This window comes from Mycolicibacterium rutilum (genome assembly GCF_900108565.1).
In the GTDB taxonomy this organism is placed as follows: domain Bacteria; phylum Actinomycetota; class Actinomycetes; order Mycobacteriales; family Mycobacteriaceae; genus Mycobacterium; species Mycobacterium rutilum.
Map to the genome: position 1 here is coordinate 2,154,430 of NZ_LT629971.1, position 110,930 is coordinate 2,265,359.

121 protein-coding genes, 1 tRNA gene and 1 pseudogene (2 of these 123 only partly in view) are annotated in these 110,930 nt (G+C 68.2%); 72 read left to right on the forward strand and 51 right to left on the reverse strand.

Annotated elements, in window-relative coordinates:
* Positions 1–1,150, reverse strand: the 5' portion of a protein-coding gene (locus BLW81_RS10465) for an acyl-CoA dehydrogenase family protein (RefSeq protein WP_083407104.1). 32 nt of this gene lie to the left of the window's left edge; 1,150 of the gene's 1,182 nt are visible here — the first part of the coding sequence; it begins with the start codon at positions 1,148–1,150; its stop codon lies off the left edge, out of view.
* A gap of 152 nt (positions 1,151–1,302) precedes the next feature.
* Between BLW81_RS10465 and BLW81_RS10470 the strand changes: the two genes are divergently transcribed.
* The 12 genes from BLW81_RS10470 to BLW81_RS10525 all read left to right on the forward strand — a co-directional run bounded on the left by BLW81_RS10470 (position 1,303) and on the right by BLW81_RS10525 (position 13,110).
* Complete coding sequence (locus tag BLW81_RS10470) at positions 1,303–1,494, forward strand: ferredoxin (RefSeq protein WP_083410453.1); 192 nt, start codon at positions 1,303–1,305, stop codon at positions 1,492–1,494.
* 13 nt (positions 1,495–1,507) lie between these two features.
* A complete protein-coding gene (locus BLW81_RS10475; protein ID WP_083407105.1) occupies positions 1,508–2,410 on the forward strand; it encodes a 3-oxoacyl-ACP reductase in 903 nt (300 codons plus the stop codon).
* 267 nt (positions 2,411–2,677) lie between these two features.
* Entirely contained in the window at positions 2,678–3,439 is a 762-nt protein-coding gene (locus BLW81_RS10480) for an MlaE family ABC transporter permease (RefSeq protein ID WP_083407106.1), read from the forward strand.
* Positions 3,439–4,293, forward strand: a complete 855-nt coding sequence (locus BLW81_RS10485; RefSeq protein WP_083407107.1) for an MlaE family ABC transporter permease — start codon at positions 3,439–3,441, stop codon at positions 4,291–4,293. Before BLW81_RS10480 ends, BLW81_RS10485 begins: the two co-directional genes overlap by 1 nt.
* 11 nt (positions 4,294–4,304) lie before the next feature.
* Positions 4,305–5,495: an MCE family protein gene (locus tag BLW81_RS10490; protein ID WP_083407108.1), complete on the forward strand. Its 1,191-nt coding sequence runs from the start codon at positions 4,305–4,307 to the stop codon at positions 5,493–5,495.
* Complete coding sequence (locus BLW81_RS10495) at positions 5,495–6,529, forward strand: MCE family protein (RefSeq protein ID WP_083407109.1); 1,035 nt, start codon at positions 5,495–5,497, stop codon at positions 6,527–6,529. Before BLW81_RS10490 ends, BLW81_RS10495 begins: the two co-directional genes overlap by 1 nt.
* The gene (locus BLW81_RS10500; RefSeq protein ID WP_083407110.1) at positions 6,522–7,568 is read left to right on the forward strand and encodes an MCE family protein; all 1,047 of its coding nucleotides are present in this window, start codon (positions 6,522–6,524) and stop codon (positions 7,566–7,568) included. Before BLW81_RS10495 ends, BLW81_RS10500 begins: the two co-directional genes overlap by 8 nt.
* 8 nt (positions 7,569–7,576) lie before the next feature.
* A complete protein-coding gene (locus BLW81_RS10505; RefSeq protein ID WP_083410454.1) occupies positions 7,577–8,986 on the forward strand; it encodes an MCE family protein in 1,410 nt (469 codons plus the stop codon).
* Between the two features lie 5 nt (positions 8,987–8,991).
* Positions 8,992–10,179 (forward strand): MCE family protein, encoded by a 1,188-nt coding sequence (locus tag BLW81_RS10510; RefSeq protein WP_083407111.1) that lies wholly within the window; start codon positions 8,992–8,994, stop codon positions 10,177–10,179.
* On the forward strand, positions 10,179–11,933 hold the full coding sequence (locus BLW81_RS10515; RefSeq protein WP_083407112.1) for an MCE family protein: 1,755 nt from the start codon (positions 10,179–10,181) through the stop codon (positions 11,931–11,933). Before BLW81_RS10510 ends, BLW81_RS10515 begins: the two co-directional genes overlap by 1 nt.
* A complete protein-coding gene (locus BLW81_RS10520) occupies positions 11,933–12,622 on the forward strand; it encodes an Rv1363c family protein (protein ID WP_083407113.1) in 690 nt (229 codons plus the stop codon). The genes BLW81_RS10515 and BLW81_RS10520 overlap by 1 nt, the downstream gene beginning before the upstream one ends.
* The gene (locus BLW81_RS10525) at positions 12,622–13,110 is read left to right on the forward strand and encodes an Rv1363c family protein (protein WP_083407114.1); all 489 of its coding nucleotides are present in this window, start codon (positions 12,622–12,624) and stop codon (positions 13,108–13,110) included. Before BLW81_RS10520 ends, BLW81_RS10525 begins: the two co-directional genes overlap by 1 nt.
* On the opposite strand, the gene BLW81_RS10530 is transcribed toward BLW81_RS10525, so the two are convergent.
* The 5 genes from BLW81_RS10530 to BLW81_RS10545 form a co-directional block, all read right to left on the reverse strand.
* Positions 13,097–14,584, reverse strand: a complete 1,488-nt coding sequence (locus BLW81_RS10530) for an alpha,alpha-trehalose-phosphate synthase (UDP-forming) (RefSeq protein WP_083407115.1) — start codon at positions 14,582–14,584, stop codon at positions 13,097–13,099. The genes BLW81_RS10525 and BLW81_RS10530 overlap by 14 nt on opposite strands.
* Positions 14,584–14,748, reverse strand: a complete 165-nt coding sequence (locus tag BLW81_RS29605) for a hypothetical protein (RefSeq protein WP_173839601.1) — start codon at positions 14,746–14,748, stop codon at positions 14,584–14,586. The genes BLW81_RS10530 and BLW81_RS29605 overlap by 1 nt, the downstream gene beginning before the upstream one ends.
* A 47-nt stretch (positions 14,749–14,795) precedes the next feature.
* Positions 14,796–15,152, reverse strand: coding sequence for a hypothetical protein (locus BLW81_RS10535; RefSeq protein WP_083407116.1), 357 nt, complete (start codon positions 15,150–15,152; stop codon positions 14,796–14,798).
* A 99-nt stretch (positions 15,153–15,251) separates the two neighbouring features.
* Positions 15,252–15,593 (reverse strand): hypothetical protein, encoded by a 342-nt coding sequence (locus BLW81_RS10540; protein ID WP_083407117.1) that lies wholly within the window; start codon positions 15,591–15,593, stop codon positions 15,252–15,254.
* Positions 15,594–15,620: 27 nt separating this feature from the next.
* Positions 15,621–15,974: an intersectin-EH binding protein Ibp1 gene (locus BLW81_RS10545; protein ID WP_083407118.1), complete on the reverse strand. Its 354-nt coding sequence runs from the start codon at positions 15,972–15,974 to the stop codon at positions 15,621–15,623.
* 222 nt (positions 15,975–16,196) lie between these two features.
* Here BLW81_RS10545 and BLW81_RS10550 point away from each other — a divergent pair, with 222 nt between their 5' ends.
* The 8 genes from BLW81_RS10550 (at position 16,197) to BLW81_RS10585 (ending at position 24,887) form a co-directional block, all read left to right on the forward strand.
* A complete protein-coding gene (locus tag BLW81_RS10550; RefSeq protein ID WP_083407119.1) occupies positions 16,197–17,129 on the forward strand; it encodes an enoyl-CoA hydratase in 933 nt (310 codons plus the stop codon).
* 38 nt (positions 17,130–17,167) lie between these two features.
* Complete coding sequence (locus BLW81_RS10555) at positions 17,168–18,004, forward strand: SDR family oxidoreductase (protein ID WP_083407120.1); 837 nt, start codon at positions 17,168–17,170, stop codon at positions 18,002–18,004.
* A gap of 57 nt (positions 18,005–18,061) precedes the next feature.
* On the forward strand, positions 18,062–19,588 hold the full coding sequence (locus BLW81_RS10560; protein WP_083407121.1) for a PucR family transcriptional regulator: 1,527 nt from the start codon (positions 18,062–18,064) through the stop codon (positions 19,586–19,588).
* A 132-nt stretch (positions 19,589–19,720) separates the two neighbouring features.
* Positions 19,721–20,986, forward strand: coding sequence for an NAD(P)/FAD-dependent oxidoreductase (locus BLW81_RS10565; protein WP_083407122.1), 1,266 nt, complete (start codon positions 19,721–19,723; stop codon positions 20,984–20,986).
* 102 nt (positions 20,987–21,088) lie between these two features.
* Positions 21,089–21,511: a GreA/GreB family elongation factor gene (locus BLW81_RS10570; protein ID WP_083410455.1), complete on the forward strand. Its 423-nt coding sequence runs from the start codon at positions 21,089–21,091 to the stop codon at positions 21,509–21,511.
* A gap of 14 nt (positions 21,512–21,525) precedes the next feature.
* On the forward strand, positions 21,526–21,996 hold the full coding sequence (locus BLW81_RS10575; protein ID WP_083407123.1) for a GreA/GreB family elongation factor: 471 nt from the start codon (positions 21,526–21,528) through the stop codon (positions 21,994–21,996).
* A 149-nt stretch (positions 21,997–22,145) separates the two neighbouring features.
* Positions 22,146–23,867, forward strand: coding sequence for an aa3-type cytochrome oxidase subunit I (ctaD, locus tag BLW81_RS10580; RefSeq protein WP_407662338.1), 1,722 nt, complete (start codon positions 22,146–22,148; stop codon positions 23,865–23,867).
* A gap of 237 nt (positions 23,868–24,104) precedes the next feature.
* Positions 24,105–24,887: an SPW repeat protein gene (locus tag BLW81_RS10585; RefSeq protein WP_083407125.1), complete on the forward strand. Its 783-nt coding sequence runs from the start codon at positions 24,105–24,107 to the stop codon at positions 24,885–24,887.
* Here BLW81_RS10585 and BLW81_RS10590 read toward each other — a convergent pair.
* The 9 genes from BLW81_RS10590 to BLW81_RS10630 all read right to left on the reverse strand — a co-directional run bounded on the left by BLW81_RS10590 (position 24,884) and on the right by BLW81_RS10630 (position 33,371).
* On the reverse strand, positions 24,884–25,510 hold the full coding sequence (locus BLW81_RS10590; protein ID WP_083407126.1) for a trimeric intracellular cation channel family protein: 627 nt from the start codon (positions 25,508–25,510) through the stop codon (positions 24,884–24,886). The genes BLW81_RS10585 and BLW81_RS10590 overlap by 4 nt on opposite strands.
* Before the next feature lie 3 nt (positions 25,511–25,513).
* Positions 25,514–26,494 (reverse strand): NAD-dependent epimerase/dehydratase family protein, encoded by a 981-nt coding sequence (locus BLW81_RS10595; protein WP_083407127.1) that lies wholly within the window; start codon positions 26,492–26,494, stop codon positions 25,514–25,516.
* Between the two features lie 20 nt (positions 26,495–26,514).
* Entirely contained in the window at positions 26,515–27,402 is an 888-nt protein-coding gene (locus BLW81_RS10600; protein ID WP_083407128.1) for an NAD(P)-dependent oxidoreductase, read from the reverse strand.
* A gap of 37 nt (positions 27,403–27,439) precedes the next feature.
* The gene (locus BLW81_RS10605; protein WP_083407129.1) at positions 27,440–27,769 is read right to left on the reverse strand and encodes a DUF732 domain-containing protein; all 330 of its coding nucleotides are present in this window, start codon (positions 27,767–27,769) and stop codon (positions 27,440–27,442) included.
* A 19-nt stretch (positions 27,770–27,788) separates the two neighbouring features.
* Entirely contained in the window at positions 27,789–28,259 is a 471-nt protein-coding gene (locus BLW81_RS10610; protein ID WP_083407130.1) for a (2Fe-2S)-binding protein, read from the reverse strand.
* On the reverse strand, positions 28,252–29,127 hold the full coding sequence (locus tag BLW81_RS10615) for an FAD binding domain-containing protein (RefSeq protein WP_083407131.1): 876 nt from the start codon (positions 29,125–29,127) through the stop codon (positions 28,252–28,254). Before BLW81_RS10615 ends, BLW81_RS10610 begins: the two co-directional genes overlap by 8 nt.
* Positions 29,124–29,825, reverse strand: coding sequence for an SRPBCC family protein (locus BLW81_RS10620; protein WP_083407132.1), 702 nt, complete (start codon positions 29,823–29,825; stop codon positions 29,124–29,126). Before BLW81_RS10620 ends, BLW81_RS10615 begins: the two co-directional genes overlap by 4 nt.
* A 16-nt stretch (positions 29,826–29,841) precedes the next feature.
* Positions 29,842–32,178, reverse strand: coding sequence for a xanthine dehydrogenase family protein molybdopterin-binding subunit (locus BLW81_RS10625; RefSeq protein ID WP_083407133.1), 2,337 nt, complete (start codon positions 32,176–32,178; stop codon positions 29,842–29,844).
* A gap of 71 nt (positions 32,179–32,249) precedes the next feature.
* Positions 32,250–33,371, reverse strand: coding sequence for an XdhC family protein (locus BLW81_RS10630; RefSeq protein ID WP_083407134.1), 1,122 nt, complete (start codon positions 33,369–33,371; stop codon positions 32,250–32,252).
* A 103-nt stretch (positions 33,372–33,474) separates the two neighbouring features.
* On the opposite strand from BLW81_RS10630, the gene BLW81_RS10635 reads away from it, so the two are divergent.
* Complete coding sequence (locus BLW81_RS10635; protein WP_235632235.1) at positions 33,475–34,362, forward strand: alpha/beta fold hydrolase; 888 nt, start codon at positions 33,475–33,477, stop codon at positions 34,360–34,362.
* 2 nt (positions 34,363–34,364) lie between these two features.
* Positions 34,365–35,690 (forward strand): wax ester/triacylglycerol synthase domain-containing protein, encoded by a 1,326-nt coding sequence (locus tag BLW81_RS10640; RefSeq protein WP_083407135.1) that lies wholly within the window; start codon positions 34,365–34,367, stop codon positions 35,688–35,690.
* On the opposite strand, the gene BLW81_RS10645 is transcribed toward BLW81_RS10640, so the two are convergent.
* Positions 35,647–36,846, reverse strand: a complete 1,200-nt coding sequence (locus BLW81_RS10645; protein ID WP_083407136.1) for a cytochrome P450 — start codon at positions 36,844–36,846, stop codon at positions 35,647–35,649. The two genes, BLW81_RS10640 and BLW81_RS10645, sit on opposite strands and share 44 nt — an antisense overlap.
* Before the next feature lie 93 nt (positions 36,847–36,939).
* Here BLW81_RS10645 and BLW81_RS10650 point away from each other — a divergent pair, with 93 nt between their 5' ends.
* The 9 genes from BLW81_RS10650 to BLW81_RS10690 all read left to right on the forward strand — a co-directional run bounded on the left by BLW81_RS10650 (position 36,940) and on the right by BLW81_RS10690 (position 45,061).
* Complete coding sequence (locus BLW81_RS10650) at positions 36,940–37,563, forward strand: M15 family metallopeptidase (RefSeq protein WP_083407137.1); 624 nt, start codon at positions 36,940–36,942, stop codon at positions 37,561–37,563.
* 197 nt (positions 37,564–37,760) lie between these two features.
* Positions 37,761–39,035 carry a spinster family MFS transporter gene (locus tag BLW81_RS10655; protein WP_083407138.1) on the forward strand — a complete coding sequence of 425 codons (1,275 nt, stop codon included), beginning with the start codon at positions 37,761–37,763 and terminating at the stop codon, positions 39,033–39,035.
* 58 nt (positions 39,036–39,093) lie between these two features.
* Positions 39,094–39,453: a hypothetical protein gene (locus BLW81_RS10660; RefSeq protein WP_083407139.1), complete on the forward strand. Its 360-nt coding sequence runs from the start codon at positions 39,094–39,096 to the stop codon at positions 39,451–39,453.
* A 50-nt stretch (positions 39,454–39,503) separates the two neighbouring features.
* Complete coding sequence (locus BLW81_RS10665; RefSeq protein ID WP_083407140.1) at positions 39,504–40,529, forward strand: NADP-dependent oxidoreductase; 1,026 nt, start codon at positions 39,504–39,506, stop codon at positions 40,527–40,529.
* A 61-nt stretch (positions 40,530–40,590) separates the two neighbouring features.
* On the forward strand, positions 40,591–41,355 hold the full coding sequence (locus tag BLW81_RS10670; protein WP_083407141.1) for a cutinase family protein: 765 nt from the start codon (positions 40,591–40,593) through the stop codon (positions 41,353–41,355).
* Positions 41,356–41,375: 20 nt separating this feature from the next.
* On the forward strand, positions 41,376–41,915 hold the full coding sequence (locus tag BLW81_RS10675) for a hypothetical protein (RefSeq protein ID WP_083407142.1): 540 nt from the start codon (positions 41,376–41,378) through the stop codon (positions 41,913–41,915).
* A gap of 126 nt (positions 41,916–42,041) precedes the next feature.
* A complete protein-coding gene (locus BLW81_RS10680; RefSeq protein WP_083407143.1) occupies positions 42,042–43,388 on the forward strand; it encodes a PepSY-associated TM helix domain-containing protein in 1,347 nt (448 codons plus the stop codon).
* Positions 43,381–43,878, forward strand: a complete 498-nt coding sequence (locus BLW81_RS10685; RefSeq protein ID WP_083407144.1) for a copper chaperone PCu(A)C — start codon at positions 43,381–43,383, stop codon at positions 43,876–43,878. Before BLW81_RS10680 ends, BLW81_RS10685 begins: the two co-directional genes overlap by 8 nt.
* Positions 43,871–45,061, forward strand: coding sequence for a Dyp-type peroxidase (locus tag BLW81_RS10690; RefSeq protein WP_083410457.1), 1,191 nt, complete (start codon positions 43,871–43,873; stop codon positions 45,059–45,061). Before BLW81_RS10685 ends, BLW81_RS10690 begins: the two co-directional genes overlap by 8 nt.
* Before the next feature lie 7 nt (positions 45,062–45,068).
* On the opposite strand, the gene BLW81_RS10695 is transcribed toward BLW81_RS10690, so the two are convergent.
* Positions 45,069–45,485 (reverse strand): DUF5313 domain-containing protein, encoded by a 417-nt coding sequence (locus BLW81_RS10695; protein ID WP_083407145.1) that lies wholly within the window; start codon positions 45,483–45,485, stop codon positions 45,069–45,071.
* Complete coding sequence (locus tag BLW81_RS10700; protein WP_083407146.1) at positions 45,478–45,990, reverse strand: MarR family winged helix-turn-helix transcriptional regulator; 513 nt, start codon at positions 45,988–45,990, stop codon at positions 45,478–45,480. Before BLW81_RS10700 ends, BLW81_RS10695 begins: the two co-directional genes overlap by 8 nt.
* Before the next feature lie 94 nt (positions 45,991–46,084).
* Between BLW81_RS10700 and BLW81_RS29610 the strand changes: the two genes are divergently transcribed.
* Positions 46,085–46,240 carry a hypothetical protein gene (locus BLW81_RS29610; RefSeq protein ID WP_173839602.1) on the forward strand — a complete coding sequence of 52 codons (156 nt, stop codon included), beginning with the start codon at positions 46,085–46,087 and terminating at the stop codon, positions 46,238–46,240.
* A 3-nt stretch (positions 46,241–46,243) separates the two neighbouring features.
* Here the strand turns inward: BLW81_RS29610 and BLW81_RS10705 are convergent, their stop codons facing one another.
* Together BLW81_RS10705 and BLW81_RS10710 are read right to left on the reverse strand one after the other, a co-directional pair.
* Entirely contained in the window at positions 46,244–47,404 is a 1,161-nt protein-coding gene (locus BLW81_RS10705) for a PP2C family protein-serine/threonine phosphatase (RefSeq protein WP_083407147.1), read from the reverse strand.
* Positions 47,401–48,201: an alpha/beta fold hydrolase gene (locus tag BLW81_RS10710; protein WP_083407148.1), complete on the reverse strand. Its 801-nt coding sequence runs from the start codon at positions 48,199–48,201 to the stop codon at positions 47,401–47,403. Before BLW81_RS10710 ends, BLW81_RS10705 begins: the two co-directional genes overlap by 4 nt.
* A 177-nt stretch (positions 48,202–48,378) precedes the next feature.
* Here BLW81_RS10710 and BLW81_RS10715 point away from each other — a divergent pair, with 177 nt between their 5' ends.
* The 4 genes from BLW81_RS10715 (at position 48,379) to BLW81_RS10730 (ending at position 50,086) form a co-directional block, all read left to right on the forward strand.
* Positions 48,379–49,125: a SigB/SigF/SigG family RNA polymerase sigma factor gene (locus BLW81_RS10715; RefSeq protein WP_083410458.1), complete on the forward strand. Its 747-nt coding sequence runs from the start codon at positions 48,379–48,381 to the stop codon at positions 49,123–49,125.
* Positions 49,126–49,195: 70 nt separating this feature from the next.
* Positions 49,196–49,271, forward strand: a tRNA-Thr gene (locus BLW81_RS10720).
* Positions 49,272–49,305: 34 nt separating this feature from the next.
* Positions 49,306–49,713 (forward strand): HNH endonuclease, encoded by a 408-nt coding sequence (locus BLW81_RS10725; protein WP_083407149.1) that lies wholly within the window; start codon positions 49,306–49,308, stop codon positions 49,711–49,713.
* Positions 49,714–49,765: 52 nt separating this feature from the next.
* The gene (locus tag BLW81_RS10730) at positions 49,766–50,086 is read left to right on the forward strand and encodes a hypothetical protein (RefSeq protein WP_083410459.1); all 321 of its coding nucleotides are present in this window, start codon (positions 49,766–49,768) and stop codon (positions 50,084–50,086) included.
* Position 50,087: 1 nt separating this feature from the next.
* Here the strand turns inward: BLW81_RS10730 and BLW81_RS10735 are convergent, their stop codons facing one another.
* Positions 50,088–50,906, reverse strand: a complete 819-nt coding sequence (locus BLW81_RS10735) for a hypothetical protein (RefSeq protein ID WP_083407150.1) — start codon at positions 50,904–50,906, stop codon at positions 50,088–50,090.
* Between the two features lie 94 nt (positions 50,907–51,000).
* Here BLW81_RS10735 and BLW81_RS10740 point away from each other — a divergent pair, with 94 nt between their 5' ends.
* Positions 51,001–51,720: a response regulator transcription factor gene (locus BLW81_RS10740; RefSeq protein WP_083407151.1), complete on the forward strand. Its 720-nt coding sequence runs from the start codon at positions 51,001–51,003 to the stop codon at positions 51,718–51,720.
* A gap of 30 nt (positions 51,721–51,750) precedes the next feature.
* Complete coding sequence (locus tag BLW81_RS10745; RefSeq protein WP_083407152.1) at positions 51,751–53,202, forward strand: sensor histidine kinase; 1,452 nt, start codon at positions 51,751–51,753, stop codon at positions 53,200–53,202.
* On the opposite strand, the gene BLW81_RS10750 is transcribed toward BLW81_RS10745, so the two are convergent.
* The 11 genes from BLW81_RS10750 to BLW81_RS10800 form a co-directional block, all read right to left on the reverse strand.
* On the reverse strand, positions 53,190–53,594 hold the full coding sequence (locus BLW81_RS10750; RefSeq protein WP_083407153.1) for an HIT family protein: 405 nt from the start codon (positions 53,592–53,594) through the stop codon (positions 53,190–53,192). The genes BLW81_RS10745 and BLW81_RS10750 overlap by 13 nt on opposite strands.
* Positions 53,510–54,097, reverse strand: coding sequence for a hypothetical protein (locus BLW81_RS10755; protein ID WP_083407154.1), 588 nt, complete (start codon positions 54,095–54,097; stop codon positions 53,510–53,512). The genes BLW81_RS10750 and BLW81_RS10755 overlap by 85 nt, the downstream gene beginning before the upstream one ends.
* Before the next feature lie 91 nt (positions 54,098–54,188).
* Positions 54,189–55,046: an SDR family NAD(P)-dependent oxidoreductase gene (locus BLW81_RS10760; protein WP_083407155.1), complete on the reverse strand. Its 858-nt coding sequence runs from the start codon at positions 55,044–55,046 to the stop codon at positions 54,189–54,191.
* Positions 55,036–55,467 carry a nuclear transport factor 2 family protein gene (locus tag BLW81_RS10765; RefSeq protein WP_083407156.1) on the reverse strand — a complete coding sequence of 144 codons (432 nt, stop codon included), beginning with the start codon at positions 55,465–55,467 and terminating at the stop codon, positions 55,036–55,038. Before BLW81_RS10765 ends, BLW81_RS10760 begins: the two co-directional genes overlap by 11 nt.
* Positions 55,468–55,473: 6 nt before the next feature.
* Entirely contained in the window at positions 55,474–56,607 is a 1,134-nt protein-coding gene (locus BLW81_RS10770; protein WP_083407157.1) for an NDMA-dependent alcohol dehydrogenase, read from the reverse strand.
* A 91-nt stretch (positions 56,608–56,698) separates the two neighbouring features.
* Complete coding sequence (locus tag BLW81_RS10775; RefSeq protein WP_083407158.1) at positions 56,699–57,238, reverse strand: nuclear transport factor 2-like protein; 540 nt, start codon at positions 57,236–57,238, stop codon at positions 56,699–56,701.
* A 2-nt stretch (positions 57,239–57,240) separates the two neighbouring features.
* Positions 57,241–57,447 (reverse strand): ferredoxin Fdx, encoded by a 207-nt coding sequence (locus BLW81_RS10780; protein WP_083407159.1) that lies wholly within the window; start codon positions 57,445–57,447, stop codon positions 57,241–57,243.
* A 9-nt stretch (positions 57,448–57,456) separates the two neighbouring features.
* Positions 57,457–58,809, reverse strand: a complete 1,353-nt coding sequence (locus BLW81_RS10785) for a lanosterol 14-alpha demethylase (RefSeq protein ID WP_083407160.1) — start codon at positions 58,807–58,809, stop codon at positions 57,457–57,459.
* Entirely contained in the window at positions 58,806–59,630 is an 825-nt protein-coding gene (locus tag BLW81_RS10790) for an SDR family oxidoreductase (RefSeq protein WP_083407161.1), read from the reverse strand. Before BLW81_RS10790 ends, BLW81_RS10785 begins: the two co-directional genes overlap by 4 nt.
* A complete protein-coding gene (locus tag BLW81_RS10795) occupies positions 59,630–60,838 on the reverse strand; it encodes a cytochrome P450 (protein WP_083407162.1) in 1,209 nt (402 codons plus the stop codon). Before BLW81_RS10795 ends, BLW81_RS10790 begins: the two co-directional genes overlap by 1 nt.
* Positions 60,835–61,440 carry a TetR/AcrR family transcriptional regulator gene (locus tag BLW81_RS10800; RefSeq protein WP_083407163.1) on the reverse strand — a complete coding sequence of 202 codons (606 nt, stop codon included), beginning with the start codon at positions 61,438–61,440 and terminating at the stop codon, positions 60,835–60,837. Before BLW81_RS10800 ends, BLW81_RS10795 begins: the two co-directional genes overlap by 4 nt.
* Positions 61,441–61,581: 141 nt before the next feature.
* Here BLW81_RS10800 and BLW81_RS10805 point away from each other — a divergent pair, with 141 nt between their 5' ends.
* The 7 genes from BLW81_RS10805 (at position 61,582) to BLW81_RS10835 (ending at position 67,797) form a co-directional block, all read left to right on the forward strand.
* Positions 61,582–63,048: an aldehyde dehydrogenase gene (locus BLW81_RS10805; protein WP_083407164.1), complete on the forward strand. Its 1,467-nt coding sequence runs from the start codon at positions 61,582–61,584 to the stop codon at positions 63,046–63,048.
* 82 nt (positions 63,049–63,130) lie between these two features.
* Positions 63,131–63,880, forward strand: a complete 750-nt coding sequence (locus BLW81_RS10810) for an SDR family oxidoreductase (RefSeq protein ID WP_083407165.1) — start codon at positions 63,131–63,133, stop codon at positions 63,878–63,880.
* Entirely contained in the window at positions 63,877–64,725 is an 849-nt protein-coding gene (locus BLW81_RS10815; protein WP_083407166.1) for an NAD(P)-dependent oxidoreductase, read from the forward strand. Before BLW81_RS10810 ends, BLW81_RS10815 begins: the two co-directional genes overlap by 4 nt.
* 2 nt (positions 64,726–64,727) lie before the next feature.
* Entirely contained in the window at positions 64,728–65,171 is a 444-nt protein-coding gene (locus BLW81_RS10820; protein ID WP_083407167.1) for a carboxymuconolactone decarboxylase family protein, read from the forward strand.
* Positions 65,161–66,387 carry a hypothetical protein gene (locus tag BLW81_RS10825; RefSeq protein WP_083407168.1) on the forward strand — a complete coding sequence of 409 codons (1,227 nt, stop codon included), beginning with the start codon at positions 65,161–65,163 and terminating at the stop codon, positions 66,385–66,387. The genes BLW81_RS10820 and BLW81_RS10825 overlap by 11 nt, the downstream gene beginning before the upstream one ends.
* A 42-nt stretch (positions 66,388–66,429) precedes the next feature.
* Positions 66,430–67,071 carry a DUF5642 family protein gene (locus BLW81_RS10830; RefSeq protein ID WP_157897652.1) on the forward strand — a complete coding sequence of 214 codons (642 nt, stop codon included), beginning with the start codon at positions 66,430–66,432 and terminating at the stop codon, positions 67,069–67,071.
* Positions 67,072–67,080: 9 nt separating this feature from the next.
* Complete coding sequence (locus BLW81_RS10835; RefSeq protein ID WP_157897653.1) at positions 67,081–67,797, forward strand: DUF5642 family protein; 717 nt, start codon at positions 67,081–67,083, stop codon at positions 67,795–67,797.
* On the opposite strand, the gene BLW81_RS29695 is transcribed toward BLW81_RS10835, so the two are convergent.
* The 4 genes from BLW81_RS29695 to BLW81_RS10855 are packed head-to-tail and all read right to left on the reverse strand — an operon-like array spanning position 67,794 to position 71,133.
* Positions 67,794–68,780 (reverse strand): EspA/EspE family type VII secretion system effector, encoded by a 987-nt coding sequence (locus BLW81_RS29695; protein ID WP_197680364.1) that lies wholly within the window; start codon positions 68,778–68,780, stop codon positions 67,794–67,796. The genes BLW81_RS10835 and BLW81_RS29695 overlap by 4 nt on opposite strands.
* 20 nt (positions 68,781–68,800) lie before the next feature.
* Entirely contained in the window at positions 68,801–69,418 is a 618-nt protein-coding gene (locus BLW81_RS10845; protein WP_083407171.1) for a TetR/AcrR family transcriptional regulator, read from the reverse strand.
* A 13-nt stretch (positions 69,419–69,431) separates the two neighbouring features.
* Positions 69,432–70,661, reverse strand: a complete 1,230-nt coding sequence (locus BLW81_RS10850; RefSeq protein WP_083407172.1) for a cytochrome P450 — start codon at positions 70,659–70,661, stop codon at positions 69,432–69,434.
* A 49-nt stretch (positions 70,662–70,710) separates the two neighbouring features.
* The gene (locus BLW81_RS10855) at positions 70,711–71,133 is read right to left on the reverse strand and encodes a DoxX family protein (RefSeq protein ID WP_083407173.1); all 423 of its coding nucleotides are present in this window, start codon (positions 71,131–71,133) and stop codon (positions 70,711–70,713) included.
* 67 nt (positions 71,134–71,200) lie between these two features.
* Here BLW81_RS10855 and purD point away from each other — a divergent pair, with 67 nt between their 5' ends.
* Entirely contained in the window at positions 71,201–72,469 is a 1,269-nt protein-coding gene (purD, locus tag BLW81_RS10860; RefSeq protein ID WP_083407174.1) for a phosphoribosylamine--glycine ligase, read from the forward strand.
* Here purD and BLW81_RS10865 read toward each other — a convergent pair.
* A complete protein-coding gene (locus tag BLW81_RS10865) occupies positions 72,466–73,287 on the reverse strand; it encodes an alpha/beta hydrolase (protein WP_083410460.1) in 822 nt (273 codons plus the stop codon). The genes purD and BLW81_RS10865 overlap by 4 nt on opposite strands.
* Positions 73,288–73,383: 96 nt before the next feature.
* On the opposite strand from BLW81_RS10865, the gene BLW81_RS10870 reads away from it, so the two are divergent.
* Positions 73,384–74,013 carry a TetR/AcrR family transcriptional regulator gene (locus BLW81_RS10870; RefSeq protein ID WP_083407175.1) on the forward strand — a complete coding sequence of 210 codons (630 nt, stop codon included), beginning with the start codon at positions 73,384–73,386 and terminating at the stop codon, positions 74,011–74,013.
* 48 nt (positions 74,014–74,061) lie between these two features.
* Positions 74,062–75,480 (forward strand): APC family permease, encoded by a 1,419-nt coding sequence (locus BLW81_RS10875; RefSeq protein ID WP_083407176.1) that lies wholly within the window; start codon positions 74,062–74,064, stop codon positions 75,478–75,480.
* On the opposite strand, the gene BLW81_RS10880 is transcribed toward BLW81_RS10875, so the two are convergent.
* A complete protein-coding gene (locus tag BLW81_RS10880; RefSeq protein ID WP_083407177.1) occupies positions 75,443–76,198 on the reverse strand; it encodes a DUF429 domain-containing protein in 756 nt (251 codons plus the stop codon). The genes BLW81_RS10875 and BLW81_RS10880 overlap by 38 nt on opposite strands.
* 40 nt (positions 76,199–76,238) lie before the next feature.
* On the opposite strand from BLW81_RS10880, the gene purB reads away from it, so the two are divergent.
* The 4 genes from purB to BLW81_RS10900 are packed head-to-tail and all read left to right on the forward strand — an operon-like array spanning position 76,239 to position 80,362.
* Positions 76,239–77,657, forward strand: a complete 1,419-nt coding sequence (purB, locus tag BLW81_RS10885; RefSeq protein ID WP_083407178.1) for an adenylosuccinate lyase — start codon at positions 76,239–76,241, stop codon at positions 77,655–77,657.
* Positions 77,654–78,868 (forward strand): cytochrome P450, encoded by a 1,215-nt coding sequence (locus tag BLW81_RS10890; protein WP_083407179.1) that lies wholly within the window; start codon positions 77,654–77,656, stop codon positions 78,866–78,868. The genes purB and BLW81_RS10890 overlap by 4 nt, the downstream gene beginning before the upstream one ends.
* Positions 78,865–79,809, forward strand: a complete 945-nt coding sequence (locus BLW81_RS10895; protein ID WP_268875593.1) for a tellurite resistance/C4-dicarboxylate transporter family protein — start codon at positions 78,865–78,867, stop codon at positions 79,807–79,809. The genes BLW81_RS10890 and BLW81_RS10895 overlap by 4 nt, the downstream gene beginning before the upstream one ends.
* Positions 79,796–80,362 (forward strand): DUF1707 SHOCT-like domain-containing protein, encoded by a 567-nt coding sequence (locus BLW81_RS10900; RefSeq protein ID WP_083407180.1) that lies wholly within the window; start codon positions 79,796–79,798, stop codon positions 80,360–80,362. Before BLW81_RS10895 ends, BLW81_RS10900 begins: the two co-directional genes overlap by 14 nt.
* Positions 80,363–80,366: 4 nt before the next feature.
* On the opposite strand, the gene BLW81_RS10905 is transcribed toward BLW81_RS10900, so the two are convergent.
* On the reverse strand, positions 80,367–81,230 hold the full coding sequence (locus BLW81_RS10905; protein WP_083407181.1) for a PDDEXK-like endonuclease domain-containing protein: 864 nt from the start codon (positions 81,228–81,230) through the stop codon (positions 80,367–80,369).
* Between the two features lie 97 nt (positions 81,231–81,327).
* Positions 81,328–81,945, reverse strand: coding sequence for a hypothetical protein (locus BLW81_RS10910; protein WP_083407182.1), 618 nt, complete (start codon positions 81,943–81,945; stop codon positions 81,328–81,330).
* Between the two features lie 31 nt (positions 81,946–81,976).
* On the opposite strand from BLW81_RS10910, the gene BLW81_RS10915 reads away from it, so the two are divergent.
* Positions 81,977–82,861, forward strand: coding sequence for a phosphoribosylaminoimidazolesuccinocarboxamide synthase (locus tag BLW81_RS10915; RefSeq protein WP_083407183.1), 885 nt, complete (start codon positions 81,977–81,979; stop codon positions 82,859–82,861).
* A 29-nt stretch (positions 82,862–82,890) separates the two neighbouring features.
* A complete protein-coding gene (locus tag BLW81_RS10920; RefSeq protein ID WP_083407184.1) occupies positions 82,891–84,996 on the forward strand; it encodes a S9 family peptidase in 2,106 nt (701 codons plus the stop codon).
* On the opposite strand, the gene BLW81_RS10925 is transcribed toward BLW81_RS10920, so the two are convergent.
* Entirely contained in the window at positions 84,955–85,368 is a 414-nt protein-coding gene (locus BLW81_RS10925; protein WP_083407185.1) for a hypothetical protein, read from the reverse strand. The two genes, BLW81_RS10920 and BLW81_RS10925, sit on opposite strands and share 42 nt — an antisense overlap.
* A gap of 94 nt (positions 85,369–85,462) precedes the next feature.
* Between BLW81_RS10925 and BLW81_RS10930 the strand changes: the two genes are divergently transcribed.
* The 4 genes from BLW81_RS10930 to BLW81_RS10945 all read left to right on the forward strand — a co-directional run bounded on the left by BLW81_RS10930 (position 85,463) and on the right by BLW81_RS10945 (position 88,965).
* Positions 85,463–86,020, forward strand: coding sequence for a TetR/AcrR family transcriptional regulator (locus BLW81_RS10930; protein WP_083407186.1), 558 nt, complete (start codon positions 85,463–85,465; stop codon positions 86,018–86,020).
* A 9-nt stretch (positions 86,021–86,029) separates the two neighbouring features.
* A complete protein-coding gene (locus BLW81_RS10935) occupies positions 86,030–86,527 on the forward strand; it encodes a glutathione peroxidase (protein ID WP_083407187.1) in 498 nt (165 codons plus the stop codon).
* Positions 86,528–86,596: 69 nt separating this feature from the next.
* Positions 86,597–87,301 carry a DUF2334 domain-containing protein gene (locus BLW81_RS10940; RefSeq protein ID WP_083407188.1) on the forward strand — a complete coding sequence of 235 codons (705 nt, stop codon included), beginning with the start codon at positions 86,597–86,599 and terminating at the stop codon, positions 87,299–87,301.
* A 23-nt stretch (positions 87,302–87,324) separates the two neighbouring features.
* Complete coding sequence (locus BLW81_RS10945; protein ID WP_083410462.1) at positions 87,325–88,965, forward strand: FAD-binding dehydrogenase; 1,641 nt, start codon at positions 87,325–87,327, stop codon at positions 88,963–88,965.
* Here the strand turns inward: BLW81_RS10945 and BLW81_RS10950 are convergent.
* On the reverse strand, positions 88,962–89,615 hold the full coding sequence (locus BLW81_RS10950; protein ID WP_083407189.1) for an MBL fold metallo-hydrolase: 654 nt from the start codon (positions 89,613–89,615) through the stop codon (positions 88,962–88,964). The genes BLW81_RS10945 and BLW81_RS10950 overlap by 4 nt on opposite strands.
* A gap of 336 nt (positions 89,616–89,951) precedes the next feature.
* The gene (locus BLW81_RS30220) at positions 89,952–90,182 is read right to left on the reverse strand and encodes a hypothetical protein (RefSeq protein ID WP_157897654.1); all 231 of its coding nucleotides are present in this window, start codon (positions 90,180–90,182) and stop codon (positions 89,952–89,954) included.
* 164 nt (positions 90,183–90,346) lie between these two features.
* Here BLW81_RS30220 and purS point away from each other — a divergent pair, with 164 nt between their 5' ends.
* The 3 genes from purS to BLW81_RS10970 all read left to right on the forward strand — a co-directional run bounded on the left by purS (position 90,347) and on the right by BLW81_RS10970 (position 92,075).
* Positions 90,347–90,586, forward strand: coding sequence for a phosphoribosylformylglycinamidine synthase subunit PurS (purS, locus tag BLW81_RS10960; protein ID WP_083407190.1), 240 nt, complete (start codon positions 90,347–90,349; stop codon positions 90,584–90,586).
* Positions 90,583–91,257, forward strand: a complete 675-nt coding sequence (purQ, locus tag BLW81_RS10965) for a phosphoribosylformylglycinamidine synthase subunit PurQ (RefSeq protein WP_083407191.1) — start codon at positions 90,583–90,585, stop codon at positions 91,255–91,257. Before purS ends, purQ begins: the two co-directional genes overlap by 4 nt.
* A gap of 74 nt (positions 91,258–91,331) precedes the next feature.
* Positions 91,332–92,075: an MFS transporter gene (locus tag BLW81_RS10970; RefSeq protein WP_157897655.1), complete on the forward strand. Its 744-nt coding sequence runs from the start codon at positions 91,332–91,334 to the stop codon at positions 92,073–92,075.
* Here the strand turns inward: BLW81_RS10970 and BLW81_RS10975 are convergent.
* From BLW81_RS10975 to BLW81_RS10985, 3 genes are all read right to left on the reverse strand, one after another.
* Positions 92,072–92,969 (reverse strand): IS5 family transposase gene (locus tag BLW81_RS10975; protein ID WP_407662274.1). Its coding sequence is split into 2 segments (ribosomal slippage): positions 92,072–92,624 and positions 92,623–92,969, totalling 900 coding nucleotides; the frame shifts between segments, so codons are not numbered across the junction. The two genes, BLW81_RS10970 and BLW81_RS10975, sit on opposite strands and share 4 nt — an antisense overlap.
* A gap of 69 nt (positions 92,970–93,038) precedes the next feature.
* On the reverse strand, positions 93,039–93,836 hold the full coding sequence (locus BLW81_RS10980) for a family 1 encapsulin nanocompartment shell protein (RefSeq protein ID WP_083407193.1): 798 nt from the start codon (positions 93,834–93,836) through the stop codon (positions 93,039–93,041).
* Positions 93,836–94,861, reverse strand: a complete 1,026-nt coding sequence (locus BLW81_RS10985) for a Dyp-type peroxidase (RefSeq protein ID WP_083407194.1) — start codon at positions 94,859–94,861, stop codon at positions 93,836–93,838. Before BLW81_RS10985 ends, BLW81_RS10980 begins: the two co-directional genes overlap by 1 nt.
* Before the next feature lie 50 nt (positions 94,862–94,911).
* Between BLW81_RS10985 and BLW81_RS10990 the strand changes: the two genes are divergently transcribed.
* The 7 genes and pseudogenes from BLW81_RS10990 (at position 94,912) to BLW81_RS11020 (ending at position 103,221) form a co-directional block, all read left to right on the forward strand.
* Positions 94,912–96,171 (forward strand): M18 family aminopeptidase, encoded by a 1,260-nt coding sequence (locus BLW81_RS10990; RefSeq protein WP_083407195.1) that lies wholly within the window; start codon positions 94,912–94,914, stop codon positions 96,169–96,171.
* Positions 96,172–96,186: 15 nt separating this feature from the next.
* Entirely contained in the window at positions 96,187–96,540 is a 354-nt protein-coding gene (locus tag BLW81_RS10995) for a VOC family protein (protein ID WP_083407196.1), read from the forward strand.
* Between the two features lie 36 nt (positions 96,541–96,576).
* Positions 96,577–97,785: a cation:proton antiporter gene (locus tag BLW81_RS11000; RefSeq protein WP_083407197.1), complete on the forward strand. Its 1,209-nt coding sequence runs from the start codon at positions 96,577–96,579 to the stop codon at positions 97,783–97,785.
* Positions 97,782–100,091, forward strand: a complete 2,310-nt coding sequence (gene purL / locus BLW81_RS11005; protein ID WP_083407198.1) for a phosphoribosylformylglycinamidine synthase subunit PurL — start codon at positions 97,782–97,784, stop codon at positions 100,089–100,091. The genes BLW81_RS11000 and purL overlap by 4 nt, the downstream gene beginning before the upstream one ends.
* Positions 100,088–101,812, forward strand: coding sequence for an alpha/beta hydrolase (locus tag BLW81_RS11010; RefSeq protein WP_456093742.1), 1,725 nt, complete (start codon positions 100,088–100,090; stop codon positions 101,810–101,812). The genes purL and BLW81_RS11010 overlap by 4 nt, the downstream gene beginning before the upstream one ends.
* A complete protein-coding gene (locus tag BLW81_RS11015; protein WP_083407199.1) occupies positions 101,812–102,435 on the forward strand; it encodes an Rv0804 family intramembrane glutamic endopeptidase in 624 nt (207 codons plus the stop codon). Before BLW81_RS11010 ends, BLW81_RS11015 begins: the two co-directional genes overlap by 1 nt.
* Positions 102,432–103,221: pseudogene (locus tag BLW81_RS11020) on the forward strand (SDR family NAD(P)-dependent oxidoreductase). Before BLW81_RS11015 ends, BLW81_RS11020 begins: the two are co-directional and overlap by 4 nt.
* Before the next feature lie 3 nt (positions 103,222–103,224).
* Here the strand turns inward: BLW81_RS11020 and BLW81_RS11025 are convergent.
* Positions 103,225–104,427, reverse strand: coding sequence for an MCE family protein (locus BLW81_RS11025; RefSeq protein ID WP_083407200.1), 1,203 nt, complete (start codon positions 104,425–104,427; stop codon positions 103,225–103,227).
* Between the two features lie 16 nt (positions 104,428–104,443).
* On the opposite strand from BLW81_RS11025, the gene BLW81_RS11030 reads away from it, so the two are divergent.
* Together BLW81_RS11030 and purF are read left to right on the forward strand one after the other, a co-directional pair.
* Positions 104,444–104,830: a sterol carrier family protein gene (locus tag BLW81_RS11030; RefSeq protein ID WP_083407201.1), complete on the forward strand. Its 387-nt coding sequence runs from the start codon at positions 104,444–104,446 to the stop codon at positions 104,828–104,830.
* 211 nt (positions 104,831–105,041) lie between these two features.
* Positions 105,042–106,595, forward strand: coding sequence for an amidophosphoribosyltransferase (gene purF / locus BLW81_RS11035; RefSeq protein ID WP_083407202.1), 1,554 nt, complete (start codon positions 105,042–105,044; stop codon positions 106,593–106,595).
* Here purF and BLW81_RS11040 read toward each other — a convergent pair.
* Positions 106,592–107,545, reverse strand: coding sequence for an NAD(P)H-binding protein (locus tag BLW81_RS11040; protein ID WP_083407203.1), 954 nt, complete (start codon positions 107,543–107,545; stop codon positions 106,592–106,594). The genes purF and BLW81_RS11040 overlap by 4 nt on opposite strands.
* 25 nt (positions 107,546–107,570) lie before the next feature.
* Entirely contained in the window at positions 107,571–108,014 is a 444-nt protein-coding gene (locus tag BLW81_RS11045) for a cupin domain-containing protein (RefSeq protein WP_083407204.1), read from the reverse strand.
* A 93-nt stretch (positions 108,015–108,107) separates the two neighbouring features.
* Here BLW81_RS11045 and purM point away from each other — a divergent pair, with 93 nt between their 5' ends.
* Entirely contained in the window at positions 108,108–109,181 is a 1,074-nt protein-coding gene (gene purM, locus BLW81_RS11050; protein WP_083407205.1) for a phosphoribosylformylglycinamidine cyclo-ligase, read from the forward strand.
* Positions 109,182–109,202: 21 nt separating this feature from the next.
* Here purM and BLW81_RS11055 read toward each other — a convergent pair whose 3' ends face one another.
* Together BLW81_RS11055 and ygfZ are read right to left on the reverse strand one after the other, a co-directional pair.
* Complete coding sequence (locus BLW81_RS11055) at positions 109,203–109,385, reverse strand: DUF3073 domain-containing protein (RefSeq protein ID WP_083407206.1); 183 nt, start codon at positions 109,383–109,385, stop codon at positions 109,203–109,205.
* Positions 109,386–109,506: 121 nt separating this feature from the next.
* A complete protein-coding gene (gene ygfZ / locus BLW81_RS11060; RefSeq protein ID WP_083407207.1) occupies positions 109,507–110,571 on the reverse strand; it encodes a CAF17-like 4Fe-4S cluster assembly/insertion protein YgfZ in 1,065 nt (354 codons plus the stop codon).
* A 51-nt stretch (positions 110,572–110,622) separates the two neighbouring features.
* Here ygfZ and BLW81_RS11065 point away from each other — a divergent pair, with 51 nt between their 5' ends.
* Positions 110,623–110,930 carry the 5' portion of an aminodeoxychorismate lyase gene (locus tag BLW81_RS11065; protein WP_083407208.1) on the forward strand. Its footprint extends 568 nt past the window's final position, so the window shows 308 of its 876 coding nt (coding positions 1–308); its start codon is at positions 110,623–110,625; the stop codon falls past the right edge of the window.

Consider the following 110,930-nt stretch of genomic DNA (forward strand, 5'->3'; position numbering starts at 1 on the left):
CCATGCCGATGATGTCGCGCTGAATCTCGTTGGTGCCGCCGCCGAACGTCAGGATCAGGCAGCTGCGGTGCATCCGCTCGATCCGTCCGCGCAGCAGCGCCCCAGGAGCGTCGGGGCGCAGTGTGGCGGCGGTGCCGAGCACCTCCATCAGCAGCCGGTAGGCCTCGGTGGCCAGTTCGGTGCCGAAGACCTTGGCCGCCGACGCATCCGCGGGCGAGGGCGCCGCATCGTCGGAGGACGCCAGCTCCCAGTTGATCAGCTTGAGCACCTCGGCCTTGGCGTGCACCCTGGCCAGGTTCAGCTGCACCCATTCGGAGTCGATGAGCCGGTTGCCGCGCACATCCTTGGTGTTCTGCGCCCATTCGCGAACCCCGTTGAGCGCGACGAAGATCGGCTGCGCCGAAACCAGCGCCACCCGCTCGTGGTTGAGCTGGTTGGTCACCAGCTTCCAGCCTGCGTTCTCCTCGCCGACCAGGTTGGTCACCGGCACCCGCACGTCCTGGTAGTAGGTCGCGCTGGTGTCGACGCCGGCCATCGTGTGCACCGGCGTCCAGGAGAAGCCCTCGGCGGTGGTCGGCACGATCAGCATCGAGATACCTCGGTGCTTCTTGGCCTCCGGATTCGTGCGCACCGCCAACCACACGTAGTCGGCGTAGGCGATCAGGCTGGTCCACATCTTCTGGCCATTGATGACATAGTCGTCGCCGTCGCGGACCGCGGTCGTGCGCAGCGAGGCCAGGTCGGTGCCCGCACCCGGTTCGGAGTAGCCGATCGAGAAGTGCAGATCACCGGCGGCGATCTTCGGGAGGAAGAACTTCTTCTGCTCCTCGGTGCCGAAGTGCATGATCGTCGGCGCGACGCTGTTGATGGTCAGGAACGGCACCGGCACGTTCGCGATCGCGGCCTCGTCGTTGAAGATCAGCCCGTCCATCGGCGGGCGTTCCTGCCCGCCGAACTCCTTGGGCCACGACAGCGTGAGCCAGCCGTCCTTGCCCATCTGCGCGACGGTTTCGCGGTAGACGTTGCCGCGCCCCATCTCGCCGTCGTTGGAGGCGAGCGCCTCGGCCCGCTCCGGCGTCATCAGGTTGGTGAAGTAGGAGCGCAGCTCGCGGCGAAGCTCCTCCTGCTCTGGGGTGTAGCCGATCCGCATCGCCTTGTCCTAACTTCTAGAGGCACGATCTAGCATTCGAGCTGTAATCGGTATCCAGCCCGGGTTCACACCCGGTTGTAACACGTTCTAGTCTGAGGGTCCAGGCCGGTGCCGCAGTGGCGCTCGGAGACCCCATCGCGAGGAGGTTTGTGGTGCGCGTAGAGGTGGACCGTGATCGCTGTGAAGGCAACGCGGTTTGTGTGGGAATCGCCCCGGACCTTTTCGACCTCGACGACGAGGACTATGCGGTCGTCAAGGCCGATCCAGTCCCCGCCGACCAGGAGGACGTGGCCGAGCAATCTATCGTCGAGTGCCCCCGCGCGGCGTTGATCCGTAGAGACTAGAGGTATTCATAAATTGACGACCAACGACCTGGCGGGACGCGTCGCGGTGGTGACCGGCGCGGCAGCCGGCCTGGGCCGTGCTGAGGCCATCGGGCTGGCCCGCTCCGGCGCAACCGTCGTGGTGAACGACATCGCCGCCGCGCTCGACAAGTCCGACGTGCTCGCCGAGATCTCCGCGGCCGGCGCCAAGGGTGTCGCAGTGGCCGGTGACATCAGCGAGCGGTCGACGGCCGACGAACTCGTGAAGACCGCCGACAGCCTGGGTGGGCTCGGCATCGTCGTCAACAACGCCGGCATCACCCGGGACCGCATGCTGTTCAATATGTCCGACGAGGACTGGGATGCGGTGATTGCGGTGCACCTGCGCGGCCATTTTCTACTGACCCGCAACGCCGCCACCTACTGGCGCCAGAAGGCCAAGGAGAATGACGGTCAGGTGTACGGCCGCGTCATCAACACCTCGTCTGAGGCAGGCCTCGTCGGCCCCGTCGGCCAGGCCAACTACGGTGCGGCCAAGGCCGGTATCACCGCGCTGACGCTCACCATGGCGCGCGCCCTCGAGAAGTACGGGGTACGGGCCAACGCCATCGCGCCGCGCGCGCGTACCGCGATGACCGCTGACGTGTTCGGCGAGGCGCCCGAGCTCGCCGAGGGACAGATCGACCCGCTGTCGCCCGAGCACGTCGTGAACCTCGTGCGGTTCCTGGCGTCGCCGGCTTCGGAAGGGGTGAACGGACAGCTGTTCATCGTCTACGGTCCGAGCGTGACGTTGGTGGCAGCTCCGACGGCCGAGGCGCAGTTCAATTCGGCGTCCGCTCAATGGGGCGTCGCAGAACTCTCGGACACCCTCCGGCAATATTTTGCTAGCCGCGATTCTAACAAGGGTTTTTCGGCGACAGGGCTGATGTCTCAGTAAGACTAACGGTCTCGTTTCTGGCACCGCACGCAACTAGAACACGTTCTAGAATGACCTGCGTCACACGTCCCCTGACCAGCGCAAAGATCACGATATCGCCGCTTTTACCGTCCTTTGACACCCCGAACTTGTTCTAGTTAGTATTATCCGGCTCACTAAGAGCAATGCTTAATCAAAGGGTGGAAAGGCAACCGTGTCCACGAGCCTCATCTGTTCGCCACGACAATGTCGCTTCGATGTGCCTGCTGCCCTGGAACGGAGCAGAGGTTGATCGGACAACTCGCCGTACCGGCTCGGGCCGTGGGCGGGTTCGTCGAGATGACGTTCGACACGTTCGCCAAGACCTTCCGACGCCCGTTTCAGTTCCGGGAGTTCCTCGACCAGACCTGGATGATCGCTCGCGTTTCGTTGGTGCCGACTCTCCTGATCTCCATTCCCTTCACCGTTCTGGTCGCCTTCACCCTGAACATCCTCCTTCGCGAGATCGGCGCTGCCGACCTCTCCGGATCTGGCACTGCATTCGGGACCGTGACACAGCTCGGTCCGGTATCGACGGTGCTTGTCGTCGCCGGTGCCGGAGCGACGGCGATCTGTGCCGACCTCGGCGCCCGTACCATCCGCGAGGAAATCGATGCGATGCGCGTGCTCGGCATCGACCCGATTCAGCGGCTGGTGGTGCCTCGCGTGCTGGCGTCGACGGTCGTGGCGATGCTGCTCAACGGATTCGTGATTCTCATAGGTCTCAGCGGGGGATACGTGTTCTCCGTGCTCCTTCAGGGCGTCAACCCGGGGGCCTTCATCAGCGGTCTGACCATCCTGACGGGGCTGGGCGAGCTGATCATTTCGGAAGTGAAGGCCGTGCTGTTCGGCGTGATGGCCGGACTCGTCGGCTGCTATCGCGGCCTCACCGTCAAAGGCGGACCCAAAGGCGTTGGTGAAGCCGTGAACGAGACCGTCATCTACGCCTTCATCTGCTTGTTCATCATCAACGTGTTGATGACCGCAATCGGCGTTCGGGTTCTGAGCTGATGAGCCAGCTCGGTAGCTACGACGTCACACTGCGATTGCGGCGGGTGTTCGGACGTCTGCCGCATGCCGTCGACTCCTTCGGCGAGCAGGCACTGTTCTACGCCGAATCGGTCCGTTACATTCCGAACGCATTACGGCGCTACCGCAGGGAGACGGCCAGGCTGATCGCGGAGATGACGCTGGGCACCGGCGCGCTGATCCTCATCGGCGGCACGATCGGTGTAGCGGCATTTCTGACCTTGGCTTCCGGCGGTGTCATCGCTGTTCAGGGTTACGAGTCGCTGGGCAACATCGGTATCGAAGCACTGACCGGGTTCCTGAGCGCCTATCTCAACGTGCGCATCGTGGCGCCCATCATCGCGGGCATTGCGCTCGCCGCGACCATCGGCGCGGGAACCACCGCTCAACTGGGCGCGATGCGCATCGCTGAGGAAATCGATGCCGTCGAATCGATGGCCGTGCACTCGGTGTCCTACATGGTGTCCACCCGCATCATCGCCGGTTTGGTGGCGATCATCCCGTTGTACTCACTGGCCACATTGGCCGCGTTCTTCTCGGCCCGAACGATCACCGTTTACGTCAATCGACAGTCGGGGGGTCTTTACGATCATTACTTCAACACGTTCCTGATACCGACCGACCTGTTGTGGTCTTTCGCCCAGGCGATCGTCATGGCCGTCGCGGTGATGCTGGTCCATACCTACCACGGCTACAACGCATCCGGCGGGCCGGTCGGCGTCGGCATCGCGGTAGGCAAGGCGGTCCGCACGTCGTTGATCGTCGTCGTCGTCATCACCCTGTTCATTTCCCTGGGCGTGTACGGCGCCACCGGTAACTTCAACCTGTCGGGCTAGAGGAGAGCATCGTGCCGAGGACTACCGCGATCAGGATCGCCGCCGCGGTGCTGGCGACGGTCATCGTCGCGTTCTCGGCATTCACCTATCTCGCGTACACCGCTGCATTCACCCCTACCGACACCGTGACCGTGACCTCTCCGCGCGCTGGTTTGGTGATGGACAAGGAGGCCAAGGTCAAGTATCGCGGTATCCAAATCGGCAAAGTCGAAGACATCACGTACTCGGGTGACCAAGCACAGTTGACGCTCGCAATCAACCGTGCCGAGATGCGTTATGTCCCGTCCAACGCGCAGGTTCGTATCGCGAGCACAACAGTGTTCGGTGCGAAGTCGGTGGAGTTCTTGGCACCGGAACAGCCATCCGAGACCTCGTTGCGAGCCGGTGCCGTCGTCCAAGCCGAAGCGGTGCAGCTGGAAGCCAACACGCTGTTTCAGACCTTGATAGATGTACTCAACAAGGTCAACCCGATTCACCTGAACGCCACCATGACGGCGATCGCCGAGGGCTTGCGTGGTCATGGTGAAGAGTCCGGGTCCGCGGCGGCGGGATTGAATCAGTTTCTTGCACAACTGAATCCGAAATTGCCGACGGTCGAGTCCGTTCTCGCGCAAATCGCGACGGTAGCGAACATCTACGGCGACGCCGGCCCAGACTTGGTGACCGTCATCAACAACGTGCCGACGATCAGCGATGTGGTAGTCGATGAGCAGGAGAACCTGAACGCGACGTTGCTCGCGGCGATCGGTTTGGCCAACGAAGGATCCACCACCTTGGAGCCAGCCGCCGATGACTACATTGCTGCGATCCAGCGGCTGCGAGCGCCACTGACGGTGTTGGGCGATTATTCGCCGGAATTCGGCTGCATCGTCCAAGGTGTCGCGAAGGGGGGCGAGCGGGGAGCAGCGGTCGTCGGTGGAATGAAACCCGGGGCGATGGTGAGCTCCAGCTTCGTCCTGGGTGTGCCGTCGTACACCTATCCGGAGAGCCTGCCGATCGTCAACGCGTCGGGCGGCCCCAATTGCCGTGGGCTCCCGAACATTCCGAGTAAGCAATATGGTGGTTCCTGGTATAGGGCGCCATTCCTGGTCACCGACAACGCCTACATCCCGTACGAACCGTTCACCGAGGTGCAGGTCGACGCTCCGTCGACATTCCAGTTCCTCTTCAACGGCGCATTCGCAGAACGAGATGACTTCTGATGGGCCACCGGGCGGTAGTGGTCAAGGTAAGCATCTTCGTGCTGACGATGCTGCTGGTTTCCGCCGGTCTGGTGGTGGTGTTCGGTGAGTTCCGATTCGCCTCAACCAATCGCTATCACGCCACGTTCAGCGACGCCTCGCGGCTGGAGGGTGGCACCGATGTGCGGATCGCAGGGGTGCCGGTGGGTTCCGTCGAGGAGGTGAAACTCAATCCCGACAACACAGTGGATGTGGCGTTCAGCCTCGACAAGAAATACCAGCTGTATACCTCAACGCGTGCCGTGATCCGCTATGAGAACCTGGTCGGCGACCGCTTCATGGAGATCACGGCCGGTCCGGGCGAGCTCAGGAAGCTACCTGCCGGTGGAGTGATCTCGATCAATCAGACGCAGCCGGCGCTCGATCTCGACGCACTACTCGGTGGGCTACGCCCCGTAGTCAAAGGGCTCAACGGCGAGCAGGTCAACCAGATCAGTAACGCGATCCTCGAATTGTTGCAGGGGGAGGGCGGCGCGCTGTCCCGATTGCTCTCTGACACAGGAAGCTTCAGTCAGGCATTGGGCGACCGTTACCAGGTGATTTCGGAAGTGATCCAGAATCTCAGCCAGGTGTTGGCAACCGTTGACGAGAAAAGCGTCGAATTCGATGCGAGCGTTGACGAACTCCAAAAGTTGGTCAGCGGACTGGCGGAAGGTCGTGATCCGATAGCCGGGGCTATCCCACCGCTGGCTTCGGCAGAGTCCGACCTTACCGAAATGCTCGTCGAATCGCGGCGGCCGGTGCAAGGCGTCCTCGAGAATCTACGCCCACTGGCGACGGAGTTCGACAACCGCAAGGCGGAGGTCAACCGAGTCATCGAACCGCTCGCCGAGAACTACCTGCGGCTCAATTCCCTTGGGGCATATGGCTCATACTTCAACTACTACATCTGCACGGTGAAGCTCAAATTCAACGGGCCAGCAGGCGGCGACATATTCCTGCCGATCGGTGGGGTGCCGGACCCGTCGAAGGGGCGGTGTTCCGATAATGGATAAGACACTTCGGTCGGGCATTTTCGGCATCGCGATCGTCGCGTGTGTCCTGCTGGTTGCGTTCGGATACAACACTCTGCCGTTCTATCCGCAAGGCAAGTCATACGAAGCCTTCTTCGCCGATGCCGGCGGTATCTCGCCAGGTAACGACGTCAATGTTTCCGGCATCACGGTTGGCAAGGTGACTGAAGTCGGCCTCGCAGGCGACACCGCGAGAGTGGCTTTCACTGTCGACCGCAGTATCAGGCTGGGTGACCAGACAATGGTATCGATCCGGACCGACACCGTCCTGGGTGAGAGATCGCTCGGAGTGACTCCGCAGGGCGACGGATCCGTGACATCGATTCCTCTGGCTCGCACCACCGTTCCGTACACCTTGAACATGGCGCTGCAGGATCTCGGTCAAAATTCCGCCGCGCTGGACAAGGATCAATTGACCCAGGCCTTGCAGGTACTCACCGATTCGTTCCGCGAGGCGACGCCTCAGCTCCGTCGCACACTCGACGGAGTGGCGTCGCTTTCACGCAGCATCAATGCCAACGACGCCGCGCTCGCCGAACTGTTGGCACGCGCGAAGTCGGTGACCGCAACGCTCGCCGATCGGGCCGGCCAGGTGAACCAGCTCGTCACCGATGGCAATCAGCTCTTTGCCGCACTCGATGAACGACGCGCCGTCCTGAGCAGTTTGATCGCTGGGATTGACGATGTCTCGCAACAGATTTCGGGGTTTGTGGCTGATAACCGCCGTGAGTTCGGCCCGGCCCTGAGGAAACTGAATCTGGTGATGGACAACCTGCTCGAACGCCGTGAGCACATCAGTGAAGCGCTGAAACGTTTGCCGCCGTACGCCACCGCACTCGGCGAATCCGTCGGCTCGGGTTCGGGATTCATGGTGAACCTACCCAACTCGTTGCCGAACAACACGCAGGCCGCTCTTCTCCTGGATCTCTACTTCCAGCCGGGCAAGGTTCCGGACAGCTTGTCTGACCTGCTGCGCGGGTTCATCAACGAGCGGCTGATCATAAGGCCGAAGTCACCGTGAGCCGGTTGATGCGTCTTGGTGTCGTCGCGGCGCTTCTGGTGGCGCTGGTCGGTGGCGTGTACGTGCTGTGGCCGCGAGTCGGCACGTACACCGTGGTCGGGCACTTCACCTCGGCGGCGGGTCTGTATCCGGGCGACGAAGTTCGTATCGTCGGTGTTCCGATCGGCTCGATCGCATCGATCTCTCCGGAGGCTGATTCGGTCAAGATCACCATGCGGATCAAGGACGACGTCAAGCTGCCGGCTGATGCTCGTGCAGTGATCATGGCACCGAACCTCGTATCTGCCCGTTTCATCCAGTTCACCCCCGCCTACCGGCAGGGGCCGGAGATCACGGATGGCGACAGCATCGGGCTCGATCGCACCGCGGTGCCGGTGGAGTGGGACGATGTCAAAACCGAGCTGACCAGGCTCAGCCAGCAGCTCGGACCGTCATCCGGGCAAGTTCAGGGACCGTTGAGCGAGTTCGTCAATCAAGCGGCCGACACGTTCGACGGTAACGGAGACTCGTTCCGGCAAGCCCTGCGCGAGCTGTCACAAACCGCGGGGCGGCTGGGCGACTCGAGCGGCGACCTCTTCGGAACCGTGAAGAACCTGCAGATCCTGGTCAACGCGCTGTCGAGCAGCAACGAGCAGATCGTACAGTTCAGCGGGCATCTGGCGTCGGTTTCACAGGTGTTGGCGGACAGCTCTGCAGGGCTGGACGACACCCTCGGCAGCCTCAATCAGGCACTGTCGGACGTCCGTGGCTTCCTCGACGAGAACAACGAAGTCCTGATCGGCAGCATCAACAGGCTGACGGACTTCACCAGCATCCTCACCACCCAAACCGACGACGTCGAACAGGTTCTGCACGTCCTGCCGAACGCGATGGCGAACTTCTACAACATCTACAACCCGGCTCAGGGAACCGCCAACGGACTTCTGGGACTGCCGGAATTCGCCAACCCGGTGCAATTCATCTGTGGGAACTTCGACACTGCAGGAACTCCTGATTACGACAAGCGGGCTGAGATCTGTCGCCAGCGGATGGCCCCGGTGCTGAAGCGACTCGCGATGAATTACCCGCCGATCATGGCGCACGGGATCAACACGATCACCGCGTACAAGGGCCAGGTGATCTATGACACCCCGGCGACTGCGGCGAAGGCGCAAACGTACATCCCCTATCTGGAATGGATACCGGCCGAGGGGCGCTTCCCGCCCCGTGCCGGCAATGAAGGCGACCCGAGTGCGCTGCTTCTACCCGAGAACGCAGTTCCCGGTCCGCCGCCGCCGGCGCAGCCGTACACGCTCGGCCCGGTGATACTGCCGCCAGGCCCAGCGCCTGCAGGTCCGCCCCCGGGTCCGGCCCCGGGTCCGCCCCCGCCGCCTGGTCCGCTTCCGGCCGAGGCCGCTGTCCCAGGAGGTGGCGGATGATGCGAATGTCATTGCCGAGCAATGTCGGTCGCCTAACCCGCCAGTCCCTGGCCCTCGGATCCGGGGCAGTGCTCCTCGCGGGATGCTCTTTCGGCGGATTGAACTCGCTCAACATGCCGGGCACCGAAGGTCACGGCAGGGGTGCCTTCTCGATCACTGTGGAAGTCCCCGATGTGGCCACGCTTCCCCAGAACTCACCGGTGATGGTCGACGATGTCACGGTCGGCAGCGTCTCGGGGATCGAGGCCGTCCAAAGGCCGGACGGCACGTTCTACGCGGCGGTGGAGCTCTCGTTGAACCCTGAGGTCAGATTGCCGGCCAACGCTACGGTGAAGGTCGCGCAGACGTCACTGCTGGGGTCACAGCACATCGAGTTGGCACCTCCGGTGGGTCAGCCGCCGGTCGGCGAACTGCGAGACGGACTGCAGATTCGGCTGGGCCAGGGCAGCCGCTATCCGACTACCGAGGAAGTGCTGTCAGCGCTGGGAGTGGTCGTCAACAAGGGCAATCTCGGAGCATTGCAGGACATTTCGCAAGAGGTGTACAACGCGGTGGCCGGCCGCGAAGGGCAGTTCGCCGGGCTCATTCCGCGGCTCGCCGAGTTGGCCTCGTCGTTGAATCGGCAGACCGATGACATCATCGCGGCAGCTGAGGGCTTGAACCGATTCGCCGGAGTCCTGGCGCGAAACAGGGACAGTCTGGGCCGTGCGCTGGACACTTTGCCGGGTGCGCTGCGCGTGCTGAACGAGAACCGGGCCCACATCGTCGATGCTTTCGCGGCGCTGCGGCGCCTCGGCGCAGTTGCGGCGCGCATCCTGGCCGAAACCAAGGACGACTTCACCGAAGACATGATCGACGTGTACGCAATGATAAAGCCGCTCAATGACACTCGTGCAGATCTCGTGTCCGCCCTTGACAGCCTGGCGACGTTCCCGTTCCCGGGTAAGAACCTGCATCGAGTGGCCAGAGGCGACTACTTCAACATCTTCGCCACATTCGACCTGACAATCCGGCGGCTCGGCGAAACCATCTTCACCACGTCCTTCTTCGACCCGAACATGAAGCGCCTCGCAGAGGTCGTCAACCCGCCGGAATTCTTGACCGGCGAGATGGCGAATCTGTCGGGGCAGGCCGCCGACCCGTTCAAGATCCCGCCAGGAACCGCGTCGGGTCAGGAGGTGCCGCCCGAATAATGTTCACTAGAACTACGCGCATTCAACTGTGGGTGTTCGCGGTGGTAACCGTCTTCGCTGTCGGGACGATATCCCTGCTGTACGTGCGTATCCCGGCCCGGCTGGGCTTGGGCACGTATGAGGTCAGCGCAAATTTCGTTGCCGGGGGCGGACTCTACGAGAATGCGAATGTCACATTCCGCGGCGTGCAGGCCGGCCGCGTCGAGGCCGTGGAACTGACGAAAGACGGCGTCGCCGCGCACATGAGGCTGAACAGCAATGTGAAGATCCCCGAGAACTCCACGGCCATCGTCAAGAGCGTGTCCGCGGTGGGGGAACAGTACGTGGATTTCGTTCCACCCGACGATCCGTCGCCGGCAGTCCTGAAGAACGGTGCCACCATTTCGGAGGAGCGAACAGCGATACCGCAGGACGTCGCCGAGTTGTTGCGTGAAGCCGACCAGCTGGTGAGCAGCCTCGACAACACCCGGCTCGCAGACCTCTTGCGCGAGACATTCGACGCGTTCAACGGCTCGGGGCCAGAACTGGCGCGGATGATTCAGTCGGCGCGGGTGCTGATCGATGAAGCCAACGCAAGCTGGCCAGAAACCTCGGCCCTCATCGACCAGGCCGGACCGTTCTTGGAAGCGCAACTTCGCAGCGGCGACGACATCCGGTCGTGGGCCGACGGCCTCGCGCGCTTCACCAGCGAAGTGGCCGGCGCCGATCCGCAGGTGCGCTCGCTGCTCCATGTTGCCCCGGGCGCAGCGGCTGAAGCCAGTGAGACGTTCTCCGGAATTCGCCCGTCGTTCCCCGTGCTCGCGGCCAACCTCGCCAACTTCGGGCGCGTCGGTGTCATCTACCACAAGTCGATCGAACAGGCGCTGGTCATCTTCCCGGCCCTGCAGGCGTCCCTGCTGACAATCGGGGGTCAACTTCCCGTGGACGAAGGCGGCAAGCAGGATTTCAAGATCTCGATCAACGATCCGCCGCCGTGCAACACCGGGTTCTTGCCGCCATCGGAGATCCGTACACCTGGTGACACCACGTTGCGCGACTTGCCGACAGATTTGTACTGCAAAGTCGCACAGAATGATCCGATGGTGGTGCGGGGCGCGAGAAACTACCCGTGTCAGGAGTTCCCCGGGAAGCGTGCACCGACAATTCAGCTGTGCCGCGATCCGCGCGGTTACGTCCCGATCGGCAACAGTCCATGGCGGGGACCGCCGGTGCCGATCGGCACACCGATGGATGTGATGGAGGACGACACGCCCGAGGACGGACGCAACATTCTGCCGCCGAACAAGTTTCCCTACATTCCGCCCGAGAACGATCCGGATCCGGGATACCCGGTCGCGCCGGGATTGGTGCCGCCCGGAGTGCAGACCGGTCCGGGGCCGGCGCCGCATCAGCCGTGGCCCTACATCCCCCCGCCGAATCAGGGCCCGCCGCCACCACCGCTCACCGCGTGGATCCCACCCGCCCCGTATCCGAATGCCTGGCCTCCGCCGGCAGTCCCGCCGGGTTGGGCGACCAACCCGCCGAACGTGTTCGCGGGGCCCTACGGCGCGCCACCACCACCATCCCCACCTCCACCGCCGCCTGCGGCACCGAATGTGCCGCAGGCCAGCGGAGCTAGGTACGGTACCTACGACCAGAACACGGGCGTTTTTGTGGATCCGGCCGGCGGTACGGGGGTCTTCGCGCCTGGTATCGCCGATGTGCGGCCACAGGAGAATTGGGTAGACCTGATGCTTTATCCGGAGGCGGTTTGATGGCGTCCACCAAGACACCCCCGGCAAGATCCAGGCGCCGCGCTTCCCGACCTGCCGGCCCCACCAACGGCACGGCCGCCGAGGCCACCATCGTGCGCGTCCCCCGCGCGGGGTCGACCGATGCGGCGCCTGTGCGCAGGAGTCGTAATGTCGGCCCCCCGCCGCGCCGCCCGGGGAATGGGCGGTTGGTCGCGCTGATCGCCCTGGTTTGCGGGCTCGTGATGGCAGGGGCGCTGGGCGCGACGGTGGCGGTGCTCACCACCCAGAGACAAGAAACAGAAGCGGCGCAAGCCCGCAATCAACGATTCGTCGACACCGCGACGCAAACCGTCGTGAACATGTTCAGCTTCAAACAGGACACGATCGACGACAGCGTCGACCGCTTTTACGAAAGCACGAGTGGACCGTTACGCGACATGTTCAGTCAGAACAACAATGTCGAGAACCTCAAGGCGATCTTTCGGGACACCGGTGGCAGTTCGGAGACGGTGATCAACGGTGCCGCGCTCGAGAGCACCGATGACATCAGCAAGACTGCAACCGTTTTGGTGTCGGCGCGGGTCACTGCCAGTGATATGAACGGTAACAACCGGCCATCGCAGCCCTATCGGCTGCGCATCGTCGTGCAAGAGGACGATGACGGGCGGATGACAGCTTACGATCTCAACTATCCCAACGGTGGCAACTGATGCGTTGGATTGTCAACGGCATGGTCGGCCTAGCGGTGGTTGCGTTGGTGGGTCTGGCCGCGGTGAGCGGCAGCCTGTACTGGCAGCGGGTGGAGACACGAGGTGAGCAAGCCGCTCGCGATGAGCTCGGACCGCTTGCGCAGAAGCAGATCCCGACGGTGTTCACCTACGACTACAAGACCGTTGAGCGCAACCTCACCGAGGCGTACCGGCTGCTCACGCCCGCCTATCGCCGGGAGTTCGAAGATCGGGCGAATTCCGACATCATTCCGCAGGCGCGTCAGCGCGAATTGGTGAGTCAAGCCAACGTGGTCGGTGTCGGGGTCCTCGAGGCGCAGCGCAATTCGGCGGCGGTCATGGTCTACATCAATCGGACCGTCTCGGAGAAGACGAACCGTGACCAGCCGATCTACGACGGCGCGCGACTTCGCGTGGAATACAAGCGCATCGACAACCAGTGGCTGATCAACTACATCACTCCGATCTAGCGGGCTGATCGGACTCGGATCCGGCTTCCTGGTCAGTGGAGGAAAGCGCGTCGAGGAACGAGCGCGCCCACCGGTCCACGTCGTGGGCCAGCACCTGCCTGCGCAGCGCCCGCATCCGTCGCCTGCCCTCCTCGGGCGCCTGGTTCAGCGCGGCCTCGATTGCGTCCTTGACGCCCTCGAGGTGATGCGGATTCGCCAGATAGGCCTGGCGCAGTTCGGCCGCGGCACCGGTGAATTCGCTGAGTACGAGCGCACCGCCGAGATCGCTGCGGCACGCCACATACTCCTTGGCGACCAGGTTCATGCCGTCCCGCAGCGGGGTCACCAGCATCACGTCGGCGGCGACGAAGAACGCGATCAACTCCTCTCGCGGCACCGGGCGGTGCAGATAGTGCACGATCGGATGCCCGACCTCGCCGTACTCACCGTTGATGTGGCCGACCTGGCGCTCGATGTCCTCGCGCATCTCGATGTAGCTCTCGACGCGCTCGCGGCTCGGGGTGGCGAGCTGGATGAGCACCGTGTCCTCCCGACTGGCCCGGTTCTCGGCAAGCAACTCGGAAAACGCCCGCAGCCGGACGTCGATGCCCTTGGTGTAGTCCAGCCGGTCCACGCCGAGCAGGATCTTGCGCGGGTTGCCGAGCTCGGCGCGAATCTCCCTGGCGCGCTGGCGGATCGCCCGTGATCGGGCCTGCTGGTCGAGAGCGGTCGAGTCGATCGAGATCGGAAAGGCACCCACCTTCACGGTGCGGAAGCCGACGTTGACCTCGCCGAATCGTGACCGGACGCCTACCGTGGCGCGAGAGGTGTTGGCGCCGACCAGCCGTCGCGCCAGGATGAGGAAGTTCTGCGCGCCGCCGGGTAGATGGAAGCCGACCAGATCGGCGCCCAGCAGGCCCTCGATGATCTCGGTGCGCCACGGCATCTGCATGAACAACTCAACCGGCGGGAAGGGAATGTGCAGGAAGAACCCGATCGTCAGATCGGGCCGCAGCATCCGCAGCATCTTGGGCACCAGCTGCAGCTGGTAGTCCTGCACCCAGACGGTCGCGCCCCGGGCGGCGTACTTCGCGGTCGCCTCGGCGAAGCGCCGGTTGACCTCGACATATTTGTCCCACCACTCGCGGTGGTAGATCGGCTTGACGATGACGTCGTGGTACAGCGGCCACAGCGTGGCGTTGGAAAAGCCTTCGTAGTACTGGGCGACATCCTCGGCCGACAGGTTGACCGGGCACAAGGTCATGTCGTCCTGCGCGATCGGCTCCTCACCGGCGTCGGGAACGCCCGGCCAACCGATCCAGGCGCCCCGGCGGCGGCGTAGCAGCGGCTCCAGCGCTGTCACCAGACCGCCGGGGCTTCGCTTCCAGGTGGTGCTGCCGTCAGGCAGCCGTTCCATGTCGATGGGCAGCCGGTTGGCCACCACCACGAAATCCGCGCTCCCGGGGTCGGCCTGCGGACCGGCCTCCGGCGCCATTACGCGTCGAGTTTCGAAGGTCCAATGCCGAGCATCGACAGAAAGACCCGGCATTCCTCTGCATCGTTCGCGTATGCGGCGACGACGCGCCGCGCCTGACGGGCAGTGCTGTCGGCGAGCGGCTCGACATCGCCGATCTCGGCGGGATCAGATTTGGCAGGCATACGACAACTCTAGGCGACGCGGGCGTCGCCCCTGCTCGGAGGCCGGTCTACGGGCTGTGGCTGAACACCGGCGCCGGCGGGGCCACCACCTGAGCGGACTGCGCCTCCTCGGCCAGGCCGATGCACTGACCCGAGTTGTGTCCGGTGCAGGGGATGCCGTCGATCTCAGGGATGTCCGGGTTGCCTGCCGGCGTGGTGAACACCGAGCCGCTGTTGGGCACGGTGTGGGGGATGCACACGCCGGTGAACTGGTCGGGCTCCTCGCCACCGGAGCAGCCCTGGGCGGTCGGTGCGACGTCGAACGTCGGTGCTGCAAACATCGCGACGGCTGGGGCGGCAGCGATCGCAACCGCGAAGCCACCGGCCAGAAGCAGTCGTTGTGCAGGGAACTTCATGGTCGCCATCGTCACGCTTTCTGTAGTTATTGACCGTGTCGTCGGCATGGATTCTATGGAAGCTGCGAACATTCTGCACAGCTTCCGAAAGTTCCCTATGAAAGATGGTCAGGGGCTTGAACTGATGGTGGTCCGCGGCTGGACCGGCGGGCCCATGGCGGCCTGGTCCTCCGCGAGCCCGATGCACTGCCCCGAATTGTGGCCGGTGCAGGGAATACCGTCGATTTCGGGGATGTCCGGGTTGGCCGCGGTCGTCGTGAACATCGGGCCTGCGTTGGGTACCAGGAACGGCACGCACGTCGTGGTATAGACGTCCATCTCTTCACCGGTGTGACAGCCCTGCGCCACCGATACGCCCGGTTCGGACGCCAGCAGCCCACCTACTAACGGCGCGGCCGCAACGAGGAAAGCACCGATCAGGGCGGCCCGCCCACGGGACAAACTCAGCATGCCGCGATTCTAGGGCGCGGCGCGGTCCTACGGGCTGGAGCTGACCGAGGTGCGCGGCTGCACCACCGGCGCCTGCTGCTCCTCGGCCAGCCCGATGCACTGACCCGAGTTCGCACCGGTGCACGGGATGCCGTCGATCGCAGGCAGGTCGGGGTTGCCCGGAATCGAGCTGAACGGTGTGGTGCCACCCGGCGAGTTCGGCACGAGGTCCGGCACGCACACCGTGCTGTAGAGATCCTCGCTCTCACCGGCCGGGCACGCGGCGGTGGTAGCCACCGGACCGGCGAACGAGAGAATCGCGGCGGCGGCAGGCGCGGCCAGTACCGCGGCCGCGAACCCGCCGGCCACGAACAGCCGGGTCATGCTCGGTTGCGTCACCATTTGTTGGCTTCCTTTGCATTTGCTGTACACATGCGCCAGCGTCGTCGGCGCCGGGCACTATGCGGTCAATAGTAAACGACGCCAGGGCAATAGGCGCACCGCTGCAGGCGGAAGCGGAAGATTGTGAGGTGGCTGAGAGATTGCTGGGATGCCGCTGAGTTACACGTGGGGGCGACACCGTAATGTGCAGGACGTCGAACAACGCAAGCGAGGTGGTCCGCGATGGCGAGCCCTGATCTGACGAACGCTGACGCCGGAGGCGATGCGCCACAACAGGTGACGTACGAGACGCTGGACGACGGGCAGATCGCCCGGATCTGGCTGAACCGGCCGGAGGCGCAGAACGCGCAGTCGCGCACCCTGCTGGTGCAGCTAGACGAGGCGTTCGGCCGCGCCGAGGCCGATGACCGTGTGCGGGTGGTGATCCTGGCGGCGCGGGGAAAGAACTTCTCGGCGGGCCACGACCTCGGTTCGGAGGAGGCGATGCTCGAACGCTCGCCGGGACCGGCGCAGCACCCGACGTTCCGGTCGCACGGCGCCACCGCCCCGGCGGTCGCCGAGCGCACCTATCTGCAGGAATGGCACTTCTTCTTCGAGAACACGCGCCGCTGGCGGGATCTGCGCAAGATCACCATCGCGCAGGTGCAGGGCAACGCCATCTCGGCGGGGCTGATGCTGATCTGGGCGTGTGACCTGATCGTCGCCGCCGACAACGCCAAGTTCAGCGACGTGGTCGGTGTCCGGATGGGCATGCCGGGCGTCGAGTATTACGCGCATCCATGGGAATTCGGCGCCCGCAAGGCCAAAGAACTTCTGCTGACCGGCGATTCGATCGACGCCGACGAGGCCTACCGGCTCGGCATGGTGTCGAAGATCTTCCCGCGCGACGAACTCGAGGACAAGACACTCGAATTCGCCAGGCGCATCGCCGAGCGGCCGACGATGGCCGCGCTGCTGATCAAGGACTCCGTCAACGCGGCCGCGGATGCGATGGGCTTCACCGAGGCGTTGCGCCACGCGTTCCACATCCACGAACTCGGCCACGCCCACTGGGCCGCGCACAATGAGAACCGCTATCCGGTCGGGCTCCCGCCGAACGTGCCGGACTGGCGCACGCTCGGCGCACCGAAGCCGGCCCGTCGCGATGAACCGTGACGTATAACTGAAACCTGTTTCAGACGAAAGGGGCTGCGGTGGAGTTGTCGTTGACCGGTCGGACGGTGTTGGTGACCGGCGGGGGCAGCGGGATCGGCAAGGGAGTGGCCGCCGCCGTGGTCGCCGCGGGCGGCAACGCGATGCTCGTCGGCCGCAACGCCGACCGGCTGGCCGCCGCGGCCGACGAGATCACGGCACGGGGCGGGCCGGGCGCGGTGCACTACGAGCCGGCCGACGTGACCAACGAGGACGAGGTCGCGCGGGTCGTCGACGCGGCCACTGCATGGCACGGCAGGCTTTACGGCGTCGTGCACTGCGCGGGTGGCAGCGAGACGATCGGCCCCATCACCCAGATCGACTCCGAGCTGTGGCGGCGCACCGTCGACCTCAACATCAACGGCACCATGTACGTGCTCAAACACTCCGCACGGGAGATGGTGCGCGGCGGTGGCGGATCGTTCATCGGCATCTCCTCGATCGCGGCGAGCAACACCCACCGCTGGTTCGGCGCCTACGGCGTGTCCAAGGCCGGGATCGACCACATGATGCAGTTGGCGGCCGATGAGCTCGGTGCGTCCTGGGTCCGGGTCAACTGCATTCGGCCCGGTCTCATCCGCACCGAACTGGTCGCCCCGGTGCTGGACTCGCCGGAGCTCAGCGCCGACTACGCGGCCTGCACGCCGCTGCCGCGTCCCGGCGAGGTCGAGGACATCGCCAACGCGTCGCTGTTCCTGCTCAGCGACGCGGCCAGCTTCATCACCGGCCAGGTCATCAACGTCGACGGCGGTCAGTTGGTCCGGCGTGGGCCGGACTACTCGTCGATGCTCGAACCGCTGTTCGGGCCGGACGGGCTGCGCGGGGTCGTCGCCGGCTGACCGCCGCCCCGCCGGACAAGCCGCTGATCGGGGCCGTCAGCTTGTAACGTCGAGCCCGTGGTGACCCTGGACCGGTTGGTCAACGTGCTGGGCAGCTACGGCGTGCGCCTGCGCTTCTGCCCGATTCCACGGTCCAAGGAACTGGGCAGCGTGGTCATGCACGAGGTCGCGGGCAGCGGCACCGTGATCGGCGACGTGTTGTTGGCCATCGGCGCCCGCTCGGTCAGCGAGGCGCTGCAGTGGGCCGTGGCGGCGCGTGCGGTGGTCGTGCTGCTGCGCGACGACGGCGCCGGTGACAGCACCTTCGCGGGAATGGGCGAGGGTGTCGCGGTGATGGCCGTCGACACGTCGGTGTCCTGGAGTGAACTCGCCGCCGTCGTCTACGGTCTGGTGCTCGAGGGCCGTGAGACCGAATCGGGCCGAGGCCCCACCGACCTGTTCGCGCTCGCCGACAGCCTCGCCGAGATGACCGGCGGGGCAGTGACGATCGAGGACCCGCTGTCGCGGGTGTTGGCGTACTCGTCCATGCAGGAGAACGCCGACGCCGCCCGGGTCGCGACCATCCTGGGCAGGCAGGCACCCGAACCGTTGCGTGAATTCTTCCGGCAGCGTGGCGTTTTCGAGCACCTCGCGAACTCCGACGATCCGCTGTTCATCGCCGCCGACACCGAACACGGGCTGTCCGGCAGGATGGCCGTGGCGGTGCGGTCCGGCCGCGAGCTGATGGGCTCGGTGTGGGTGTCGTGCCCGAAACCGTTGCGCGGCATCGAACTCGCTGCCCTGGCTGACGGTGCACGCACCGTCGCACTGCATCTGCTGCGCTCGCGGGCCAGCGCGGACCTGGAACGACAGGTCGAGTCCGAGATGGTGCTGCGGCTGCTGGACGGCAGCGCCGACGCGGCCGCGGCGGCCAGCAGGCTCGGCCTGCCCCAGTCCGCGATGCGGGTGATCGCCCTGCAGGCATCGCTCGGGCACGAGCGCGACGCGGCGCTGTTGCTCGCGTTCGAACGCGCGACCACCGGGTTCGGCTGGTCGCGACCGGGGCGAAGTGCCTTGGCGGGCAACACGATCTACACGCTGCTGCCCAGCGAGCAGGCGGTGGCGGCGCGGAAATGGGTGGCCGGTCTGCGCGCTGCGCTGCCCGACCGGGTGACCGTGCTCGCCGGCATCAGCAAGCCGGCCGCGGTGACCGATCTGCCCGCGGCGCGCCAGGAGGCCGACGAGTGCCTGGCCCTGCACGAGATCGGGTCGTCGCCGGTGCCCCCGGCCTACGACGAGTCGTGGGACGAGATCCTGCTGCAGCGACTGCGCACAGCCGCCCAGTCGGGCCGCACACCGGACCGCGGGCCGGTCGCCGAGTTGCGCCGCCATGACCGCGCGCACGACACCGAGTACGCGGCGACGCTGCGCGCGTGGCTGGAAGCACTCGGCGATCCCGCCGCGGCAGGGCACCGGCTGGGCGTGCACGAGAACACCGTGCGCTACCGGTTGCGCAAGATGGCCGAACTGACCGACCTGCCGCTCGACGACGCGCGCAAACGGCTCGCGATGATGATCGAACTGGCCGCCACCGACCCCGACTGAACCATCCCGCCGAGGTTTGTCGGATCCGCACAACGACCGGACCGCACCTTGTGCCGCGGGGGCAACCGGTTTGTGTGATCCCCGACCCACCATCGAGTCATCAGCGATTTTTCAGCGATGGAGGGATAGGACATGGTCGGCGGCGAGCGGATCGACGGCGGGCCGCGATCGGCGATCGTGGTGGGCGCCGGCATCGTCGGGCTGTCGACGGCGTGGTTCCTGCAGGAACGCGGCGTCGACGTCACGGTGGTGGACCGCAACGGCGTCGCCGCAGGCGCGTCGTGGGGCAACGCCGGCTGGGTGTCGCCCACCCTGACCCTGCCGCTGAACACGCCGTCGGTGCTGCGCTACGGGCTGCGCTCGCTCAGCGACCGCAACGCGCCCCTGCACATCCCGATGACGGTCGACGGCGGTTTGTGGCGTTTCCTGTTCCAGTTCGCGGCCAACTGCCGGACCTCGGTGTGGACCCAGGCGGTGGAGGCCAACGTGCCGCTCAACGAGGAGTGCATCGAGGCCTACGACGTCCTGATCGCCAACGGTGTCGAGGCCCCGGTGACCGACGCCCCCATCACCGCGATCTTCCGCACCACGCACGACGCCGAGCACATGATGCGCGAACTGCGGGCGCTGGAACGGGCCGGCCAGAACGTCTTCGTCACCGGTCTGTCCGGTGAAGCGCTGCGCGAACAGGTCCCGCTGGCGTCGCGCGCGATCACCGCCGGGATCAACATCAACAATCAGCGGTTCGTCGACCCCGGCCGCTTCGTGCAGGCGCTGGGGCGGGCCGTCGAGGACCGGGGCGCCCGGATCCTGCGCCAGGACGTCCGGGGCGTCTTCAGTCCCGGCAGCGGAGTGATCGTCGAGACCTTCAGCGGGGAGTCGCTGACCGCCGACACCGTGGTGATCGCCACCGGCGCGTGGCTGTCGCGGCTGGCCGGCCGGCGGATCCGGGTGCCGGTGGCCTCCGGCCGCGGCTATTCGTTCACCGTGCCGGTGGACCGGCCGATCCCCGGACCGATCTACCTGCCCGACGTCCGGGTCGCCTGTACCCCTTACCAGGGCGCGCTGCGGGTGGCGGGCACGATGGAGTTCCGCGACCCGCACGAACCGGTGATCTCCGAACGCATCGGCGCCATCGTCGCCTCGGCGAGCCCACTGCTCGACGGCGTGCGCTGGGCCGAGCGCACCGACGTCTGGGTCGGACCGCGACCCGTCACCCCCGACGGCCGGGCGCTGATCGGGGAGATGTCGCGCAACGTCTACGTCGCAGGCGGCCACGGCATGTGGGGCCTCGCGCACGGACCGGTGACGGGCCGGCTGCTCGCCGAGCAGATCACCACCGGAAAGCAACCCGAGGCGCTGCGGCCGTTCGACCCGCTGCGCCGCGCAATCGCCTGACGCCCGGTCACGGGCCCTGCGAGTCGTCAGGGGCGGTGCAGCTACAGCCCGGCCCGCCCCTGACGGCAATCCCTGTCCCAGAAAGGACTTCGACTCATGCTCATGACGAGCGCCCAACGCGTCTGGATGACGCGACGCGCCTACATCGGTCTGCAGGCCGAACTCGCCCGCCTGCAGGTCGAGGCCCGACCCGAACTGCCCGACGACGCTCGGGCGGAACGCATCCGCCGCATCGAACACCTGCTGGCGCACGCGGTCATCGACCAGGATCCACCCGACGACGGCGTCGCCGAACCGGGGATGGTGCTCACCGTGCGCTATGACGACACCGGTGCGACCGAGACCTTCCTGCTGGGCATCCGCGGGGCCGAAGCCGCCGACATCGAGGTGTACTCGCCGCACTCACCGCTGGGCGCCGCGCTCGTCGGTGCGCGCCCCGGTGAGAAGCGCAACTTCACAAAAGACGGACGCCGCCTGTGCGTCAGTCTGCTGGCCGCCGAACCGTATTCATCGGCCGTACTTTGACGAAAGGATCCACAATGACCAGCGCACAACGTATCTGGCTGTCACCAGACGCCTACGAGCGGCTGCAGCAGGAACTCGCGATGTTGCGCGAACTGTGCGCCGCCGAAGCCGGCGGTGACAGTTCCGACGAGAACGCCACCGCGATCAAACGGGCCCGGCAGAGCCGCATCCAACAGATCCACGACCTGCTGATCAACGCCGTGGTGGGGGAGGACCCGCCCGACGACGGGATCGCCGAACCCGGCATGGTGGTCTCCGTCCGCTACGACGACACCGGCGAGACAGAGACGTTCCTGCTGGGTGTGCGCGGCGCCGAACACGGTGACATCGAGGTTTACTCGGTGCAATCGCCGTTGGGCTCAGCGATTCTCGGGGCCCGCCCCGGTGAGAACCGCAGTTACCGGCTGCCCAGCGGCGCCGAGCTCTCGGTCACCGTCATGGCGGCGGTGCCGTACGGCATGCACAGCGCGGACGCCAGCCAGTAGTCCCCGCACCGTTGGGGGACGGGCCCCGGGACAAGTTCGCTTAACGGCTTTCAGTGCGGTCCGGCACTTCGTAGACTGACCGCAGGACGACCCATCGCCACTCGTGGAAGGGGGGTCACCTGACTGCCGAAGCGACCCAGGGTCCGCCCCTGGCAGTGCGCCGCCCATTCCCGGCCCGACTCGGGCCGAAGGGCAACCTTGTCTACAAGCTGGTCACCACGACCGATCACAAGCTGATCGGCATCATGTACGTGGTCACCTGCTTCGTGTTCTTCTTCATCGGCGGGCTGATGGCGCTGTTCATCCGCGCCGAACTCGCCGCCCCCGGCCTGCAGTTCCTGTCCAACGAGCAGTACAACCAGCTGTTCACCATGCACGGCACGGTGATGCTGCTGTTCTACGCGACGCCCATCGTGTTCGGCTTCGCGAACCTGGTGCTGCCGCTGCAGATCGGCGCCCCCGACGTGGCGTTCCCGCGGCTGAACGCGTTCTCCTACTGGCTGTTCCTGTTCGGCGGCTTGATCGCGATCGCAGGGTTCATCACCCCGGGTGGCGCCGCCGATTTCGGGTGGACGGCGTACGCCCCGCTCAGCGACGCGATCCACTCGCCGGGCGCCGGCGGCGACCTGTGGATCATGGGTCTGGCCGTCGCGGGCCTGGGCACCATCCTCGGCGGCGTCAACATGATCACGACCGTGGTGTGCATGCGCGCGCCCGGCATGACCATGTTCCGGATGCCGATCTTCACCTGGAACATCCTGGTGACGTCGATCCTGGTGCTGCTGGCCTTCCCGATCCTGACCGCGGCGCTGCTCGCACTGGCCGCCGACCGCCACCTCGGCGCGCACGTCTACGACCCGGCCAACGGTGGGCCCCTGCTGTATCAGCACCTGTTCTGGTTCTTCGGTCACCCCGAGGTGTACATCATCGCGCTGCCGTTCTTCGGCATCGTCACCGAGATCTTCCCGGTGTTCAGTCGCAAGCCAATCTTCGGCTACACGACGCTGATCTACGCCACTCTCGGCATCGCGGCGTTGTCGATCGTCGTGTGGGCGCACCACATGTATGCCACCGGCGCGGTGCTGCTGCCGTTCTTCTCGTTCACCACCTATCTGATCGCCGTGCCCACCGGGATCAAGTTCTTCAACTGGATAGGCACGATGTGGAAAGGCCACCTGACGTTCGAGACACCCATGCTGTTCTCCGTCGGGTTCCTCGTCACGTTCCTGCTCGGCGGGCTCACCGGTGTGCTGCTGGCCAGCCCGCCGCTCGACTTCCACGTCACCGACACCTATTTCGTGGTCGCGCACTTCCACTACGTGCTGTTCGGCACCATCGTGTTCGCCACGTACGCCGGGATCTACTTCTGGTTCCCGAAGATGACCGGCCGGCTGCTCGACGAGCGGCTGGGCAAGCTGCACTTCTGGCTGACGTTCATCGGGTTCCACACCACGTTCCTGGTGCAGCACTGGCTCGGTGACGACGGGATGCCCCGCCGCTACGCCGACTACCTGGCGACCGACGACTTCACGCTGCTGAACGTGGTGTCGACGATCGGGGCGTTCATCCTCGGCATCTCCGTGCTGCCGTTCACCTGGAACGTGTTCAAGAGCTGGCGCTACGGCGAGCCGGTCACCGTCGACGATCCGTGGGGCTACGGCAACTCGCTGGAGTGGGCGACGACGTGCCCGCCGCCGCGGCACAACTTCACCGAACTGCCCCGGATCCGTTCGGAGCGACCGGCGTTCGAGCTGCACTATCCGCACATGGTGGACCGGATGCGCGCCGAGTCCCACATCGGCAGACACGCCACCGCCGGCGAGTCGCCCACCGGTTTCGGCCCGCGCACCGAACCCGACCGCAGCAGCTGACGCGCTGAGACACGGCTAGTTCGGCGCCAACAACGCCGCGCTTCTTTTTGTTCGCAACGGGCAAGCCCGTCACGGTGTCGCGCGGCCACCATGGGCTTATGTTTCCCGTCATCGAAAATCCCGTGCGCTCACCGGAGCTCACCGATCGGGCGATACCTCCTGTCGTCATTCATCGGTGGGAATCCGAGGGTGGAGCGCTTCCGAAAGAAACGTCCTACAACAGAGCGAGGGATCGGCATGCGCAGATTCATTGATTCGTGGACGAGTTGGGCCGCCCTGCTGGTCGGGATCGGCGCCGTCATCGCGGCGTTCACCACCACATCCACGCGGCTCGGCTACAACCTCACCGTCGCGTTCGCCGCGTTCGTCGTGTTCTTCGCCGCGCTGTCGCTGCTGGCCCGCAAACGGACCAACGGCAGTTGGGGTCTGGTCACGATCGGGCTCGCGATGGCGATGGTGCCGTTCCTCGTCGCGAACTTCCAACCCGACCCGGGCGCGGCGTGGACGGGCGCCGTCGCAGGCCTGCTGGCGATGGTCCTGGGCGCGATCGGCTGGATGACCGGGCAACCGCCGACGGTCACCGGGATCAGCCACTGGGGCAGCCCCGACGCGCCGCGCGAGAAGCTCGAAACATGGCTCAACCGCGGCGGGTTGGTGATCGGCCTGGTGGTCGTGCTGCTCGCCGTGATACTGCCCGGAGCGTCGCCGGCGGCGGTGCTGGTCACGGCGGGCCTCGGCGTCTTCCTGATGGTCGCCTCCGTGTGGGCCTGGCTCGCGGCCGACGCCACCCGTGACTACTTCATGGTCGCCACCGTCGGCTTCGCGCTGTTCCTCGCGCCGACCGCCGCGGGTTACGGGCACGAGGCGGCGGCGTGGGCGGCCTGGATCCCCGGTGCCATCGCCACGGCGCTCGGTGTCACGGGCTACCTGCGGGGCGACGCCCGCGACCTGACCGCCGACCTGAAGGAGAGCGCGGTCGAGCGGTACCACCGGACCTACCGGGAAGCGCCCGCCGGCTAGTCCTCGCCGGGCACGCGCGGGGCGTTGAGTCCGAACCGGACACCGAGCAGTCGGATGATCAGGCAGACCAACGCCCCGCCCACGGCCGCCAGGGTGCCCTGGTAGCCGAGTTCGTGGGCCACCGCGACGCAGGTCGCGCCGAAAAGCGCCGGGATGGCGTACAACTCGCTGCGCAGCACCGTCGGAACCTGCCCGATCATCACGTCGCGGATCGTGCCACCGCCGACCGCGGTGATCGTCCCGACGAGCGCCGCCTGCACCGGGCCGAAACCCAATTCGATTGCCTTGTAAGCACCCAGCACCGCGAAGGTGCTCAGTCCCACCGCGTCCAGCACGGTGATCGTGGTCGCCAGTTTGTCGAGGCGACGGCTGAGCGCGAACGCGATCAGCCCGCCGCCGGCGGCGATCGCCAGATACCGCCAGTCGACGAAGGTGGCCGGCGGCAGCGCGTCGAGCAACACGTCGCGGATAGTGCCGCCGCCCAGCCCCGTGAACATCCCGAGCGTGATCACCCCGAAGATGTCGAGGCGGGCCGCCTTCACGGCGGTCAGCGCACCGTTGAGCGCGAACGCGAACGTCCCCAGGAAGTCGAGCGTCAGCCACAGGGGCGACGGACCCAGCATCGGTCAGGGGACCGACGCCGCGAAGGACGCGACGATCGCCTCGACCGGCGACCGCCACGTCAGGCCGAGATCACCGAGCGTGGCCGAATCATCGGTCGGCGTCGCCGCGGTGAGCAACAGCGCGGCTTCATACGTCAGGCCGTCACCGAGGTCGACGACGTTCGACAACGCCTCCCCGAACCGGCTGAGAGCACGGAAAGCGCCTTGGCTCAAAGGGATTCGCCGGAAGCGACGGTTGGTGCCACGTTCCAGCGCGGCGATCATGTCGTTGAACGAGACCAGTTCGCCACCGCACACGTACCGTCGCGGTCCCCGGCCGGGCGCCATCAGCGCCACGTGCACATCGGCGACGTCGCGCACGTCGATCATCTGCATGCCACCGCGCAACCGCGGTGCGACACCCATCCGGACCAGCGGCCCCCAGCCGCGTTCGGTCACACCGGGGGCGGTGTGGAACGCGGGCCCGACCACGCTCGACGGGTAGGTGACGACCACGGGCGCGCCGTCGGCCTGCAGCCGCCGGGCCACCCGGTCGGCGTACGCCTTGGTCTTGGCGTACGGGCTGCGGCCCGGAGTGGTCGGTGTGTCCGGGCCGATCACCCCGTCGGGCGGCGGGAACAGCGCGCTGTAGCTGCTGACCGACACCACCGGGTCCAGCCCCGTGGCCACCGCGCGTGTCAGGACCGACTCGGTGGCGTGGGCGTTGACCTCCCACATCAGCGTCGTGCGGCGTTTGTCGGTGCCGACCACACCGGCGCCGTGCAGCACCGCGTCGCAGCCGTCCAGGAGCGCGTCGACCGTGGCCGTCTGCCTGATGTCGCCGCTGACCGTCTCGACGTCGCCGATCTCGGCCAGCCGGGCGAGAATCGGGGCGCCCTGCGCGTCGGGGGCCACGAGCAGCCGGACACGGTGGCCGGCGACTAGCAGCGCGCGCACGCAGTGGGCACCGACGTAGCCGGTGCCTCCGGTGACGGCGATCAGCATGAGGGCTGATCGTATCGAAGTCAGCGCGGCGGGTGGCCGCCGGACTCCAGGTCGGCGATGGTGCTCAGCGCCGACCAGTCGAGCTCGCCGCCCCCGTGGGCGAGCAGGGTCAGGAACCGGTCGCGCACCAGGCTGGCGATCGGCAGCGGAACGTTGAACTGCTCACCCGCGGCCAACGCCAGCCGGACGTCCTTGAGGCCGAGGGTGGCCGCGAAACCGGCGGGCTCGAACTGCCCGCGGGCCATCAGCCCGCCGTAGGTGCGGTACACCGGCGCGTCGAACAACGTCGACGTCAGGATGTCCAGATAGTCTTGTTTACCGACTCCCGCCTTCGCGACCAGTGCCATCGCCTCGCTCAGTGCCTCGATGACCGACGCGATCAGGAAGTTGCCGCTCAGCTTGATCAGGCAAGCCGCCCGCGGTTCGTCGGAGACCACGAACGTGCGCTGCCCGACCGCTTCGAACACCGGCGCGGCGTCTTCGACGGCCGCCGGGTCGCCGGCGGCGACGACGAACAGTTTGGCCGCCGCGGCGGCCTCGGGTCTGCCGAACACCGGTGCCGACACGAAGCGCTGGCCGGCCTCGGCGTGAATGGCGGTCAACCGGTCGGTGAGCGCGACGCTGACCGTGCTGCACGACACGTGCACCGCTCCCGGTGCGAGCGCCGAACAGATACCGCCGTCGGACAGCGCGACCGCCTCGACCGCGGCGTCGTCGGCCAGCATCGAGACCACGATGTCGCCGCGGCACGCCTCGGCGACGGAGGCCGCCGGCGCGGCGCCGCGCTCGACGAGCGCCGACACTTTGTCCGCCGAGCGGTTGTACACGGTGACGTGGTGCCCCGCGCCGACGAGGTTGGCCGCCATCGCGGCGCCCATGTTGCCCAGACCGATGAACCCGATTTCCATGGGCTCCACGATGCCGGTTCGGCGACCGGCGCGCGCGTTACTGTGCCGGCGCGGGTGGCAGATGCTCCCGGCAGTACGCGTAGAGCGCGAGCCCACCAAAGGTGACGACGTCGTCGCGGGACCACTTCTTCTGGGCCTTCTGGATCAACTGCAGCGCCGCGTCGGTGGTGCCGCCGTTGTTGAGCAGATCGCACGTCTGGTGCGCCAGTTCGAGTGCCTTGGCGTCGTCGGAGACCGGGACACCGCGCTCACCGAGCGCGGTGAGGAACGCCTGGTCGATCTGCTCCTGCGTCTGTCCGACGGCAGGCGCGGCCAGTCCGACGCAGGCGGTCAGCGCGATCAGTGCCGCGCACAGGAAACGCCTCATCGTCGGCAAAGCGTACGCCTTAGGTCAGTTCCGCCGCACGATGTACGGCATTGACGATGCCCTGATACCCGGTGCACCGGCAGAAGTTGCCCGACAGCCCCTCGCGGATCTCCTCGTCGGTGGGTTTGGGGTTGTCGCGCAGCAGCGCGGTGATCGACGTGACGAAACCCGGTGTGCAGAACCCGCACTGCAGGCCGTGGCATTCGCGCATCGCCGCCTGCACCGGCGAGAGTTCACCGTCGGGTCCGCCGATGCCCTCGACCGTGGTGACCTCCATGCCGTCGGCCTGCACGGCGAAGATCAGGCACGCGCGCACGGCGTCGCCGTTGAGCAGCACCGTGCAGGCGCCGCAGGCGCCGTGTTCACAGCCGAGGTGGGTCCCGGTCAGGCCGCACTTCTCGCGCAGGAAGTCGGCGAGGGTCAGTCGCGGCTCCACGGTCGCGGCGAAAGTGCGCCCGTTGACCGTCACTTTGACCGGCATGTCATGCATCGAGTGCCTCCGTGGTGGCTGCTGTCCAGGCCCGCGCGACCATGGTCGCGCCGACCTTGGCGCGGTAGGCCGCCGACCCCTGTAGATCGGACGGGATGTCGTCGAGACCGGTCAGGGCGAGCCGCCCGACCTCCTCGGCGGTGATGTCACCGACCGGGCGGCCGGTGATCGCCTCCTCGGCGGCGGTGCCGCGCAGCGGCGTCGAACCCAGACCCAGCAGCCCGATGCCGCAGCGTCGCACCCGGTCGTCGTCGTCGAGGTCGACCGCCACCGCGGCGCCGGCGATCGCGAAATCGCCGTGCCTGCGGGCGAATTCCTCCAGCCCGAACCCCGACCGCGCGCCGCGCACGGGGAAGTTCACCGCGGTCAGGATCTCGCCGGGTTGCAGCGAGGTCTCCCAGAGCCCGGTGAAGAAGTCCGTGGCAGCGATCTGCCGCGATCCGGTCGACGACACCACGTCCATCGTCGCGTCCAGCGCCAGGGCGACGGCCGCGTACTCCGCCGCCGGGTCGGCGTGCGCGATCGCGCCGCCCAGCGTTCCCCTGGTGCGGATCTGGAAGTGCCCGATGTGCGGGGTCGCCAGCGTCAGCAGCGGAACCGATTCGGCCACTTCGTCATCGAGGCCCACATACGCGTGCGGTGTGCCGGCGGCGACACGGATCGCACCGTCGACGAGGTCGATGCTGCGCAGTTCGTCGATGCGCGAGATGTCGATGAGGTTCTCGAAATACGTCAGCCGCATCGCCAGCATCGGCACCAGGCTCTGGCCGCCGGCGAGGATCTTCGCGTCGTCGCCGAACTCGGCGAGCAGGTCGGCCGCCTCCTTCACCGAGTCGGGCCGGTGGTAGGCGAACGGGGCGGCCTTCATGACGTCAGCAGCCGCGCCAGCACGGCCTGCAGATCGTCGGCGAGCACCGCGGCGGGTGCCTTCTTGCGCCGTCGGCCGACCAGGAAGCCGACCAGTGCACCGCCGGCGACGGCCGCGGCGACCGGCGCGGCGCGCTTGGCCAACGGCAGCGCAACGACTTTGAGCATGTCGATCGAATCGCCGGCGTCGGGTTGCGCGGAGACGGTGGCCGTCTCGGCGGTCGGTGCCGCCGTACTCGCCGAGGAGGGCGCCGCGTCACCGAGCACGCTGGCCTCCAGCGCCTTGGCGAACTGGCCGATCAGGTTGGACGCGACGTCGGCGAGCACCCCGCGGCCGAACTGCGCGGCCTTACCGGAGATGGTGAGGTCGGTGTTGATCACCACGCTGGTCGAGTCGCCCTCGTCCTTGAGTTGGGCGGTGACGGTGGCCGCGGCGTTGCCGTTGCCGCGCGTCTCCTTGCCCTCGGCCCGCAGCACGACCCGCTGCGCCGCGGCGTCCTTTTCCTGGAAGGCCGCAACGCCTTTGTAGGACACCGTGATCGGGCCGACCTTCACCTTGACCGCGCCGGTGAACTCGTCGCCGTCCACCGACAGCAGGGTGGCGCCGGGCAGGCACGGCGCGACGCGCTCGACGTCGGTCAGCACCTCCCACGTCTTGGCGGCCGGAACCGCGACCCGGAACTCGTTGTTCAACTCCATGTTTGATCCATCCTCGTTACTTCCGGGCTTGCTCGATCGCCTCGACGATCGCGGCAGGGCTGGCGGGCAGGCGGGTGATCGTGACACCCAGGGGTGCCAGCGCGTCGTTGATGGCGTTGATGACCGCGGGCGTCGCGCCGATGGCGCCGCCCTCGCCGACGCCCTTGTAGCCGCCGACGCCGGGGCCGGGGATTTCGACGTGGCCGTACTCGATCGCGGGCACCTCGGTGGCCGTGGGCAGCAGGTAGTCGACGAACGTGCTCGACAGGGGATTGCCGTCGGCGTCGTAGGTCATGTCCTCGAGCAGCGCACCGCCGATGCCCTGCACCGTGCCGCCGGCGATCTGGCCCTCGACGACGTTCGGGTTGATCATCGGGCCGACGTCCTCGCTGACGATGTAGCGGGTCAGCGTGACCCGGCCGGTCTCGATGTCGACCTCGCAGGTGCACGCGTGAGTGGCGTTGGCCCAGTGGATCATCGCCTCGGGTGGCGAGGCGAACCGCGCCGTCGCCTCCAGCGACGACGAGACGCCCGGCGGCAGCTGCTGCGGTTCGTAGTACGCGCGGTAGGCCAGATCGGCGAACGTCACGCTCTTGTCCGGATCTCCGACCGCGACAGCGCGCGAGCCGGCCAGCTCCACGTCGGCGGCGTCGACCTCCAGCCGCGCCGCCGCCATCGCGATGAGCTGCTTGCGCAGGATGGCGCCCGCCTCGGCGACGGCGCCCGCGGTCATCGGTCCGCTGCGGCTGCCCTGCGTGCCCGCGCCGTACGGCGTGACCGCGGTGTCGCCCTGGATCGTCGACACGTCGCCGATGTCGGCGCCGAGTGCGTCGGCGGTCAACTGCACGACGGTGGTCTCGATGCTGTTGCCGGTCGACCCGCCGTTGACGTACACGTTGATCTTGCCGGTGGGTTCCATCCGGATCGTGCAGCCCTCGGTGCCGAGGTGCCCAGTCGCCGCGCCCGTCGGCTCGATGTAGGCCGAGAAGCCCAGGCCGAGGTAGCGGCCCTCGGCCAGCGCGTCGGCCTGCTCCTTGCGGAAGCCCTCGTGGTCGAGGATCTTGACGGCCTGCTCGAAGGTGTCGGCCGGCGCCACGTGGTCATACGGCATGCCGTTGGGGTTGAAGTACGGCATCTCGTCGCCGCGCAGGATGTTGCGGCGGCGCAGCTCGACCGGGTCGATGCCCGCCTTGCGGGCGGCGATGTCGAAAAGGATTTCGCGAGCGAGGGTTTCGTACTGCCAGGGGCCGCGGTAGGCCGCCAGCCCCGCGGTGTTGGAGAACACCGTCTTGTAGTTGAAGCTGGCCTTGGGCACCCGGTACGGGCCGGGGAAGAACATGCCGACCGCGGCGGTGGTCAACACCGGGTACGGGGTCGGGTAGGCGCCGATGTCGTAGGCGAAGTCGATGTCGACCGCCAGGATCGCGCCGTCCTCGTCGAGCGCCATCCGCACGTTGCCGTCGACGTGGCGGGCCTGCCCGGCCGACATCAGGTTCTCGCGGCGGTCCTCGATCCATTTGAGCGGGGCCGGAACCTTGCGCGCCGCAAGCATGATGCACATGTCCTCGCGCATCGGCACGACCTTCTGGCCGAACCCGCCGCCGGTGTCGCGCATGATGACCCGCACGTTGTGCGCCGGGATGCCGAGCAGGCGCGCGCAGAACGCGCGCAGTTCGTGCGGCGTCTGCGTCGACGCCCACATCGTGAGTTCCTCTGTGGCAGCGGTCCATTCGACCACCAGGCCGCGGCACTCGATCGGCACGGGCGCATAGATCTGCTGATAGACGTTGGCGGAGGCGACGTGCGCGGCGTTGGCGAACGTCTCCTCGTCCGGCGGCGCACCGCCCATGCCGCCCGCGACGTTGTCGGGGTACTGCTCGTGCACGACCACCGGGGACCCGACGGCTTGCGTGAAATCGGCGACTGCGGGCAGCGGTTCGTAGTCGACGTCGACGGCCTCCGCGGCGTCCTCGGCGAGGTAGCGGCTGTCGGCGACGACGAGGGCGACCGGATCGCCGACGAACTTCGCCTCACCTTCGGCGAGCGGCGGGCGGGGAGTGTCGGCGACGTCCTTGCCCGCCACCGCGTGCCAGGCCTCTTTCACGTCGGGGTTGAGGTCGGCGGCGGTGAACACCGCGTGCACCCCGGGCATCGCAAGCGCCGCCGACGCGTCGATGCCCTTGATCGTGGCCCTGGCGAACGGGCTGCGCACGAAGCAGGCGTGCAGCATGCCCGGCCGCACGACGTCGTCGACGAAGGTGCCGTGCCCGGTCAGCAGCCGGTTGTCCTCGACGCGCGGAACGCGTGTGCCCGCATAGCGGGTCGCGACCTTCTCCGCAGAAGCAGAAGTCACCCGATCACCCTTCCTCGCCGTGTAAGAGTGACGTTATCGCATTCGAGAACGACATTTCCATAAGTCGTGTCTCACGGCTCGTGATGAATGCGGCCGTCGGTTCCGCTCAGCGGCCGCCCGCCGCCGCCCCACCTGCGGGCGATGATCTCGGCGGCGATAGACACCGCGGTTTCCTCGGGGGTGCGGGCGCCCAGATCCAGCCCGATCGGACTCGCCAGCCGGCTCAGTTCGGCGTCGCCGAGGCCGGCCTCGCGCAACCGCTGCATCCGGTCCTCGTGGGTGCGCCGCGAGCCCATCACGCCGATGTACCCGACCTCGGGCAGGCGCAGCGCGACCTGCAGCACGGGCACGTCGAACTTGGGGTCGTGGGTGAGCACGCAGATCGCGGTGCGCGCGTCGATCGCCCCCTGTTCGGCCTGTTCGGCGAGATAGCGGTCAGGCCACATCACGACGACCTCCTCGGCGCCCGGGAACCGGGCCGGGGTCGCGAACACCGGCCGGGCGTCGCACACCGTCACCCGGTAGCCGAGCAGCGCGGCCTGCTGGGTCAGCGCGCTCGCGAAGTCGATCGCCCCGAAGATCAGCATCCGCGGCGCGGGCGCGTGGCTGGCGACGAAGACCTCCATGCCCGACTCCTGGCGCTGCCCGTCGGGGCCGTACGCGAGCACGCCGGTGCGCCCGGCGGCCAACAGCCCGCGGGCGTCGTCGGTGACCGCGGCATCGGCACGCGCCGAGCCCAGCGAGCCGTCCACGGTGTCGGTGCCGATGACCAGCCTTCTGCCGATGCGGTCCTGGTCGGGATGCGCGATGACGGTCGCGACCGCGGTCGGCCGGTGCGCGGCGATGTCGTCGGCGATGGCTTGCAGTTGCGGGAAGGTGTCGCGCGACGTCGGCTCGACGAAGATGTCGATGATGCCGCCGCAGGTGAGACCGACCGCGAACGCATCGTCGTCGCTGACGCCGTAGCGCTGCAGTTCGGGGTGCCCGGACGAGACCACCTCGTTGGCCAGTTCGTAGACCGCGGCCTCCACGCAGCCGCCCGAGACCGAACCGGCGACCGTGCCGTCGGGGGAGACGACCATGGTGGCGCCCGGCTGGCGGGGCGCCGAGCGCATCGTGCGCACGACGGTGGCCACACCGGCGGTGCCGCCGGCCCGCCACACGGCCAGCAAATCGTCGAGCACGTCGCGCACGCTCGCAGTGTAAGCCCGTCCCGCTGGGCGAGTGCTCAGCGATCGGCGGCGTGACTCTGACGAGTCGTGCTGTAATGGCTGTATCGCTTGGTACACCCCGAAGTTGAGGATCCCGCGGCTACCGTCGCTGCCCGCGGTGGCACCGGTCGGCGAAGTTCCGGACGGCCGCGTGGTGGACCTCCCCGGCCGGGGCGCCACCTATGTCATCGACTCGGGCCCGCATGACGGCCCGACGTTAGTGCTTCTGCACTCGGTGGCCTGCACCGGCGTGATGACCTGGTACCCCGCGCTGGCGCACCTGCGCCGGTTCGGCCGCGTCGTCGTCTTCGACCAACGCGGTCACGGGCAGGGCATCGACACGCCGCGGTTCCTCCTCGAGGACTGCGCGGACGACGTCGTGGCGCTCGCCGACGTGTTGGGCGTGTCGACGGTCGTTCCCGTCGGCTACTCGATGGGTTCGCTGGTCGCGCAACTGGTGTGGCGGCGGCACCCGTCGCGCGTCGACGGGCTGGTGTTGTGCGCCGCCGCGGCGGCGGTGAACCGGGCGAGCTACGAGAGGGTCGCGACCGGACTGTTCGCCGCGCTGCTCGAGTCGCTGAGCCCGCCGGCGCGCCGACTGGCGCCGGGAGCGGCGCTGACACAAGGCTACCTGCGCGACCACCAGTGGATCCTCGGCCAGGTGCGCAGCACGTCGCCCGGCGCGATCACCCGGGCGATCGCGGAGGACATCCGTTTCGACTCGACGAAATGGATCCACGAGGTCGACGTGCCGACGGCCGTGCTGGTGACCCTGCGCGACCGCGCGTTCGGTGTGAGCAGGCAGCGCTGGCTGGCCGACCGCATCCCCGACGCGGTGACCGTCGAGGTGGACGCCGGACACGCGGGCTGCACCTTCGCCTCAGAGAAGTTCGTCGCCGGACTGGTCGCGGCGGTGGAGTCGGTCCGCGACCGCCTTCCGGCGACCGAGCGGTACAGGAGCGCAGAGGGCTAGCGGTGAAGCCCCTGAGCGGCTGGGACTCGCTGTTGCTGTCCAGCGAGACGCCCAACGTGCACCAGCACACGCTGAAGATCGCGGTGATCGACACCTCGGAGTTCGCCGGTGCGCCGACGTTCGACGCGTTCGTCGGCATCCTGCGGGCGCGGCTGCCTGCGCTCGATCCGCTGCGGTACGAACTCGTCGACGTGCCGCTGCGCCTGCACCGGCCGGTGTGGCGGGAAGGCGCCGAGGTCGACCTCGACCACCACGTGCGGCGGGTGGACGTCCCCGCACCGGGCGGGCGGGCCGGGCTCGACGCGTTGATCGGCCGGATCGCGAGCACGCCGCTGGACCGCAGCAGGCCGCTGTGGGAGCTGTACTACGCCGAAGGCGTCGCCGAGAACCGCGTCGCCGTCATCGGCAAGGTGCACCATGCGCTCGCCGACGGGGTCGCCTCGGCCAACCTGATGGCCCGCGCGATGGACTGGTCACAGCAGGACGCGGCCATCCCGGCCGCCCGTTCGGACCCCGAAAACCTCTCTGCCGCAACGCTTCTGGTCTTCGCCGGCCGGGACCATCTGCGCCGGTTGGCCGCACTGCCTGCCGCCGTGAAAGACGGTGTCGCCGGCGCCTACCGGCTGCAGCGGCGAGCCCGTCGTCGCCGCCGTCACCCCGACCTCGCCGAGCGGTTCAAGCCGCCGCCCACCTTCCTCAACCGCAAGCTCTCGCCGGGGCGCGCGTTCGCTACCGCCACGCTGCTGCTCGAACACGGCGAAGGCCGCGCCGACGATGCGCTCATCGCGTCGGTGCCCGCGGCCACCGACGCGTCACCGGACCGGATCTCCGGCAACGAGCTGAGCACCATGCTGGTCTCGTTGCCTGTGCAGATCGCCGACCCGCTGGAGCGGATCCGGCTGATCCAGACGGCGACCGGCATCGCCAAGGAGGACCACCGGCTGCTCGGACCCGCGACCGTCGGCACCTGGCTGCGCTACGTCCCGCCCGCGGCGATGCGGGCCACGTTCGCCTGGACATCGCGCCGCGAGGCGCCGAACCAGTTGTTCAACCTGATCGTCTCCAACGTGCCCGGTCCCCGCGAGCGCGGCCGCATCGCGGGGGCGGTGGTCACCGAGATCTACTCGGTCGGCCCGCTGGCCGCCGGCTCGGCGATGAACGTCACGGTGTGGAGCTACGTCGACCAGCTCAACATCTCGGTGCTGTGCGACGACCTGCTGTTCGACGATGTGCACGCAGCGACCGACGCGTTCGTCGCGGCGTTCGCCGAGATCCGCGACGCGGTCAGCGCACGTCAAATTCGATCGGAACCTTCGCCGGACCGGTGATGCCCACCAACGGCTTCCATATCGCGGGCCCGGCGCGGCGCAGATTGCGCATCCGGCTCGCCATCACCACCAGCGCCTCGGCCAGTTCGCGGCGGGCGAGGTTGGCCCCGAGACAGTAGTGCGCGCCCGCCCCGAACGTCTGCATCGGCGCCGCGCCCCGTCGGGTGATGTCGAGGGTGTCGGGATCGTCGTAAGTCGCCGGGTCGCGGTTGGCGCTGGCCGTGTTGACCAGAACGAAGGTGCCCGCCGGAATCTCGACGCCCGCATATTCGACGTCCTCGGTCGTCATCCGCATCGCGCCGAACACGACGGGATAGAACCGCATCAGTTCCTCGACCGCGTTCATCGCGAGCTCGGGGTGCTCGGCGAGCAGCTCCCACTGGTCGGGGTGATCGCACAGCACGTCCACCGCGGCCGCCAGCTGGTTGCGGGTGGTGTCGGTGCCCGCCATCAGGATTCCGGCGGCCAGCATCCGCAACTCCTCGATCGTCAGCCGGTCACCGTCGTCTTCGGCGCGGATCAGCTCCGAGATCAGGTCGTCGGTCAGCGACGTGCGCCGGTCGGCGACCATCGCGTCGATGTACTCGTCGAGTTCACCCCACGCCTGCAGGATCACCGGTTCGTGTTCGGCGACGTTCCAGGCGAACAGCTTGAAGAAGTCGTCGGCCCACTCCGAGAACAACTTCGCGTCCTCGCTCGGGGCGCCCAGCAGTTCGGCGATCACCGGCACCGGATAGGGGCGGGCGATGTCCTCGACCACCTCGCAGCGGCCGGCCGGCAGCAGCGGGTCGACCAGTCCGCCGATGATGTCGGTGATGGTGGCCTCGAGTCGGTTCACCGAGCGCGGGGTGAACGCCTTGCACACCAGCCGGCGCAGCCGGGTGTGGTCGTCGCCGTTGATGCTGAGCAGGCTGGTGACGGCCCGGTCCCACAGCGGCCCCGACGTGATGCCCTGCGCTTTCAGCCCGAGCCCGGGCGGCATGCTCATCCGGGGGTCGCGCAGCGCGGCGTGCGCGGCCTCGTACGTCAGCAGTTCCGGGCCGTGCGCTCCCTGCGCCACCGCGGTCGCGCGGCGCGCCTCGGCGATGCGGCGGTGGGCTTCATGGGCGCTCGGCGCGTCTTCGTAGGACAGCGTCGGCATGTCGGCCAGAGCCATGGTGACCTCCTCGCAGTGATCACCTCCGATGCTCGGTTCGCAGCGCGACAGCGGGCTAGCGTAGGGCACTACTCCAACGGGAGAGGGGACGCGATGCGCGGCACCGGCCTGGCCGCGACGGTGGCCGTGGTGGCGACCGCCGCTGTGGCCGTCGCGCCCGTCGCGGCGGACCCGGCCCTCGTCGACGTCCGGGACGTGGTGCCCGACGCGATCATCGACCTGCGCTACGCCACCGCCGACAACTTCGTCGGCGAGCAGATGTATCCCGCCGACGCACGGTGTCTGGTGGATGCCTCGATGGCGCCGCGGCTGACCGCCGCCGCGGATGTGCTGCGCTCCTCCGGTGAGGTGCTGGTGTTCTGGGACTGCTACCGGCCGCACGAGGTGCAGGTGCGGATGTACGACGCGGTCAGCGAGCCGGGCTGGGTGTCGCGGCCGGGCCCGTATGCCAAGAGCCACGAGGCGGGTCTGTCGGTCGACGTGACCGTCGCACGCGACGGCGCGCTCCTGGACATGGGCACCGGTTTCGACGAATTCACCCCGCGCGCAAACGCTTACGCGACGGACGGCGTCAGCCCCGAGGCGCAGGCGAACCGGGCCCGGCTGCGCGACGCGATGGCCGCCGGCGGCCTGACGGTCTACAAGGGCGAGTGGTGGCACTTCGACGCGCCCGGTGCGTACACGCCGCGGCCGATCCTCGACGCGCCGCTCAACTAGGCGTAGTCAGGCCGCCGTCGGGTCGGCGGACACCGCCTGGCAGTAGTGGCACAGATTCGGCCCGAGCGTCGGATAACCACATCCCCCGCAAACAGCTACCGCGGTTGTCTCATCGGCTTCGAGCATGCCGCCTATGTACCCCGTCCCTCGGAAATCAATCCCAAATCTGGGACGGATTTGGAAAGCTGCCGTACGACATGGCTACCACTGACACGCTCCCGGCCGACACCGACACCCACAGCGCCCGGCGGGCGTGGGCGGCGGTCGTCCTGCTCGCCGTCGTCGGCACCCTCAACTACGCCGACCGGTTCCTGCCCGCGGTCCTCGCCGAACCGATCCGCAGCGATCTGGCCCTGTCGGACACCGCACTCGGCGTCATCAACGGGTTCGGGTTTCTGGCCGTGTACGCGGTGCTGGGCCTGGTGATCGCCCGGATCGCCGACCGCGGCGCGTTCGGGCTGGTGATCTCGGCCTGTCTGACGCTGTGGGGCGCGATGACGATGCTCGGCGGCGCGGTCCAATCCGGTTTTCAGCTCGCGCTCACCCGCGTCGGCGTGGCGGTGGGGGAGGCGGGTAGCACGCCCGCCGCGCACGCCTATGTGGCGCGTAACTTCGCGCCCGACCGCCGCGCCGCGCCGCTGGCGGTGATCACCCTGTCGATCCCGCTGGCGAGCGCAGCCAGCCTGATCGGCGGCGGCCTGCTGGCCCAATCTCTGGGCTGGCGAATGGCTTTCGTGGTGATGGGGGCGATCAGCGTGCTGTTCGCGCCGCTGGTGCTGCTCGCGCTCGGCCGCAGGCAGTCGATGCCCGCCGCGCCCGCACAGCGCGGTGGGCTGGCGAGCGCCACCGACCTGTTGCGCAAACCCAGCTTCGTGGTCATCGTCGCGGGCGCGGCGTGCATCTCGGTCGCGGGCTACTCGCTGACGGCCTTCGCCCCCGCGTATCTGGTGCGCGCGCGGGGGATGGAACTGGGCGAAGTCGGGGTGCACTACGGCATCGCCAGCGGGTTGACCGGCATCCTCGGCCTGCTCGTCGTGGGCCGTATCGCCGACCGGTTGGCCGCGCGGGATCCCCGGTGGCCGCTGTGGCTGGTGGCCGCGGTGACCGCTGCGATGCTGCCGTTCTCGGCGCTGGCGTTCACGGTCGGCAGCCAGACGCTGTGCATCTGGTTCATCTCGCTGAGCTATGTCGTCGGAACCGCGTACATGGCGCCGTCGATCGCGGCGATCCAGCGGTTGGCCCGCGTCGAACAACGGGCCACCGCGTCGGCGATCTTCCTGTTCTTCAGCGCGGTCGTCGGGTCGGCGGGCCCGTTCCTGACCGGTGTGTTCAGCGACGCCCTCAAAGCCGATCTGGGCGCCGAATCGCTCGGCCGGGCGCTGCTGATCGTCCCGGTCTTCCAGATCGTGGCGATCTGCTGCTATCTCCTCGCCAGCCGGCGGTTCACCCGCGAGATCGTCGACACCCCGTGACCACGCGGCTGCGGGCCTGTTTACTGTGTCGTTGATATCGACAGCAAAGGAGACGTGGATGGCGCAGTTTCTCGCTCTGCAGGGCTCGGCCCACCAGACCCACCAGTCGGCGGCCTATGAACTCCAAGAGGCGGTGGACATCGAGAAGCTCGCGCAGGAACTGTCCAGCGCGGTGACCCTCGACCGCGTCGTGCCGGTGCCCGCCGTGCTCCCGCAGGCCAGGGGCCGCCGGCAGAAGGTGACGCTGTACGTCCGGCCGGCCGCGTGGGGACTGTGGACCTTCTACGAGCTCTCGGAAGAGGATCAGCGTCAGCTGGTGAAGGAGAACCCGTTGCTCAACGCGCTCGTTCAGGGTGTGTCGCAGCAAGGGCAGGCACGTCCGGCGGCACAACAGAATCCGCTCTTCGGGCAGCAGTAACCCGGCCGAGGTCGCTGATTTCCGGCGCGGCATGACGTAGCTTCGCCTTCGTGGCCGAGCTGATGAATCGCCAGATCGTGTTGCGTCGCCGACCCACCGGGCTGGTGCAGCCGGACGACACCGAGCTGATCAGCCTGCCCGCTCCGGAACCCGCCGAGGGTGAGGCACTGGTGCGTACCACCTATGTCGGTATCGACGCCGCGGCCCGCACCTGGCTCAACGACCAGCCGGGCTATCTGCCGCCGGTGCAGCTCGGTGAGGTGATCCGGGCCGCAGGCATCGGCGAGGTGGTGGCGTCGCGCTGTGACGCCTACACCGTCGGCGACGTCGTCACCACGCTCACCGGGTTCCAGGAGTACGTCATCAGCCGCGATGACATCTTCACCACCCCGGTGCCCGGTCCCGACGTCGACCAGCTCGCGGTGATGTCGGTGTACGGGCCGACGGGCGCGACCGCGTACTTCGGGATGATGGGCATCGGCAAGCCGCAGCCGGGCGAGACCGTCGTGGTGTCGGCGGCGGCCGGCGCCACCGGATCGGTGGCCGGGCAGATCGCCAAGATCGCCGGCGCCCGGGTCGTCGGCATCGCGGGCGGTCCGCAGAAATGCCGGGCGGTGGTGGAGGACTTCGGTTTCGACGCTTGTATCGACTACCGCGACGGCGATCTGGCGGCGGCGTTGAAGTCGCACTGCCCCAAGGGTGTTGACGTGTACTTCGACAACGTCGGCGGGCCGATCCTCGATGCGGTGCTGGGCCGGCTGGCGCACAAGGCCCGTGTCGTGTTGTGCGGTGTCATCTCCAGTTACCTGACCGGTGAGCATCCGGGTCCGGCCAACTACGTGAACCTGCTGTCGAAGACCGCGCTGATGCAGGGCTTCAACGCGCTCGACGAGTGGGGGCGTTTCGGCGAGGCGTTCGGGCCGCTGCGGCAGTGGGCGCAGGAGGGCAGGCTGGTGCACCGGCAGACGATCTTCGAGGGCATCGAATCGTGTGTGGATGCGATGAACGGGCTGTTCACCGGCGCCAACATCGGCAAGATGTTGGTCAAGATCAGCGAGCCGAGCGCCGGTGGTTGAGGTGCTTTCGATCCGGGTATCTCGATCGCTGTTGTCGGACAGATCTTGAAGGAGTACCTGCATGAGCGCTCGCCGGATGGCTCGGATGGTTGGTGTGACCGCTGCTTTCGGTGCGCTGCTGGGCGCACCGGTCCCGCTCGCCGCGGCGCAGCCGCCGCCCGCGTGCCCCGACGTGCAGGTGGTGTTCGCTCGCGGCACGGGTGAACCCGTCGGCGTCGGCGGGATCGGGCAGTCGTTCGTCGACGCGGTCCGCGCGCAGGCCGCGCCGCGCTCGGTCGACGTGTACGCGGTGAACTATCCGGCCAGCAGCGACTTCAACAACCGCATCCAGTTCGCGCGGACCGTCGTCGACGGCATCCGCGACGCGGCGGGCAAGGTCGAGTCGACGGCTACGGCGTGCCCGGACACCCGCATCGTGCTCGGCGGCTTTTCCCAGGGCGCGGCCGTCGCGGGCTTCACCACCGCGGCGGAGATTCCGCAGGAGATCCCCGCCGAGTACCGCGAGTTCATCCCGAACCCGATGCCGCCCGAGATCGCCGACCACGTCGCCGCGGTCGTGCTGTTCGGCAAGCCCTCGCCGCAGTTTTTGCGGGACATCGGCGCACCGCCGATCGTCATCGGCCCGTCGTACACCGGCAAGACCCTCGACCTGTGCGCCGAGGGCGACACGATCTGCAACGGCGCACCGGTCGGCGGCCCGAGCTTCGCGCACGCGTCCTACGGCTTCAACGGGATGACGAACGAGGGCGCGGCCTACGCCGTCGGACGGTTGGCGCCGGCACCGGCGGACGCCGAACCGGCACCGGCGGCAGCGCCCGCTCGCTGAACCTTTAGTACGCTTCGGCGGTGAGCACGCCGAGGACACGTGCGCGCCGGGTGCGCGGCGGACTCGTCGGCGTCTCCTCTGCCGCGGTGAGCGCTGTGGCCCACATCGCCGCGGGCGGTGAGATGCCCGGCGGCACGTCGTTGGCGGTGGCGATCCTCGTGTGCGGCACGGTCGGCGCCGTGCTCGCGCGTATCACTCTCGATGACCGGCGTGCGCGAATCACCGCGGTGGTCGCTGCGCTGGGTCTCGCACAGGCCCTGGGCCACGTCGTGTTCCTGCTCGCCGGCGGGCATCACCACGCGGCGTTCGGGCTGACACCGGTGATGGTCGCGGCCCATGTCGGCGCCGCGGTGGTGCTCGGCGCGGGGATCGTCGCCGTCGAGCACCTCTATGTGGTGTGCGCGTCCGTGCTGCGCTGGCTACGGGTGTACGCGACGCTCGGCGTGCGGCCACGCGCGCGCACATCGCGTCGTTTCACGAAAGTTCTTGTCGCCCGGCCGGTCCTGATCTCGTCGGGGCTCGGTATGCGGGCTCCGCCGGTGAGGTTCGCGACGGCTTAGCCGTCGCTTCGAATGTCGCGGCCGTCCCGGCCGCCGATGGCCGCTGCGTGCGGCCCTTCGAGTCACCTCAATCTCCGGTGCGCCGAATGCTTTTCGCGCACCGCCGGCACGAAAGTCACCTCTGTCATGACGACCATCCCTGAACAAACCCCTGTGCGGCAGCGACCACCCGGCGGGCTACGGCCGCTGCTGACGCGGCTGCACTTCTACGCCGGCGTCTTCGTCGGCCCGTTCATCCTGATCGCCGCCGTCACCGGTCTGCTGTACGCGGTGATCCCCCAGATCGACAGCGCCGTACACCGGCACGAACTCACGGTCGAGCACGTGGGCGGGCAGCGGCTGCCCCTCGCCGAGCAGCTGCGCGCGGCGCGTGCCGCTCATCCCGAGGGTGCGATCGAGAGCATCCGTCCGCCCGCCGCCGCTGACGACACCACCCGGATCCGGCTGGCCGTCGACGATGTGCCGCCGGACTACGCGCGCACGGTGTTCGTCGACCCCTACACCGGTGAGGTGCGCGGTGCGCTCACCACCTACGGCGAATGGCTGCCGGTGCGGGCCTGGTTCGACGAACTGCATCGCAACCTGCATCTGGGCGCGCTCGGCCGGAACTACAGCGAGCTGGCGGCCAGCTGGCTGTGGGTGATCTCGCTGGCAGGTCTGGTGCTGTGGGTCCTGCATCGTCGCGACACCGGCAGGTTGCGCCGCATCGCCGCGCCGGACCGCGACTCGGGAGGGCGCCGTCGGACCCTGTCCTGGCATGGCGCGGTGGGGGTGTGGATCATCGTCGCGCTGCTGGGTCTGTCGGTCACCGGCATCACCTGGTCACGCTACGGCGGTGAGACGGTCAACCTGTTGCAGCAGCGGTTGAACACCACGGCGCCGGCGGTCGACACGGCACTGCCCCGGTCGGCGGGCTTTGACACGCCGGGCGGAGCGGACGTCGCGCTGCGGGCGGCGACCGATGCGGGCCTTGCCGGCCCGCTGTGGATGTATCCGCCGGCCGGTGCGGGACACGGCTGGGAGATCGCGGAGAACAAGCGGGACTGGCCGACGCGTTACGACGCGGTCGTCGTCGACCCGGCATCGGGAGCCGTCACCGACCGCGTCGACTTCGCCGACTGGCCGCTGCTGGCGAAGCTGACGAACTGGGCGATCGACGCGCACATGGGAGTGTTGTTCGGGCTGCCGAACCAGATCCTGTTGGCGTTGACCGCCATTGGGTTGATCACGGTCGTGGTCCGTGGCTACACGATGTGGTGGCGACGGCGGCCGACGCGCGGGCGGGTGCTCGGGCGTCCGCCGCTGCGCGGCACACTGCGCCGCCTGCACCCGCTGGCTGCCGCCCTGCTGGTCGTGGCGGGGGTCGGCATCGGCTGGGCGCTGCCGCTGTTCGGGCTGACGCTGGCCGCGTTCGTGATCGTGGACGTCGTCGTCGGTGCGGTGAAGCGACGCAAGGAGACTGCCGATGCGTAGCGGACGACTCCTGGCCGCGGCGGCCGTCTGCGTGCTTCTGGCCGGCGGCTGCACGAGCCCCGAACAGGGTCACGACGAAGCGCTCGTCACCGTCGAGGATGCGTGGGCGACGGCGGCGGAAACCGGCATGGCCGCGGTGTTCGGCACCCTGACCAACGCCGGACAGCGCGACGCCGTCCTGGTGTCCGGCGACTCCACGGACGCCGCGCGCGTCGAGATCCACGAAGTGGTGTCGGACACCGACGGCGCGAAAACCATGCGGCCGAAGCCCGGCGGGCTGACGATCCCGGCCGGCGGCACACACGCACTCGTGCCCGGCGGCGATCACCTGATGCTGATGGACTTGAAGCATCCCTTGACACCGGGCTCCGACGTGACCGTGACGGTCGCCTTCGAAGACGGTTCCACGTTGCCGGTCACCGCGCAGGTCCGTGACTTCGCCGGCGCCTCGGAGCCGTACCAGGGCGCGCCTTCCCATGACCATGGGTGAACCGCAAGGACTCAGTCGGCGACGCCTGCTCACCGGAGGCGCCGCGGCGGTGGCGGCAGGCGCGACCCTGACGACGTGCAGTTCAGTCGACAAGGCGACGGCCGCACGGGATTTCGGTACTGAAACCGAACCCGTGCACGGGGCGCACCAGGCCGGGGTGGCGACACCGCCGCAAACCCATGCGGTGTTCGTGGCGCTGGATCTGCTCCCGCAACAAGGTCGCGGGCCGCGCGAAACCCTCGAAGCGGTCCTGCGGCTGTGGAGTTCGGACATCGCCCGGCTGGCCGAGGGCAGACCGGCGCTGGCGGACACCGAACCCGAACTCGCACACCTGCCCGCACGCCTGACGGTGACGGTCGGGCTCGGTCCGAGCGTGTTCGACCGGGTCGGCCTCGCACACAGGCGACCCCGCTCGGTCACGGAGGTGCCAGGCTTCTCCACGGACCGGCTGCAGCCGCGGTGGTGCGGCGGCGACCTGCTCCTGCAGATCTGTGCCGACGACCTGGTCACCGTCGCGCATGCGAGTCGCGTGCTGCTCAAGAACGTGCGGGCGGTGACCCGACAACGCTGGCGGCAGAACGGTTTTCGACATGCGCACGGTGCGGGTGGTTCGATGCGCAACCTCATGGGGCAGGTCGACGGCACCGCCACCATCGCCGACGCCGCCGGGTTCGACCGGCTCGTCTGGGACGACGGATCCGATCAGCCGTGGTTCGCAGGAGGCACCGTGATGGTGGTGCGGCGGATCCGCGCGGAGATGGACACCTGGGATGAACTCGACCGGCAGTCGAAAGAGCTCGCGGTCGGACGTCGACTGGACTCGGGTGCACCGTTGACCGGGGACCTGGAAACCGACCAGCCCGACTTCGCGGCGAGTAGGAACGGTATCCCGGTGATCCCGCCCAACTCCCATATCGCGTTGGCCCGCCCCCGCCGTGCCGACGAGCAGTTCCTGCGCAGGCCCTACAACTTCGACGACGCCCCGCCCGCGGGGCACATCACGGACAGCGGCCTGATCTTCGCGACATATCAACGGGATCCGGCACGTCAGTTCGTGCCGGTCCAGCGGCGGCTGGCGCAATCCGATGCGCTCAACGAGTGGATCACCACGGTCGGCTCGGCGACATTCGCCATCCTGCCGGGGTTCCGGCCGGGGGAGCACCTGGGCCAGGCGCTGCTGTGACCGTCGGTCAGAACGGGCTGCTGTTCTGCTGCCAGCGCGCCTCTTCGGGCCGCGGGCCGAAGCGCCGGATGTAGTCCTCGTGCATCGCCGCATCCTTCTGCCGCTTGATCTCGTCGACCATGTTCTGGTCGAGGCCGTGCTGGGCCAGCCGGTGCCTGCGCCACACCTTGTTCAGTGCCAGGGCCATCAGGATCGCCCAGATGTAAATGGGCGCGGTCATTTCCAGGTGGACGTAGAAGGAGGCGGGGAGTAACCAGAACGGCGCGAGGATCAGCAGCGGTGGGATCGCCATGCGGATCATGTGCCGGCGCACGGCGCCCGGCCCGGCGAGGTCGCGGGCCACCCAGTCGCGCATCGAGTCGGGCAGGCGGCGTCCGTACGAATAGCCGATGTACTGAATGAGGTTGGGGCGCGCGTCAGCCACGTTGCTCCTTGTCGTTGTCGAGTGCGCCCGCGGCGCGGGCGGCGGTGTTCACGCGCGTCAGCGCGTTGCGAAGACGTTCCAGTTCGTCGAGGTCGACGCCGAGGCGGCGCACGACGGTCGGCGGGATCTCGAGTGCCCGCTGGCGCAGCTGCACACCGGCGTCGGTGAGCCGCACGTCGGTGGCGCGCTCGTCGTCGGCACGACGGGTGCGGGTGATCAATCCCAGCGACTCCAGTCGCTTGAGCATCGGCGAGAGCGTCGCCGAGTCCAACTGCAGGGCGGCGGCGATGTCCTTGACCGACAGCGGCGCCGTCTCGGCCCCGGCGGCGGACTTCTCGTGATCCCACAGCGCGAGCATCACCAGGTACTGCGGATGGGTGAGGCCCAACGGCTCGAGCAGAGGCCGGTAGACCGCCAGCACCGCCCGGTTGGTGACCGCCAACGCGAAACAGACCTGCTGTTCGAGCGCCAGGGGATCGATCTCGGTGTCGGCGGTGGTGGTCACAAAACCATAGTGGACGAATAGTTAGTGCCCTAGCAATGTCGATCCGGTCACAGCGGCGTGTTTCGGCGCGGCGCAGGCCGGTGACACCGTCGGTATGGCAGCAGAGAATGACCCGCCCGCGGTTCCCAAGGACGCGACCAAGGTGACCGAGGAGCAACGCGAACTGCAGGACGAGCTCGACCATCGCAACGACGACCCCGAGGCGCCGGGCGGGCACCAGGACCGCCACGACGTCGCCGACGAGACTTGACGATCAGCCCGGCGCGGGCACTCCCAGTGCGAGCACCGCGGCATCGTCTTTGACGCCGGCGCCGAAGCTGGTCAACAGGTCGCGGATGGCGTCGACGATCTGCTGTGCGGTGGCGGGCGCGTGCGATCGGACGAATCGCAGCAGCGCGCCCTCGTCGTTGTAGCGGCGCCGGCCCGTTCCGGTGCTGGCCTCGGTCAGACCGTCGGTGTAGAAGACCATGGTGTCGCCGGGTGCCAGGTGGAACCGGTGCGCGACGAAGTGCGGATCGTTCGTGACGCCGACGGCTTGCCCGCCGACGGTGTCGGCGTAATAGGCCGTTCCGTCTGCCGCGATCAGCAGCGGCGGCGGGTGTCCGCCGCTGGCCAGCGCGACGTCGAACCCGTCGCCGCGGGAGGTGACGTGCCCGTCGATCACGGTGCACAGCCGGTTCGACCGGATGTCGACGTCCTGCATGAGCACCGAGTTGAGCACCTCCAGCGCCTTGACCGGATCGTGGTCGGCCACGGCGGCCGAGCGCAGGACGTAACGCGTCAGGCCGGTGACGACGGCCGCGTCGACGCCCTTGCCCGCGACGTCGCCGAGGAAGAACCCCCATGTGGACCGGGTCAGCGGGAACAGGTCATAGAAGTCACCGCCCACGTCGTCGTCCGAAGCGGTGTGGTAGTGGGCGGCGGCGTCGAGGCCGGCCGGCGGGGACAGGAGCGGCGGAAGCAGTGAGCGGCGCAGGGTTTCGGCGAAGGCCTGCACCCTGCTGCGTTCGGTGTCGGCTTTCTGCCGCTGCGCCAACAACTCTCGTTCGTAGCTTCGGCGGTCGCCGGCGTCGACCGCGGTGAGCCGCAACAGCTCGGCCCGCCCGTCGGCGTCGGTCTTCACGTTCGCGGTGAGAAAGATCGGCAGCCGGGAGCCGTCGGCCGCCGCGAAATCGACCGTGACGCCGTCGAGTTTGCCGCTCATCCGCAGCATCGGGCGGAAGTGGGTGTCGAAGTGGATCCGGCCGCCGACGGTGAGCAGGTCGGTGATCAGCTTGCCGCGCAGGGCATCTGGACCGTATCCGAGCCACCGGCTCAGCGTGGCGTTGACCCGCAGGATCCGCCCGTTCGGCTCGGCGATCGCGTGACCGCAGGGCGCGTGCTCCCAGTGGTCTTCGACGTCGATCTCGGTCATGCCGGCGCGGCGAACTCCGCGATCGCCTCGGCGGTGACATCCGGATCGCTGACGTGCGGGCAGTGTCCGGTCGCGTTGAGCGTGACGAGTCGGCTGTCAGGCACGTGGGTGTGCACATACCGTCCGACGCTGCGCGGAGCTATTGCGTCCTCGGTGCAGTCGACGATCAGGGTCGGCACCGGTATGCGTGGCAGGTCGGCGCGGTTGTCGGACAGGAACGTCGCGCGGGCGAACGCCCGGGCGCGGTCGGGATCGGTGCGGCAGAACGAGGCTTCCAGTTCGTCGCTCAATTCGGGCCGCTCGGGGTGTCCCATGATCACCGGCGCCATCGCCTGCGACCAGCCGAGGTAGTTGAGGTCCATCGACTCCAGCAGTTCGTCGATGTCCTCGCGGGAGAACCCGCCGTGGTAGTCGGCATCGTCGACGTAGCGCGGCGACGGTGTGACCATCACCAGCTTCGCGAACCGGGCCGGCTCCCTGATCGTCGCGAGCGCGCCGATCATCGACGCCACCGAGTGGCCGACGAACACGACGTCCGTGAGATCGAGTTCGCGCACGATGTCGACGATGTCGTCGGCGTAGCCGTCGAGCGTGGCGTACTTCGCGTCGTCCCAGGCTTGAGGATCGGAGGCGCCGGAGCCGACATGATCCATCAGCACGATGCGAAACGTCGGCGTCAGGCGGTCCACGATCAGCCGCCACAGGTTCTGGTCACAACCGAACCCGTGGGCCAGCAGCAGGAGCGGTCCCCCTTCTCGGCCAACGATCTTGATGTTGTTCCGAGCGCACACGTCCATGTCAGCAGCTTAAATGGCGCGCCGCGCACCGTTGCCGGCCGCGGGTTTGTTTTGCCTGGTCAGCCGGTGGGTATGCAAGGCGGACAGGTTCAGATCCGTGAGCCCGCCAATTTCCCCTCGAGCGGAACGGACGTACCCGTGGCTGGACCCAGTAGCGACTACTCAGACGTGACCGAGATGTTCCGTCGCCTCAAGACCCTCGACGAGGGGTCGGCCGCCTACCGACGACAGCGGGACCTGATCTGCGCGCGATGCCTGCCGCTGGCCGAGCACATCGCACGCCGCTACCGCAACCGCGGGGAAGCACACGAGGACCTGGTGCAGGCGGCGCGGGTCGGTTTGGTCAACGCGCTCAACCGATTTGACGTCGACAACGGCGCGGAGTTCCTGTCGTTCGCGGTGCCGACGATGATGGGCGAGGTGCGCAGGCACTTCCGGGATCACGCCTGGGCGGTCAAGGTGCCCCGCGCGGTCAAGGACCTGCAGTCGCGCGTGAACAAGGCGAGCGGCAAACTGGCGCAGACGCTGGGCAGGGCGGCGACGGCCAGCGAGATCGCCGAGTACTTGCAGGTCGACCGCGAGCAGGTGGTGCAGGCCGTGATCGCCGGGTCGAACTACTCGACCCTGTCGACCGACATGCCCGCCAACCGTGACGACGACTCGAGCTCGTTCGGCGACGGCCTGGGCGGCGACGACGCGGGATTCGACAAGGTGCTCGAAGTGGAGACGATCCGGCCGCTGATCGCGGCGCTGCCCGAGCGGCAGCGCGCGGTGCTGACCCTGCGGTTCTTCGAGGACCTGACCCAGTCGCAGATCGCCGAGCAGATCGGGTGCTCACAGATGCACGTGTCGCGGCTGCTGGCAAAAGCGTTGGACGCGCTGCGAAGTCAGGTCGGGGAAACGGCGCTCGCCAACGCGAGCTGAGGTGCGAGCCAGGGGTCACCGATTCGAGGACTGTGCCGTCGTAGAATGTCGGAGGCTCCACGAGCCAACCGCCGCGTTAGCTCAGTTGGTAGAGCATCGCTCTTGTAAAGCGAATGTCGAGAGTTCGATTCTCTCACGCGGCTCCACAGTTCTGTCGGTGCCGGCGGATACGTTCCGATCATGGTGGTCGCCTGCCGCGGGTGCGGCACACGGTTTGAAGGTCGCCGGCAAAGGGTGTTCTGCAGCAACGCGTGTCAGCAGTTGCACCGGCGGCGCATGCTCCTGAACCTTTGGCTCGACACCGGCACCTGCGGCAGAACGTCATACTCAGGCAATTTCGTTCGGGATTACCTATTCGAACAGCAAGGCGGATGTTGCGCCATCTGCGAGATGAAGAGCGAATGGAATGGCACGGCCTTGACTCTGGTCATCGACCACATCGACGGCGACTCGACCAACAATCGCCGCGAGAATCTGAGGCTGGTTTGTCCGAACTGTGACAGCCAGCTGCCGACATACAAGGCCCGGAATCGCGGCAACGGGCGCCACTACCGCCGAGTCCGATACGCCGCCGGACAGTCCTATTGACGAGGCGCACCACGCGTTTATGCGATCGCTGCTTCGGGGAACTCCGCTGCCCGTGACTGTCAAGGACGATCTGCTCAGCGACTTCCCGCATATCTACCCGGGCCTGACCCGGTCCGAGGTCGAACAACTACTCACGCTGCTCGACAAGAGTGCCAGCACCGAGGGCGGATTGGGGCTGAGCATCGCGACGGCGGTCAAGCCGCTGGCGCCGGAGGTCGCGGCCCGCATCGAGTCCTACAAGCAGTCCGACGTCGACGACTACATCCGCATGCTGCGCGGCGCCGTCGTACTGCTGCTGCAGCAGTGGCAGCCCGAGGATCAGCCCCCGCCGCCGGAGAGCATCGCGACCGCGGTGGAGACCATCGAGGCCTGAGCTACTCGCCGGTGTCGATGATCCGCTGCGAGGTCACGCTGCGCGACGACCGCGCCCGCGGGCGCCGACCGGGCAGCGGGATCCGGTCGGCGATGTTGCTGAGCGGGTTGACCACCTGGCTGAGCGTGATCACCGCCTCGTGCAGCGCGTCGATCGTCGGCGCCAGCGCCTCCAGCCCCGGCGCCAGCCGGTTCAGCGTGTCCGCCACATCGGCGAGCTTGAGCAGCGGCCCGTCGGGGTCGGTCAGCGTGTCCAGCAGCCCACCCTCGGCCAGCAGCCGGTCGGCCACCCCGTCCTCGCGCAGCACGCGCTCGACCAGGCCGTCGTTGGCCAGCAGCTGATCGGCCAGCCCGCCCGGCGCGATCACCCGCGACAGCGCGCCGTCGTCGGTCGTCATCCGGTCGACCAGCCCGCCCTCGGCCATCACCTGGTCCACCAGCCCGCCCGGCGCCACCGCCCGCGCGACCGCGCCGTTCTCGGCCGTCATCCGATCCAGCAGCCCGCCCTCGGTGGTCAGCTGGTCGATCAGCCCGCCCGGGCGCAGCAGCCGGTCCAGCGGGCCGTTGGGCGCCAGCGCGCGCCCGAGCGGCGCGTCGTCGTCCATCAGGCGGGCCAACCGGTTCGCCCGCTCGACCGCGTCGTTGAGCCCCAGCATCTGGGCGAACGACGCCGATCCGGCGCTGTCGCCGGCCTGTTCGCCGAGCGTGCGTTGCGCCATGCCCACCGCGCCGGTGGCCATGGCGAGCCCCGCGTCGGCGACCGCCAGCGCGGCGCGGGCCGGTGCGGTCGCGATGTCGGTCAGGGCTTTGCCGAGGTTCATCACCTCAGTCTATGGACCGCACAAGGCCAAACTCACAGGAAGTTGACAGCGATCATGCAGCATCATTACAAGCCTGAAGGCAGACAGTAGGTGAATGGCGATGCCTGCGTTACCCGAGAACACCCCCGAAGCCAAGGTGCTCGTTGTCGACGACGAGACCAACATCGTCGAGCTTCTCGCCGTCAGCCTCAAATTCCAGGGTTTCGAGGTGCACACCGCATCGAACGGCCCCGCCGCGCTGGACAAGGCCCGCGAGGTACGTCCCGACGCCGTCATCCTCGACGTGATGATGCCCGGGATGGACGGCTTCGGGTTGCTGCGCCGGCTGCGCGCCGACGGCATCGACGCGCCCGCGCTGTTCCTGACCGCCCGCGACTCCCTGCAGGACAAGATCGCCGGGTTGACCCTCGGCGGCGACGACTACGTCACCAAGCCCTTCAGCCTCGAGGAAGTGGTGGCCCGGCTGCGGGTGATCCTGCGCCGCACCGGCCGCGGCGTCGAGGAGCCCCGCAACTCGCGGCTCACCTTCGCCGACATCGAACTCGACGAGGACACCCACGAAGTGTGGAAGGCCGGCCAACCGGTGTCGTTGTCGCCCACCGAGTTCACACTGCTGCGGTACTTCATCATCAACGCAGGCACGGTGCTGTCGAAGCCGAAGATCCTCGACCACGTCTGGCGCTACGACTTCGGCGGTGATGTCAACGTCGTCGAGTCCTACGTGTCGTACCTGCGCCGCAAGATCGACACCGGCGAGAAGCGCCTGCTGCACACGCTGCGCGGCGTCGGCTACGTGTTGCGCGAGCCGCGGTGACGAACCGCCGGCGCGGCACACAATAGGCAGATGAGAACCGTGGGTGGACGCGGCGTGCCGTTGCGCGTCTCCCTGGTCGCGGCCACCCTCGTGCTGGTGGCGTGCGGCCTGTTGGCCTCCGGCATCGCGGTCACCTCGATCCTGCGCCACACCTTGAGCAACCGCGTCGACCAGGAGCTGCTCGACGCGTCGCGCGGCTGGGCCGCCCAAGCCCCGCAGGGCGCGCCTGCCCCGCAGATCGAGGGACCGAACCCGACCCGGCCGCCGTCGAACTTCTACGTGCGCGGGGTCGGTCCCGACGGGCGCATGTGGATGGCCGTCAACGACCGCGACGCCGAACCCGACCTGCCCGACGACAACGATGTCGGCCCGGTCCCGGTCACCATCGGATCCACCGACGCCTCGGGCGTGGAATGGCGCGCGATGACCGTGCGCGGGCCCGGCGGCGAGTTGATGACCGTCGCGATCGACCTGTCCGACGTGCAGACCACCGTGCGCGAACTGACCTACGCGCAGGTCGGTATCGGCCTCGCGGTGCTGCTGGTACTCGGCGTCGCCGGCTACGCCGTCGTGCACCGCAGCCTGCGCCCGCTCGTCGAAGTCGAGCAGACCGCGGCCGCGATCGCCGCCGGCGAGTTGGACCGCCGCGTCCCGCAGCGTGACCCGCGCACCGAGGTGGGCCGACTGTCGTTGGCGCTCAACGGGATGCTGGCTCAGATCCAGACCGCGATGGCCGCGTCGGAGTCCTCGGCCGAGGCGGCCCGCAGTTCCGAGGAGCGGATGCGACGGTTCATCACCGACGCCAGCCACGAGCTGCGCACCCCGCTGACGACCATCCGCGGCTTCGCCGAGCTGTACCGGCAGGGCGCGGCCCGTGACGTCGAGATGTTGATGAGCCGCATCGAGAGCGAGTCCAGCCGGATGGGCCTGCTCGTCGAGGACCTGCTGCTGCTCGCCCGCCTGGACGCGCAGCGGCCGCTGGAACGCCGCCGCGTGGATCTGTTGACGCTGGCCACCGACGCGGTGCACGATGCGCGGTCGATCGCGCCGAACCGGGACATCTCGTTGGAGGTGCTCGACGGCCCCGGCACCCCCGAGGTGCTGGGCGACGAGGCCCGGCTGCGTCAGGTGCTCGGCAACCTGATGGCCAACGCGCTGCAGCACACCCCGGAGACCGCGGGCGTGACGGTGCGGGTGGGCACCGCCGGGCAGCGCGCCGTGCTCGAGGTGTGCGACGAGGGTCCCGGCATGACGGCCGAGGACGCGCAGCGGGTGTTCGAGCGGTTCTACCGCGCCGACTCGTCGCGGGCGCGCGCCAGCGGCGGGACCGGCCTGGGCCTGTCGATCGTCGATTCGCTGGTGTACGCACACGGCGGCACGGTCAAGGTGACGACGGCACCGGGGCGTGGCTGCACGTTCACGGTCAGTCTGCCCCGCATCGCCGATCTGTCGGCGACCGAGGTCGCCGCTCAGGTCAGCTGAGCCAGCGCGTCCTTGATCTTGGCCTGCGCCTCGTCGAGCGATTCCTGCGACGGGTTCGGGTCGGCGTTGGCGAAGCCGAAGTCCGCGAGGTCGCTGGTCGGGAAGACATGCACGTGCAGATGCGGCACCTCGAGCCCGGCGATGATCACGCCGGCGCGTTCGGCCGGGAACGCCTTGACCACGGCCTTGCCGATCAGCTGCGACACCTCCATGACCCGGCCGAAGACCGCAGGCTCGATGTCCTGCCAATTGTCGATCTCGGCGCGCGGAACGACGAGCGTGTGGCCCTGGGTGATCGGCGCGATCGTCAGGAAGGCGACGACGTCGTCGTCCTCGTAGACGAACCGGCCGGGGAGCTCTCCGTTGATGATTTTGGTGAAGACGGTCGCCATGGGTTCGAGCATTCCAGGGCGGCGGGCCCGTCGGCGCGCTGGGGTGTCGACGCGAACTCCCCGAGCACCAGGGGGCCGGAGCCCTCGGCCTGGGACGCCGCGGCGTCGACGAGGTAGTCGGTGACCGCGGTCGCGGCCTCGGCGTCCGTGAGCGGTTCACAGAGGTACGCGGGGTTGGTGCCGGTCGCCGTGGCCAGCAGTTCGCGGCAGCCCGGCCCGTACTCGGCGCTCTCCTGGAAGTCGTTGTGCGAGTAGCGGATCAGCTCGGCGCGGGTGTTGACGGCGTATCCCGTCAGAGCTTCTGGGTCGAGGGTCAGCGCCCAGAACGGTGGCGCGACCCGATAGCGGCGCACGTCCCGGCCCGGTGCCGCCGACCGGCTCGGCGGCACCCAGATCTCGAAGGCGATCTGCTGGGTCCGGACCTGATAGCGGCGCATCACGTAGACGAACGCTTCGGCCGCAGCCCGCTCGGCGGGCGACCTGGCATCCGCGCTCGCGGCCATCCGCCGAGTGTATTAGCTGACATCGACGATGTCTGCGCATGTTCGAGTGCACATCGGTGAGAGATGCGTCTCAACGGTTTGCCGGGCGGTGTCAGCCGCTGATCTTGGCGTGCAGCTCAGCGACCGTCCACGGCGGACTGTCGTGATGATCGCGGTAGGCCAGCAGCGCCGGGGTGGGCCGGTCGAAGCGCCCGACGAACCCGCCGGCCGCGATGAGGATCTGTCCGGTGACGTCCTTGGCAAGGTCGCTGACGAGGTACGCGTAGGTCGGCGCGACGTACTCCGGCGGTGCGGCGTCGAGTGCGCCCTGCATGCTGACGTCGTCGAGCAGTCCGCGCCGGTGCAGGTCGGCGATGTGGGCCTCGTAGTCCGCGCCGGTGGACAGCCGGGTGCGCGCGCCCGGGCACACCACGTTCGCGCGGACACCGTGCGCCTTGAGCTCGGCAGCGATCGCCAGGGTCAGCCCGTTGACACCGCCCTTGCCTGCCGGGTAGCCGGTGCCGCCGTAGTCCCCGAGGAATGCGAACGAGCTGGTGTTGACGATGGCGCCGCCGCCTTGGGCCACCATTTTCGGCGCTGCCGCGCGGCAGGTCTCGAACACCGTGCCCAGATGCGCGTCGAGCAGGTCGCGGAACTGCGCCGAGGTGACGTTGAGGATCGATGAGCCGGCGGGCTCGGCGGTACCCGCGCAGTTGATCAGGATGTCGATCCGGCCGAACTCCCGCACACAGGTGTCGATCAGTTCGTCGGCGGTCCGGGGGTCGGCCGGTGAGCCGGGCACGCCGACGGCGGCCGAAATTCCTTGTGCCGCTGCGGATACCGCGTCGGCGTCGCGGCCGTTGAGGACGACACCGGCGCCCTGTTCGGCGAGCAGCCGGGCCACCGCCAGCCCGACGCCGCGCGACCCGCCGACGACAACCGCGCCGCGGCCGGTCAAGCTACTGGGCATCCTCCGCCTGACCGAACTGCATCGCGTCCATGTTCCAGTAGCCACGCAGGTTGGTGATCAGGCCGGCGTCGTTGGTCTTGTAGGTGAACACCCCGCGGACCGTGGCGACGAAGCCGTTCGGGAAGGTGGTCTGCAGGACCAGGATGTAGGCGATCTCGTTCGGGCTGCTGGACGGGAACGTCTCCTCGCAGGTGACGCGCAGCTGGTTGGGCCCGATGTTGGTGTCGTAGAACGCCGCAACGGCGTCCTTGCCGCGGACCCCGGTGCCGTCCGGATTGGTGACGGCCTGCCCGATCGGGTCCTCGATGACGATGTCGTCGGCCATCAACGCCAGCCAGCCGTCGCGGTCACCGGTCTGGACGCAGCGCCACGAGTTCTGTGACGCTGCGACCACCGGGCTCAGCTGCGCCGTGTCAGCCACGCCGACTCAGCGATCCTCGTCGGTGTAGCGGATGACGCCGCGGATGTTGCGGCCCTCGAGCATATCCTGGTAGCCCTCGTTGATCTGCTCGAGCTTGTACTGCCGGGTGACCATGTCGTCGAGGTTGAGCCGGCCCGCCTTGTACATCGACAGCAGCTGCGGGATGTCGTGGTGCGGGTTGCCGCCGCCGAAGATGGTGCCCTGCAACCGCTTCTGCAGCAGGGTGAGCATCGACAGGTTCAGCTTGACGTCGTTGCTCGCCATGTTGGCGACGGCGGTGGCGACCACGGTGCCGCCCTTGGCGGTGATGTTCATGTAGTCGTCGATGTCCTCGCCCTTGAGCTCACCGACGGTGACGATCGTCTTCTGCGCCATCCGGCCCTGGGTGACCTCGGCGACTCCGGCCATCGCGGCGTAGATGTCGGGGTAGGCGTGCGTCGCACCGAACTTCAGCGCCGAATCACGCTTGAAGTCAACGGGATCGACCACGAAAATGTTGCGCGCGCCGGCGGCCACCGCGCCCTGCAGGGCGCCGGTGCCCACGCCGCCGACACCGACGATGACCACGTCATCGCCCGGGCGGACGTCGCCGCTGCGGACGGCCGAGCCGTAGCCGGTGGTGACGCCGCAGCCGACCAGGCAGGCCACCTCGAACGGGATCGACGGGTCGATCTTCACCACCGAGCTCTTGTGCACGACCATGTACGGGCTGAACGTGCCGAGCAGGGTCATCGGGATGACCGGCTGGCCGTTCTTCACGGAGTGGATCCGGTGGGTGCCGTCCGACACCGCGGTGCCGGCCAGCAGGCCCGCGCCGAGGTCGCAGAGGTTGCGCAGTCCTTCCTGGCACGCGGGACATTCACCGCAGGACGGGATGAACGACAGCACGACGTGGTCGCCGGGGGCGATGTGCTCGACGCCCGGGCCGACCTCGGTGACGATGCCGGCGCCCTCGTGGCCGCCGAGCACGGGGAAGCCGGCCATCGGAATGTCGCCGGTGACCAGGTGGTGGTCCGAGTGGCACATCCCGGACGCTTCCATCTGGATCTTGACCTCGTCCTTGACCGGGTCGCCGATCTCGATCTCCTCGATCGACCACGGCTGGTTGAACTCCCAGATCAGGGCGCCTTTTGTCTTCATGCGAACGTGCCTTCCGTTGGTTCCGGTGACCACAGACTAGAGGCCGTAGTTGCTTCCGTCACACCCACCCCCAATCAACTGCTTGGCCGGGTCACCAGATGGGTGCCGGAGCCTGCCCGAGCGGGTAGTACCCGGGCAGTTTCTCCCCGGACAGTGAGCGTTCGATGCGCTTCTGCATGGCGGGGGTCAGATCGCCCGACTCGATCAGCTTCGCGTACCCCTTGGCCACGTGGCCGAAGTCGAAGAAGTCGCGCTGCCATTCGATGAGCAGTTGATCGTTGAGCCGGAACCAGCTGCCGCCGATGCCGTAGATCTCCGCGCGGGTGCCGTCGCCCTTGTTCGCGACCTGCTTCCAGAAACCGACGATCTCGTTCTGCTTCTCGTCGATGAGCACCTTCTGGTACTCGTAGACCCAGTTCTCCAGGCCCTCCATCTCCAGGCCCAGGGCGATGTCGCGGATCTCGGTCTTGTTGACGCACATGACGTCTTCCTTGGGGCCGATGTTCCAGCCATAGGTCGCGTCCTCGGCGTAGAACTCCGCGAGGTTTCGCCAGTCGCCTGCTGTCTCGGACTCCTTGTTGGCCTGCAGCCAGCGCTCGACCCAGTCCTCGAGTTGTTCACGTGACGCCATTGTCAGTCCTTTTCTGTGATGGATAGAGCTCGGGTGGGACACATTTCGACGGCCATCTCGACGGCGTCGCGTAGTTCATCAGGTGGTTCGGCGTCGACGATCTCGACGACGCCGCGTTTGGGTACCCGGAAGACATCCGGCGCCTCCAGCTCGCACATCGCGTGGCCCTGGCACAGGTCCTCGTCGAGTTCGACTCGGTAACAGCCCATTGCGATGCCCTACTTCACGCGCCTGCGGTAGCGCACCTTCGCCGGCTGGGCCAGCTGAACGACCATCTTCGAATGGTCGTTGCGGTAGCTCTCGGCGGGCTGCGCCATCTCGAACTCGTACTCGCGCAACAGGACCGAGAAGATCGCCTTGATCTGCATCTGCGCGAACGCGGCGCCGACACAGCGGTGCTTGCCCGCGCCGAACGGGATCCAGGTCCACCGGTTGGCGATGTCGGCCTGTTCGGGCTTGTTATAGCGGTCGGGGTTGAACGCGTCGGGGTCCGGGAAGTCCTCGGCGATCCGGTTGGAGATCGCCGGTGACGCGGCGACGAAGTCACCCTTGTGGATCGGCAGACCCTTCACCTCGAACTCGTCCTGCGCCACGCGCATCAGGATGATGAGCGGCGGATGCAACCGCAGCGTCTCCTTGACGACGTTGTCGAGCTTCGGGATCTGGCGCAGCGCATGGAAACTCACCTCCTGGCCGTCGGCGTAGAGGTCGTCGAGCTCCTGCTGCACCTGGGCGTAGGTGTCGGCGTGGCGGATCAATTCGATCAGCGTCCACGCCGAGGTGCCCGAGCTGGTGTGGTGGCCGGCGAACATCAGCGAGATGAACATGCCGGTCACCTCGTTGGCCGAGAAGCGCGGATTGCCCTCGTCGTCCTTGATGGAGACGAGCACGTCGAGCAGGTCGCGGTCGGCCTTGCTGGCCGGCGGAGACGCCACCCGGCCGTCCATGATGTCCTGCACCAGCGCAACGAGTTTCACCCGCGACTCGTCGCGGATGCGGAAGCTCTCGATGTCCAGGTAGGGGTCGACGTAGCACAGCGGATCGGTGCCGCGCTCGAGCTGGTGGTAGTAGTGGGCGAACCGGCTGTCGAGCTGTTCGCGGAACTTCAACCCGATCAGGCAGGCGGTCGAGGTGTAGATTGTCAGCTCGGAGAAGAAGTCGAGCAGTTCGATCTCGCCGTGGGGTCCCCACCCGGCGATCATCTTCCTGACCTCGTTCTCGATGGTCGCGGCGTGACCCTTCATCTGCTCACCGCGCAGTGCGGTGTTGTGCAGCATCTCGGCCCGGCGTTCGGGATCCGCGTCGAACACCACGCCCTCGCCGAAGATCGGCGTCATGAACGGGTAGGCCTCGGCCTGGTTGAGCTCACTGTCGGTGGAACGGAAGAAGAACTCGTTGGCCTCCGCCCCCGACAGCAGGATTACGTGCTTGTCGACCAGCTGGAACCAGCCGACGTCTCCGCATTCCTCGCGGACCCGCTTCATCAGCCCGATCGGGTCGGTGCGGAACTCCTCGAGGTGACCGTGTTCCTCTTCACCACCGGACACCCGGGGCACGATTGCGGTCGTCATGTCGGCATTCCCTCCTCACCAAGCGCAAGTTTCTGTCGGTCTTTCACCTCGGCCAGCGGCGCTTCGGGCTGCAGCTCCATGTTGGCGATAAACCCGCCGCGCGGCGTCTCCGCGACGAACGTGATCGCGCGAGCGAGGTCAGACGCCCGCAGGAAGTAGTCGTGCCGAGCCTGACCCCACTTCGCCCAATCCTCCAGAGCAGGACCGATTTTCTCGGCGGGCAGGCTCCAACCCATGCTGGTCTTGGTGGGTCCCGGGTGCACGATCGAGGCGCGCACACCGGTGCCTTCGAGCTCCATCTGGAAGTTGTGCACCATCGCCAACAACGCCGCCTTGGCCGCACCGTAGGCGCCCATGTGCGGGCGCTGGCGCAGTGCGACGTCGGAGCCCACGAAGATCAGGTCGCCGCGCCGGCGCTCGAGCATGCCGGGCAGCACCGCGGCCGCGAGCCGGTTGGCGCCGACCAGGTGGATCTGCAGCTGCGACTCGAACTCGTCGGTGGTGATCTCGGCCAGCTTGCCGAAGTAGGTGTCGCCGGCGCCGGCCACCAGCACCTCGATCTCGCCGAGCGCCTCGACCGATTGGGCGACAAACGTTTTCACCGAGTTGGGGTCGGTAACGTCGAGATGGAAACCGACCGCCTCGCCGCCGTCGGCGTTGATCTTGCCGACGAGGTCTTCGAGCTTCTCGACGCGTCGCGCGCCGAGTGCGACCGGGAAGCCGCGGGCAGCCATCTCGAGGGCCGTCGCTTCTCCGATGCCGGAGGAGGCGCCGGCGACGATGACGGGTCGGCGTTCGGGCAGGGGGTCAAAGCGGGGCATTACGAGACCTCAACTGTCATAGGAAGATGAGCGAATCCGCGGACATTGCTCGAGTGGACGCGGACGGCGTTGGCCTCGTCGACCTCGTATCCGCGGATTCGCCTGAACAACTCGGTCAGCGCCACCCTGGCCTCCATGCGTGCGAGATGCGCACCGAGGCAGAAGTGGGCTCCGCTGCCGAAACTCATGAGCTTGGACCCGATCTCGCGGCCGATGACGAACCGGTCCGGGTCCTCGAACACCCGCTCGTCGCGGTGCGCCGATCCGGGCAGCAACAACAGAACGTCCCCGTCGGGGATCGTGGTGTCATACAGCGTCAGCTCGCCGGCGACGGTGCGCGCGAGGATCTGGCTGGAGGTGTCGTAGCGCAACGTCTCCTCGACCCACAGCGGCACCCGCTCCAGGCCGGAGTACACGCCGGTGAGTTGGTCGGGGTTCTTGTGCCCCCAGAATGCCGCGTTGGCAAGCAGTTTGGTGGTCGTCTCGTTGCCGGCGATGACCATCAGGAACATGAACCCGAGGATCTCGTCGTCGGTCAGCCGGTCGCCGTCGATCTCGGCTTCCAGCAGTGCGGTGGTCAGGTCGTCGGTGGGGGTCTTGCGGCGCTCGGCGACCATGCCCTGGTAGTAGACGATCAGGTTGATCGACGCCTCGACGGCCGCCGGTGGCACGTCGGTGACTCCCTCGTCGCGGTGCATGACGCCGTCGGCCCAGGCGCGCACCTGCACACGGTCCACCTCCGGCACGCCCATCAGTTCCGAGATGACGTCCATCGGCAGCTTGCCGGCGAATTCGTCGACGTAGTCGACGGTTTCGTTCGAGCGTGCCTTGTCGAGCAGGACGTCGAGGTGCTGGACGGCGATCTCGGTGACCCGCGGTTCGAGTTCGCGGATGCGCCGCGGGGTGAACCCCTTCGACACCAGTGTGCGCAGCCGGAGGTGGTCGGGGTCGTCCATCGCGAGGAAGGACATCGTCTTCGACGCGTGCGGGCCGCGCGACGCCGGATCCAGCGACACCCCGAACTTGTTGGACAGCGTGGTGCTGTTGCGGAAGCCCTGCAGGACGTCCTGGTGGCGCGACAACGCCCAGAAGCCGAGCTCGTCGTTGCGGTACAGCGGCGCCTCGTCACGCAACCGCTTGTAATAGGGGTACGGGTCCTCGTGGAAGTCGTAATCGTATGGGTCGAGCACGATTTCGCTGATGGTCACTGGTCATCTCCCAAGATGAGGCCGACGACGTAGCTGAGTCGGTCGGCGATCTGGTGGTAGGTGAACACGCCGCTGCCCGCGTTGACCAGCGCGCCGAAGAACGTCATCTCCAGCGCCGCCAGCGCCCGCGGATCGGCGTCCGGGCCCATGGCCGAGCGGATCCGGCGGTGGATCTCGGCGCCGATGCGGTCGCGCACCGCGCGCACCGCGCCGTCGGTGCCGCTGAGCAATGCTGTGGTGCACGCCGCGGCGACCTCGGGTTCGTCGGCGACCATCAGCGCCATCGCGCGCAGCGTCTTCTCGACCCGCGTCAGCCGGGTCTCGTTGACGTCGGTGAAGTACGGCACCTGCCGCATCAGGTCGAGGTACACCTCGGCGATCAGGTGGTTCTTCGACGAGAAGTAGGTGTAGGCCGTCGCGGGGGCAACCTTGGCCCGCGCGGCGACCGCGCGCACCGTCAGATCCGCATAGGACGATTCGCGCAGCATCTCGACGCCGGCGGTGAGCACCTTGCGGAACGTCTCCTCCTGGCGCCGGTTGCGCGGCGTCTCCCCGGCGACAGGCGACGAGCCTGTGACCGCAACCACGCGCTCGCTGGACACATGTCCAAGTTAGACGACCGGCCGCGCGCGTCGCAAGTGCGCACTTGGCGGCCCGGTGCTTGCCAGTGGGCAGGCCAGGGGTCTAAGGTTCGGTGCAAACCAATCCGGACAAGTGTCCAGTAGTGGCGAAACGGAGACGGGATGGCAGTGCTGCCCAATCGCGAGAGTCAGTTGCTCATCGACGGCAAACTCGTCGCGGGCAGTGGTGGCACGTTCAACACCGTCAACCCGGCCACTGAAGAGGTGCTGGGTGTCGCGGCCGACGCCACCGCCGAGGACATGGGCCGCGCGATCGAGGCCGCCCGGCGGGCGTTCGACGACACCGACTGGTCGACCAACACCGAGTTGCGGGTGCGCTGCCTGCGCCAGCTGCAGGCGGTGCTGAAGGAACACATCGAAGAGCTGCGCGAGATCACCATCGCCGAGGTCGGTGCGCCCCGGATGCTCACTTCGGCGGCGCAGCTCGAAGGCCCGGTCGACGACCTGAGCTTCTGCGCCGACACCGCGGAGTCCTACGAGTGGGTGACCGATCTGGGTGTCGCGTCGCCGATGGGCATCAAGACCCGCCGCCGGATCGCCCGCGAGGCCGTCGGCGTCGTCGGCGCCATCACGCCGTGGAACTTCCCGCACCAGATCAACCTGGCCAAGATCGGTCCGGCGCTGGCGGCCGGCAACACCGTCGTGCTCAAGCCCGCACCCGACACCCCGTGGTGTGCGGCCGCGGTCGGTGAGCTGATCGCCGAGCACACCGACATCCCGCCCGGCGTCGTCAACATCGTCACCTCCAGCGACCACGGGGTCGGCGCGCTGCTGTCGAAAGACCCGCGCGTGGACATGGTTTCGTTCACCGGGTCGACGGCGACGGGCCGCGCGGTGATGGCCGACGGCGCCGCGACGATCAAGAAGGTGTTCCTCGAACTCGGCGGCAAGTCGGCGTTCCTGGTGCTCGACGACGCCGACCTGGCCGGTGCCTGCTCGATGGCGGCGTTCACCGCGTCGATGCACGCCGGACAGGGCTGCGCCATCACGACCCGGCTGGTGGTGCCGAAGACCCGCTACGACGAGGCTGTCGAGGCGGCCGCGGCGACCATGGCCGGACTCAAGCCCGGCGACCCGCAGGACGCCGGAACCATCTGCGGCCCATTGATTTCCGCACGGCAGCGCGACCGGGTGCAGGGCTACCTGGATTCGGCGACTGCCGAGGGTGGCAGGTTCGCCGCCGGTGGTGGTCGCCCGGCGGACCGCGACACCGGGTTCTTCATCGAGCCCACGGTGATCGCCGGCCTGGACAACTCCGCGAAGGTGTCGCGCGAGGAGATCTTCGGGCCGGTCCTGACGGTGATCGCCCACGACGGCGACGACGACGCGGTGCGGATCGCCAACGACTCGCCCTACGGCCTGTCGGGCACGGTGTTCTCCGGTGACGAGGAGCGCGCGAACCGGACGGCGGCGCGGATGCGCGTCGGCACGGTCAACATCAACGGCGGCGTCTGGTACTCGGCCGACATGCCGTTCGGTGGATACAAGCAGTCCGGCCTGGGCCGCGAGATGGGGCTGGCCGGTTTTGAGGAATACCTGGAGATCAAGGCGATCGCGACGGCGGTCTGACCGCGCCGAATGGCCCGTTATGGCACACCTATTCACTGAAGTCGCGCATTAAGTGGCCATTCGGCAGAAGGAAGGGATAGACATGGGGCAGTTCGACGACAAGGTGGCGATCGTTACCGGCGCCGGCGGAGGCATCGGCCAGGCCTACGCCGAGGCGCTGGCGCGGGAAGGCGCGGCGGTGGTGGTGGCTGACATCAACACCGAGGGCGCCCAGAAGGTCGCCGACGGCATCAAGGGCGAGGGTGGCAACGCGCTCGCGGTGCGGGTCGACGTCTCGGACCCGGATTCGGCCAAAGAGATGGCCGCACAGACACTGTCGGAGTTCGGCGGCATCGACTACCTGGTGAACAACGCCGCGATCTTCGGCGGCATGAAGCTGGACTTCCTGATCACCGTCGACTGGGACTACTACAAGAAGTTCATGAGCGTGAACATGGACGGCGCGCTGGTGTGCACCAGGGCGGTGTACAAGAAGATGGCCAAGCGCGGGGGCGGGGCGATCGTCAACCAGTCCTCGACCGCGGCGTGGCTGTACTCGAACTTCTACGGGCTGGCCAAGGTCGGCATCAACGGGCTGACCCAGCAGCTGGCGACCGAACTGGGTGGCCAGAACATCCGGGTCAACGCGATCGCGCCGGGTCCGATCGACACCGAGGCCAACCGCACCACCACGCCGCAGGAGATGGTCGCCGACATCGTGAAGGGAATTCCGTTGTCGCGCATGGGCCAACCGGAGGACCTGGTCGGGATGTGCCTGTTCCTGCTGTCCGACCAGGCCAAGTGGATCACCGGGCAGATCTTCAACGTCGACGGCGGACAGATCATCCGATGACGGAGCCGCGGCTGGGGTACATCGGCCTGGGCAACCAGGGCGCGCCGATGGCCAAGCGCCTCGTCGACTGGCCGGGCGGGCTGGTCGTGTTCGATGTGCGCACCGAGGCGATGACCCCACTGGTCGAACTGGGTGCCAGCCTGGCCGACAGCGTCGCCGACGTCGCCAAGGCCGACATCATCAGCGTCACGGTGCTCAACGACGCGCAGGTCCGCGAGGTGGTCGGCGAGCTCGGTGAGCACGCCGCGCCGGGGACCGTCATCGCGATCCACTCCACGATCGAGCCCGACACCGCAGCGGAATTGGCTGAGCAACTGCGGGACAGAGGGATTCACGTTGTCGACGCTCCGGTCAGCGGCGGTGCGGGGGCAGCGGACAAGGGTGAGCTCGCCGTGATGGTCGGCGCCGACGACGAAGCCTTCGCCCAGGTGAAGCCGGTCTTCAAGAAGTGGGCGTCGCTGGTGGTCCGGGCGGGCGAGCCGGGCGCCGGGACCAGGATGAAGCTGGCCCGCAACATGTTGACCTTCATCGGGTTCGCGGCGTCCTGCGAGGCGATGCGGCTGGCCGAGGCCGCCGGGATCGACCTGCAGAAGCTGGGCCGGGTGGTCCGACACAGCGATGCGCAGAGCGGTGGGCCGGGCGCAATCATCCTGCGCGACAACATGAACGACCTCACGCCGGACCACTGGCTCTACGACATGTTCACGCACACGCGCGGACTGGCGGAGAAGGACCTCAGCCTGGCGCTCGCGCTGGGCAAGGCCACCGGAACCGAACTGCCGCTGGCCGAGATCGCGCTGCAGAACCTGGCCGCCGGGCTCGGCGTGCCGCACACGAAGGAGTGACGATGGACGAGCTGCGCCGCAGGGGCCTCGAGAAGATGAACGAGGTCTACGGCTGGGAAATGCCGAACATCGAGGGCGACCCGTATTTCGACCTGACCGTCGACCACCTCTTCGGGACGATCTGGGCGCGTCCGGGTTTGTCGATGCGGGACAAGCGGATCATGACGCTCACCGCCGTGACGGCCGTCGGCAACTCCGACCTCGCCGAGATCCAGGCCAACGCGGCGCTGGCCAACGGTGAGATGACCGAGGACGAGCTCAAGGAGATGGCGATCTTCTTGACCCACTACCTCGGATTCCCGCTGGGCTCGAAGCTGGACGGGGCGGTCAGCAAGGTCATCAAGAACCGCAAAAAGGCGGCGGCGAAGGGCCAGGGTGAGGACAAGAAGGCGAACGTCAACGCCGCGGTGAAGATGCATTCGGGCGGAACCGTCCATGACGAGTAGGTACGCGTCCCTGTCCCGAGACCAGCTCGCGGTCCTGGTGCCCGAGCTGCTGCTGATCGGTCAGCTCATCGACCGGTCCGGAATGGCCTGGATCATCAGCAATTTCGGCCGTGAAGAGATGCTGCAGGTCGCGATCGAAGAGTGGATGGGCGCCAGCCCGATCTACACCAGGCGGATGCAGAAGGCGCTGAAGTACGAGGGCGTCGACATCATCACGATCTTCAAGGGCCTGCAGCTCGACATCGGCGCCCCGCCGCAGTTCATGGACTTCCGCTACACCGTGCACGACCGGTGGCACGGCGAGTTCCATCTGGATCACTGCGGCGCACTGCTCGACGTCGAGCCGATGGGCGAAGAGTACGTGCGGGGCATGTGCCATGACATCGAGGACCCGACGTTCGACGCGACCGCGGTGGCCACCAACCGCCGCGCGCAGATCCGCCCGATCCACCGGCCGCCACGGACCCCGGCCGATCGCCATCCGCACTGTGCGTGGACGGTGATCATCGATGATTCCCATCCGGAGGTGGAGGATCATCCGGTGCTGGAGGTGGTGGGCCGGTCCCGCGCCGCCAGAACCGAACTCGAGGCCATCGATCCCAGCGACGAGGGTGAGTCGGACTACTCCGGTGCCCTGCTGTCGGATTTCGACTTCGCAGCGTTCTCGCACTCGGCGCTGGTGCGGATGGCCGACGAGGTCTGCCTACAGATGCACCTGCTGAACCTGTCCTTCATGATCGCGGTGGGCAAGCGCGCGGGCACGAACACCGAACTGGCCACCGAGATCTGCACCAAGCAACTGATCGGAGTGGCCGGAATAGCCGCCGAGCGGATCCATCGCGCGCTGAAGCTGCCCGCCGGTATCGAGGGCGCCGTTCGGACTCTCGAGCTGCACCCGATGCTCAACCCAGCGGCCTACGTGGAGGCGGAGTTCGGCCCGGACGTCGTGCACGTGCAGCGCTCGGCGGCGCACGAGGACGGCGCCTGGCTGTCGCTGGTGACCCCCGACGAGGTGCGCCCGCTACAAGCGGCCGTCCGTGCGATCGACAGCCGGCTCGACGTGGAGGTGACCGGCACCGCCGAGGACTGGACCGCGCGCATTGTCGAAACCGACACGGAAGCCAAGGAATTGCCCGAGGTTTCGGTGGTGAAGGTCAGCGGCGGAGCGACGTGGCTGTTCGAGGACCGCAAGTCGCTGCCGTTGACGGTGCTTTGATTGGTGCATCTCGGGGGAGCGCAGCGCCCTTAGGCTGAAACCGTGAAGCTCGTTTCGCGCTTCGCGCCCGCAATCGTAGTGACCGCCGTCCTGGCTGGGTGCTCGACGCCGGCGCCGGAGACACCGAACCTGGCGGGACTCGGGACACTCAGCGGTGACTTTCCGCCTGGCCTCACACCGTCGGAGCCGTGGTCCGGACCGAAGGAGGTCGATCCCCGGTGGGCGCACCTCGTGGGCGACACTGTCAACTACGGGGACGAGTTCACCGTCGATCCTGCTCAGTGCCGACCTCTGCTCAAACCGGTTGAGGCACAAGCAGGTGCGATAAGAGCTGGGATCGGCGCCGGTGGCCCGCAGCCACCGCTGCTCAGCGTCAGCGCGGTTGATCCCATCGCGGTGCCGGTGCCCGTTCCGGACAGTGGATGCAATCGCGTGAAATTCACCGTGGGGGACGCCGTTCCCGACGGTACGGCCGTGCGACTGGACGCACCGGTATTCGACGGAGCGACGACCTACGGCCTGCGAATCGACCATGGCGGCGTTGTCGAGTACTTCTACACCGCGATCCTGGACGGTCGCACCTACGTGCAAGTCACTGCGCGGATGGCGCCGGATTTCCAGGCCGAACCGCTACTTCCCGACTTGCTGACCAAGGCTGTCGCTGCGATCCGGTCGCCGAATTAGTGCGATGCAGTGGCCGGCGCGGCCTTTAGGGTGAAAGGCATGGCTGGGACTGGACGGATCTCATTGACGGCGGCACTGGCAGTCATCGTGGCGGCCGGGCTCGCGGGCTGCTCGGGTTCAGAGGGCGCTACGGAAAGCACCACATCGTCGCCGGCGGCGCAGACCTTCGATCTGTCGAAGCTGTCGCGACTCGAAGACGAAATGCCCGCAGGCTTCATCCCTTATCCATCGCAGGTCGAGAAGCTCCAGCACGTGCTTGTCGCCGGCGTCGGTTCGGTCGTGTCCTATGGGAAGCCGTTCACCGTCGACCAACCGGAATGTGCGGTCCTGTTGAACCCGGTTCGAGGTGAGGCAGGCGCCGACTCGATCGGCGTGCGAGCGGATGGCGAAGACCGGCGAATGATCGTGGTGAAGGCCGACATGCCGGTCACCGTTCCGGAAAAGATCCCGAGTACCGGGTGCGACCGGATGACGTACAACGTGCCCGATGACGATCACCCATACAGCGGAACAGCCGAACGCATCGAGGCTCCGCCGATCGACGGCGCCCAAACCTACGCACTGAAGGTCACAATCGACGGCTACCCCGACCCGGAGTACTACTACGCGGCGATCCTCGGCGACCGGTTGTTCATCAACGTCAATGCGCGGCTGGCGCCGGACTATCCGGCACAGCCCGTGCTGCCGGACCTATTGGTCAAGGCGGTCACGGCGATCCGCGGTTAAAAGGGCCGCCCCGCATACGGATCCGGCAGCATGATGCCTGACCGTGGCCACAGTTCGATCATCTCCGGCGGAATGCGCGCCCCAGGATCGACGAACTCGATCTTGGCGAGATCAACGGGCGCCTCGGGAATTTTCGGTTCGTAGCCCGGATAGTTCGGGTTGGGTACCCATACTCCCGAGTCAGGCACCAGTTCCATCTCCCAGGGTTGGCCCTCGCTTTCGGGTCCCCGGTACACGACGTCATTCAGGTCCAGCGGCGCTTGCGGTGGTTTCGGGCGGTAATTGCGACTGTGGGGATCCGGCACCCATACCCCCGAACCGCGGACCAGTTCCATGTAGCCGGCGCGACCGTAGGTGTCACGATTCTCTGGGTCAAACGGTGCCTTGTACTCGATGTCGGCGAGGTCGAGAGTGGAGTCGGGAATCGCCTTCTTCTCGTCGTTGACAAAGTCAACCTGCTGGACGTCACCGTCCTCGTTGCCGCGACCCTCCGGCTCGCCCAATTCGTCGTACTCGGAACCGATTCCGCGCATTCGCTGCGCGATGGCGGCGAGATCGCCGTGGGACTTCTGGATGATGTCGGCCACGTCGCTGGCGCCCTTGCTCACCACCGGCCACAGCATCTGGTCGCCGGCCATGGTCCGCGGCACCGTCGACGCCGCGTCGACCACCCACTGGCGAACCGAATCCAGCTGAGTCCGGCCCGCCGCCACCACCGCCGCTGCGCGGTCCACCTCCCCGGCGAGACGCTTGTCCAGACCCGCCATCACGCCCAGAGCCGTCGCATGCCGCGAGTTCATGTCGGCGTAGCTGTCGGAACCTGCGCCGGACCAGTCCGCGCCCGGCGCCGCTGACTGCACGTCGCTCTGCGCGGCCTGCAGTCGCGCGCTGTTGTCGATCCCGGCACCGCCCTGCGGCGCACCCTCGCCGAACGTGGCCCGCGCCTGCGACCACGTCGACAGGAAAGCATCCAGCACACCCACGTTGGTGAGTCTAAAACGGCTCAGCTGGTCGGTTCGGCGGCAATTTGCGCGCTCACGCCGGCCCCGACCCAGCGGCGCAGGTATGCGCGCAGCTGCGCCCCACTCCGCGGCGGTCGGCCCGGGTCGATGACGAACGACTGGATGATGCGCAGCAGGTGCTCGGCCAGTTCGTCGAGATCGTCGTCGCTGAACCCGAGCCCCGACCAATTCACATCGAACCGGCGCAGCATGGAGTTCGCGAATTCGAGCGCGATGTCCGACGTCACCGTCTGGCTGAACGCGCCCGCCCGGCCCGGCGTCAACAGCAGCCCGATGTGCTTGTCCTCGGGCAGCCACTCCAGCGCGGTCGCGATCCCCTCCGCGACCGCCTCCTCAGGGTCGGCGACGCCCTGCAGGTGCGCGGCCAGCCGGTCCAGGAAACCGGTCGCCGCCCGCTGCGCCGACGCCTGCAGCAGCGCGTCCGTGCTGGGGAAGTAGCGGTACACCGTTTGGCGGGTGACACCGAGCGTACGGGCGACGTCGGCGATCGAGAAGTCGGCGCCCCGGGCGTCGATGGCGTTGCCTGCGGCGTCGAGGATCCGGGCTACCGCCTCCTCATCCGTCGACGGTGCCGAGCCCGACCAGCCGTGGGTACGCACGGCGAAATCCTACTCAACCCCCGTACGACACCTGCAGGTCCTTGACACCGTTGATCCAGCCCGACCGAAGACGTTGCGGCTCACCGAGTTTCGAAATGTCCGGGATCTGGTCGGCGATCTCGTTGAACATCAGCTTGATCTCCATGCGGGCCAGGTTCGCGCCGATGCAGTAGTGCGCGCCGTTGCCGCCGAAGCCCACGTGCGGGTTCGGATCGCGCAGGATGTTGAACTCGAACGGCCGGTCGAACACCGACTCGTCGTAGTTGGCCGAACTGTAGAACAGGCCGACGCGCTGCCCCTCACGGATGGTGACGCCGCCGATCTCCGTGTCGGCCAACGCCGTTCGCTGGAAGCAGTGCACCGGGGTGGCCCAGCGCACGATCTCGTCGGCGGTGGTCTCGGGGCGCTCGCGCTTGAACAGTTCCCACTGCTCGGGGTTGTCGAAGAAGGCGTTCATCCCGTGTGTCATCGCGTTGCGGGTGGTCTCGTTGCCCGCGACCGCCAGCAGGATCACGAAGAACGCGAACTCGACGTCGCCCAGCGACTCCCCGTCGATGTCGGCCTCGATGAGGCGGGTGACGATGTCGTCGGCCGGGCACCGGCGGCGCTCCTCGGCCATCGTGTACGCGTAGCCCATCAGCTCGGCGTTGGCGACGGTCGGGTCGGAGTCGAAGTCCGGGTCGTCGGTGTTCATGATCGCGTTGCTCCAGTGGAACAACTTGTCGCGATCGGCCTCGGGTACACCGATCAGATCGGCGATCGCCAACAGCGGCAGGCTCATCGCGACGTCGTCGACGAAATTGCCGCTGCCCTTCTCCTTGGCCGCCGCCACGATGTCGCGGGCCGCAGTGGCGAGCTTCTCCTCCAGCGTGGTGATCGCGCGCGGGGTGAACAGCCGCGACACCAGCTTGCGCAGCCGGGTGTGCTCCGGCGCGTCGTGGTTGATCAGCAGCGCCTTGGTCAGGTCGAGCTGCTCGGCAGTGACGCCCTCGGGCAACCGCATCACCGCACCCTTGCGGTTCGTCGACCACAGATCGGAGTTGCGCGAGATGGCCTTGATGTCCTCGTGGCGGCTGATCACCCAGTAGCCGCCGTCGTCGAAGATCGACTCAGCCTGTTCGTTCCACCAGACCGGCGCCGTCTTGCGCAGTTCGGCGAACTCCGCGACGGGGATGCCGCGCAGCAGGACGTCGGGGTCGGTGAAGTCGTACCCGGGGCCGAACGGGCATGTGGTCTGCGTCATACACTCGACCATACAGCGTCGTGTCAAGTGTATGGCCGCGCCGCGGAGCTCAGCGGCGTCGCGGCACGCCCGTGCTCCACAACGCCCACGCCACCAACACGGGCTGGAAGAACAACCGCACCAACCGCTTGGTGTCGGTGTCGAGGCCGAAACCGTCCCTCTTGTTGACGTACTGCGCGATGTTGCCCGGGAACACCGCGACGAAGAACGCCGCGATGAGCCTGCCGACCCGCACCCGGTCGCGGGTGAGCAGCGCCAGTCCCGCGCCGATCACGATCTCGACGCCACCGGAGGCCAGCACCACCGCGTCCTCGTCGAGTGGGATCGACTTCGGCACCTGGGCGCGGAACTCGTCGCGCGCCCAGAACAGGTGCGACAGGCCGGCGAAGATCAACACCCCCGCCAATGCGTACCGGGCGGCGGTGCGCAGGGGTGTGGTGGGCGGCGGGGGCGGGAGTTCGGTGGCGACCATCGTCGCCCTGTACCCCGGCGCATCGCGGACTGAACCAAGATCGGCTTTGCCGTTAGGGTGGGCAACTGTGCGAGTCCTGGTGATCGGATCCGGTGCCCGTGAACATGCGTTGCTGCTGGCGTTGCGGCGCGACCCCGAGGTCGACGCGCTGGCCGTCGCACCCGGGAACGCCGGCACCGCGGCGATCGCCGACCAGCACGACGTCGACATCACCTCCGGCGACGCGGTGGCCAAGCTGGCCCGGCAGATCAACGCCGATCTGGTGGTGATCGGACCCGAGGTGCCGCTGGTGCTGGGCGTGGCCGACGCCGTTCGCGCGGCCGGCATCGCGTGCTTCGGGCCCTCCAAGGACGCGGCCCGCATCGAAGGCTCGAAGGCGTTCGCCAAGGACGTGATGACCGCGGCCGGCGTGCGCACCGCCCGCAGCGAGATCGTCGACAACCCGGCGCACCTCGACGCGGCGCTCGACCGGTTCGGGCCGCCCGGCGGCGATCCCGCCTGGGTGGTCAAGGACGACGGCCTGGCCGCAGGCAAGGGCGTGGTGGTGACCTCCGACCGCGATGCGGCGCGGGCCCACGCCGCGAGCCTGCTCGATGCCGGCCATCCGGTGCTGCTGGAGTCCTTCCTCGACGGACCCGAGGTGTCGCTGTTCTGCGTCGTCGACGGTGAGACGGTCGTGCCGCTGCTGCCCGCTCAGGACTTCAAGCGGGTCGGCGACAACGACACCGGGCCCAACACCGGCGGTATGGGTGCCTACGCGCCGCTGTCGTGGCTGCCCGATACCGTCCTCACTCAAATCAGCGACGAGATCGTCAAACCCGTTGCCGCCGAACTGGTCAAGCGCGGCAGCTCGTTCTCCGGGCTGCTCTACGCGGGCCTGGCGATCACGTCGCGCGGGCCCGCCGTCGTCGAATTCAACTGTCGCTTCGGCGATCCGGAAACCCAGTGCGTACTCGCATTGCTGGAGACGCCGCTGGGCCAATTGCTCTACGCCGCCGCCATCGGCGACCTCGCCGGTGAACCGCCGCTGCAGTGGCGCGACGGCGCCGCGGTGACGGTGGTGCTGGCGGCGGAGAACTATCCGGGACGCCCCCGCGTCGGCGACGCGATCACCGGGTCCGAGGCCGACGGTGTCCTGCACGCCGGCACCACCCTCAGGGACGACGGTGCGGTCGTGTCCTCAGGGGGTCGGGTGCTCTCGGTCGTCGGCACCGGCGCGGACCTGACCGCCGCCCGCGAGGCGGCCTACCACTTGGTCAAATCGATCCGGTTGCCGGGCAGCCACTTTCGCAGTGACATCGGACTGGCCGCCGCCGAGGGCCGCATCAGCCTCTAGGCGACGAGCAGCGGGGCCAGCCACGCGATCTCGGCGGGCAGCTGCGAACTCCAGAACCCGCCGTCGTGCCCGCCGGGGGAGAACCCGCCCGCGGGCGGATTCGGCAGCTGCGCGACGAACTGCTTGGTCGCCGAGTAGAACGGATCGCTTGTGCCGCAGTCGATCCGGATCGGTATGGAGGCGAGTTCCGGCAGCCCCCACACGCTGTTGGCCGCGTAATCGTCGGCGCCGTCGAACGCACCGGGGGCGGCCGCTCCCGGCGACGTCCACAGCGCCGGGCTGACCGCGCAGATCGCCGCGGTGCGGGCCGGTCCGAGCCGGGCGCCGAGCAGCAGGGCGCCGTATCCGCCCATCGACCACCCCAGGAACCCGACGCGCGAGGTGTCGAGTCCCTGCGAGGCCAGCATCGGGATCAGCTCATCGAGCACCATCGCCCCGGAGTCCTCGCCGGACGCCCGCGTGTGCCAGTAGCCGCCACCGCCGTCGACGGCGACGACGGCGAACGGCGGCAGACCCGCCGCGGCGGCCTGCGCCAGTCCCTGTTCGACACCGCCGGCCATCACACCGGCCGCGTCCTGCCCCTTGCCGTGCAGCGCGATGACCGGACGCAGCGGCGCGGTCTGGCCCGGCGGCCGGGCGATCGCCCAGTGGGTCGAGACGCCGCCACGCGCCGCCGAGACGAACGACCCGTCGACGTAGGTTGCCGCCGCGGGCTCGGCCGGGGCCGTCGGCGCCATGCGCACCGCCGCGACACCCGCGGCGGCACCGACCCCGAGGCGCAGAAGGGCGCGGCGACTCAGTTCGGGCATGGCGGCCATCATGCCATCGGCGCGTGGCCCCGAAAGCCGCGAGTTCCCTGGACAAAGCCTGACGATTAGCCGAAAGCGCTATGGGAGACCCGCCCGACTGGCAGCATGCTAAACGTGACGGCAGCGGTCACTCCCAAGGGAGAACGTCGGCGGTACGCGCTGGTCAGCGCGGCTGCCGATCTGCTGTGCGAAGGCGGCTTCGACGCGGTGCGGCACCGCGCCGTCGCGCGCCGCGCGGGCCTGCCGCTGGCGTCGACGACCTACTACTTCTCGTCGCTGGACGACCTCATCGCCAAGGCGGTCGAATACGTCGGCGAGCGTGAGGCCGAACAACTCCGCGCCCGGGTCGCGATGCTGTCGCGGCGCCGGCGGGGAGCCGAGTCCACCGCCGACATCCTGGTCGACCTGCTCGTCGACGACGTGGCCGGGCAACGGGTCAGCGAGCAGTTGATCTCCCGGTACGAGCGCTACATCGCCTGCGCCCGCCACCCCATGCTGCGCGACATCCAGCGCCGAATCCTGCGGCAGCGCACCGACGCGGTGATCGAGGTCGTCGAACGCTCGGGACGCTCGGTGCGGGCCGAGTATCTGACCGCGTTGGTCAACGCCGTCGACGGTGCAGTCGTCGCGGCGCTGGTCGCCGATGGCGAGGGTCCGCGCGCAACAGCACGCGCGACGCTGGTCGACGTGATAGACGTGTTGGCACCGATAGACGAGCGAGTGGCGCAGGTGTGACACCGGTAGGCGGCCGATGAGCGCTCGCGCGAAGAGCGAAAGGCACAGATGAGTACGCCGGTGGACAAGGAGCCAGAGCTTCGGCGGGTCATGGGTCCGGGGCTGTTGCTGCTGTTCGTCGTCGGCGACATCCTCGGCACCGGCGTCTATGCGCTGACCGGCCAGGTCGCCGGCGAGGTGGGTGGCGCCGCCTGGCTGCCGTTCCTGCTGGCGTTCAGCATCGCGACCATCACGGCCTTCTCCTACCTCGAACTGGTCACCAAGTATCCGCAGGCTGCCGGTGCAGCGCTCTACGCGCACAAGGCATTCGGGATTCAGTTCTTCACCTTCCTGGTCGCGTTCGTGGTGATGTGCTCGGGGATCACGTCGGCGTCGACCGCCTCGCAGGCGTTCGCGTCCAACATGATCAAAGGTTTCGACCTGGACTGGGGCAAGCTCGGAGTCGCGGCCATCGCGCTGACGTTCATGGCGGTGCTGGCGGCGATCAACCTGCGCGGGGTCAGCGAGAGCGTCAAGCTCAACGTCGGCTTGACGATCATCGAGATCAGCGGTCTGCTGCTGGTGATCTTCGTCGGACTGTGGGCCTTCACCCAGGGCGGCGACCACGACTTCTCGCGCGTCGTCGTCTTCGAAAGCGGTGAGGACCGAAGCACATTCGTCGCGATCACCGCCGCGACATCGCTGGCGTTCTTCGCGATGGTCGGCTTCGAGGACTCGGTGAACATGGCCGAGGAGACCAAGGATCCCGTCCGCACCTTCCCCAAGGTGCTGCTGACCGGCCTGAGCATCGCCGGGGTGGTCTACATCCTGGTGTCGATCATCGCGGTCGCGCTGGTGCCGATCGGCGAGCTGCGGGAGAGCTCGACCCCGCTGGTCGACGTGGTCGAGGCGGCCGCACCGGGACTGCCGATCGACGAACTGTTCCCGTTCATCACGATGTTCGCGGTGTCCAACACCGCGCTGATCAACATGCTGATGGCCAGCCGGTTGATCTACGGGATGGCCCGTCAGCGGGTGCTGCCGCCGATGCTGGGCAGTGTGCACCCGACGCGGCACACCCCTTGGATCGCAATCATTTTCACGACCATCATCGCGTTCGGGTTGATCCTCTACGTGTCGGCGTTCGCGAGCAGCAAGGCGATCTCGGTGCTCGGCGGCACCACCTCGCTGCTGCTGCTGGCGGTGTTCGCGATGGTCAACGTCGCCGTGCTGGTGTTGCGCCGCGACGTGCGCGAAGCCGGTGGGCATTTCAGGACGCCGACGGTGCTGCCGGTGATCGGGTTCCTCACGTCGCTGTACCTGGTGACGCCGCTGTCCGGCCGCCCGGCCACGCAGTACCTGTTGGCCGGCATCCTGCTGGTGATCGGGGTGGTGCTGTTCGCCGTCACGATGGCGATCAACAAGCGACTCGGCATCACGGACGCCGGCATCACCGATCCGACGCGGCTCGCGGAGACGCCAGACTGATCGGCAATGTCGGTGTGACGATGTAACCCGTCTCGCCGTCCCCGTAGACGGTGGTGTCCTCGCTGCGCCGCTCGGAATACAGCGCGACGTACGCGCAGAGCACCGCGTCGACGGGATCCTCGCACGCGTTGAGGTGGACCGGTCGCGTCGCCGCCTCGATCCTCGTGCGCAGTTCGCGCCACTCGGGGCAGGTGTCGACGTCCAGGCGCGGGCTCGCGTCGCGCAGGCCCTCGATCAGGTCGACCAACCGCAGCAGCTCCGACCGGCGGCGGGCGACGTCCTTGCCGCGCTTGTATTTGAGCGTCTTCGGGAGCGCGAACAGCGAAATCGTCGCCGCGTGCGGATACACCTCGATCGCCCGCCGGTCACTGCGCGAGTGCGGGTCGCAGTCGAGGCCGAGCAGCTGACAGAGGACCTCGCCGCGCGCGGGGTTGAACAGCGGATTGCTGGTGTTCGACGGCTGCGCACCCGCCTCGAACCGGGCGAAATGCCGGTTGTACAGGGTCTCGCCGGGCCGGAAGCCGGTGGCAGTCCTGACGATGAGAGGCGCATCGACGCCCACGACGCAGGCGCCGCCGACATACGGTGCGACCGCCGCGGCGATGTCGTCGTTGGTGATCGCGGCGCCGACCTGCACGAGCCTCCCGTCGTCGTCGAGGACGGCGACACCGGTCTGGTTCCGCGCACCCCACGCGAGGTCGAGGCCGATGAAGTACATGCGATCACTGTGCCCGACCCGCGCCGTAAGCTGAACGTTTGTGACGATCCCCAACGTGCTGGCCAATCGGTATGCCAGCGAGGACATGGTGGCCATCTGGTCGCCGGAGGCCAAGGTCGTCGCGGAGCGTCGGCTGTGGCTGGCGGTGCTGCGCGCCCAGGCCGAGCTCGGCGTGGATGTGCCGGCGTCGGTGGTGGCCGACTACGAGCGCGTCCTCGAGCAGGTCGACCTGGCGTCCATCGCCGAACGCGAGCGGGTGACGCGCCACGACGTCAAGGCGCGCATCGAGGAGTTCAACGCGCTCGCCGGCCACGAACACGTGCACAAGGGCATGACCAGCCGCGACCTGACCGAGAACGTCGAGCAGCTGCAGATCCGCCGATCGCTGGAACTCGTGCACGCGCACGGGGTGGCCGTGGTGGCCCGGTTGGCCGAGCGCGCGGTGCTCTACCGCGACCTGGTGATGGCGGGACGGTCGCACAACGTGGCCGCGCAGGCCACCACGCTGGGTAAGCGGTTCGCGTCGGCGGCCGAAGAGCTGCTGGTGGCGCTGCAACGGGTGCGGGGACTGATCGACCGGTATCCGCTGCGCGGCATCAAGGGCCCGATGGGCACCGGGCAGGACATGCTCGACCTGTTCGGCGGAGACGCCGCCAAACTCGCCGACCTCGAGCGCCGCGTCGCCGAATTCCTCGGATTCACCGAGCTTTTCACCAGCGTCGGGCAGGTGTACCCACGCTCGCTGGACCACGACGTGGTGTCCGCGCTCGTCCAGCTGGGGGCGGGGCCGTCGTCGCTGGCGCACACCATCCGGCTGATGGCGGGCCACGAACTGGTCACCGAGGGCTTCGCACCGGGCCAGGTCGGCTCCTCGGCGATGCCGCACAAGATGAACACCCGCTCCTGTGAGCGCGTCAACGGCCTGCAGGTCGTGCTGCGCGGATACGCCTCGATGGCCGCCGAACTCGCTGGCGCGCAATGGAATGAGGGCGACGTGTTCTGCTCGGTGGTGCGCCGGGTGGCGCTGCCCGACGCGTTCTTCGCCTTGGACGGACAGACCGAGACGTTCCTGACCGTGCTCGACGAGTTCGGCGCGTACCCGGCCGTCATCCAGCGCGAACTCGACCGGTACCTGCCGTTCCTGGCGACGACGCGGATTCTGATCGCCGCGGTCCGCGCCGGGGTGGGTCGCGAAACCGCCCACGAGGTGATCAAAGAGCACGCCGTCACGGTGGCGCTGGCCATGCGGGAGAAGGGGCAGGAACCCGATCTGCTCGACCGGTTGGCCGCCGATTCGCGGTTGCCGCTGGACCGCCCCGCCCTGGACGCGGCGTTGGCCGACAAGCAGGCATTCACTGGCGCGGCCGGCGATCAGGTCGACCGCGTCGTCGCCGCCGTCGACGAGTTGATCAGCCGCTATCCCGAGGCGGCCAAGTACACCTCGGGTGCCATCTTGTGACGCTGGTTGGGGTCGACCTGACCGACCTGGACAACTTCGCCGACGGCTTCTCCCACGAACTGTTCGCGCGGCACCGCCGCGAGGCGCCGGTGTACTGGCACGAGCCGACCGAACACACGCCCGACGGTGAGGGATTCTGGTCCGTCGCCACCTACGCCGAAACCCTTGCGGTGTTTCGCGATCCGCAGACGTTCTCGTCGGTGACCGGCGGTTCGCGACCGTACGGCGGCACCCTGCTGCAGGACCTCGCCATCGCCGGCCAGGTGCTCAACATGATGGACGACCCGCGGCACTCGCAGATCCGCCGACTGGTCAGTTCGGGGCTGACGCCGCGGATGATCCGCCGGGTGGAGGACGACCTACGGGCGCGCACACAGCGACTGCTCGACGCCGTCGAACCGGGCGAGCCGTTCGACTTCCTTGTCGACGTGGCCGCGGAACTGCCCATGCAGATGATCTGCATCCTGCTCGGAGTTCCGGAGTCCGAACGGCATTGGCTGTTCGAGGCAATCGAGCCGCAGTTCGACTTCGGCGGCTCACGCAAAGCGTCGGTCGGCCAGCTCTCGGCCGAGGAGGCCGGCTCGCGGATGTACACCTACGGTCAGGAACTGATCGCGGCCAAGCGCGCGCACCCGACCGACGACATGCTCTCGGTCGTCGCCAACGCGTCGGACGCCGAGCTCTCCGAACTCGAGCTCTACCTGTTCTTCAGCCTGCTGTTCAGCGCCGGCGCCGAGACGACCCGCAACGCCGTGGCGGGCGGACTGCTCGCGCTGCTCGACCACCCCGACCAGATGTCGTCGCTGCGAAGCGATTTGACGCTGCTGCCGTCGGCTGTCGAAGAGATGGTGCGCTGGACGTCGCCTTCGCCGTCGAAGCGGCGCACCGCCACGCGGGACGTTTTGCTGGGTGGTTGCGAGATCGCGGCCGGGCAGAAGGTGCAGGTCTGGGAGGGATCGGCCAACCGGGACGCGTCGGTGTTCACCGACCCTGACGTGTTCGACATCGGCCGCTCACCCAATCCGCATCTGGGCTTCGGGCAGGGCGTCCACTACTGCCTCGGCGCGAACCTGGCGCGCCTGGAACTGCGTGTGCTGTTCGAGGAATTGCTGAGCCGGTTCGCTCGGGCGCAGTTGGTCAAGCCGGTCGAGTGGACGCGCAGCAACCGGCACACCGGAATCCGGCATCTGGTGGTCGAACTGGCGCCGTGAAACCCGACGTGTTCGCCTTCGTCATGGCGACCGGCATCGTGTCGATCGCGGCGGCGAAGCACGGATTCGGGGACATCAGCCTGGCGCTGGCGGTGGTGGCCGCGGTCGCACTGCCGAGTTTGGCTGTGGCGGCAGCGGTTTCGTGGTGGAGGCGGCCGCTGGACCTCACCGATCCAGACGTCACGATCCGGTTGTACACGTTCGTCGCGGCGTGCGCGGTGCTCGACAGCAGGCTGATGGCGCACTTTTCGATGCTGTGGTCGCTGGCGGTGATGGCGGCCGCGGCGTGGCTGGTGGTGAGTGTGTTGACGGTGCGCAGCTTCCGCCGCCGGTCCGGGCCCGAGGTGCGCGGCGCGGCGCGCGGAGCGTGGGAGCTGTGCAGCGTCGGTACCTCCGGGCTGGTGATCGTCCTGGTGGCGCTGGCGCCGGTGTGGGTCGCGGCCGCGGTGTGGGTCGCCGCGCTGGTGCTCTATGCGTTGATGACGACGCTTATTCTGGCGCGGGCGATCGCCGCGCGGCTGGACCCGCGCGGGTTCGAACCCGACGCGTGGATCCTGATGGGCGGGTTGGCGATCGCCACCCTCGCCGGCGATCACCTGCACGGCGCGGGCTTGTCCGAAGTTCGCAGGGCGACTGTCGTCACGTGGGGCATCGCTTCGCTGTGGATCGTGCCGCTGACGTATTTCGCCGTGCGGCATCTGCAACGAATCGAGGCGCGGCACTTCGCCGGGGTGTGGTGGGCGATGGTATTTCCGCTGGGCATGTACTCGGCGGCCACCCGCGCCATGGCTGTCGAAACCGGATGGCCTGCGCTGCCGACGATTTCGCTGGCGTTCTTCTGGATTGCGTTTGCTGCGTGGGTGATTGTGGTGATCGCCGGCCTGCGGATGCTGTGGAACACGCGGGTGCGCCACCTACCCTCGAGGCATGGACTCCGATGACGCGTTCCTGCGGGTCTCCGACGACGACCGCGCCCACGTCCGCCAGCAGCTCGAGCGGGCGGTGGGAAGCGGCATGCTCACCCTCGACGAGTTCAGCGAACGGGTCGACACCGTCCTGACCGCGCGCACGCGGGCGGAACTGCGTCGCGTGGTGGCCGACCTGCCCGACACCGGACTGGTGGCGACCCGCGACGAGGTGATGCGCGGCTGGATGTCGACGATCTCGCGGAAAGGGCAGTGGGCGGTGCCGTCGCACATCCGGCTGCATACGCGGCTGTGCAGCACCACATTGGATTTCACCCAGGCGGTGTTGCAGAGCCCCGTCGTCACGGTGGACATCGACGACTACCTCAGTTCGACGGAGCTGATCCTGCCCGACGACGCGACCGCCGACGTCAACGGCGTCGACACGTTCGCCGCCGACACCACGGTCAAGGTGTCGCACGGTCAGCGTTCGGCGCGACTGCATGTCGTGGTGCGCGGCCGGGTGCGGTTCGGGTCGGTGACCGCGCGGCATCCGTTCGGCCACACGTGGCGGCGCATGCTCGGCTGATGCGTCAGAGGTCTCGGCCTGTCGCCGCGGCGATCTCGGCGAGCACCCGTCTCGGGTACTGCGTCAGGTCAAGCCAGGTGAACCGCAACACTTTCCAGCCGTGCAGCGCGATGACGTTCTGCCGGTTGCGGTCGCCCTGGAAAACCTCGCTGTCGGAGTGGAACGCCCAGCCGTCGACCTCGATGGCGACCTTCTCTTCGACAAATGCGACGTCGACCTTGTAGCCGGCAACGGGGTAATTGGTCTCCCATCCGGTGAATCCGGCTTCGCGCAGCAGCTTGACCAGTATCCGCTCGGCTTCCGATCGCGCACCGTCCTCCGCGGCGCGCAGCAGCCGGCGCGCGGCCGGCGAACCGTGTCGGCCCTTGTTGCGCAGGTGCACCTTCCACAGGTGAGCGATTTCGACGTGCCGTTGCAGGGCGTGGTCCATCAATTGCGCGCCGCCGCCGCGTCGCACCGCAGCCTCGACGACGCTCAGGGCCAGCGCAGTGACCCGCAGTCCGTCGCGCTCGACGACGTCGCGGGAGGACAAGTCGCGGCGCCGCAGTCGCGTGCCCGGCCGGGTTCGACCGTTGCTCGACTTGGGCACTGTCACCTCGACGGTCGCCGGAGCGTATTTCGTCGCGCCGTGCCACCACGCGGCGGCCAGTCCGCTGGCGCAGGCTCGGGCGCCGAAGCTCCACACCGCTGCCCGGATTCGGGCCGCGTCCGTGAACGGCCGATCGTCGGCGAAGTAGACGCCGGGTCCGCAGCGCCGCCAACGCTTCGATCGCGTACGTCGTCGCACGGACTGGTCGCTCATCCCGATCTGACGGGCTTGAGCGAGGGTGATGACGCCGTCGTGGTCGCGTAACAGGTCTTCGAGCACATGGATAGGACGCGCGCGAGTGCTCGATCGGCTCCCCGCCGTGCGATTTGTGAGTGAAAACGTTCGCTGAGCGATCGAAATCACTCACAAATCGCAGTCAGAGGCGGCGGGCCACGCCTGCTGAGCGCAACTCCAGGGCCGCCAGGCCGCGAATCGTGTCGGCGTCGTAGGCCCGCCATGCCGCGACCGGGTCGTCGTTGATGGCCACCAGCTTGGCCAGCGGCCGGTTCGCCAGCGCGCGCAGCGCGAGCAACTGCTCGCCGGCCGACGTGCGCGCGAGCGTGATCGCCGTCCACTTGCGGCGGGCGAACTTCACCCGCAGGTACAGCCACGGCATCCCGACGAACAGGATCGGTGGGGCGGCCACCGCCAGCGCCAGCACCCACGCCAGCCACGAGGCGGTCGTGTCGAGGTTGTGGCCGGCGCCGGCGATGTCGAGCGCGGCCTCGCTGGCGGCCCGCAGCGGCCGGGCCAGCGCGTCGCCCACGAGCGGGAAGTCGTCGGTGCGGCTGCCCGCGGTGTCCAGGTTCTCCGACACGCCCGTGGCGCCGACCTCGACCTGGCGGCCGACCTCGGCGATCGTCGCGACCGCCGAGTGCACCGCCATGCCGACCAGCACCCAGATGATCGTCCAGACCAGCACCACCGAGTCGCTGACGAGCTGGCCCAGCAGCCGCGACGGGGTGGTGGCGTAGGGGATAAACCGCGAAGTCATGGCAGTAGATGCTGCCCGATAGGCTGGCCCGATGCGCCCCGCTCTGTCCGACTACCAACATCTGGCCAGCGGCAAGGTCCGCGAGCTGTACCGGGTGGACGACGAGACGCTGCTGTTCGTCGCCTCCGACCGCATCTCGGCCTACGACTACATCCTCGACTCGCAGATCCCCGACAAAGGTCGCATCCTGACCGCGATGAGCGTGTTCTTCTTCGACCTGATCGACGCGCCCAACCACCTCGCAGGCCCACCCGACGACGAGCGCATCCCCGCCGACGTGCTCGGCCGCGCGCTCGTCGTCCAGCAGCTGGAGATGCTGCCCGTCGAGGCCGTCGCCCGCGGCTACCTCACCGGCTCGGGCCTGCTGGACTACCAGAAGACGGGCACCGTGTGCGGTATCGAGCTGCCCGACGGGCTCGTCGAGGCCAGCAAGTTCGCCGAACCGCTGTTCACCCCCGCCACGAAAGCCGAACTCGGAGAACACGACGAGAACATCTCGTTCGACGACGTGGTCGCGATGATCGGCGCCGAACGGGCCGAGCAGCTGCGCGAACGCACACTGCGGACCTACGCCCAGGGCGCCGAACACGCGCTGGGCAAGGGCATCATCGTCGCCGACACGAAGTTCGAGTTCGGCGTCGACAAGCACGGTGAACTGCGCCTGGCCGACGAGGTGTTCACCCCCGACTCCAGCCGATACTGGCGCGCCGACGACTGGAAAGAAGGTGTCGTGCAGCAGAGCTTCGACAAGCAGTTCGTCCGTAACTGGCTCACCGGCGAATCCGGCTGGGACCGCGCTGGTGACGCCCCGCCGCCACCACTGCCGCCCGCGGTCGTCGACGCCACCCGCACCCGTTACATCGAGGCCTACGAACGCATTTCGGGTCTGAAGTTCAGCGACTGGATCGGCGCATGAGCGACGCTTGCGGAGCGAATCGACAAGCGATGAACCCGCCGGTCGCCAAGCGGGTCGACACCCGCCGCGAGCATCACGGCGACGTCTTCGTCGACCCCTACGAGTGGCTGCGCGACAAGTCCAACCCCGAGGTGGTCGAGTACCTCGAAGCGGAGAACGCCTACACCGAGCACGCCACCGAGCACCTGGCGCCGCTGCGGCAGGTGATCTTCGACGAGATCAAGGCCCGCACCAAGGAAACCGACCTGTCGGTGCCGACCCGCCGCGGGTCCTGGTGGTACTACGGCCGCAGCTTCGAAGGCAAGCAGTACAGCGTGCACTGCCGGTGCCCGGTCGACGATCCCGACGATTGGGTGCCACCCGAGCTCGACGAGCACACCGAGATCCCCGGCGAGCAGGTGCTGCTCGACGAGAACGTCGAAGCCGAGGGCCACGAGTTCTTCTCGCTGGGCGCGGCGTCGGTCAGTCTCGACGGCAACATCCTGGCGTTCTCGGTCGACGTCAAGGGCGACGAGCGATACACGTTGCGGTTCAAAGACTTACGCACCGGCGAGCTGTACGAGGACACCATCGCGGGCATCGGGCCCGGCGCGACCTGGGCCGCCGACAACCAGACCGTGTACTACTCGACGGTCGACGACGCCTGGCGGCCCGACACCATCTGGCGACACCGCCTCGGTTCGGGCCAACCCGCGCAGCAGGTCTACCACGAACCCGACGAGCGGTACTGGCTCGGCGTCGGCCGCACCCGCAGCGACAAGTACGTCATCATCGCGGCAGGCAGCGCCGTCACCTCCGAGGTGCGCTACGCCGACGCCACCGATCCCGACGCCGAGTTCACGGTCGTGTGGCCGCGCCGCGACCTGGTCGAGTACTCCGTCGAGCACGCCGTCGTCGGCGGCGAGGACCGGTTCCTGATCCTGCACAACGACGGCGCCGAGAACTTCACGCTCGTCGAGGCGCCCGTCGACAACCCGACCGCCATGCGGACGCTGATCGAGCACCGCGACGACGTCCGCCTCGATTCGGTCGACGCGTTCGCCAACCATCTCGTCGTCGGCTACCGCGCCGAGGCGTTGCCGAAGATCCAGCTGTGGCCGATCTACGAGACCGGCGAATACGGGCATGCCGAAGACTTCACGTTCGAGTCGGAGTTGACGTCGGCCGGACTGAGCGCCAACCCGAACTGGGATGCGCCGAAGCTGCGGATCGGCGCGACCTCCTACATCACGCCGGTGCGGATCTACGACGTCGACCTGGCGACCGGTGAACGAACGCTGCTGCGCGAACAGCCGGTGCTCGGCGACTACCGTCCCGAGGACTACGTCGAACGCCGCGACTGGGCGGTCGCCGCCGACGGTGCACGAGTGCCGATTTCGATCGTGCACCGGATCGGCCTGCAGTATCCGGCGCCGACGCTGCTCTACGGTTACGGCGCCTACGAGGTGTGCGAAGACCCGCGCTTCTCGATCGCGCGGCTGTCGCTGCTGGACCGCGGCATGGTGTTCGCCGTCGCTCATGTGCGCGGCGGCGGTGAGCTCGGCCGGTCCTGGTACGAACACGGCAAGATGTTGGAGAAGAAGAACAGCTTCACCGACTTCGTCGCCGTCGCACAGCATCTCGTGACCTCGGACCTCACTCGCGCCGAGAACCTGGTCGCCTACGGCGGCAGCGCGGGCGGCCTGCTGGTCGGCGCGGTGGCCAACATCGCGCCCGAACTGTTCGCGGGTGTCCTCGCGGCGGTGCCGTTCGTCGATCCGCTCACCACGATCTTGGACCCGTCGCTGCCGCTGACCGTCACCGAGTGGGACGAATGGGGAAACCCGTTGGAGGACAAGACCGTCTACGAGTACATGAAGTCGTACTCGCCGTACGAGAACGTCGAGGCCAAGAACTATCCGGCGATCCTGGCGATGACGTCGCTCAACGACACCAGGGTGTACTACGTCGAACCGGCGAAATGGGTCGCCGCGCTGCGACAGACCAAGACCGACGACCATCCGGTGCTGCTCAAGACCGAGATGAACGCCGGCCACGGCGGGATCAGCGGACGCTACGAACGCTGGAAAGAGACCGCGTTCCAGTACGCCTGGCTACTGGACACCGCCAAGGCCGACCACACGCCGCTGCCCTAGGCGCCGGTGCGCCTCCGGCCAACCGGGCGGGGTGTGCTCCGCGCGGTCCCAGAAGGTGAAGACCGAGTCGGCCATCCGCGTGCGGAATTTGGCCATCGTCGCGACGTGGGGTTGCTCGGCCACCGCGGCGTCGAGCGCGCTGCGGTCGCGCCAGGCGGACAGCGTGTAGAACGTCTTCTTCCGGGGCTGCGCGATCAGCGAGACGCCCAGCACCCCGGGCGACCTCAACATCTGCCTGCGGATCCGGAGCGCGGCGACCAAAAACCCCGGCACGTCTCGGTACCGCTTGAGTTCGAAGCGCGACGCCATCACCAGCGCGGGTGCGGTCGGTGGCTCGGCGGTCGTCGGCGTGGTCCAGGGGAGGGTGGGCATCAAGCAGACCTCTCGATCGGTAATCTTGTCAGTGACAAGTTACGACGCTAGGCCGGTATCTAGTCATTGTCAAGATGAGGCGTATGATGGTCGAATGAGCCGCACGTCGTACCACCACGGTGACTTGAAGGCCGTCATCCTCGCCCAAGCGGCCGAGCTGGTCGCCGAGCGCGGCGCCGACGGCATCTCGCTGCGGGAACTGGCGCGCGCGGCGGGCGTCTCCCATGCGGCGCCCGCCCACCACTTCACCGACCGCCGCGGGGTGTTCACCGCGCTCGCCGCGGAGGGCTGGCGCAAGCTGGCCGCCGCGCTGGCCGAGGCTCGGCCCGAGTTCATCGACGCGGCGCTGGCGTACGTGCGCTTCGCGCTCGACCATCCCGGGCACTACGCGGTCATGTTCGACCGCTCACTCGTCGATCCCGACGATCCGGAACTGCGTGCCGCCCAGGACGCCGCCGGCGACGAACTGCGGCGCGGCGTCGGCACTCTCGACGACCCGCGCGCGGTTGAGGATCCGCGCGCCGCGGCGCTGGCGGCTTGGTCACTGGTGCACGGGTTTTCGCTGCTGTGGCTGAACAAGGCCATCGACGACGGTGGCGATCCGATCGCGACCGTGGACCGCGTCGCCGGGATGCTGTTCAAGACCGGGTAACGTGCGGGCATGACCGACACACCGCTGACCGACATCGCCGTGACCACCCTCGACGGCCGCGACACCACACTGGGCGAACTCGCCGGCGGTGCCGCCCTGGTCGTCAACGTCGCGTCGAAATGCGGTCTGACGCCCCAGTACACCGCGCTGGAGAAGCTGGCCGAGGACTACCGCGACCGCGGACTGACCGTGATCGGCGTGCCGTGCAACCAGTTCATGGGCCAGGAGCCCGGCACCGCCGAGGAGATCCAGGAGTTCTGCTCGACGACCTACGGGGTGACGTTCCCGCTGCTGGCCAAGACCGACGTCAACGGCGCCGAGCGGCATCCGCTCTATGCCGAGCTGACCAAGGCGGCCGACGACAGCGGTGAAGCCGGCGACATCCAGTGGAACTTCGAGAAGTTCCTGCTCGCGCCGGGCGGCACCGTGGTCAAGCGGTTCCGGCCGCGCACCGAGCCCGACGCCCCCGAGGTGATCGCCGCGATCGAGGACGTCCTGCCCCGATAGCACCTGATGGCCATCTGACGTCAGCGTGTCCGAAACCGTTGCGACACCGGGTGTTGCCACACTGAGCACGTGACTGGCCAACTGCTCGTCTCGGTTTCCGGGATCAGCGAGCGCACCCTGCCCGACGTCGCCGCGTTCTGCGAGCGGCTCGATTCCCGCGGCGTCCCGGTGTCGCTGCTGGTGGCGCCGCGACTGAAGGGCGGCTACCGCCTCGGCGCGGACACCGGCACCGTCGAGTGGCTGACGCAGCGGCGCGACGGCGGTGACGCGATCGTGCTGCACGGATTCGACGAAGCGGCCACCAAGCGCCGCCGGGGCGAGTTCGCGACGCTGCCCGGCCACGAGGCGAATCTGAGGTTGCTGGCCGCCGACCGCGTCATGGACCATCTCGGGTTGCGGACGCGTTTGTTCGCCGCCCCCGGCTGGTCGGTGTCTCCCGGTACGGCTGCGGCGTTGCCCGGCAGGGGTTTTCGGCTGCTGGCCGGTCTCACCGAGATCACCGACCTGGTGCGGGGGACGGTGGTGCGGTCCCGGGTGCTCGGCATCGGCGAGGGTTTTCTCACCGAGCCGTGGTGGTGCCGGACGCTGGTGCTGTCGGCGGAGCGGATCGCGCGGCGAGGCGGGATCGTCCGGGTGGCCGTGGCGGCCCGTCACCTGCGCAAGCCGGGCCCGCAGCAGGCGATGCTCGACGTGGTGGACCTCGCGCTGATGCACGGCTGCCACCCCGCCGTCTACCGCTGGCGGCCGTACCGCGCATTGACAGACGCCGCCTAGCCTTCGCCGCTAACGTGGCGGCCATGGCGCAAGATGCTGATGTCATCGTGGTCGGTGCGGGCCTGGCCGGCCTGGTGGCCGCCTGCGAACTGGTCGACCGCGGCCGGCGTGTGCTGATCGTCGACCAGGAGAACGCCAACAACATCGGCGGCCAGGCGTTCTGGTCTTTCGGCGGGCTGTTCTTCGTCGACAGTCCCGAACAACGCCGGATGGGTATCCGCGACAGCCACGAACTGGCACTGCAGGACTGGTTGGGCTCGGCGGGGTTCGACCGCCCCGAGGATCACTGGCCGCGGCAGTGGGCGCACGCGTATGTCGACTTCGCCGCGGGGGAGAAGCGCGGCTGGCTGCGGGAGCGCGGGCTGCAGACGTTCCCGATCGTCGGCTGGGCCGAACGCGGCGGCTACGACGCGCGCGGGCACGGCAACTCGGTGCCGCGCTTCCACATCACCTGGGGCACCGGCCCGGCAATCGTCGACATCTTCGCGCGCCGGCTGACCGGCCGCGCCCGGTTCGCCCACCGGCACCGCGTCGACGAACTGATCGTCTCCGACGGTGCGGTCGTCGGGGTCCGCGGCGCGGTGCTCGAACCGTCCGACGCGGCCCGCGGTGTGGCGTCGTCGCGAAACACGGTCGGCGACTTCGAATTCCGCGCGCAGGCCGTCGTCGTCGCCAGTGGCGGCATCGGTGGCAACCATGACCTGGTCCGGCAGAACTGGCCGACCCGGATGGGCCGGGTGCCCGAACAGTTGATCTCGGGTGTGCCCGCGCACGTCGACGGCCGGATGATCGGCATCACCGAGAGCGCCGGCGCGCGGGTGATCAACCGCGACCGCATGTGGCACTACACCGAAGGGATCACCAACTACGACCCGATCTGGCCGCTGCACGGGATCCGCATCCTGCCGGGGCCGTCGTCGTTGTGGTTGGACGCCAACGGCAAACGGTTGCCGTCGCCGCTGTATCCCGGCTTCGACACGCTCGGCACGCTGGAGTACATCTCGCAGACCGGGCAGGACTACACCTGGTTCATCCTCAACGCGCGGATCATCGCCAAGGAGTTCGCGCTGTCGGGTCAGGAACAGAACCCCGACCTCACCGGCCGCAGCGTGCGCGACGTGCTGTCGCGGGTGCGTCCCGGCGCGCCGGGGCCGGTGCAGGCGTTCGTCGACCGCGGTGTCGACTTCGTCAGCGCGAACTCGTTGCGCGAGTTGGTGTCCGCGATGAACAGCGTGCCCGATGTGCAGCCCCTCGATTACGCGACGGTCGAGGCCGAGGTGACCGCGCGGGACCGGGAGGTCGCCAACAAATTCACCAAGGACATGCAGATCGCCTCGATCCGCGTGGCCCGCAACTATCTCGGCGACAAGCTCAGCCGGGTCGTCGCCCCGCACCGGCTCACCGACCCGAAGGCCGGTCCGCTGATCGCGGTCAAGCTGCACATCCTGACGCGAAAATCGTTGGGCGGGTTGGAAACCGACCTGGATGCGCGGGTGCTCAGGCCCGACGGCAGCGTGTTCGACGGCCTGTACGCCGCGGGGGAGGCCGCCGGTTTCGGCGGCGGCGGTGTACACGGCTACCGCTCGCTGGAGGGCACGTTCCTCGGCGGCTGTGTGTTCTCCGGGCGCGCCGCCGGGCGCGCCGCCGCCCGCGACACCGCCTAGAACTCGGTGGCGTTCTCCTGCTCGAGCACCTGGAAATCGGTGTCGGTCATCTCGGACAGCCGCCCGTAGAAGATCGGGCGCCCGACCGGATCGATGATCGCCTGGTGGATCGGCACCGCGTGCGTGGGCGCGACCGCGCGCAGATAGTCGACCGCCTCGGAGACCTTCAGCCACGGCGCGGCGGCCGGCGTCGCGAGCACGTCGACGGGCTCGCCGGGGACGAACAGCGCGTCGCCCGGGTGCATGAACCGGGCGGCGTGGGTGCCGTCGCCAACCAGGTAGGAGATGTTGTCGATGACCGGGATCTCCGGATGGATGACCGCGTGCGTGCCGCCGAGGCCGCGCACGGTCAGGTGCCCGACGGCGAACTCGTCGCCCGCGTTGACCGCGCGCCAGTTGCCGCCGAGCTGGGCCGCGGTCTGCGGGTCGGCGTAGAGCGCGGCCTGCGGGTTCGCCTCGAGCAGGGCCGGCAGGCGCTCGGTGTCGGTGTGGTCGGGGTGCTGATGGGTGATCAGAATCGCCGACAGGCCGGTGATGCCCTCGAAACCGTGTGAGAAGACGCCGGGGTCGAACAGGATCGTTGCGTTCTCACCGGATTCGCCAGGGAAATCTGCGAGTAGGCACGAATGGCCGAAATGCGTCAAGTGCATGCCTATATTGTGCGCGGGGCGGGGTTCAGGGGGTACTGAAGTCGTGCGATGGCTGTTGGTGGTGGCGCTGGGTTTCGGACTGGCCGTCGCACCGCCTGCGGACGCGGTGCCGGGGGTGTGTCCGCCGACGTGTGACGCGATACCTGATTCGGCGTGGCCGGTGAGCAGTGAGCTTCCGCTCTACGCCGCCTATCGGTGGCCGGGGCTGGCCGGACTGGCGGTCAACGCGCCGTCGCCGCGGTTCGTCTTCGAGGAGTTGTGCGCCGGCCCGGCCGTGCCCGCCGACCCGCGGGCCTACGTAGTGGCCGCGCGGGCGCAGATCGGCAACGCCCCAGGTCACTGGCATCTGCGCAGCCAGGTGCTGCACTGGCGCGGTGCGGTGGGATGGAGCGGGCCACTGGTGCGCTCGGTGATCGAGGACGCGACGACGCGGTTGCGGTCATGCCAGGCGCCCAGGGTGTCGCCGTCGATCACCACGGCCGACTCCGAGGCGCTGGCCGCGGTGATCAGCGTGGCGGGCCGCAAGGTGGTGCACCAGTACCTGCTGGCCGACCCGGCGAGCGGCACCGTCGTCGAACTGGCCCTGTGGGCAGAACTGCCCGCGCAGAGGTGCCCTGGCCGGGGGTGTCGGACGCGCAGGTGTTCGACACTTTGGCGGGCCCGCTGTGCCAGGCATATCTCGGATCGTGCCGGTGAGGCGCGTCCAGCGGGGCCGCCGGTACAGTTGACGCGTGGCAAGGGTGGTTGTGCACGTGATGCCGAAGGCCGAGATCCTCGACCCGCAGGGGCAGGCGATCGTCGGCGCATTGGGCCGGCTCGGGTTCGAAGGTGTCTCGGATGTGAGGCAGGGCAAGCGATTTGAGCTCGAAGTCGACGACAGCGTCGACGACGACGCGCTCGCGAAGATCGCCGAATCGCTGCTGGCGAACACGGTGATCGAGGACTGGTCGGTGAGCAGGGAGCAAGCATGACCGCACGTGTGGGGGTCATCACATTCCCGGGTACGCTCGACGACGTCGACGCCGCGCGGGCCGTGCGGCTCGCCGGGGCGGAGGCCGTCGCGCTGTGGCACGCCGACGCCGACCTGAAGAAGGTCGACGCCGTCGTGGTGCCCGGTGGCTTCTCCTACGGGGACTACCTGCGCGCCGGTGCGATCGCGAAGTTCGCGCCGGTGATGGGCGAGGTCGTCCGGGCCGCCGAGCAGGGCATGCCAGTGTTGGGGATCTGCAACGGTTTTCAGGTGTTGTGCGAGACCGGTCTGCTGCCGGGAGCGTTGACCCGAAACGCGGGCCTGCACTTCGTGTGTCGCGACATCTGGCTGGAGGTGGCGTCGAACGAGTCGGCGTGGACCTCGCGCTACGAGCCCGGCGCCGACATCCTGATCCCGCTGAAGTCCGGTGAGGGCCGGTACGTGGCCAGCGACAAGGTGCTCGACGAGCTCGAGGGCGAGGGCCGCATCGTGTTCCGCTACCGCGACAACCCCAACGGCTCACAGCGCAACATCGCGGGCGTCAGCTCGGCCAACCGCCGCGTCGTCGGCCTGATGCCACACCCCGAGCACGCGACCGAGGCGCTGACCGGGCCCTCCGACGACGGCCTGGGCCTGTTCTACTCGGCACTCGACGGCGTCCTGAGCGCCTAACTCTCTCTGTAACTCGCGCGAGCGCGCGAATTTGATGCGCGGGGGGCCGCTGCGGCGGTGTTAGGTTGGCGTCGATGCCAACGAAGCCCGCAATAGCCGCCGGGTTCTTGGGCATTGTGCTCGGCCCGTTCGGACTGTTCTGCTTCGCTTGGGTATTCATCTTCGCCGAACGCGCACAGTATCTGTCGGCCGTCGTGGCCATGGGGGCCGCCGGTTGTCTCCTGGGATTGGCAGCCCTGTTCGTCCTCGTCGCGACTCGAAAAGTATCGCCGCGGATCGATGTCGAGAACTTTGGAACAACGGTTCGGCCGGATCGCAGACTGGACCGCCTTCTCGTCGCTGCCAGCGTCGCCGGGTTCGTGGCGATGGTGTGCTATGCCGTCTTCGCGCCGCTCGACATGCTTGATATCCGTCCGCCGCGCGGGTACGGACGTTTCCTCGTGGGTACTTGCGCCGTTGGAGCCTTGGTAGGTGTGTTCAGTCTGCGCCAGATATTCAGGGCTCGCGGGACGAGTTATCTCCGAATGACTGTGCAAGGCATCGAGACAGCAACCACGATGACCACTCAGGAGCGATCCTGGGACGAAGTAACGGACGTCGTCGACAGGAAGCCGGATACGCGCCAGGCCAGCGGAGCCATCTACATCCTCACCGCGGACGGACGCACACGAGAACTTCCCGCGAGCTGGTACACCCCGGGAGGCCACGCGCTCGGCGAGGTGCTGCGGTTCTATTGGCAGCATCCCGAAGCGCGCGAGGAGCTGGCCGACGATCGCGTTGTGCACCGCCTAGAGGCAGAGTTGCAGAATCCCAGCTAGGGCGTGTCTGATAAATGTGGCAGCCAGAGGGTGATGGCCCGTAGGACTGCTGCGCCGCGGTAGACGACTGCGAGTTTGTCGTAGCGGGTCGCCAGGCCGCGCCACTGCTTGGTGGTGTTGAAGCCTCGTTCGATCACGTTGCGGCTCTTGTAGTCCGCGGTATCGAACGCTGGTGGCCGTCCACCGCGTGACCCTCGGCGTTGGCGGTGGGCGATCTGGTCGGACGGTTGTGGGATCACCGCGACGATCCCGCGACGACGCAGCTCAGCGCGGATGGCGCGACTCGAGTACGCCTTATCGCCGCGCACTCGGTCGGGTCGGGTTCGTGCCGAACCACCGCGGAGTCGGGGTACCCGCAGATGGGCCAGCAGGTGCTCGAAAACCGGCGCGTCGTTGGCCTGACCGGGCGAGACCAACACCACCAGCGGGCGTCCACGGCCGTCGACGAGATGATGAATCTTGCTGGTCAAACCCCCGCGAGAGCGGCCGATGCCGTGGTCAGGCGGCTCGATGCGCGGATTCGTGTAATTCGACCCAGCCCCCTGTGTGGCGAGTGAGGTTCGTGCCGTGTTGATGGGCGCGGGCGATCGTGGAGTCCACCGATACCGACCAGTCGATGATCCCGGCGGCGTGGGCTGCCGAGAGCAGTCGGGTCAGCACCGCGTCCCAGGTCCCATCAGCGCTCATCCGGCGATGCCAGGTCCAAATCGTCTGCCACGGTCCGAACGCCTCGGGAACATCACGCCAGGCGATTCCACACCGGTACCGGTAGATGATGCCTTCCACCATTGACCGAGCATCCCGAAAAGGCCTGCCTGGCTTACCCGTCGGAGCAGGTAGCAGGTCCTCGATCAACGACCACTGCTCATCGGAGAGCAACTGAAACCGTGACATCTCTCAAGCCTCAGGCATAACACCTGAAACCTTTGTCAGACACGCCCTAGATGCAGGCGCCAACTGCGCTCAAGGCGTCAGGGCGACCGAGGCCTCCGACGTGTAGCACAGGAACGTCAGCGTCTCCTCCAGATACAGCTGCACCGTGGCCGCGTCATGGGACTGATATCCGATTGACACGTCGGTGCCCAGCTGCAGGTCGAAATCGCCTCCGCGGGTGGACAACACGAACGCCCCGTCGATCGCCGGCGCCCAGATGATGTCCCCGTCGACGAGCCGGTTGAGATGCTCGCGAATCGGATAGCCGTGCTGGGTCGTCTCGCTGACCTTCGTGTACACGTCGGCCGACAACAGCACCGAGTAGGGGCCGTCGACACCGGACAGTCGCAGCTCCGAAAGTGCCTGCGAGATCACGTCCGGAATGTCGCGCGCATCGTCGGGCAGCGCCAGCGCGGTATTCGAACTGCACCCGCGGATGCCCTCGATCGACGCTGCCTCGTAACCCTCGAAGATCGCCCGGTCCTCGGCGAAGGCCAACTTCTTGGCCGCGTCCTTGACGGGGTCCCAGTCCGAGTCCTGCGACCCGCGCTCCACGTCGTCGATCGCCGTGCGGGTCACGGTGAACGGCACCCGCAGCCGCACCAGCGGTTTGGCCTCCCGCAGGTGGGCGACCACACCGTCGCCGGGCGGCACGATGTCGTGCAGATGCCCGGTGCTGACGGCCGCGGTCACTGGGCCGCCGGGCTCGCTGACGTCGACCACGCGCCGACCGGCGATGTGGCGCTTGAACGTTCGCGTCGCCTCTTGCTCGATCTCTGTCCAGGCCTGCTCGGTGACCGGTGCCAGATCGCGGTACAGGTTGTTCATCAGCGGGTTCCTTTCAAGCTGCCGATACCGAGTGAGCCCTGGTATGCGGGAGGAGCGGACACGGGCACCGACTGATCGTCAGCGGCCGAATCCGGCAGCGGCGGTGGGTCGTCGAGGAAGTCGACGGTGGGGGTGAAGAACAGGCTTCCGGTCAGCGCGGTGGAGAAGTCCAGGATGCGGTCGGTGTTGCCCGGCGGGTCGCCGATGAACATGTTCTGCAGCATCCGCTCGGTCACCGAGGGGGTCCGCGAATAACCGATGTAGTAGGTGCCGAACTCGCCCTTGCCGATCTCGCCGAACGGCATGTTGTGCCGCACGATCTTGAGCTCGTTGCCGTCGTCGTCCTCGATCACGTTCAGCGCGACGTGCGAGTTGGCCGGTTTGACCGTGTCGTCGAGTTCGATGTCGTCGAGCTTGGTGCGGCCGATCACCCGCTCCTGCTCCTCCACCGACAGCGCGTTCCACGCCGACATGTCGTGCACGTACTTCTGCACGTGCACATAGCAGCCGCCGGCGAAATCGGGGTCCTCATCGCCGATCTGGGTGGCCGAGCGGGCCAGCGCACCGTCCGGGTTCTCGGTCCCGTCGACGAACCCCATCAGATCGCGGTTGTCGAAGAACTTGAACCCGTGTGTCTCGTCGACGATCTCGATGGCACCGCTCATCGCCTCGGCCAGTCTGGTGGCCAGCTCGAAGCACACGTCCATCGACTCGGCGCGAATGTGGAACAGCAGATCGCCGTCGGTGGCCGGAGCGTGGTGACGCCCGCCGCTGATCTCGCGGAACGGATGCAGTTCGGCGGGCCGCGGTCCGGAGAACAACCGGTCCCACGCGTGCGACCCGATCGAGGTGATCGCCGACAGCCGCTTGGCCGGATCGCGGAAACCGATGGCCCGCACCAGACCCGAGATGTCGGGCAGCGCGTCGTGCACCACCGCCTCCTGCCCGTCGACGATCGTCGCCACCAGAAAGACGGCGGCCGGCGTCAGCGGCGCAAGCACGGGTTGAGGCTGGATCTCGGGCACAAAACGACCCTAGCGCCACCGATCTTGATTCGACCCGTAAAGATGAATAGATGGCAGCTAGCCCCCATAACCTCTGCGAGTTCATCGACGCGTCGCCCTCGCCGTTCCACGTATGCGAGACCGCCGCGAACCGGCTCCGCGCGGCCGGTTTCCGCGAGCTGTCCGAAGCCGACGGATGGCCGACGCACGGCGACTTCTTCGTCATCCGGGCCGGCTCCCTGATCGCCTGGCGGACCGACGCCCCGAACCGCACCGGCCCGTTCCGGATCGTCGGCGCGCACACCGACAGCCCCAACCTCCGCGTCAAACAGCACCCCGACCGGTTCGTGGCCGGCTGGCAGGTCGTCGCGCTGCAGCCCTACGGCGGGGCATGGCTGAACTCGTGGCTGGACCGTGACCTCGGTGTCAGCGGCCGGCTCTCGGTGCGCAAAGACGACGGCATCGAGCACCGCCTGATCCGGATCGACGAACCGATCCTGCGGGTCCCGCAGCTGGCCATCCACCTCGCCGAGGACCGCAAGGCCGTCGAACTCAACCCGCAACGCCACGTCAACGCGGTATGGGGGACCGGCGGCGGGTCCCGCTCGTTCCTCGACTTCGTCGCCGGGCACGCCGGGGTCGCGGCCAATGACGTGCTCGGGGCGGACCTGATGACCCACGACCTGACGCCGTCGCGGCTCGTCGGCGCCGAACGTGATCTGGTCAGCGCCCCGCGGCTGGACAACCAGGCCACCTGCTACGCCGGGCTGGAGGCGTTTCTGACCGCCGCGCCCGAACGGTTCCTGCCGGTGCTGGTGCTGTTCGACCATGAGGAGGTCGGTTCGCAGTCCGACCACGGTGCGCAGTCCGATCTGCTGCTGACTGTCCTCGAGCGCATCACGCTGGCCCAGGGCGGCGGCCGCGAGGAGTTCCTGCGCCGGCTGCCCGACTCGATGGTCGCCTCCGGCGACATGGCGCACGCCACGCACCCCAACTACCCGGACCGCCACGAGCCCGGGCACCTCATCGAGGTCAACGGCGGACCGGTGCTCAAGGTGCAGCCGAACCTGCGCTACGCCACCGACGGCCGCACCGCCGCGGCGTTCGCGCTGGCCTGCGCGCAGGCCGGGGTGCCGCTACAGCGCTACGAGCACCGCGCCGACCTGCCGTGCGGGTCGACCGTCGGGCCGATGACCGCCGCGCGCACCGGCATCCCGACCGTCGACGTCGGCGCACCGCAGCTGGCGATGCACTCCGCGCGCGAGGTGATGGGCGCCGCGGACGTCGCCGCCTACGCCGCCGCGCTCGCGGCTTTTCTGTCACCGCGATGATCTAGGGTCGGCGCCATGACCCTCGCCGCCGTGAACATCACCGTCGACACCACCGACCCCGACACGCTCGCCCAGTGGTGGGCCACCGCCCTGGGCGGGCAGCTGAACCCTTTGGCGCCAGGCTTTTTCGTGATCGTCGATCTGCCGAACGGTCCCGGGTTGGCCTTCCAGAAGGTCGACGACCCGACACCCGGCAAGAACCGTGTGCACCTGGACTTCGGTGCCGCCGACGTCGGGGCCGAAGTCGAACGCCTCGTCGGACTCGGCGCCACCGAGACCGGCAGGCACAGCATGGGCGACTTCGCCTGGGTGGTGCTGGCCGACCCCGACGGCAACGCGTTCTGCGTCGCACCCGCCGATCATCCCTAGCGGCACCCGGTAGCGGCCGCTGGAAAGATCAGCGGCGTGCTGCTCTCACTGATCGCGGTCTCCGCGGTGCTGGCCGCCTGGGCGCTGGGTGCCAAGCACCTGGAGCGGTGGCGGCTGACCGCGCCCATGGTGCTGGTGCTGGCGGGCATCGCGGTCGGTTTCACCACCCGCGACGGGCTCGCCGAATCGCTGAACACCGAGGTCGCCCAGCACATCGCCGAGATCATCCTGGCGATCCTGCTTTTCGTCGACGCCACCGACATCCGCGGCGGGCTGTTCGGCCGCGAACCGCGCGCCGCGATGCGGGTGCTGTTCATCGCGATGCCGCTGAGCCTGGCCGCAGCCGTGGCGCTCGGGTTGTGGCTGCTGCCCGGGGTTCCATGGGCGGTGCTGCTGGTGCTCGCCTGCATCGTGGTGCCGACCGACTTTGCGCCTGCCGCGTCGATCCTGCGCGACCACCGCGTGCCCGAGCGGGTGCGCGACGTGCTCAACGTCGAAGCCGGCTACAACGACGGCATCATCTCGCCGCTGTTCATCTTCGCGCTGGCTCTCGCCGGCGACCGGTCGCACGCCGCGACGCCGATGGAGGCGCTCGCGTCGGCCCTGCCGCAGGCCGTCAAGGCGATCCTGGTGGGTCTGGCGGTCGGCGCGGTGCTCGCGCTGCTGACCAACCTGGCCGAGCGACGCGGCGCGATGACCGACCGCAGCAAGCGGATGATCCTGGTCGCCGCGCCGGTGCTGGCCTTCGGGCTGAGTTCGGCGGTCGACGGCAACGGGTTCGTCGCCGCGTTCGTCTGCGGCATCGCGTTCCACTATCTGCGGCGGTCGCCGTCGATTCACGACGAGCTCGCGCTGGTCGACGACATCGGCTACCTGCTCACCGTGGTGATGTGGTTCGTCATCGGCGCGACGGCGGTGCTGGCGCTGACGCTCGGCGTGACCTGGTCGATGGTGCTGTACTGCCTGCTCGCGCTGACGGTCGTGCGGCTCCTGCCGACGCTGCTCGCGCTGCTCGGATCACCGTTCTCCTGGCCGGAGCGGGTGCTGGTCGGCTGGCTCGGGCCGCGCGGCACCACGTCGATCGTGTTCGGCCTGCTGGCGTTCAACGTGCTGACCGGCGCGGCGGAGGCCGAGGTGCTGTTGATCATGGTGCTGGTGGTGCTGGGCAGCGTCGTCGTGCACGGCGCGACGGCGCCCGCGGCGGCACACGCGTTCAGCAGGTCGCAACCTAGACTGTCCTCGTGACGTCGGAGCTCACTTCCCAGACAGACACCGTCGAGCGGGCCGCCGCCACCCCCGATCAGCCGCAACCGTTCCGCGAACTCGGCCTCAAGGACGACGAGTACCAGCGCATCCGCGAGATCCTCGGCCGCAGGCCCACCGACGCCGAACTGGCGATGTACTCGGTGATGTGGAGCGAGCACTGCTCCTACAAGTCCTCGAAGGTGCATCTGCGCTACTTCGGCGAGACCACCACCGAGGAGATGCGCAAGACCATGCTGGCCGGCATCGGGGAGAACGCCGGCGTCGTCGACATCGGTGACGGCTGGGCGGCGACGTTCAAGGTCGAGTCGCACAACCACCCCTCCTACATCGAGCCGTACCAGGGCGCGGCCACCGGCGTCGGCGGCATCGTGCGCGACATCATGGCGATGGGCGCGCGGCCGGTCGCGGTGATGGACCAGTTGCGGTTCGGTGCGGCCGACGCGCCCGACACCCGCCGCGTCGTCGACGGCGTGGTGCGCGGTATCGGCGGCTACGGCAACTCGCTGGGGCTGCCCAACATCGGCGGCGAGACCGTGTTCGACGCGTCCTACGGCGGCAACCCGTTGGTCAACGCGCTGTGCGTCGGCGTGCTGCGCAAGGAGGATCTGCACCTGGCGTTCGCGTCCGGCACCGGCAACAAGATCATCCTGTTCGGCGCGCGCACCGGCCTCGACGGCATCGGCGGCGTGAGCGTGCTGGCGTCGGAGACGTTCGGCGGCGACGAGGGATCGGGCCCCGGCCGCAAGAAGCTGCCCAGCGTGCAGGTCGGCGACCCGTTCATGGAGAAGGTGCTCATCGAGTGCTGCCTCGAGTTGTACGCCGCCGATCTGGTGGTCGGCATCCAGGACCTCGGCGGGGCCGGATTGTCCTGTGCCACATCAGAGTTGGCATCGGCCGGCGACGGCGGCATGCGCATCGAGCTGGACGCCGTTCCGCTGCGGGCGGCGAACATGACCCCGGCGGAGATCCTGTCGAGCGAATCGCAGGAACGCATGTGCGCGGTGGTCACGCCGGACAACGTCGACAAGTTCCTCGCGGTCTGCCGCAAGTGGGAGGTGCTGGCCACCGTGATCGGTGAGGTCACCGACGGCGACCGGCTGCAGATCACCTGGCACGGCGAGACCGTCGTCGATGTGCCGCCCCGCACGGTCGCGCACGAAGGCCCGGTCTACCAGCGCCCAGTGCAGCGACCCGAGACGCAGGACGCGCTGAACGCCGACACCTCGGCGAAGCTGCCACGCCCGCAGACCGGCGCCGAACTCAAGGCGACTCTGCTTGCGCTGCTGGGCAGTCCGCATCTGTGCAGCCGCGCGTTCATCACCGAACAGTACGACCGCTACGTGCGGGGCAACACGGTGCTGGCCGAGGCCGCCGACGGTGGCGTGCTGCGGGTCGACGAGACCACCGGCCGGGGCATCGCGATCTCGACCGACGCGTCGGGCCGCTACACCGCGCTCGACCCGTACACCGGGGCGCAGCTGGCGCTCGCCGAGGCGTACCGCAACGTCGCGGTGACCGGCGCGACCCCGGTCGCGGTCACCAACTGCCTGAACTTCGGCTCCCCGGAGGACCCCGGGGTGATGTGGCAGTTCAGCCAGGCCGTCCGTGGTCTGGCGGATGGTGCTGCCGCGCTGGGTATTCCGGTCACCGGCGGCAACGTCAGCTTCTACAACCAGACCGGCACCACCGCGATCCTGCCGACGCCCGTCGTGGGTGTGCTCGGGGTGATCGACGACGTCAAGCGCCGCATCCCCACCGGCTTCGGCGACGAACCGGGCGAGACGTTGCTGCTGCTCGGCGACACCCGCGACGAGTTCGACGGGTCCATCTGGGCGCAGGTGACCGCCGACCACCTCGGCGGCGTGCCGCCGAAGGTGGACCTCGCCCGCGAGAAGCTGCTCGCCGACGTGCTGACTTCGGCCTCGCGCGATGGGCTGGTCTCGGCCGCCCACGACCTGTCCGAGGGCGGCCTGATCCAGGCCGTGGTGGAGGCGGCGTTGCGCGGCGAAACCGGTTGCCGCATCGTGCTTCCCGAAGATTGGCAAGAAGGCACAGCCCCGTTCACCTTCTTGTTCTCCGAGTCGGCGGGCCGGGTGCTGGTCGCCGTGCCCCGCACCGAGGAGAGCCGGTTCCGTGCCATGTGCGAGGCCAGGGGACTGCCGGCCACGCGGATCGGCGTGGTCGACGCCGCCAGCGACGCCGTCGAGGTGCAGGGCCAGTTCACCGTCACGCTGGAGGACCTGAGAAACACGTCGGAGGGCGTGCTTCCCGGGTTGTTCGGGTGAGTGGGCACACCACACAACGACATTCGCTATACGCCTGGGCGTGGAGCCTGGTCCGACTCGACTTCGTCGGGATGGCTTTCGGCGCGCTGTTCTTCTGCCTGTCACTGACCCCGTCACTGCTGCCGCGGGACTGGTTGTTCGCCGGCCTGATCGGCGGCATCAACGCCGCGATCGGCTACGGCATCGGCGTGTTCGCCGGACGGATGTTGCGCCGCTTCGTCTTACGGCGCCGCCCTTGGTGGCCGCCGTCGAGAACCGTGCTGACGGTGCTCAAGACCGCCGCGGTCGCGGGATCGATCGGCGCCAGCGTGCTGATGCTGGTCCCGGCGGCTGCCTGGCAGCGGCAGGTGTCGTCGGTGATGGGCATGGAAGGCCCCGCCACCCTCGGATACCTGCGCACGCTGATCGTGGCCCTGCTGGTCGGCGCGGTGTGCGTGGCGATCACCCGCCTGCTGATCGACCTCATCAAAACCATGGCCCGCTACCTGATCCGGCGCTGGCGACTGCACGACGAGGTCGCGTTGTTCATCGGGACCGCCATCGTCGTCGTCCTGGCGATCACCCTGATCAACGGCGTGCTGGTGCGCGGCTTCCTGGCCGGGGCCAACCGGGTGTTCCAGCCGCAGAACACCACCACCGCCGAAGGTGTCGTCCAGCCGCTCGCACCGGAAAGATCCGGCAGCCCAGCATCTTTCGCCGCCTGGGACACGCTGGGATTTCAGGGCCGGAACTTCGTGGCCAGCGGGCCGAGCGCCGAGGAACTGACCGAGATCAACGGCACCCCGGCCGAGGAGCCGATCCGGGTGTACGTGGGGTTGCAGACCGCCGAGACCGACGAGCAGCGCATGGCAGTACTGCTGTCCGAACTCGAGCGCACCGGCGCGTTCGACCGCGAACTGCTGGTGATCGTCCCGACGACGGGCACCGGCTGGATCAATCCGGTGGCGGCCCGCGCGCTGGAGATGATGTACAACGGCGACACGGCGCTGGTCGGTGCGCAGTACTCGTTTCTGCCGAGTTGGATCTCCTTCCTCGGCGACCAGCAGAAGTCGATGGAATCCGGCCGCATGATGATCGACGCGATTCATCAACGCTGGGAACAGCTTCCGCCGGACCGCCGCCCGAAGCTGGTGCTCTACGGCGAGAGTCTGGGCTCGATGGCCGGCCAGGGCGCCTTCGACTGGCTGCCCGACATCTCGCGGATGGGGTTCTCGTCGGTGCTGTGGGTGGGTCCGCCGAACGCCAGCCCGCTGTGGAAGGCGATCACCGAACGGCGCGATCCGGGCACACCGGAGGTCGAACCGCGCTACGACAACGGCCGCACCGTGCGGTTCTCGCAGGGCAACGATTCGGCGGAGATCGCCGCCGACACCGCCGCGCCGTGGCAGGGCACCCGCGTGCTGTTCCTGCAACACTCGTCGGATCCGATCGTGTGGTGGTCACAGGATCTGCTGTTCAACCGGCCGGACTGGCTGCGCGAACCGCCCGGCCGGGACCGCACGAGTTCCATGCGGTGGTATCCGATCGTGACGTTCTGGCAGGTCGCCGCCGACATGACGAACGCGAGTTCGGTGCCGGGCGGGCACGGCCACAACTACGGCGATTTCGTGCTCGACGGCTGGGCCGCCGTCGCACCACCTGCCGGCTGGACTCCCGAGGACACCGAACGCATCCGCATCGCCCTGCAGAAGACCGAAGCCGAGAACGGACCCGAATACTGATGAGAGCCACCAAATTTCGTGCCGCCGCTGTCGCCGTCGCGCTGGTCGGCTGGAGTTTCGTCGCGCCCCGGGTGCGCTTCCACCCCATCCCCAACGCGGCGCTGGGCACCGCCCTGTACGCGGCGGCCCGCCCACCGCTGGGGCTGCGCCCGCCCGCGGTGTGGTCGGGTCTGCGCCACGGCCTGGCCGCCGGCGCGGTGATCGCGCTCGGCGTCGCGGCGACGACCGCCGTTCCGTCGATGCGCCGCGGGATGGCCGCACGCGATTTACCCCCGCACCCGGTGCGCTGGATGCTGCTCGACATCCCGCTCGGCACGGTCTGGCCCGAGGAGGTCGCCTACCGTGCCACGCTGGGGATCACCGCCGAGTCGGCGTTTCAGCCGCCTGCCGGGCGGCTTCTGCAGGCGGTGGCGTTCGGCCTGTGGCACATCATGGACGCGCGCATCACCCGAAACCCGGTGCTGGGCACCGTGCTCGTCACCGGGGTCGGCGGTTGGGCGTTCGGCTGGCTGCACGCGCGCTCGGGCAGCCTGCTGGCGCCGATGCTCGCGCACCTGGCGACCAACGAGGCCGCCGCATTGGCCGCGCTGGCGGTCCAGCGCCGCCTAAAGTCCTCGACGTGAGCACAGACCGCGCGCAGGGCCGCGCCTTCGTCGTGACCGGTACGTCGTCGGGGATCGGACTGGCCACGGCCAAACGCCTTCTCGCTGAGGGCGGCACGGTCGTCGGCGCCGACATCGCCGAACCGGCCGCGCCGCTCGGTGCCGGCTTCACCTTCGTCCACGCCGACATCACCGACGAGGACGCCGTCGGCGCGGTGTTCGCCGCGGTGCCCGGCCGTCTCGACGGCGTCGTGCACTGCGCGGGCGTCGCCGGCGGCGGGCCGGTGCACCTGCTCGACCGCGCAGAGTGGGACCGGGTGATCGGGGTCAACCTCACCGGCACGTTCCTGGTCGCCAAGGCCGCGCTGGCCGCGATGATCGACCAGCCGCGGCTGGCGGGTGAACGCGGCTCGCTGGTCACACTGGCCAGCGTCGAAGGCCTGGAAGGCACCGCGGGCGGCAGCAGTTACAACGCCGCCAAAAGGCGGGGTGGTGCTGCTGACCAAGAACATCGCGCTCGACTACGGACCCAGCGGCATCCGCGCGAACGCGATCTGCCCCGGCTTCATCGACACCCCGATGCTCGACAGCGTGATGGGCCTCGACGGGATGGCGGGTCCGCTGCGGTCCATCACCGAGGAGCACGCACTGCAGCGGCGCGGCAGGCCCGACGAGATCGCCGCCGTCGCAGCGTTTCTCGTGTCCCCGGACGCATCATTCGTCACCGGCCAGGCGATCGCGGTCGACGGCGGCTACGCCGCCGGCCGAGACCACGGGGTGGTCAAACTGTTCGGCTTCCCGCAGTGACGGTCACGGGTTGATGGTGAGTTCTCCGACCTGCCGGCCCCAGACGTAGTCGATGAACATCGGCTGGCCGAGTTCGAGGTGGTTGTAGGGAGCGATGCTCGCGCCGGTGTCCATCACCAGGTACGGCGCCGGGAACAGGTCGCGGCTGATGTCCTGCCAGCAGCCGGGCCGGCCCTCGGGGCCCCCGCGGGCGTTGACCCGCGGCAGATTGTCGGGATAGATGTAGGGATTCCCGCCGCCGGCCAGCAGGCCACCGCCGCCGGTGAGCGAATAGCCGTTGCCACCAAGGGTTTTCGCCACCCGCGGCTGAACCTCGTGGAACTTGCGGATCGAGCAGAAGATGTTGGCGCGGTACTCGTCGAGCAACTGTGACACCGGCACCAGGTCCGCCGCGCCGCGCACCAGGTACGGCCCGGCGCGTTCGAAGGTTCCGGCGGCGTCGTCGGCGAAACCCAGCGCCTTCATCAGCGTGGCGTCGACGTCGGCGCGCTGCGCGTCGAGGGTGCTCGCGGAGGTGGCCGCGTCGCCGAGGCCGTCGAACAGATCCGGCGACGCACCGGCGTAGACGCCGGCGAGGTCGGCCAGCAGCGTCGTGTCCGCGCGGATATCGGGCATGCGCGCGTTGAGGTCACCGAGGATCTGGTTGCCGTCGAGCAGCGACCGGCCGAACCGGTCGCCCAGCCCGGTCAGCGCCTCGGCCGCGGCGGTCAGCGTCTGGTTGAGCTTGATCGGGTCGACCTGTTCGGCGAGCGCGGTGACGGTTTCGAAGACGGTGTTGAACTCGGTCGTCACGGCGACCGCCTGGATCACGTCGCCGGGGGCGATCCGTTGCGGCGACGCGTCGGCGGGCGAAGTGAACGAGATGTACTTGTTGCCGAACACCGTGGTGGCACGGATCTCGGCGGTCACGTTGGCCGGGATGCGGTCCAGGTAGCGCGGGTCGACGTCGAGGGTGAGCCGGGCGCGGTCGTCGTCGCCGCCGGCGACCGCGATCCGCCCGACGCGGCCGATCTCCACGCCGTTGAAGGTGACCTTCGCGCCCGGTTCGACGACGAGCCCGGCGCGCGCCGACAGCAAAGTCACCTGGGTCTTGGTCGCGAGCTCGCCGCGGAACTGCAGATAGATCAGCACGGCCGCCACCACCGCGATGATCACGAACACCGCGCCCGCCGCTTTGTACGGCGGTTTGTGGCGATCGACGAACACTTTGAGACAGTAAGGTATGCCCGCCCGTCATGGTGCCGATCCGGTGAAGACCCGCGCCGCGGTGCTGGCGGTCGCCGACTGGCTGCGCGACCCGCAGCAACCCGAGCCGGCACGCCCCGCGATCGCCGACGCGGTCCGGCTGACCGCCCGCACGCTCGCGGCCGTCGCCCCCGGTTCCAGTGTCGAGGTGCGGGTGCCGCCGTTCATCGCCGTGCAGTGCATCGAAGGGCCCGCGCATCGGCGCGGAAACCCGCCCAATGTGGTGGAGACGGACCCGCGGACGTGGCTGCTGCTCGCCACCGGGCTGCTGTCGCTCGACGACGCTGCGGACCGGGTCGCGCTGTCGGGGTCGCGTGCCGCCGAGATCGGGTCCTGGCTGCCGCTGGTCGAGCTGGAGGGTTAGCTTCGCCACACGCCCCCCACGTGCGATTTCGGTGCACCAGCGATCGTTGACCGATCGGAAGCGCACCGAAATCGCAGGGTAGGGCAGGAAATGAACGGCTGCCGTGCGGTGTTGAACCGGCTCGACGACACTTTCCGCGAATTCCGTCCTCGACCTGCGTTGCCCGTAGACTGAGGCGGTCTACCCACCTCGCCATGGGAGCAGCCATACCGTGACCGGCCCGCAGCCCGCCGACACCGACGCTTGCGTAAGTGACCCCTCTCAGGAACCCCGCGAAGAATGCGGTGTCTTCGGCGTCTGGGCGCCGGGTGAAGAGGTCGCCAAGCTCACCTACTACGGCCTCTACGCGCTGCAGCACCGCGGCCAGGAAGCGGCGGGCATCGCTGTCGCGGACGGCTCGCAGGTGCTGGTGTTCAAGGACCTCGGGCTGGTCAGCCAGGTCTTCGACGAACAGACCCTGGCCGCGATGGAGGGCCACGTCGCGATCGGGCACTGCCGCTACTCGACCACCGGGTCCACCACGTGGGAGAACGCCCAGCCGGTGTTCCGCAACACCTCGGCGGGCACCGGGGTGGCGCTCGGCCACAACGGCAACCTCGTCAACGCCGCCGAACTGGCCGCCCGCGCCCGCGAGGCGGGCCTGCTCGACACGCGCGGTGCACCAGCCGCGACGACGGACTCCGACATCCTCGGCGCGCTGCTCGCCCACGGCGCCGCCGACGCGACGCTCGAGCAGGCGGCGCTCGAACTGCTCCCGACCGTGCGCGGCGCGTTCTGCCTGACCTTCATGGACGAGAACACCCTCTACGCGGCCCGCGACCCGTACGGCGTGCGGCCGCTGTCGCTGGGCCGGCTGGACCGCGGGTGGGTCGTCGCCTCGGAGACCGCGGCGCTCGACATCGTCGGCGCCTCGTTCGTCCGCGACATCGAGCCCGGCGAACTGCTGGCCATCGACGCCGACGGCGTGCGCTCCACCCGGTTCGCCAACCCCGAACCGAAGGGCTGCGTCTTCGAGTACGTCTACCTCGCGCGCCCGGACAGCACGCTGGCCGGCCGCTCGGTGCACGCGACCCGCGTCGACATCGGCCGCCGGTTGGCCCGCGAGAAACCGGTCCCCGCCGACCTGGTGATCGGTGTGCCGGAGTCGGGCACCCCGGCCGCCGTCGGGTACGCGCAGGAGTCCGGCATCCCTTACGGCCAGGGCCTGATGAAGAACGCCTACGTGGGCCGCACCTTCATCCAGCCGTCGCAGACGATCCGTCAGCTCGGTATCCGGCTCAAGCTCAACCCGCTCAAGGAAGTGATCCGCGGCAAGCGGCTGATCGTCGTCGACGATTCGATCGTGCGCGGCAACACGCAGCGCGCGCTGATCCGGATGCTGCGGGAGGCCGGCGCTGTCGAGGTGCACGTGCGCATCGCCTCACCACCGGTGAAGTGGCCGTGCTTCTACGGCATCGACTTCGCCACCCCGGCCGAGCTGATCGCCAACGCCGTCGAGGACCAGGGCGAGATGCTCGAGGCGGTGCGGCACGCGATCGGCGCCGACACCCTGGGCTACATCTCGCAGCACGGGATGATCGCCGCCACCGAGCAGCCGGCCTCGCGGTTGTGCAGCGCCTGCTTCGACGGCCAGTACCCGATCGAGCTGCCCGGGGAATCGGCGTTGGGCAAGAACGTGATCGAGCACATGCTCGCCACCGCCGCGAAAACCGGTGTGCCGCTGCACTCCGACAACGACAACGTGTCGGCGCTGCGCAGGCCCTAGTTACGCCCGACGTGCGCCCATTGCGGATCGCTGGGCAGCGGGCCGCGCTGCAACGCCGTCACGACCGCATCCCGGTACGGCGTCAGGCCGCCGGCCGGCGGGGCGATGACGTCGTCGACGTCGTGGTCGCCCATCACCGCATCGCATTCCAGTGACTCGATCAGCGGGGCTGCCAGGCCAGCGGGCATCGGTGTCACCAGACCGATCCACCAGCTCGCAATTTTCGGTGTGAGCCACGGCAATACGATCATCGTCCGGCGGCGCAGCCCGGCCACTTCGGCGTACACCTGCATCGCCTCGCCGTACTCGAACACGTCAGGACCGCCGACGTCCCACGTCCGTGATGTCGGGACCGGCGCCGTCGCCGCCTCACTCAGGTAGTGCAACACGTCGTCGATCGCGATCGGCTGGATCTTGTTGTGCACCCACTTCGGGGTCGTCATCACCGGCAGCCGCGTGGTCAGGTGCCGGATCATCTCGAATGAGGCTGAGCCCGAACCGATCACGATGCCCGCCTGCAGCACGACCGTCTCGATACCCGAGTCGATGAGGATGTCGCCGACCGCGGTGCGCGACCGCAGATGCGGAGACAGGTCGGCGCCCGCCGGATGCAGGCCGCCCAGATACACGAACCGCTTCACGCCCCGCGCCGCCTCGACGACGTTGCGCGCCGAGCGGGACTCCTCCTCCACGAAGTCGTCGGAACTGCCCATCGAGTGCACGAGGTAGTAGACGACGTCGACACCGTCGCAGGCCCGGCGCAGCGACTCGACGTCACCGAGGTCGCCCTGGACGACCTCGACGCGGTCGCGCCACGGCACATCGGCGAGCTTGTCCGGGGTGCGCGCCAGCGCCCGCACCTGATAGCCGCGCTCGAGCAGGGCAGGGATGAGCCGGCCACCGATGTAGCCGGTTGCGCCGGTCACCAGGCAGCGAATCGCGTCAGACACCCCTGCGGGATGGCCCGTTTAGACCTCAGGCAAACCCGCAGCCGGGATCGGGCGCATCCACCGACAGCGGGGTGCCCGCCGGGTTGATGTAGAGCACCCACATCACCAGCGGGGCGGGACCCAGGTTGCGGCCGATGTGGACGTGGTCCGGTCCGCTGGCTTCGGTGATCGGCGCACCGGCAGGGTAGACGCCGTCAGAAGCGCAGGTCGCCGCGTCGTGCGACAGCGTGCCGGCGCGGATGAGCCCGTACACCTGGCCGTCGTGGTAGTGCCAGCCGGTGCTGCCGCCGGGCGCGATCGTGATCTCGCGGGTGATGTAGTCGACACCGTCGACGGTGGCCTGGGCGATGGTCCTGGCCTCGACGCCGGTCCCGGGGGTCGCCGACGCCGTCGGTGACGGGACGGCGAGGCCGAGCAGTGCCGTCGTCGCGACCGCCAGCAGGGCCGGTGACCGGTGTCCGCGTGTCATGACCGGTCACGCTGTCACACCGGGACGGCGCGTGCGCGCCGAACGCCGAACACGCTTACCGCGGTGACGACTTCCCCGGTAGCCTTTATCGCGATGACCGAACGCGCCGAACCAGTCGGCATCTCCTACGCATCGGCCGGGGTCGACATCGAAGCCGGTGACCGGGCCGTCGAACTTCTCAAACCGCTCGCCAAGAAGGCCACCCGGCCCGAGGTGCGTGGTGGGCTCGGCGGCTTCGCCGGCATGTTCGCCCTGCGCGGCGGTTACCGGGAACCGGTGCTCGCGTCGTCCACCGACGGGGTGGGCACCAAGCTCGCGGTCGCCCAGGCCATGGACAAGCACGACACGGTCGGGATCGACCTGGTCGCGATGGTCGTCGACGACCTCGTGGTGTGCGGCGCCGAGCCGCTGTTCCTGCAGGACTACATCGCGGTGGGCCGCACCGTGCCCGAGCGGATCAGCGAACTGGTCGCCGGTATCGCCAACGGATGCGTGATGGCCGGCTGCGCGCTGCTGGGCGGGGAAACCGCCGAACACCCCGGGCTGATGGCGCCCGACCACTACGACATCTCGGCCACCGGCGTCGGTGTGGTGGAGGCCGACGACGTGCTCGGGCCCGAGCGGGTCAAACCCGGCGACGTGCTGATCGCGATGGCCTCGACCGGCCTGCACTCCAACGGCTACTCACTGGCCCGCAAGGTGCTGCTGGAGATCGACCGGATGAACCTCGCCGGACACGTCGAGGAATTCGGCCGCACCCTCGGCGAGGAGCTGCTGGAGCCGACGCGCATCTACGCCAAGGACTGCCTGGCGCTGACGGCCGAGACGCAGGTCCGCACGTTCTGCCACGTCACCGGCGGCGGACTGGCCGGCAACCTCGAGCGCGTCGTGCCGCCCGGGCTGGTCGCCGAGATCGACCGCGGGACATGGACGCCCGCGCCGGTGTTCGCGATGATCGCGCAGCGCGGCAGGGTCGAACGCCCGGAAATGGAGAAGACCTTCAACATGGGTGTCGGAATGGTCGCCGTCGTGGCGCCCGAGGACACCGATCGCGCGCTGGCCATCCTGACTGCCCGGCACCTCAACTGCTGGACTCTGGGCACCATCAAGAAGGGTGGAAAAGACGCTCCCCGAGCCAAGCTCGTGGGGCAACACCCGCGCTTCTGAGGTCAGCCGCGCTTGTAGGGGTCAGCGACGCCAGTCGTCCTCGTCGACCCACTCGTCGGCCACCGGATCGGTGCCGTTGAGGTGATCGTTCTCGGAAGCGCCCGACAGCTCTTGCTGAAGCCGCTTTAAGTCGGTCTGCGGTGAGCTGTATTTGAGCTCACGAGCAACCTTGGTCTGCTTTGCCTTCGCCCGGCCGCGGCCCATGGGGGGACCCCCTCGCGCAATAACGGAGCGGCCCGATGTGCAGGCGGCTCCGATCTGATCTGTCTTTTTCGTCCTGCCGACAGCTTACCGTGCCGGGCCTCGCGGCGCTGGCAGGCCCTCATCACGGCCGCGCGCCGCCCCGGAGCTGCTCGACTGCGCGGCGTCCGGCCCCCGCGGCGTCCGGCGGGGGAAGGGTGTCGGCGTCGATCACCGCGGGCACGCCGTCCACGTCCAGCGTGGTGTCGGCCGGCAGCCCCCGCTTCAGCAGCGCCAGCGCGACCGGCCCCTCGTCGACGTGGTCCACCACCGTGCCCAGCCGGCCCACCACGCGCCCGCCGGCAAGCACCTGGGCACCGGGTGCAGGCCGGTCGGCCGACCCGTCGAGATGCAGCCGCACCAGCATGCGCGGCGGTTTGCCCAGGTTGTGGACGCGGGCGACGGTCTCCTGACCGCGGTAGCAGCCCTTGTCGAGGTGCACCGCAGGCCCGATCCAGCCGACCTCGTGGGGGATGGTCCGCTCGTCGGTGTCGACGCCCAGCCGCGGCTGCAGGGTCGCCACGCGGTGCGCTTCAAAGGTCCAGATGCCGGCCGGGCGCACGCCGGCGTCGACCAGCCGCCGGCGCCACTGCTCGGTCTGGTCACGCGGCACCACGAGATCGACTTCCGCCTCGCCGCGGCTGCGCAGGAATCCGCCGTCGGGCAGCGCGAGCGCGGTATCGGGGCCCGGCAGCGCGTCGACGCCGAGCGCGGTCAGCACCGCGGCGTCGGCTACCAGCGGTCCGAGCAGCGTCAACACGGCGAGATCGGCGGGTTCGACCGCGACATCGGACCAGAACACCATCTTGCGCAGGTAGGCCAGCAGCGGCTCACCCCGCCACGGTTCGGTGTCCAGATAGGTGACGCCGTCGAGCTCGGTCTGGATCCAGTGATCTTCCACACGACCCTGCCCGTCGAGGCTCAAATTCTCGGTCACCGCGCCGTCGGGCAGGTCGCTGACGTGCTGGGTGGTCAGGCTGTGCAGCCAGCTCTTGCGGTCCGCGCCGCGCAGCGTGAGCACCGCGCGGTGCGAGCGGTCCACGACGACCACGGCGTCGGTGGCTGCGCGCTGCTCGCCGAGCGGATCGCCGTGGTGCCACACGGCGCCGGCGTCGGGTCCGGATTCGGGTGCGGGGACAGCAGCAGACATAGGTCAACTCTACGTTCGGGGCAGGTGGTGCCGCGGCTACGCTGTGGGCCCATGGCTGGCGAACCCGCTGTCGTGGTCACCCTGGACGGGCAGTTGCACGACCCCGCCGCGCCGCTGCTGCACGCCGACGATCTGGCGGCGGTGCGCGGCGACGGCATCTTCGAGACGCTGTTGGTGCGCGACGGCCGCCCGTGTCTGCTGGAGAGCCACCTGAGCCGGCTCACCCAGTCCGCCCGGATGACCGAGCTGCCCGCGCCCGATCTCGAGCGCTGGCGCGCGGCGGTGGCGCTGGCGGTCGACAACTGGACCGGCGACGAGGGCGTGCTGCGCCTGGTCTACAGCCGCGGGCGGGAGAGCGG

Bases quoted from the DNA above. Each gene is read 5' to 3' on its own strand.
- BLW81_RS10705 (WP_083407147.1), bottom strand. From the start codon at position 47,404: ATGACCGAGATCGACGTCGAAGACCACTGGGAGCACGCGCCCTGCGGT.
- BLW81_RS10915 (WP_083407183.1), top strand. From the start codon at position 81,977: ATGCGCCCCGCTCTGTCCGACTACCAACATCTGGCCAGCGGCAAGGTC.
- BLW81_RS10615 (WP_083407131.1), bottom strand. From the start codon at position 29,127: ATGAAGGCCGCCCCGTTCGCCTACCACCGGCCCGACTCGGTGAAGGAG.
- BLW81_RS10505 (WP_083410454.1), top strand. From the start codon at position 7,577: ATGCGTCTTGGTGTCGTCGCGGCGCTTCTGGTGGCGCTGGTCGGTGGC.
- BLW81_RS10970 (WP_157897655.1), top strand. From the start codon at position 91,332: ATGCCAACGAAGCCCGCAATAGCCGCCGGGTTCTTGGGCATTGTGCTC.
- BLW81_RS10980 (WP_083407193.1), bottom strand. From the start codon at position 93,836: ATGAACAACCTGTACCGCGATCTGGCACCGGTCACCGAGCAGGCCTGG.
- BLW81_RS11015 (WP_083407199.1), top strand. From the start codon at position 101,812: ATGAGAGCCACCAAATTTCGTGCCGCCGCTGTCGCCGTCGCGCTGGTC.
- BLW81_RS10785 (WP_083407160.1), bottom strand. From the start codon at position 58,809: ATGACGACCGCAATCGTGCCCCGGGTGTCCGGTGGTGAAGAGGAACAC.
- BLW81_RS10775 (WP_083407158.1), bottom strand. From the start codon at position 57,238: ATGGCGTCACGTGAACAACTCGAGGACTGGGTCGAGCGCTGGCTGCAG.
- BLW81_RS10645 (WP_083407136.1), bottom strand. From the start codon at position 36,846: ATGGCTCTGGCCGACATGCCGACGCTGTCCTACGAAGACGCGCCGAGC.
- BLW81_RS10760 (WP_083407155.1), bottom strand. From the start codon at position 55,046: ATGCCCAGTAGCTTGACCGGCCGCGGCGCGGTTGTCGTCGGCGGGTCG.
- BLW81_RS11055 (WP_083407206.1), bottom strand. From the start codon at position 109,385: ATGGGCCGCGGCCGGGCGAAGGCAAAGCAGACCAAGGTTGCTCGTGAG.
- ygfZ (WP_083407207.1), bottom strand. From the start codon at position 110,571: ATGTCTGCTGCTGTCCCCGCACCCGAATCCGGACCCGACGCCGGCGCC.
- BLW81_RS10520 (WP_083407113.1), top strand. From the start codon at position 11,933: ATGGCGTCCACCAAGACACCCCCGGCAAGATCCAGGCGCCGCGCTTCC.
- BLW81_RS10550 (WP_083407119.1), top strand. From the start codon at position 16,197: ATGGCGAGCCCTGATCTGACGAACGCTGACGCCGGAGGCGATGCGCCA.
- BLW81_RS10825 (WP_083407168.1), top strand. From the start codon at position 65,161: ATGACGAGTAGGTACGCGTCCCTGTCCCGAGACCAGCTCGCGGTCCTG.
- BLW81_RS10515 (WP_083407112.1), top strand. From the start codon at position 10,179: ATGTTCACTAGAACTACGCGCATTCAACTGTGGGTGTTCGCGGTGGTA.
- BLW81_RS10850 (WP_083407172.1), bottom strand. From the start codon at position 70,661: ATGACGCAGACCACATGCCCGTTCGGCCCCGGGTACGACTTCACCGAC.
- BLW81_RS10710 (WP_083407148.1), bottom strand. From the start codon at position 48,201: ATGGACGTGTGCGCTCGGAACAACATCAAGATCGTTGGCCGAGAAGGG.
- BLW81_RS10715 (WP_083410458.1), top strand. From the start codon at position 48,379: ATGTTCCGTCGCCTCAAGACCCTCGACGAGGGGTCGGCCGCCTACCGA.
- BLW81_RS10740 (WP_083407151.1), top strand. From the start codon at position 51,001: ATGGCGATGCCTGCGTTACCCGAGAACACCCCCGAAGCCAAGGTGCTC.
- BLW81_RS10510 (WP_083407111.1), top strand. From the start codon at position 8,992: ATGTCATTGCCGAGCAATGTCGGTCGCCTAACCCGCCAGTCCCTGGCC.
- BLW81_RS10600 (WP_083407128.1), bottom strand. From the start codon at position 27,402: ATGGAAATCGGGTTCATCGGTCTGGGCAACATGGGCGCCGCGATGGCG.
- purQ (WP_083407191.1), top strand. From the start codon at position 90,583: ATGACCGCACGTGTGGGGGTCATCACATTCCCGGGTACGCTCGACGAC.
- BLW81_RS10595 (WP_083407127.1), bottom strand. From the start codon at position 26,494: ATGCTGATCGCCGTCACCGGAGGCACCGGCTACGTCGGTGCCCACTGC.
- BLW81_RS10990 (WP_083407195.1), top strand. From the start codon at position 94,912: ATGGCAGCTAGCCCCCATAACCTCTGCGAGTTCATCGACGCGTCGCCC.
- BLW81_RS10810 (WP_083407165.1), top strand. From the start codon at position 63,131: ATGGGGCAGTTCGACGACAAGGTGGCGATCGTTACCGGCGCCGGCGGA.
- BLW81_RS10535 (WP_083407116.1), bottom strand. From the start codon at position 15,152: ATGGCGACCATGAAGTTCCCTGCACAACGACTGCTTCTGGCCGGTGGC.
- BLW81_RS10945 (WP_083410462.1), top strand. From the start codon at position 87,325: ATGGCGCAAGATGCTGATGTCATCGTGGTCGGTGCGGGCCTGGCCGGC.
- BLW81_RS10745 (WP_083407152.1), top strand. From the start codon at position 51,751: ATGAGAACCGTGGGTGGACGCGGCGTGCCGTTGCGCGTCTCCCTGGTC.
- BLW81_RS10680 (WP_083407143.1), top strand. From the start codon at position 42,042: ATGACGACCATCCCTGAACAAACCCCTGTGCGGCAGCGACCACCCGGC.
- BLW81_RS10725 (WP_083407149.1), top strand. From the start codon at position 49,306: ATGGTGGTCGCCTGCCGCGGGTGCGGCACACGGTTTGAAGGTCGCCGG.
- BLW81_RS10545 (WP_083407118.1), bottom strand. From the start codon at position 15,974: ATGGTGACGCAACCGAGCATGACCCGGCTGTTCGTGGCCGGCGGGTTC.
- BLW81_RS10485 (WP_083407107.1), top strand. From the start codon at position 3,439: ATGAGCCAGCTCGGTAGCTACGACGTCACACTGCGATTGCGGCGGGTG.
- BLW81_RS10790 (WP_083407161.1), bottom strand. From the start codon at position 59,630: ATGCCCCGCTTTGACCCCCTGCCCGAACGCCGACCCGTCATCGTCGCC.
- BLW81_RS10685 (WP_083407144.1), top strand. From the start codon at position 43,381: ATGCGTAGCGGACGACTCCTGGCCGCGGCGGCCGTCTGCGTGCTTCTG.
- BLW81_RS10855 (WP_083407173.1), bottom strand. From the start codon at position 71,133: ATGGTCGCCACCGAACTCCCGCCCCCGCCGCCCACCACACCCCTGCGC.
- BLW81_RS10900 (WP_083407180.1), top strand. From the start codon at position 79,796: ATGGACTCCGATGACGCGTTCCTGCGGGTCTCCGACGACGACCGCGCC.
- BLW81_RS10950 (WP_083407189.1), bottom strand. From the start codon at position 89,615: ATGCACTTGACGCATTTCGGCCATTCGTGCCTACTCGCAGATTTCCCT.
- BLW81_RS10565 (WP_083407122.1), top strand. From the start codon at position 19,721: ATGGTCGGCGGCGAGCGGATCGACGGCGGGCCGCGATCGGCGATCGTG.
- BLW81_RS10910 (WP_083407182.1), bottom strand. From the start codon at position 81,945: ATGACTTCGCGGTTTATCCCCTACGCCACCACCCCGTCGCGGCTGCTG.
- BLW81_RS10540 (WP_083407117.1), bottom strand. From the start codon at position 15,593: ATGCTGAGTTTGTCCCGTGGGCGGGCCGCCCTGATCGGTGCTTTCCTC.
- BLW81_RS10995 (WP_083407196.1), top strand. From the start codon at position 96,187: ATGACCCTCGCCGCCGTGAACATCACCGTCGACACCACCGACCCCGAC.
- BLW81_RS10660 (WP_083407139.1), top strand. From the start codon at position 39,094: ATGGCGCAGTTTCTCGCTCTGCAGGGCTCGGCCCACCAGACCCACCAG.
- BLW81_RS10670 (WP_083407141.1), top strand. From the start codon at position 40,591: ATGAGCGCTCGCCGGATGGCTCGGATGGTTGGTGTGACCGCTGCTTTC.
- BLW81_RS10750 (WP_083407153.1), bottom strand. From the start codon at position 53,594: ATGGCGACCGTCTTCACCAAAATCATCAACGGAGAGCTCCCCGGCCGG.
- BLW81_RS10650 (WP_083407137.1), top strand. From the start codon at position 36,940: ATGCGCGGCACCGGCCTGGCCGCGACGGTGGCCGTGGTGGCGACCGCC.
- BLW81_RS10575 (WP_083407123.1), top strand. From the start codon at position 21,526: ATGACCAGCGCACAACGTATCTGGCTGTCACCAGACGCCTACGAGCGG.
- BLW81_RS11045 (WP_083407204.1), bottom strand. From the start codon at position 108,014: ATGACACGCGGACACCGGTCACCGGCCCTGCTGGCGGTCGCGACGACG.
- BLW81_RS10935 (WP_083407187.1), top strand. From the start codon at position 86,030: ATGACCGACACACCGCTGACCGACATCGCCGTGACCACCCTCGACGGC.
- BLW81_RS29610 (WP_173839602.1), top strand. From the start codon at position 46,085: ATGGCAGCAGAGAATGACCCGCCCGCGGTTCCCAAGGACGCGACCAAG.
- BLW81_RS10870 (WP_083407175.1), top strand. From the start codon at position 73,384: ATGCTAAACGTGACGGCAGCGGTCACTCCCAAGGGAGAACGTCGGCGG.
- BLW81_RS10880 (WP_083407177.1), bottom strand. From the start codon at position 76,198: ATGTACTTCATCGGCCTCGACCTCGCGTGGGGTGCGCGGAACCAGACC.
- BLW81_RS10570 (WP_083410455.1), top strand. From the start codon at position 21,089: ATGACGAGCGCCCAACGCGTCTGGATGACGCGACGCGCCTACATCGGT.
- BLW81_RS10620 (WP_083407132.1), bottom strand. From the start codon at position 29,825: ATGGAGTTGAACAACGAGTTCCGGGTCGCGGTTCCGGCCGCCAAGACG.
- BLW81_RS10605 (WP_083407129.1), bottom strand. From the start codon at position 27,769: ATGAGGCGTTTCCTGTGCGCGGCACTGATCGCGCTGACCGCCTGCGTC.
- BLW81_RS10875 (WP_083407176.1), top strand. From the start codon at position 74,062: ATGAGTACGCCGGTGGACAAGGAGCCAGAGCTTCGGCGGGTCATGGGT.
- BLW81_RS10805 (WP_083407164.1), top strand. From the start codon at position 61,582: ATGGCAGTGCTGCCCAATCGCGAGAGTCAGTTGCTCATCGACGGCAAA.
- BLW81_RS10755 (WP_083407154.1), bottom strand. From the start codon at position 54,097: ATGGCCGCGAGCGCGGATGCCAGGTCGCCCGCCGAGCGGGCTGCGGCC.
- BLW81_RS10500 (WP_083407110.1), top strand. From the start codon at position 6,522: ATGGATAAGACACTTCGGTCGGGCATTTTCGGCATCGCGATCGTCGCG.
- BLW81_RS10780 (WP_083407159.1), bottom strand. From the start codon at position 57,447: ATGGGCTGTTACCGAGTCGAACTCGACGAGGACCTGTGCCAGGGCCAC.
- BLW81_RS10820 (WP_083407167.1), top strand. From the start codon at position 64,728: ATGGACGAGCTGCGCCGCAGGGGCCTCGAGAAGATGAACGAGGTCTAC.
- BLW81_RS10590 (WP_083407126.1), bottom strand. From the start codon at position 25,510: ATGCTGGGTCCGTCGCCCCTGTGGCTGACGCTCGACTTCCTGGGGACG.
- BLW81_RS10930 (WP_083407186.1), top strand. From the start codon at position 85,463: ATGAGCCGCACGTCGTACCACCACGGTGACTTGAAGGCCGTCATCCTC.
- BLW81_RS10495 (WP_083407109.1), top strand. From the start codon at position 5,495: ATGGGCCACCGGGCGGTAGTGGTCAAGGTAAGCATCTTCGTGCTGACG.
- BLW81_RS29605 (WP_173839601.1), bottom strand. From the start codon at position 14,748: ATGCCTGCCAAATCTGATCCCGCCGAGATCGGCGATGTCGAGCCGCTC.
- BLW81_RS10920 (WP_083407184.1), top strand. From the start codon at position 82,891: ATGAACCCGCCGGTCGCCAAGCGGGTCGACACCCGCCGCGAGCATCAC.
- BLW81_RS10770 (WP_083407157.1), bottom strand. From the start codon at position 56,607: ATGAAGACAAAAGGCGCCCTGATCTGGGAGTTCAACCAGCCGTGGTCG.
- BLW81_RS10585 (WP_083407125.1), top strand. From the start codon at position 24,105: ATGCGCAGATTCATTGATTCGTGGACGAGTTGGGCCGCCCTGCTGGTC.
- BLW81_RS10865 (WP_083410460.1), bottom strand. From the start codon at position 73,287: ATGGCCGCCATGCCCGAACTGAGTCGCCGCGCCCTTCTGCGCCTCGGG.
- BLW81_RS10655 (WP_083407138.1), top strand. From the start codon at position 37,761: ATGGCTACCACTGACACGCTCCCGGCCGACACCGACACCCACAGCGCC.
- BLW81_RS10610 (WP_083407130.1), bottom strand. From the start codon at position 28,259: ATGCATGACATGCCGGTCAAAGTGACGGTCAACGGGCGCACTTTCGCC.
- BLW81_RS10925 (WP_083407185.1), bottom strand. From the start codon at position 85,368: ATGCCCACCCTCCCCTGGACCACGCCGACGACCGCCGAGCCACCGACC.
- BLW81_RS10735 (WP_083407150.1), bottom strand. From the start codon at position 50,906: ATGAACCTCGGCAAAGCCCTGACCGACATCGCGACCGCACCGGCCCGC.
- BLW81_RS10530 (WP_083407115.1), bottom strand. From the start codon at position 14,584: ATGGCGCCGGAGGCCGGTCCGCAGGCCGACCCCGGGAGCGCGGATTTC.
- purM (WP_083407205.1), top strand. From the start codon at position 108,108: ATGACCGAACGCGCCGAACCAGTCGGCATCTCCTACGCATCGGCCGGG.
- BLW81_RS10690 (WP_083410457.1), top strand. From the start codon at position 43,871: ATGGGTGAACCGCAAGGACTCAGTCGGCGACGCCTGCTCACCGGAGGC.
- BLW81_RS10525 (WP_083407114.1), top strand. From the start codon at position 12,622: ATGCGTTGGATTGTCAACGGCATGGTCGGCCTAGCGGTGGTTGCGTTG.
- BLW81_RS10815 (WP_083407166.1), top strand. From the start codon at position 63,877: ATGACGGAGCCGCGGCTGGGGTACATCGGCCTGGGCAACCAGGGCGCG.
- BLW81_RS11030 (WP_083407201.1), top strand. From the start codon at position 104,444: ATGCCCGCCCGTCATGGTGCCGATCCGGTGAAGACCCGCGCCGCGGTG.